A 115,343-nucleotide genomic window follows, 5' to 3' on the forward strand; every position below is an offset into this window, starting at 1 on the left:
GTAATACTTGGCATAAAAATCACTCAGGCATTTCTGTACATTCGCATCGGCCCAATGTTCAGGCATCAGTTCAGCCAAAGCTCCGTTTGCCTCCACCTTACTTAATAACTGGTTACAGCCACTCAGGAATATCTTCACCGCATTGTGTCTACCACCAATATCCGTAAAGTCCGACTTCTCCAGCCCCTTAGCCTTCAAAACCGCCTCCATCACAAACCTCACCCTCTCATCGACTGGTGTGACTGGGGACTGGTCCCTGTCGCAGGATGTGACTGGGCCCTGTCCCTTGTCACGCCCCATCGCGCGGTCATCCGTTGCTAAATCATCTTCCCAAGGCTTATAATGCTTCCTCGCCTTTTTAGCCCCAGCCGGCACCTGCTCTTCACCTTTACGCTCACGCTCTTTCAATCGGGCATATTCCGCCTCGCACTCCTCAACAGTCATCGGTTCCTCAAACAGCTCATCGTTAAGATAAAGTAAATCTTTTTCATCACCACTAGTCGAATAGACCACCCTTTGCAAATCATGCACGTTAGTATCCATCTCAATCTGCAGAATGGTCGCAATGCGCACTTGATTCTCGAGAATAGTAGTATCAGGCTGGCGCTTACAAACCAAATGATATCCTCCACTCGCGCTCTTCTCCAGCATCATCAGGCCTATCTCATCCTTCTTAGCCAGTATCTGCTGCGCCATTGCTGCGCTCTGTTCGGCATCGTAGCAATCCACATCGTGGAAAAAGTAGCTACCAATGCTCTTGCAACCAGCCAAAGCCGAGCTATTCAGTACACCGATATTATAGGCAAACTGCACCAATTGGGCCTTAGCTTTCTCGTCACCTTTGCGCGCTTTGGCTAAGTTGTCCAGATTCTCCTTGGTGTTTCTGAGCGCCAAGAAATCTTCACGATTCTTTACCAGATAAGCAAACTTCTTACCCTTATTTACTATGCGGTAAATCATTTACTAAATCCTTTCTTTTGCAGGTGTTTAATGATTGGGCAAATACCCTTACGCAAGATGGTGGGTAACTGGGCGCGCAGTTCGTTAGGTACCACAAATGTTACGCGATCATTACCATCTGCACCAAACGACAAACTGGCGTAATCACCTTTAAATTCAGGCTTATGGCGCAATCGCTTGGTACGAACAAACTCAAATGATCCGTTGGTCAACAATTGACCTAATCCACGACCACGAAAAGCCTCCACTTGTCCTATACTCGGATTATCTGGCAGGAACTGCACATAATCCATTTCTAAATCACTCTTTGTAACGGCCATCATGCCGTTAACAGTTACGGTCTTGTTTAATTTGTTATTTGTTTTCATTTTGTTTTTGAGTTTTAAAGCGAGAAGAAGTTTCGGATTCCTTGGCCATTTACTCGAGAATATCCTCCTCACCTCAACTCAAAATCTTACATTGTTACATTTTATCGCTCGGCTTTGCCGCTTAGCTCGTCTAAGAATTTTTACATTTTTCAGCGTTTAATCTTGCAAATCTCATTTGCAACAACGTCCATAAACGCTTGTCCATTGTACTCGCGAGTTTGGAATCGCAAATCAGCAACCACCAGTTCGTTCTCAGCAAACTCTATGGTGGCCAGGTTACCAAGTGTTGTAACCACATAGCTGTTAGCATATTTGCCACCAAGTTCCTGTAACACTAAGGTTCGCTTATTCAGTACGCCATTCTCACTTTTCTCACTCTGTACGGTAGTCATCACCCCGCACTTTTTCACTCTTAAAATCATTGTGTTCATAATGTTTAATTTTTTAATGTTTAATCTTTAATGTAATAAATGCTTCCGTATTTAGCTTGGAACTCCTCTCTTATCTCCTCGATGCTTTTTCGAGTAATCCGATATCCGCGATCCCACGCTTGCTGCTCCTCGGCTCTAACGTTAGCCAGATACAGCAGATATTCTTTACGTTTAATCCCAGCCATGACCGTTTTCAATCAGGTTAGTAATAAAATCGCGACCTTTCTCTGTCCAAACCAGATAGGTTTCGTATTTCAGTTTTCCTTTCAGTGAGTAACTCACATTCAATCGATCGGCCGTTAGCCCTAAACCCTCGTACTTGGGTAGTAGTCGATACTGTCCGCATCGCCATCGTTGAATCTTCATGTCAACCAGAAACGAGTTCAGGTCGTGCGCTGTCATGTTGTAAACGGCAGCAATCTCCGAAACCGTCAAGCAGCCGTCGCTCTCCTCGTTCACCTCATCCAGCTGCTCGCCTACTATCTCTTCCGACTCGTGCAGCACCTCTTGCTTGGTGGTAAGCAATCGCATCGACTGGCGTTGTATCAGTCGTTCCATTTCCAACTGTTCCCATCGCAGCACCAGCTTAGCTCGCTCCTCATCTTTAAACTTGGTAGCAATGTAGAGCGTCTCAGTTTTGGTTAGTTCGTAACAGGGCTGATCTCGAACGCCTCCATTGTTCTGAATAACCTTTCGGGACGACAGTGCAAATTTGCACCCTCGTATTTTCTGCCATGCTGGTTCCATATTTCGGATGGCTCTCATCAGGTCAGCATGACGCTTTCCGCAAATCTCTGCAACCTCCAGCGACGTCATGTGGGGTGACTGCTGTTCGAGCAGCGAAGTCTTACGGGTTGATAAACTTGTTGTTGAAATAACTGTTGTTGTAATCATAATCTTATTGTTTTTAGAAAGTTAATAATTTAATTTAAATAATGTACGCGCGCCTAAGCACGCATGCGTATACATGCACATATACGCAGAAATATCGCCCTCCGCCATTCGGAAGGTGAATGTTTGTGCCAGCATGTCAAAGATCGTGCAAGCCGAACGCAGAGCTAAGCTTGCTTGGGCTTTGCTGAGGCGCGGCCGATGTTCGAGGCGTAGCCTCAAAGAACGATTGATTTTTGAATCACGACGGCAAAAGTATAGCAAGTTTTCGAGCCGACAATGGCCGTTTTTTCAATTGTCCAGAAACCTGTCCAGCTTTCGGTTACTTGTCCATAAATCCGTCCAACTTTTGGCGTTTAGCCCTTCCGAAAGCACTCGAAAAACGCAAAAGCAGATTTTTTCTCCTTATCTTTTCTTTAGGTTTCACATCATGTACAAAGCTCCAATCAGGAAATTTGCCAACGGTGTCATTCACCTTATTGTAGATTGTTGAGCGTTTAGGTAGTTGATTAATACCAACCTGTAAAAGATAGCCAGTAAAGTCATCAGGCGTTAGATAATAATCCACACCATTAATAGCACCATCGTTTACACCTATCATGATGTATGCCAGGTCGCTGGGACGCTTATACACCTTTTTATCGGCTTGCAACTCCATGATAGCCTCAGCAAAACACCGATCAATCACATCGCGTGTTTCAGCAAAGCTGTTCGTGCCCACCACCTTTGCAGCAGGACAAAGGCGCAACATTCCCATAAAAGGCTCGTAAGCCTCATCCTCAATTTCTATCACAATTTGTTTCATTCTTGCTTCACGTTTGCGAAACAGAATGGGCCCACACATGTTTCTGGTTAGACATTATTACTAATGGTTGGAAATCCGCTTGCAAAAGTAAAGAATGTTCGAGCATAAACACAAAAATAACGTGAGAGTTTACGATACATCTCACAAACCCTCACATATTCTTTTAAACTCTAATTAATTTGGTTTATAGTTCTCTAAAATCAGCCACCATTTTTCTGAATGCTTCAGAATATTGATAAGACTTATTATTTATCTTTCTTAAGCGATAGAACGATTTTTCCGAAATGTCAACGTCAGGATAGGTATTATGGTATTCTTTCCATTTTGGTTCTCTCATCTGCCCCGCAGCTATGGCAGCAGTTGTTGGCATCATCAAATCCATTGGTGTACATTTTCCATACATCAGTTCACTTATCATATTAACCACAGCTTCGGCCTTTTTGTAATCGACAACTGCAGCCTTTAAACCTTTGTTTGATGGCAGAGAAGCAATAGTTTGGGTGCGCGATATCACTTTTGACTGTGCGTAATCCATTAAATGAAGAGCCCGATTAAGCTGTTTGCCCACATATTGAGCTGCACATATCGAAACAAAATCGTCAGTTTGGTCATTAACATACGATTGTATCTTTATAGCCAAATCGTGTTTCCTTAATTTTTCATTCAGCCCAGTAACTATAATATTAATTAAGTCTTTTACATCATGAAAGGCGAAATGATTTTGTTCAACATACAGGCAAGTAGCCATTTCATTGGTCATTAGCAGCACGACAGAGAATTCTCTATTCGGTCTGTCAATATTCCAAAAATCTACGTCGTGTTTATTAACTTCTTTGTTAGCCACTTTCATCACTATCGCCCCCATTTCAGGTTCATAACAATGAATATGTGAACAGGTTCCTCCACCGTGTGGTTTAACAAATCGTATTACATCTATATTACGGGAATCCTTGCTCAACACATCAGCCAGAACTCCCCATCTCGCTAAGCCATCCGGATCATAAAACCAAAATTCAAGATCCCGGAAATCGAATTTGCAGGTTGTGTACATTAATTTTTTGCTTTAAGTTTTACTTGATAATTTAAATGCAAAGATAGTGCAAAATCGCGAAACCCGCAAATTTTACACTACTTAAAACTCAACGTTTTCGTTATTACTTACAAATCATACTGCTGCATCATATTTTTCAGGGTCACGGAAGAATTACTTTTGGGAGTCATTCGTCTTATTTTGAGGGGCATTTCCACATTATCGGACAATATTTCGGACATTTTAGGTTCATCGGACTTTTTTCGGACAATTTGGAGTTATCGGACAATTTATCGGTCATTTTTAGTATTATCGGACAATATAATGCAGTTAATACAAATAATCTCCGACAATACAAACTTTTTTGCAATATATTATCGATTGTACAAGAAATGTATTATATTTGCACCGAAATAAGATTTTAAAAGTTTATAATTGATTAATTCAAAGTACGAGGAGCCAACAGTGATGTTCGCTCCTCGGTTTTATTTGTGGCTTAATCTTGTCTAAAGCTTTCTAGTTTACCATTCTCGAATGTGAAGGAAAGGTCTGTATGGCCTTTTTCTTTCACTTTTACTTGGTAACCAATTTCATATATCACACGGTTGCCAAGTGAAAACGATCTAAACTCATATGGTTCGCCAACTAACAATATCACAGAATCCTTAGGCATCCCAAGATGCAGCGTTACATTACCCGATTTAGTAACAACCTCAAAAGGTTGGGCTTTATTTTCTGTACCATCAGATACGGTTCCAATCGAATAGAGAACAAATAGTACGGCCAATATCACCATACCCAAACACGCAGTTTTAAAACATCCATTTCCTTTAAGCATAAGCACTATTTTAATTAATTATTCCTTGTTAGTGGTACCAGCTTATAAAATGCTCATATTTGGTACGGAGCCCATGAGCACAATCAAAACCGTTTCCTATGAGTACAAGTCTGTTCATTTCTGTTTATATGTTTTATGCCGTTACCCAGCCGTAGCCTTGGATGGCCATATCGACAAAATGGTTCATAATCAGGTTTGTTTTCTCTACAAACGATACTCTATCGTAGCTTTCTGGTAGGTCGTTATTCAGAGAAACCTGTATGAGCGAGAACACTTTCTTACGGGGTTGTTCGTCCTTATACCAATCAACCACCATGAAGTTATCCTTCTCGGCCTTTAGTTTCTGATACAGGTTCTTTGCTGCCAATATCACTTTCTGCTCTTCGGCCTTTGTAAGTTTCTTACCTTGAATCAGCAAATCGTATATTTCAAGTTCCTCTTCCTCCAGACCAAGGTCAGTAGAGCGTCCTTGTTCTTTCTTCAATTCCTCAATCAGCTGCAGCAGCTTCTCGTAATAATCCTCGTTCTCACTTCCTCCTGCATTATAGCGATTGATGATGCTCTTATAACGCTCAGAGAATGATATGCGCATACAGTTCTTATTTATCATCTGCTGCAACAGTTGTTCTATAAATATGCGCAGGTCGTCAATCTCTAATGCCTTATATGGGGTAAGACTGATCTCCTTGCGTAAATCATCCACATTTATCTTGCTCAGGTCGATTACCTTGCCTTGATGTATTACATAGTCGGCATTATCGCATACCTGATTAGTAGATGTTACGCTCTGGTCCAGTTTCTCAGCCATTCTGGCCTTGGCACGTTGCAGTTTCTCATCGTCAATCTGATTACAGAACAGACCGTTGAGATAGCTGATAGGCGCAAACTTGTTATTATGCCAACCACGTTCGAATATCTCTGGCTTGCTGGCATCGTAGAGATTCATCAGCAGATTGCTTAGCACCTTGAAACGGTCTTTCCACTCGTCTTTCTGTAATATCCTATCAAATGCCTGTCGCAGCATCTCTAACCTATCCAACGTGTTAGTCTCTGCAATTATCTCGTCTAAGTTAATGCCTAGCGTCAACAGGAAGGCATCGCACTCTACTATGCAGTTGTCGATATTGGTAATAAGCTGCTCAATGTTCTTGGCAGGATAATCGCCATCCTCATCGCCTCTTGATGCATAATCACTCAGGGCCTCCTGCATATATTTAAACACGTTTACGTAGTCGACGATGATACCACATGTTTTGCCTGGGAATACACGATTTGCACGTGCAATGGCCTGCATCAGTGTATGACTCTTCATCGGCTTGTCGAGATACAGCGTAGATAGTGATGGCACATCAAAGCCTGTAAGCCACATGGCACATACAAATACCAGACTTAAGCGGTCGTCCTTATCCTTAAACCGGTCTTCGATATCCTTGCCATCGGTGGTAATCCTATTCATCAGTTCTCTATGCTTGGTGATATCAAGCCCCTGCTTCATGAATTTCTCTTTCTCGTCAGCTTCCTCGCTGATTACCACAGCCATCTCAACGCGGTCCATATAGCCCAATATACGGTTTATTTTTTCGCGTTCCTCTTCTGTCTTGGCTTTATTTCGCTGTTTTATCAGTTCTTTCTGTTCCTCAGCCCAGTAGTACTGTACCTTATCGTACATCTTAACAGCCGTGTACTTATCTACACTTACCACCATACCCTTTCCAAGGAATCCTCTACGTGGGAAATGGTGCGCTATATCCTGGGCTATCTTATTCAATCGATCGTCACGCTTAATAACCTCAAGTATTCGTGATGAGCTATTTTCTAGCAGTTCCTGTTCGCGGTCGTTCAGATTCTCCTCTTCTACGATTTCAGCCACATCGGTATCCAGCCAGTCGTTGGTAAGTCCCACTTCGGGTACTCTACGGCTATAGAACAATGGCACAGTTGAACCATCTGCAATCGCTTCGGCAAAGTTATACTCCGATACATAATCGCCAAACCACTGGTTTGTCAGTCGCTTTGCGCCAAGCAATGGTGTGCCTGTAAAAGCTATATAGTTGGCATTTGGCAATCCTGTATGCATATTCTCGGCCAGCTGCTTATACTGTGTGCGATGAGCCTCATCTACCAGTACAAAGATATCGTTACGCTCAGATAATACGGGATATTTCTTCTGTTTGTCGTATTGGAATTTATGTATCAGCGTAAACAGCATGGGCTTGTTACTCATCAGATACTCGCGTAGCTGTGCTGAGTTCTTTGGCTGGCATTCCTCCTTTTCGCCTATCACCTCCGATCGTACAAAAGTCTTGTGTATCTGGGTGTCAAGGTCGTCGCGATCAGTTACAATCAGGAACGTAAAGTTGCCATGCAACTTACGTCTAACCTTCCTTACAAACATCACCATCGAGTAGCTTTTACCAGAGCCTTGTGTATGCCAGAACACACCTAACTTTCCGTTAAGTTCCTCGCGACGTTCCACACTCTTCATCAGGTTATTTACGCCCAGGAACTGGTGGTTCTTAGCGATAATCTTTACACGCTTATTATCGAAGAATATAAAGTTCTCGATATAGTCAATCAGTCGTTCTTTCTTAAACAGGCCGTCTATCAGGTATTGTATAGACAGGCCATGCTCTGCTATCTGGTCTCTATCCAGTTTTTCCTTCTCGTTATCAACACGCAGCCACTCAAAAAAGTATTCGTAGCCAGCACTCCAAGCACCTATCTTGGTTTGCAGTCCGTTCGAAAGCACGCAAATCTGATTCAATGCAAAGATATTGGGAATATCCTCACGATACGAAACCAGATTCTTGTTATACGATTCCTCAACTTTTACGGTAGAGTTCTTCAGTTCGATAAATACTACAGGCAGCCCGTTTACAAATAGCAGTACATCGGGGCGGCGATAACGATAATGGCCCTTTATCCACATCTGATTAACGCAGTGGAAGTCGTTGTTCTCTATGTTGTCAAAGTCTATCAGCTTAACTATCTCAAAGTCATCGCCTTTAGCCGTACGAGTGTCAACCCTCAGTCCGTTACGCAGTTGGTTATACAGTCGATAGTTCACATCTACCATATCCTGACTGCTAAAGTCTCTACGATAGTCGTTTACGATACCGTCGATGATATCCTCGCTTACGTTTGGGTTAATGCGCTTGAGTGCATTGCGGAACACTTCTGGTAATATGCATTCCTTCACACTGTTACGACCAGTAACGCTAACATCGTCCTGTTTCTCTACGCTGGGGTCGCATTCTATGCGCGTCCAACCGTATTCTGGCTGCGATAAGCGATTACATATCGCCTGCTCTATATCGTCTTCGCTGATAAAGGATTTCATAAGCACTACTTTTTCAATAATTTCCAATAACCAGTTTTATTTCCTCCTATGCGTTCTATGATGCCTGCATCACGAAGCACGGAGATATGTTTACGAACCATTCTGTCGCTGATGCCTAAATGACTGCCAACGGTCGCTGCCGAAGCATGTCCATCTTCCATTAATTCCAGATATACATCCCATACTGCATCCGACAAATCGGGATATTGAAGCCTCAGTTTATTAGGAAGTTTATTGGGAACTTTATTAGGAACTTCTTCAGGTTCTTCCTCAATACGTTTCATAGCATCAAGCAAGCAGCGCAACATAAACTCTATGAAAACTGTGCTGCTACCTGCAGCGTCACACTTAGCTATTACATCATAATACTCTTGCTGATGTTCCTTAACAATGGTTTCAACAGGAATCCATGAAAAAATTCCTTTCCACTTACTTAGCAACATCGTCTGCCAATAGCGCCCCATACGTCCATTGCCATCTATGAAGGGGTGGATAAACTCAAACTCGTAGTGGAATACGCAAGAACTTACAAGCGGATGCACATCGGTCTTTTTTATCCATTCAAAGAGGTCGGCCATTAATGCAGGAACACGATCGGCAGGAGGAGCCATGTGGATACATTTGTCACCATCAAATACACCTACGCCTGCATGACGATAACAACCAGCGTTGTCAACCAAAGCCAGCATCATCAGCTCATGTGCCCTTAACAGGTCCTTTTCCTTGAAAGCATCCAACTGTGACATCAAATGATAGGCTTGTAGTGCATTCTTCACCTCCTGTATCTCATCGGGGGCACCTAACACATGCTTGCCGTCAATAATATCTGTCACCTGCTTCAATGACAGTGTATTATGTTCTATCGCCAACGATGAGTGGATCGTCTTAATGCGATTGGCTTTGCGCAGCATTGGCGATGGCACATTGTCACCCAGTAATGTTGTAACAATGCCTACTTGTTCGGATATCTCCGACACTAATCGCATGATTTCCGACGTTACCGTGAATGGTGGTATATATGATGGTTGTTGTTTGCTCATAATCGTGCTGTTATACGTTTACTTCGAGTTTACCACTCATCAAGCGCGGGAGCAATAAATCACGCTGGCGAGAGAGTATAGAATTCTTGGTTATTAATTGGTTCTTTTCCTTCTCAAACGTTTTAACTATATTCTCAAATCTTAGTTGTATATTAATATCTGGGACAAGAACTTTTATTGATACAAAACGTCCCCAATGTCTTTTGTATTCCTCTGTCTGAATTAATTTATGTGATGCATAAAATAGCCAATATTCATTTATCAGGCTCTTATTATTTGTCGTAAAAGGAATAACATTTTCACCAAGAGAGAAATTCCTTGTCATTAATTGGAATTTACAAGAATGGTCACCAAATAGCAATAGAGGATCATCATAGTTGGCATAATGTGATGGTTCGTTGTTATGATATCCCAAATAATCATCCGTTGATTGATCTATCACTATAACAGCGCCTTCTTTCTCAAGTTCGTATTCTTTATATGTTCTATTGAAAGGTAAACGTTTTACGATACTCTTTACTTTCTCAACTTTCCAACTCTTAGGCAAGCCATTTTCAAACTCAGCCTTTTCGTGGCCAGGGAAACGGAAACGAACAAACCACTCCCTATAAAGATTCTCTGCCATTTGCTCCAACAGACGAATACGTTTGTTGTTATTCTCTATCAGATTGTCGTATGAAGATAGAATAGAAGCAATGCGATGCTGCTCTTTTGTGGAGTGAACAAGAAATTTAAACCTAAGTATTGTTTCAAGGGTTATTGATGCTTGATTTGCAGAACCTTGGCCTCTATTAACACAGTATAACGAAAAGCGATTAGCCTTTAACGAATAAAAAAGATACGTATAATCAATAGATTCTCTTGGTATCAGTTTTACTATATTTTGATTAAGATATGCTCTTGTACTTAACTTAGGAACTCTAACAACTTTACCAACAATTGAATTTGGGTTGTTTGCCCATGAACCAACTGTTTGTATCAGTATATCCCCGTATCGGAGTAAATGTTTATCATATGCCTTATCTTCTTCAATATAAACAGCATCATTTTCAGAAATACCATCAATAGTAAAATCGGATACACGGACAACCATTATGCCGGTATCCGTATAAAGGCTACTTTTAAATGCATAGCCTTTTCTATAATCAACAATATTTCCTAATTTTACATACTCCATCTTACTCCTCCCCAAACAGTTCCTTCATGTTCTTATCAATCTCTTCCTGCAACTTCAGGGCTTCGGCATTGAGTTGTGAGAACTCAGAATGCAGACCTCGCATGGTTTCAGCAAACTCAGCTTCGGTCATGCCGTCATCCTCGATGACAACACCAACATAGCGGCCTGCATTCAGCGAATAGTCCTGATCTTTGATGCCATCCTCGCCATCGAGTTTGGCCACCTTGCAGAGACCTATCACATCCTGATATTTGCCCTCAGGCCAACGCTCCAAGAGCCAGTCAACCTGGTCTTGCTGACCTGCTGCCTTGTATTCATCTACCAATGCCCAGAAACTATCAGAATCGCCCTCATAGAGACGGCTGATGATGCCTAAGTTCTTAATCTGCTCATCAGAGAACTTACGATGGGCACGATCCACCTGGGTAAAGATGTTACGAGCATCGATAAACAGAATTTCATCTTTGTTAGTACGCTGCTTGTTGAAGAACCACAGAGTAGCGGGAAGCGTAACAGTAGAGAACATATTGCTGGGCAATGTCACCATCTGACTGATAATGCCATCCTCAATCATCTTCTTGCGGATTTCTAACTCCGAACCTCCTGCATCGCTGGCAGAGTTGGCCATTACCAGAGCAGCCTTACCATTATCGTTAAGTGCTGTTGCAAAATAGCCTATCCACAGATAGTTGGCATTGGGTACCGTTTCCTTCTTGTCGCTACCCTTCTTGGCTGATTTTGTTTTGTTGCGTGGTACACCATAGGTATTAAAACGCTTATCATCAATCACTCTATCCAGCACCACCTCATCTACATTGAATGGTGGATTAGCCATCACGTAATCAAACTTCTCGAAAGCATCGTATGGGTCGCTATAGAATGAGTTAGCCTCAGTTATCTCGCCACGAACATTGTTCAGCAACAGATTCATCTTTGCCAGTTTAACGGTATCGGGCTCTTTCTCAACACCATAGCAGCGGAAACGCATCATATCGTCGCTACTGGCATTGTGCTTGTGCATATAGCGTGCAGCCTGAACAAACATACCACCTGATCCACAAGCAGGGTCCAGGAATTTCTTATCACCAGTCTTAGGCTGCAGCACTTCAACCATATACTGTACTACGCTGGCTGGCGTATAGAAGGCTCCTCCACCCTGACCTTCGGCCAAAGCAAAATTGCCAAGGAAATATTCATAAATCTGACCGAACAAATCGATACTGATATCCTCGGGAATATCCTTAAATACACGTACGATACGGCTCAACAGCTCAGGCTCCTCTTCGGGTACCAGCTGACCATAAACCTCCTTAGGCAGCACACCTTCCATTTTGGGGTTCTCCTGTTCGATGGTTTCCATCGCTTTCTTTACGAGCACAGCCTTATGGGCATCATCTGGTGCATCATTAATCGCATCGTAATAGGCACATTCAGGCAGGAAAAAGCCACACTTCTCGATGGCAATATCCTTATACTCCTTCTCCATACGAGTGCCCTTATACTGCTGGTATTCAGCGTCAATCTCTGCCTTGTGTTGTTTAAAAAGAATATCTGCATAGCGCAGGAATATTAATCCCAAAATAGGCTGACCATATTTATTAGCCGCCAAATGTGCCCCGGCACGCAGCATATCAGCCGAGTGCCAAAGATTATCTTTTAGCGTTTTGAGTTCTATATCTGTCATTTATTATTTCAATTAATCATCGATTGCAAATTCATCTGCAAAGATACAAATAAAAAATGAAACAAAGAAGAACTGAGCAAGAAAAATAATCACTTCACGAAAGAAAAATTTCAGTAATTTCAGTTTCAGTTTTGTTAGTGAGCAAGATGCATATTTGCAAAAAATCAACCTATTTAATATAACTATTATATATATTATAATATATATAATAGTTAATCTTTGTATTGAGTTTTAACAGCACATAAAAGAAACTGAAACTGAAATACTGAAACCGCTAAGTAGCCAAGTGTAAAAATTAACAATTCATTAACAGTTGATATTTTTATATATGACGAAAATTTCGTACCTTTGCATTGTCAAGATAAAGATGGAGATGATGCTCCCACACGAGGAAAAAGATTCTCCCACGTGCACTAAGAAAATCTCCCTCACGTGAGCGCAAATCTACATCGGAGTTGAGACATTAAACATTTACAATTAAAAATTTATTTACAACAACACAAAAATTAAACTAGAATTATGGCATTGAAAGTTAAAGCACAGGAAAAGTTGCAGAAGATTGGCAAGTATGAGGGCACTTATCGCTACATCATGATGCCGGAGTTGTACACCTCACTCTCGCAGGAAAAGGTGATTAAGGAGGCTGCCCTGCGTAGCGGAGTTAGCAAAGGCATTATGCAGGCCTGCTGGGATGCTGCTGGCGAGGTGATTAAGGCTTGGGCCACTGAGGGTCACACCGTTGCGCTGCCAGGTTTGGGTACCATGCGATTCGGCATCCGCGCCAAGAGTGTAGCCAAGGTAGATGAAGTGAAAGCCGGACTGGTAACCAGTCGCCGAATCATCTTCACCCCAGCGGTGGATCTGAAGGAGGAGCTGGCAGGCACAGCCATCCAGATTACCTGCTACGACCGCGATGGTAAGGAGATTAAGCGTGTGACCTCGACAGACCCAGGTACGGTTGAGGATCCCGACGAGCCAAGCAATGGCGGTGGAAATACCGGTGGAAACCAAGGTGGTAATACCGGTGGCGGTGGAAACCACAACGAGCCGATTGGAGACTAAGGGTTTGGGGCGAAAGCCCCCCCCCTTCCTATTAAACATTAAACATTAAACATTAAAGATTATGACAAAGAAAGAGACATTAAAGTTTATCGTGCAGATGATAGCATCGATTGCTACGGCGATTGTAACGGCACTGGGTGCCACGAGCTGCGTGGCAACAATGTAAAAATGCAAAAATGCAGAAATGCAGAAATGCAAAATGCAAAAATGGCAAATTGAAAACATTAAAAAGAAATCATCCCTGCTAAACGGGGATGATTTCTTGTTTTACTTTATTGGAACAGCATCTCGTCGATGGCCTTGATGCCCTTGTCGGTACAGAGCCCTCGGAGGGATACAAACACGAGATTGCGGAAGATGTCCTCGATGGAATATTGGCGGTAGAGCTCTTTCTGCATGATATACTCGCCCATGGCATCGAACTGCAACACAGCCATCTGGTAGTTGAGGTCGGCACGGAAGTAACCCTCTTCTACCCCACGCTGAATAAAACCAAAACTGCTATCACGCATAAGATTGTTCTGCTCGTCGAGGAACTTCTTGACCTGAGGATAGCGAATCATCTCGGTAAAGAACAGGGGATTGGTTTTCTTAAAGTCGCTCACCTTCATGTGATATACCTCGAGCAGTATCTCCATCACATTTGAGCAATGGCTCACAGCCAGCTCCATGCGATCCATACGCTGCTTGAAGTGCTTTACAACCACCTCGAAGAGCAAATCCTCTTTTTTGTCGTATAATTCGTAGATAGTACGTTTTGAAATACCCATGGTTTGCGCCACATCATCCATCCTCACGGAATTGATGCCTCGCTCGGTAAAAAGTTGCAAAGCAACATCGGGAATTCGCTCCTTTAAATTTAATTTGTAGTCCGAAATGTCTTTTATTTCTTGCATAATCTTCCAATTTGGTGGCAAAGTTACAAAAAAATCTAAAAACCCAAATGTTTTTCAATAGTTTTTTGTATTTTTGCGGTCGTATTTCAGAATAATCACATTATTAATAATACACTTTATGGTAAAGATATCTAAAGAAGCCGCACTCATATACCACGAGAGCGGACGACCAGGCAAAATCGAAGTAAAGCCTACAAAGGCTTATCGTACACAAACAGACTTAAGCTTAGCCTACTCTCCAGGAGTAGCATATCCTTGTCTGGAAATTCAGGAGAACCCCGACGATGCTTACAAATACACCGACAAGGGTAATCTGGTAGCAGTTATCTCGAACGGTACAGCTGTGCTGGGACTGGGCGACATTGGTGCCCTGAGCGGTAAGCCTGTAATGGAAGGTAAGGGACTGCTGTTTAAGATTTATGGTGGTATCGACGTTTTCGATATCGAGGTAGCCGAGAAGGATCCTGAGAAGTTCTGCGAGGCAGTGGAGCGTATCGCCCCCACCTTTGGCGGTATCAATCTGGAAGATATCAAAGCCCCTGAGTGTTTCTATATCGAGGACCGACTGAAGAAGACTCTGGATATCCCCGTGATGCACGACGACCAGCACGGTACTGCCATTATCAGCGCTGCCGGACTGAAGAACGCCATGGAGGTAATCGGCAAGGACATCAGCAAGGTTAAGATTGTGGTTAACGGTGCCGGCGCTGCTGCCATTAGCTGTACCAAGCTGTATATGGCTATCGGTGCCAAGAAGGAGAACATCGTGATGCTGGACTCGAAGGGCGTGATCTCGAAGGAGCGTACCGACCTGAACGAGCAGAAGAAATTCTTTGCTACCGACCGTACCGATATTCACACCCTGGCCGAGGCTGTTAAGGATGCCGACGTTTTTGTAGGTCTGTCGAAGGGTAATGTGCTCTCGAAGGATATGGTGAAGTCGATGGCTAAGGATCCCGTGATTTTTGCGCTGGCTAACCCTGTGCCCGAAATCAGCTACGAGGATGCCATGGAAGCACGCCCCGACGTACTGATGTCGACCGGACGTACCGACTATCCTAACCAGATTAACAACGTAATCGGATTCCCCTACATTTTCCGTGGTGCACTTGACGTTCATGCCAAGGCTATCAACGAGGAGATGAAGCTGGCTGCCGTACACGCTATTGCCGACCTGGCCAAGCAGCCTGTACCCGATGTAGTAAACGATGTATATAAGGTGAACAACCTGACTTTCGGACGCAACTACTTTATCCCAAAGCCTGTTGACCCACGACTGATTACCGAGGTATCATCGGCTGTAGCCAAGGCTGCCATCGAGAGTGGCGTGGCCCGCAAGGAGATTAAGGACTGGGACGAGTACAAGCGCTCGCTCTCGGTACTGCTGGGTCAGGAGACCAAGCTTACCCAGAAGCTTTACGCTACTGCAGCTGCTCACCCACAGCGCGTGGTATTTGCCGAGGCTGTACACCCCACCATGCTGAAGGCGGCTGTACAGGCTAAGGCCGAGGGTATCTGCTACCCCATCCTGCTGGGTAACGACGAGGTGATTACCAAACTGGCTGCATCGCTGGACCTGAACCTGGATGGTATTGAGATTGTGAACCTGCGCCACCCCAACGAGCAGGAGCGCCGCGAGCGCTATGCCCGCATACTGGCCGAGAAGCGCCAGCGCGAGGGTTACACCTTCCAGGAGGCTAACGACAAGATGTTTGAGCGCAACTACTTTGGTATGATGATGGTTGAGACTGGCGAGGCTGATGCCTTTATCACCGGCTTGTACACCAAGTACTCGAATACTGTTAAGGTGGTAAAAGAGGTGATTGGTATCCGACCCGAGTACAAGCACTTCGGTACCATGCACATCATCAACTCGCCAAAGGGTACTTACTATATTGCTGACACCATGGTGAACGAGAACCCCGACCGCGAGGCATTGCTGGATATCTCGAAGCTGATTTCGACTGCCGTACGCTTCTTTAACGAGAAGCCTGTGATTGCGATGGTATCGCACTCTAACTTTGGTAGCAGCACCAGCGATGGTGCCCTGAAGGTGAAGGACACCGTAGCTAAGATGCACGAGCTGTATCCCGACCTGCCTATCGACGGTGAGATGCTGCTGAGCTTTGCACTCGACAACGAACTGCGCGACCAGGAGTATCCATTCACCAAGCTGAAGGGACAGAAGGTGAACACGCTGGTATTCCCCAACCTGACATCGGCACGCTCATCATATAAGATGCTGCAGATGCTTGGCAGCGACGCTGAAATCATCGGCCCGATCCAGATGGGACTGAACAAACCTATCCACTTTATCGACTTTGGTGCCAGTGTACGAGATGTCGTAAATATCGTGGCTGTAGCGACAATTGATGCGTATGTGGACAAAATTAAGAGCAAATTGTCAGTAATAGGCAAATAATCGCTTACACATTATTATATTATATAGGCCTCTTTTTTGTGCTCGAACACAAAAAAGGGGCTATTTTTTGCCATTTTGAATTGACTTAAATCAATAATCTTTCAAAATGATAGTTTTTTTGAGAAAAAAGTGATAAAAAGTTTGTTATTTCAGAAAAAAGCTGTAATTTTGCAACCAGAATTAAAAAATTAAATCACAAACAAACAACAACTAAAAAAAGGTATTAAGATTATGAATGCAGCAAAAGTTGTAGAAGATCTGAAGCAGAGATTTCCCAATGAGCCTGAGTACATTCAGGCAGTAAGTCAGGTACTCCCCACTATCGAGGAAGAGTACAACAAGCACCCCGAGTTCGAGAAGGCTAATCTCATCGAGCGTCTGTGTATCCCCGATCGCGTATATGAGTTCCGTATCACATGGGTTGACGACCAGGGTAAGGTTCAGACAAACATGGGTTACCGTATCCAGCATAACAACGCTATTGGCCCTTACAAAGGCGGTCTGCGTTATCACAAGAGTGTTAACCTGGGTATTCTGAAGTTCCTTGCTTTCGAGCAGACTTTCAAGAACTCACTCACAACCCTGCCTATGGGTGGTGCTAAGGGAGGTTCAGACTTCTCACCACGTGGCAAGAGCGACGCTGAGGTTATGCGTTTCTGCCAGGCATTCATGAACGAGCTTTACCGCGTTATCGGTCCTGACGAGGACGTACCTGCTGGTGATATCGGCGTAGGTGGCCGTGAGGTTGGTTACCTGTTCGGACAGTACAAGAAACTCACACACCAGTTCCAGGGTGTTCTGACCGGTAAGGGTCTCTCATTCGGAGGTTCACTCATCCGTCCTGAGGCTACTGGTTACGGTTGTGTTTACTTCCTGACCTCTATGCTGGCTACACGTGGCATCGATCTGAAGGGTAAGAAGGTGCTGATTTCAGGTTCTGGTAACGTAGCACAGTATGCTACTGAGAAGTGCCTGCAGCTGGGTGCTATCCCCATGACCCTCTCTGACTCAGACGGTTACATCTACGATCCAGACGGAATCGACTTCGACAAGCTGGCTTATGTTAAGGAACTGAAGAACGTTGAGCGCGGACGTATTAAGGAATATGCCGAGGAGTATCCTAACGCTGTATATCACGCTGGTGAGCGTCCTTGGCACGAGAAGGCTGATATCGCTCTGCCTTGCGCTACACAGAACGAGATCAACGGCGAGCAGGCTCAGGCTCTCGTAGACAATGGTGTTATCGCTGTTGCTGAGGGTGCTAACATGCCTTCACTCCCCGAGGCTATCAAGATCTTCCAGGATAACAAGCTGTTGTATGCTCCTGGTAAGGCTTCGAACGCTGGTGGTGTATCAGTATCTGGTCTTGAGATGAGTCAGAACTCTGAGCGTCTGAGCTGGACTGCTAAGGAGGTTGACGACTATCTGAAGCGCATCATGAACGACATTCACGAGAACTGCGTGAAGTACGGTACACAGGCTGATGGTTACATCAACTATGTAAAGGGTGCTAACGTAGCCGGATTCATGAAGGTTGCAAGCGCCATGATGGCTCAGGGAATTGTTTAAATTTCAATATAAATCGCCATTAACTTGTAAATAGTTAGTAAAAGTAAAGTATAAAAGGTTAAAACTGGAATGGGAGGGGCCAGCTCGTGAGAGTTGGCTCTTCTTTTTGTTAATAATTCATAAATCTTTAAATTATCAACCGTCTAAAACGAGCTATCTCGCTAAAAATCAGTACCTTTGCACCCGATTTTCGCTCCATAGGGGCAATAGGTGTAGGAACAGGCGCCCGCTCCTATCAATATTAACCCTTTAAAATATGGTCTGTTAAACGTCTGTACAGATCTCGCTCCGACACACAAACGAGGAGCACAAATTTATTTAATTATGTCAGAATTAACAAAGAACGTTAAGCCACTCGACGATTTTAATTGGGACGAGTTCGAGAATGGAACAGTTGCTAATGTTAGCAAGGAAGAGCTCGACAAGGCTTACGACGAAACCCTGAACAAGGTTGCCGACCATCAGGTAGTAGAGGGCACAGTAATCTCTATTGACAAGAAGGAAGTAGTTGTCAACATCGGCTACAAGAGCGACGGTATCATCCCCGCTTCTGAATTCCGCTACAACCCTGATCTGAAGATCGGCGACAAGGTAGAGGTTTACGTTGAGAGTGCAGAGGACAAGAAAGGTCAGCTGATCCTCTCTCACAAGAAGGCACGTCTGAGCCAGTCTTGGGAGAAGGTTAACGAGGCTCTCGAGGCAGACGCTATCATCCAGGGTTACATCAAGTGCCGCACTAAGGGCGGTATGATCGTTGACGTATTCGGTATCGAGGCCTTCCTCCCCGGATCACAGATTGACGTTCACCCAATACGCGACTACGACCAGTTCGTAGGCAAGACTATGGAGTTCAAGGTTGTTAAGATCAACCAGGAGTTCCGCAACGTAGTTGTATCTCACAAGGCTCTCATCGAGGCTGAGCTCGAGGCACAGAAGAAGGAGATTATCGGTAAGCTCGAAAAGGGTCAGATCCTCGAGGGTACCGTTAAGAACATCACTTCTTACGGTGTATTCGTTGACCTCGGTGGTGTTGACGGACTGATCCACATCACAGACCTTTCTTGGGGCCGCGTAGACGATCCTCACAAGGTTGTTGAGCTCGATCAGAAGATCAACGTTGTAATTCTCGACTTCGACGATGAGAAGCGTCGTATCGCTCTCGGTCTGAAGCAGCTCACTCCACATCCTTGGGATGCTCTGGATGCTGACCTCAAGGTGGGCGACCACGTTAAGGGTAAGGTAGTTGTTATTGCCGACTACGGTGCATTCGTTGAGATCCAGCCTGGTGTTGAGGGTCTGATCCACGTTTCAGAGATGTCATGGAGCCAGCACCTCCGTTCTGCTCAGGAGTTCCTGAAGGTTGGCGACGATGTAGAGGCTGTAATCCTGACTCTGGACCGCGACGAGCGCAAGATGTCTCTGGGTATCAAGCAGCTCCGCGAGGATCCATGGGAGGCTATCGAGACTAAGTATCCTGTAGGCAGCAAGCACACCGCTAAGGTTCGCAACTTCACCAACTTCGGTGTATTTGTTGAGCTCGAGGAGGGTGTTGACGGTCTGATTCACATCAGCGACCTGAGCTGGACTAAGAAGGTTAAGCATCCTTCAGAGTTCACACAGGTAGGTGAGCAGATTGAGGTTGTAGTTCTGGATATCGATAAGGAGAACCGTCGTCTTTCTCTCGGTCACAAGCAGCTCGAGGAGAATCCTTGGGATGTATTCGAGGGTAAGTACGCTGTAGGTTCAATCCACGAGGGTAAGATCAGCGAGATGCTCGAGAAGGGCGCCGTTGTAGCTCTCGAGGAGAACGTTGAGGGCTTTGCTACTCCTAAGCACCTCGTTAAGGAGGATGGTTCACAGGCTCAGGCTGGTGAGACTCTCCAGTTCAAGGTTATCGAGTTCAACAAGGACTCTAAGCGCATCATCCTGTCACACAGCCGCACATTCGAGGATCCCGCTCGCGAGGAGAAGAAGGCAGCTGCTAAGAAGGGCGGTCGCAAGAACGATACTCCAAAGATCGAGAATATCGCCGCTAGCACAACTCTCGGTGATATCGACGCTCTGGCTGAGTTGAAGGCTAAGATGGAGAAGGCTGAGAAGTAATTCTCACCCCTACCCTATAAAAACCAATCCCTCCGATTCACATCGGGGGGATTTTTTTGTCCCTACCCCAACAAGTTGCAGGGCTTCACCCTGCCGGGGGATACCCCCATACCCCATCTCAAGGCGTAGCCTTTCGATTCCTCCATCACCCCCTAGCCCCCTCTTCATAAGATGGGGTCTCAAACCACTCCCCAAACCCCTCGCCATCTTGGCAAGGGGCTTAAATCCTGGATTTGGGAAGACCCAAATCCATGCTATGTTTTGGCAGGCCGGGACTTCGGCCTATATTGCTTAATAGGGGCTGCTCGCCCCTAATACCCTCGGTGTTTAAACATGGTATAGATTATAAGGGGTTTGGGGGCTTGCCCCCATTAAGCAAAATATGGCGAACCCCGAAGGGGCAAAGGCTGGAGAGCCATACCAGAACTTTGATGGAGAGGGTTTTCCCTCGGAATCAACTAAAGCCCCTTTTCCTGGGATAGGGAAAGGGGTTGGGGAAAAGAGTCGAGACCCCATCTTATGAAGAGGGGGCTAGGGGGTGATGGAAAATCCTTAGGATGAAGGAGGGTTGGGTGGTTGTGACCCTGCAGGGGGCCCCTGCAATTGTTGGCACGCTATTTGCATAATCGTGGATTAGACAATAAGAACAAATATCATTTTGATAATAAGAACATAAATACATAAGATTATGCAAAAAGGTAACATCGGGGTTACAACCGAGAACATTTTCCCCGTCATCAAAAAGTTTCTCTATTCTGATCACGAGATATTCCTCCGCGAAATGGTGTCGAACGCCGTTGACGCTACACAGAAGTTGAAGACACTGGCTGCTCAGGGCGAATACAAGCAGGAGCTTGGCGACCTGACCGTACGTGTAAACCTGGATACCGACAAGGGTACCATCACCATCAGCGACCACGGTATCGGCATGACCGAGGAGGAGATTGACAAGTATATCAACCAGATTGCTTTCTCGGGCGTTACCGACTTCCTTGAGAAGTATAAGGATAATGCCAACAATATCATCGGTCACTTCGGACTTGGTTTCTACTCAAGCTTCATGGTAGCCAAGAAGGTTGAGATTATTACCAAGAGCTGGAAGGAAGGCTCGAAGGCTGTTAAGTGGAGCTGCGACGGAAGTCCTGCCTACGAGATTGACGATGCTGAGCGCGAGCAGCACGGATCGGACATCATCCTGTACGTAGATGATGACTGCAAGGAGTTCCTCGATAAGTTCAAGCTCGAGGGCCTGCTCAACAAGTACTGCAAGTTCATGGCTGTACCCGTGGCCTTTGGTAAGAAGACCGAATGGAAAGACGGCAAGCAGGTTGATACCGACGAGGACAACATCATCAACAGCGTGGAGCCCCTGTGGACCAAGACTCCAAGCACCTTGAAGGACGAGGACTACAAGAGCTTCTATCGCACACTCTACCCCATGAGCGACGAGCCTCTGTTCTGGATTCACCTGAACGTGGACTACCCATTCAATCTCACAGGTATCCTCTACTTCCCAAAAATCAAGAACAACATCGAGCTGCAGAAGAACAAGATTCAGTTGTACTGCAACCAGGTATTCGTGACCGACCAGGTAGAGGGTATCGTACCAGAGTTCCTGACCCTGCTTCATGGTGTGATCGACTCACCAGACATTCCTCTGAACGTATCACGTTCGTACCTGCAGAGCGACCGCGAGGTTAAGAAGATCTCTACCTATATCACTAAGAAGGTAGCCGACCGCTTGAAGGCCATCTTTGGCGAGAACCGCAAGGAGTACGAGGAGAAGTGGGACGACCTGAAGCTGTTTATCAACTACGGTATCCTGAGCGAGGACGGTTTCTACGATCGCGCCAAGGAGTTTGCACTCTTCAAGGATACTGAGGGTAAGTACTTTACCTTCGACGAGTATAAGACGCTGATTGAGGCCAACCAGAAGGATAAGGACGACCAGCTGGTATATCTGTACGCTACCGACAAGGAGGAGCAGTACAGCTACATCAAGGGTGCCCAGGATAAGGGTTACAGCGTGCTGCTGCTTGACGGACAGCTCGACGTACCAACCATCCAGACTCTGGAGCAGAAGTTTGAGAAGAGCCGCTTCACACGTGTCGACAGCGATATCATCGACCGACTGATTGTAAAGAGCGATGCGCCTAAGAACAACCTGAGCGAGGATCAAAGTGACAATTTGTCAGCCGTATTCCGCACTCAGCTGCCAAAGATTGAGCATACAGAGTTTATGGTTCAGGTAGATGCCCTTGGTGCCGAGGCCCGTCCTGTAGTTATTACTCAGAACGAGTACATGCGCCGTATGAAGGAGATGAGCCGATTCCAGCCAGGTATGAGCTTCTATGGTCAGATGCCCGACTCGTTCAACCTTGTTCTGAACTCAGACCATCCTCTGGTAAAGAAGGTGCTTGATGAGAGCAGCGCAGCTACCGAGGAGGCCCTGAAGCCTATCGTAGCCGAACTGAAGGGTCAGGAAGCCCGTTTGGCTGCCATCCGTGCCCAGCAGGATAAGAAGAAGTACGACGAGCTTACACAGGAGGATAAGGACCAGAAGGCCGAGGCTGAGAAAGCCGTACAGGAGCAGAAGGACAAGAAGCAGGCTGTAATTGCCGAATATGCCAAGGGCAACTCGGTTGTTCATCAGCTGATTGACCTGGCTCTGCTGCAGAACGGTATGCTTAAAGGCGAAGCCCTGGATGCATTCCTGAAGCGCTCAGTTGATTTGATTAAATAAAAGAATCAAGCATAAAGAAAGCTCCCAATTTTGAAGTTGGGAGCTTTTTTTATTTAGGTAATTCGAGCGTTACACGACAACCATGATGATAATCGGCATCGAAAACCAGATTTCCACCCAAGCTCTTAGCATGGCGTTTGGCCAATGGGAGACCTAAGCCGAGACCTTCGGACAAATCGCCTTCGCGGGTAAATGGCTCGAACAGAAGCTCTTTCTTGTCGTCGGGCAATCCAGGACCTACATCCTCTACCGTATAGCTAACGGTATTATCGGTATCGGTAATACTCAGCTTGATATGCTGACCATCTGAATATTTCGCAGCATTATAAAGCAACTCACGCAGCGTACGCATCAGGTAAATATGATTAGTAACGATGCAAAGCGTATCGGATACGGTTGAAGAGAGCTCGATATTGGCATCGGGGAAGTGGGCGTGCGTATAAAGGATACACTCGTGGGCCAACGCATTAACCGACTCCTCGTCCTGTTTCTTACACTTCAAGGCCTCGTTGGCATCGCTCTCCGAAGCATCGAACAGCATCAGCACCATACTGTTAAGATTGATGGCGTTGCTCTTCATCATACTTGAGATATTGGCCAGTTCCTCCTCGCCTATCATATCCTTATTGTTGCTGCTCTCGCGTAGCATGCTGGCAAAACCAGTAATCACATTTAATGGCGAACGCATGTGTTGGGCCACCTGCTGCATGAACTGGTTCTTTTTCTTCACGTTCTCCTGAGCCTGCAGGACATCCTGCTGCAGCGCTTCGTTACGCAGTCGCGCCTCGTCAACACTCTGACGCAAACGGCCCATCTTGTCGTTCAAAGCCATCTGCATCTGAGCAAAACTATTCTGTAGTCGCGCTATCACACCTTTACCCAAGTTGACAGGAATCTGCTCGTCATATCGCCCATCAGAGATATCCTTCGTCATATCAAGCAAATCGTTCAATGGACTGACGGTTTGTTTTACGATACGATTACTTAACCACATAATGGCCAGCAATCCTATCACAATCAAGGCTATGATAACGTATCCCATTCTGTGGTAACTACGCATCAGCTGGTTATCGGGACAAACCAAAGCCAGACTCCAGTTGGTACCTTCGACAGGCTCGTAACACACATGATAGAGCTGGTTACCTATATGCACATGCATAGAGCCGCGCTTTCCAGCCGTCATCTCATAACTTAATGATATCAAATCCTGATTCGCATTGGGGTCGACATCCGTATAAAGCGTTTTACGGAACAAACGGGTGGTGTCGGGATGAATCAGATAACGTCCATCACCACCTATCAGCATATAGTAAGCCCGATTGTAATCCAGTTCGTCGGTATTAATAAGCTTAGCCAACTTGCTGAACGAGAAATCGACTGCTACGACACCAATCATACGCCCATTTTTCTGTCGCAATGGCTTGCAGTAGGTTGCGATTGCCTGCTGAACATCGACTTTTCCATCAGAATATTCGATGAAAGGATCAACCCAGCATGATTTACCTGTTTCTACCGGTTTGGTATAGCTAAGTTTTTCCAGATAGTCGTATTCCGGTTCGCAGTAAGTAGCCAAAGTGTCACCCGTTCTTTTGGTGTAAACCGAGAATTTCTCGCCATACTGCGGAAACATGTTCGGCAAAGCATATACGGAACAACTCATCACATTGCCATTCAGGCGCACAATACGGTTAGACACAGTCTGAATAGCTTGAGGCTCAAAGTTTTCCTCGAGCATCCATACATTAGCATCAGCTGCCGTTTCAATGGTTTGCATATAGTTCTGAACGCGCTGCAAGGTGGTGTTCAGTAAACTCTGCGAACTCTCCATAGCCTCATGATGTATGAGATAACGCGACTGCAGGAAAAGGATGCCTAACGCCACTACAAAGATTGGGATAGCCAGCAGCATGATGCCCAAGCTAAGCTCTCTCGACAAACTACGACGTACCCTAATCATGGTTGGCCTCCTTTCCTGTTTCGGCATCAGTAAAATGAGCCATATGATTCAACAGTTCAACCAGCATATCGCTTTTACGCTCGATATTATCTACCTGCTTATCTATTTCGTCTTTACTAATATCATGATAGTTGTTACACAACGTTGTGACGCTACGGTCGATACTCTCGGCTGGTACAGCCATCTGGTTTGTGATATAGTGCAGGAACGAAGTTTTCATCCTATCGTTCTCTTCTATCCTACCATAAGCAGCACGTAACTCATCGCTATGTTCATGCAACTGCATCGTTTCGTTCTCCAAATCAGCTGTCTGCTCCTTCAATCTGTCCTGCATCTTACGTAAACGGTTCTGCAAATGTCCTACCTCATCTTCGCGATTGGTGGCAGGTACCGATTCATCGTAGTTTCCAGCGGCTATACGCTGGGTTAATTGAGTAAGCAGACTGAGAGGCTTGAGTTCGTGACGAACAAGCCAGCCACAAAGCAGGAAGAATAACAACAAGCCTACAATGGTGATAGCAACCACCAGATAAAGCAGTTTGTTGTGCACACTATGTATATCGGCATCAGGATAAACCACACCTACACTCCAGTCTAACTGCCAATCAGAGCGCCCCTCCCACTCTACACGCTTAAAGGGCTTGAAGAACACACTCCACGATTCGTCGTTCATACAGAAACGCTTCATACCGCTCTGTCCCGACAGCATAGCCTCGGCAGCCTCGAGTACGGAATGGTCGGCACCCTCATTCATCAGAGTGAATACCGTCTTACTCTGCAACTTTTCTTTGTCGGGATGCACAATGAACGAGCCGTTCTTAGCCATCAGCACACAGTAGCCTCGCTCTGAGGGTTTTGCTGCCAATACAATCTTCGACAGCTGACTGATAGAAACATCGACAGCAATCACACCCACACGCTGGCCACTCTTATCGCTGAATGGCAGACAGAAATTTACCAGCGGCTCATTCTCGGTATCCTCACCTTTCAATGGGTCGGTCCAGCCCATCCATCCTTTGTTCATAGGATCCTTATACCAAGTCTGCTCAGTATAAGGACGATCGGTAAAAGTATCGGTAGTAACCAAATCGCTCTTGATATCAGTAGTAAAGGCTCTGCGATGCACATAGGCCATAAACAAATCCTTACCAGGGAAATAGCCAGGCTTAAAGGCGATGGCACAACCTACAATATTAGGATTACTCTCAACCAGTTCGCGACAATACACATACATGCGTTCAGGCTCATCAACATGCTCCAGCAGATCGTAATACATATTTCCTGTACTCTGCTCTACGCTCAACAGGATATTGTCGATATTCTGCACAGTACTCTCAAGTGTCAGCTCGGCATCGCGCATAGCCTCGTTCTTCAACGCCTTATGGGAGAAGTAGAACAATACACCCAGCGATACCGCTAACAACAGCAACGTTTGGCCTGCTATCAGTATATTAAGCTTATACTTTTTCTGCATAACTACATACGCTTACAAATAAAACCTACAGCCACAATGCCTATAATGGACAAAAATAAGAGTGTCCATCGCATACATCTGAAGGGTTTCGATACATCAGATATAGGAGCTACAACAGCCACCGACCAGTCAATACCATCAATCGGGCCGTAGTAAACCAACGAAGGCTCACCATCCACTTCCATCTCAATCATACCAGATTGCTGCTGCTCAAGATTCTTCAACATCTCAGGATCTTTAAACACCGTTTTCTTACCCTCGGGATGCACAATGCAAGAGCCATCATGATCAACAACCATCGAGAAGAAAGTGAAATCGCGCATCAAATGGTATTTGTTTACCTGCTGGTCGTTACGACAAGCATCGTCGATACGCTGCAAGGCCTTAGTAAGCCACTCGAAAGTGATATCAGCACCACACACGCAGGCCAGTTTACCATCGGCTGTATAAACGGGCTTTACGAAAGTACAATAATGACCACTAATATAGGTTCCATCATAGTAATAATAAGGCTCCGACCAGAAACAGGTCTTGATATCCTTGGCATGCTTGTACCAGCCAGACTGGGTGTAGTCATGACGGGCCGAACCTACCATACTAATTTCGAAATCTGAGCTATCAGAATGGTGTATATAGGGCTCGAACCATTGACCCTTACTGGGGAAGAAATTAGGTTCGAATGCAGCAAAATAACCACGCACATCGGGATTCAGGTTCGACTCCTCTTCGAGGGCTTGTACTACCGACTCGGGGCTATCCATGTGTTTCTCAACCTCATTAAACACATTGATTGCACTCATCTCCATACCCCTGATGGTTTTATTAAGCTGTGCAGCTATTACACTTTGCAAGCCTGCATAACGTACATTAGTCTCTGCGCGCATAGCCGCGCTAAATGCCCAATACGATACACCTACAACCACCAGTATAACTACTGATGCTGCAATTAATACATACCATTTCTTATTCATATCTTTCTTCACAGAATACAGTTCCACGGTCTTATATTCAATTAGTTAGAACGTAATATTTCTGCAAAGATAGATAATTTTCCGATGTATTCAAAGAAATATTAATAAATTAACATATATTAATTAACGCCTATAGCGATTTAAGCTTGTTGCGATAGGCCTTACGCAGTTTACGAACAGCTTTTTCGCGTATCTGGCGTACACGCTCGCGCTTGACATCCATATCCTCGGCTATCTCGGCCATCGTTTCGTGCTCCTGATTAATTCCGTAGAAAGCATTTATCACACGGCGTTCGCGCGCATCAAGTGTGCCTAAAGCAAATTCTATGGCATCCTCGATAGCTTCAGAGTGTACTCGCTCATCAGCCAAGGGCGCATCCTTATTAACCAATACCGACAGCAGACTCATGTTGGTACGATGCCCCAGAGGTGCATCAACAGATACAGCTTGTGCCTGCTGGCGAGCCACCTCTTGCTTTACGTCCTTTGGCACCTGATAAAGTCCACCCTGCTGGTCGATAGCCTTCTCGATAGACTGACGGATGTAAACAACAGCAAAGTTAACAAAACGCACACCTTTGCTAGCATCAAACTTGGCAGCAGCCTTCATCAAGCCGAGATTGCCCTCGCTCACCAGATCTTCCATATCTACACCTTTACCTTTGTACTGGCGAGCAACAGATACCACAAACTTAAGATTAGCCTCGATCAACTTCGACAGCGCACGTTCGTCGCCTTTTGCAATACGTTCGGCCAATTCGCGCTCCTCTTCATTGGTTAGCAACTGCTCACGTCCAATCTCATCCAAATATCTGTTTAATGCTGAATCTTCCATATCAATCTCTTTTTGTTTGCAAAGATACGAAAGTATTTCGATATACACAAAAAAAGGAGAGAAAACCTTTCGATTTTCTCTCCTCTTGGTGATTCCGGCGGGATTCAAACCCACAACCTTCTGATCCGTAGTCAGATGCTCTATTCAGTTGAGCTACGGAACCATTGTTCCTTTATTTTTGCAACCGTTTTTGTGATTCCGGCGGGATTCAAACCCACAACCTTCTGATCCGTAGTCAGATGCTCTATTCAGTTGAGCTACGGAACCATTTCCGATTTGCGGGTGCAAAGGTACTGACTTTTTTTGGAACCACCAAACTTTTGGAGGACTTTTTTCGAAAAAAGTGCAGTTTTACACGATAATTCGCGTTTTATGGTAGTTTTCGCGGAACTCAGAGGGGCTACAACCCTTACGTTTCTTGAAAATACGATTAAAGTTGCTCAGGTTATTGAACCCACAAGCATAGCTGATTTCGGATACCGAATTGGTACTATCCACCAACATACGGCTGGCATAACCCAATCGCTGGTCGATGATATACTCACTCAGATTACGACCGGTATGCAACTTGAAGAAACGACTGAAAGCCGAAGGACTCATACCTGCCAGGTCGGCAAGTGTAGTCAATCGGATTTCCTTGGTGTAGTTCTGCTCGATATAGTTCTTTACCTTCGTTACGCGTCGGCTATCGCTTGTTACCTCGATCTTAGCAAAGCTACTTGAAGCCAACGTATGAGCACCATCACACTTCGACAGCTCGTACAGGATGGTAAGGAACTGCTGGAAAGCATAAAAACCATCCTTTACGCTACAAAGCGTATTGAGTTGCTGATACACACGCATGATAGCGTCCATCGGGAAACTAAGTCCCTTGCGTGCCTCCTGCATCATCTGCTGGATAGAGATGAAGGGATTTCGCGAAAAGATACTATTATCGGAAAAATCGAACTCAAAGTGTATGGTTACCTCGTGGATATCGTCGCTGGTGCAATCGCCTTGCTCCCATACATGCTCCAGATCAGGACTAGTTATCAGCACCAAGTCGTAATCGCCAATCACCTCGCTAGAGTCGCCCACAATGCGACGAACGCCTGGGGCATGCTCTACGAAGTTAAGTTCGAATACCTTATGGTTATGAATGGGATAGGTGAACTCTTTTTTATGTCGTTCGGCAATATAGAGCACATCCTTTCCCGTCAACTGGGTAATCTCATGGATAACCTTGCTTTCTACCATATCTTAAATTTTCAGTTCTTTGAGAATCTCAGACATACGCTGCATGTTATTGATACGCATAGGCACCAATGGCAAACGGAGCACATTCTGGATAAAGCCCATCTCCGAAAGCATGGCCTTTACACCTGCAGGGTTGCCATCAACAAACAGCAGAGAGAAGAGATCGGTAAAACGATGATGGATAGTGCGTGCAGGATCGTACTCGCCGCGCATCTGCAAACGGATCATACGCGAGAACTCCTTTGGCAACGCATTACCAATAACAGAGATGACACCTACGGCGCCACAGCTAACCATAGGGAATGTAAGCGAATCGTCGCCAGAGATCACGTCGAAATCGGCAGGTTTGTTTTTGATAATCTCATCTACCTGCTCCAGATTACCACTGGCCTCCTTGATAGCCACGATATTCTGACAATCGCGAGCCAGACGAACAGTAGTAGCTGCCTGCAGGTTTACACCAGTACGACCAGGCACGTTATAAAGCACAACGGGCAACTGGGTAGCAGCTGCGATGGCTTTAAAGTGCTGGTACAAGCCCTCCTGCGAAGGCTTGTTGTAATAAGGACAAACGCTAAGTATGCCGTCGATGCCCTTGAAGTCGGCTGTTTGTAACTCTTCTACGACAGCAGCGGTGTTGTTGCCGCCGCATCCTATTAATATAGGTACGCGCGCCTGCACGTAGTCTACTACTAAATCCTTAATCTTCTGTTTCTCCTCACGTGTCAATGTAGGTGTCTCACCTGTTGTAGCGAGGATGCAAAAGAAGTCAGCACCGTTGTTAAGCTGATAGTCAACCAGACGTATCAGCGCATCGTAGTCAACCGAACCGTCTTCCTTGAATGGGGTAATGAGCGCAATGCCCAGACCTTTAAAAATGTTATGTACCATGTATAATTGTGTTGCTATTATTCTGCTTTAAATAAATCTTTGATACCGCCAATTGAACCGAGGAGGTTAGTGGCCTCATACGGCAGGTAGACGGTCTTTGTCTTGTCGCCCTCTGCAAGTTCCTGCATCATCTGAATATACTTTTGAGCCAGCAGGTAGTTGGCAGGATTGGTGCTCTTACCTACAGCCTGAGTAATCAGTTCGATAGCCTTTGCTTCGGCCTCGGCTTTACGGATACGAGCCTGTGCCTCACCCTCGGCCTGCAAGATAGCCTGCTGCTTAGCAGCTTCGGCCTTGTTAACGATAGCAGTCTTCTCACCTTCAGAAGCCAGAATCTCAGCAGCCTTCTGTCCCTCCGATGTCAGAATCTGCGCACGCTTATTACGCTCGGCCTGCATCTGCTTCTCCATCGCTGTAAGCACAGAATCTGGAGGTGTGATATCCTGCAGCTCTACGCGATTAACCTTAACGCCCCACTTATCGGTAGCGTCGTCGAGTACGGCAGAGAGCTTTTTATTGATGGTGTCGCGAGATGTCAGCGTCTCGTCGAGTTCCAGTTCACCGATAATGTTACGAAGCGTAGTCTGAGTAAGCTTCTCGATAGCATTGGGCAGGTTGTTAATCTCGTAAGTAGCCTTAAACGGATCAACAATCTGGAAATACAGCAGCGCATTAATCTCTGTCTGTACGTTATCTTTTGTAATCACATTCTGCTTTGGGAAATCGTACACCTGTTCACGCAGATCGATGGTGGTAGAGTACATATAGCGTCCGTGATGCAGAACAACTATCGACTTGGCACGATCGATGAACGGAATGATGATGTTGATACCTGGCTGGAGCGTAGCATAGTAACGACCCAGACGTTCGATGATCTTGGTTTCTGACTGAGGAATAATCACAAGTGCCATTTTGGCAAAGATAACCACGCATACCACAATGGCTATCAAGATGTAAGACATTATATCCATTTTTTAATTCTTTAATTTTTCAATTCTTTAATTTTAAATTTTTACATTTTCTCCACCGTAATGATAGTTGACGCACGATCTACCACTACCACGTTGGCACCCTCTGGGATGTCGGTATCGCTCTTGGTCACGGCTTTCCAGATGTCGCCATCTATCTGCACACGTCCAAAACCGCCAGCTTGGATAGGCTCTACCACCCTGCCCTGTCGGCCCAGCAACGCATCGGCATTACTAATGCGTTTGTCTTCGCCTTTATGCAGATAGCGCTTGGCAAAGGGGCGCACATAAAACAAGCTAACGAGTGTTACAACCGCAAACACCACAATCTGATAATAAGTGCCCGCACCAATAGCTGCCACGATAGCAGCAGGTACAGCGCCGATAGCGAAGCAGATAATGAAGAAATCGCCAGCTGTGAGTTCGAGTATCAGACAGATGAGTGCTACTGCAGCCCATAACTGCCAGAGATGTTGCATGATATAATCAATCATAATCGTTTATTTGTTTACCACTTTCTTCTTATTAATAATGTATACACCCTTAGGCAGACTCTTCAGTTCTGAAGCCTTACCCAGGCGAACACCACGCATGTCGTATACATCGGCATCAGGTGAATCAAGCTGGATATCCTTGATGGCAGTATCCTCTAACAACAGATAAATTGCACTATACTTGTATTGGAAATACTGACTACCATCCTGCTCAAAAAGTTCGAAATTAAGAGGTAATATATCATCGCCATTAAATCCATAGAACAGCGGCAGATAATAATTTCCGACGGTAAGATTCTGGAAACTGAATGGAATATCAATAGTCTTGCCAAAAGCGATATTTACCGGGTTTTTCAAAATAGTGATGTTCTCAATATCAGTCGGTGACGTACCGCCATACAACAAGATATTAATATTGTCGTTATAAGTTTCAGAACCGTAATTTGAAATGTGTGCGACACCCTTCAAAGTAGTTCCAGTAGATGCCTCATTCCAACCCGAAGATGTAGATTTAGCACCTTCAACCTCCAGATCCAAGACTAATGCCACTCCCGTAACATTTGCTTCGAAACGATAGAGTGAATCAGTAAGTTCTGTTCTATCACCACTCAGATAAAATACAAAATTGCCCGCACGCTGAGGTGTGTATTCCAGTACCACATCGCCTGTCTCACCAGCCTCAAGGTTGGTACCACCACCTGTCAGGAGCTGGAACTTATCAGTACCCTGCTCTAAGCTGGCATTACCATACAGGAACAATGGGGCATTGTTTGTCTTGTTCTTATCTGTTACGTTTACGGTAATTGTTATTGGCTTACCCACCTCACAATTCTCGCTTACGGTTACCGAATTGATAGTAAAACTTGAAACAGAAGGATCTTCAAATGATCCGTAAGCCTTGGTTGTCATCTGATTACCATTGATGGTTAGCTCAATATAACGACAAGTAGCGTTCAAAGCCTGTTGCCACAAACTCTTTCCCGTTTCACGGCTCATGGCTCGCAGCTGATAAGTACCATCATCAAGTCCCTTACCAAATGCCAACGAAGCGGTAATATATGAAGTGCCTTTAAAATAATCAAAATTGTAATTTACTGATGTCGAATCAATCATTGCCACCAGTTTATCATTCTGGTATAATGCATAGCCCAGATCATAGTGGCGTACTTCTTTAGGTTGGACAACATTATATATATACATCATCAACTGTATGCCAGGGAAGTTTTCCGAAGCAGAGTTACGAGTATAGGTACCTTTATCGCTTTTTATGGTACAGCTATTTACAAACAATCGCATAGACTTTCCTGCAACCGACGCACCTTTCTCAACACCTACAAGTGCCGACTGACTGAAAGAATAGCCACTTGAACCAGCATTACCACCCGTATATTGCATTTCAGGATTCAAAACAGAAATCAGGAAGTAATCATCGCTTGAACCTCCCCAACCCCAGTTTACATGGAAATAGCCCACACCATCTTTTGCCTGATAACCATCAAGGATAAAGGCATGCCCAACTATTCCTTGACCAGAAGAGGCTGAATTTCCACTATAGAGAACTGGACGATTAGCTGCTAACTCATTATAAATAACTTCGTCCCAACCCTTGGCGGTATAGCATGTACGCTCGATATAATTCGTTGTTTCGGCATAGCCGTATTGGATACGAAGCGCTTCACAGGCATCATAATCATAGGCACTTGAGCTTTCTGAGCCATATTGCATGTACACTTTCTCACCAACATCTGCCATCAGTTTGGCTACAGCATCAACAGCCTCACCAGTATCGTCTGACGAATAGGTGGTCTTCATGGCATCCCAATTAAATGTTTCAGGCCATTTGTGATAATACATAATCTGAGCCGTCGCAGTAGCCACACAACCAGTAGGACAGTTCACGCCCGACTCAACAGGGCAATTATTATTATAGGGAGTATTCTGATTCCATTGGGTCTTAATCAGAGGAGAAATATCTGCATGCGTAGGTACGGTAGCACGCGTTTTAACGCTACTGTTTACTGCATGATTATAAGCCTCGAGCATAGTCTGCATAGCAGGAGGAGCTGTCTGGGCATCATAGCTATTCTTCAAGCCATATGCCAGTACCGATGGTAGTTCGTCATCTGCACTAATAACCACAAAACCGCCATCACAATTAAACACATATATACCAGCGCTATCACCATCGGCAACGCCTGTTACAGCGCGAGTTAACTCTCCACTTGCGGCACGGGTTACATGCGGCATTTTACTACGCAGAAAATCACTTGCGATTCTACGGGCCGATTGCTCGTCAACAGGTGCTGCCATCGTCAGCAAGAAACTGAATAGCACCAGGTAGGTTGAGAGTAGATATTTCTTCATAATTGTAACAATTTGATGGTTTTATAGTGCAAAAATAGACATTTTTGTCGAAATAGCAAAGAAAAAACAAATTATTAGCAAATAAAAGCGCGATTTTTCCGTTATTATGTTATAATGATACGCAAATTAAACAAATTCATCATCATATTGGTACTATTGATGAGTACCCTGACTGCAGCCGCCGATGACTTCACCCTGAAGGGAAAAGTGATCGACGAAGATGGGCATGCATTGGAACTTGTAACCATATCGTGCGCCGCCCAAGGAAAGCTAACCATGACTAATCTGAAAGGCGAGTTCAGCATCGGTCTGAGCACAGCCGACTCGGTTGTGGTAAAATTCACGATGGTGGGCTATGGCGTAAGAAAGCGCGTGTTTAAACGTCCCAAAGGTAAGATGACAGTACAGATTGTGATGCATCCTGCAGCCACGCTGAGTGAGGTAACGGTAACGCAACGTCGCCGACAGACATCACAGACAGAACAACTGGACACCAAACACCTGAAACAAACACCTTCAACCACGGGAAATGCGGTCGAGGAGATGATACAGCAGCAGGCGGGTGTATCGAGCCATAACGAGCTGTCGTCACAATATAATGTACGCGGCGGATCGTTCGACGAGAACTCGGTTTACATTAACCAGATTGAGGTTTACCGACCTTTATTAATTAGTAGCGGACAGCAGGAAGGTCTGTCGGTCATCAACCCTAATATGGTTGAAAAAATCGGTTTTTCTACAGGAGGATACGAAGCAAAATATGGCGACAAAATGTCGTCGGTATTAGACATTACGTACAGACGTATTAAAGGCTTTGAAGCAAATGCCACAGCCTCGCTGTTGGGTGCGAGTGGATTTATCGGTTACGGCAACAGCCGTTTCTCGATGAGTCACGGCATCAGATACAAGACCAACCGTTACCTGCTGAACACATTAGAAACCACAGGAGAATACAAACCAAACTTTCTTGATTATCAGACATATATAAGCTATAACCCAAACAAAAGGTGGAACATAGATTTTATAGGTAATATAGCTGATAATCATTACAACTTTACGCCCAAAGACAGAGAAACGAGCTTTGGTACTTTAGCCGATGCCAAACAGTTTAAAGTATATTTCGACGGACAGGAAAAGGACCGTTTCAATACCCTTTTCGGCGCACTCGGAATTACACGTAGAATTAGTGATTCAACCAGTATAAAGTTTATTACATCAGCATTTCACACCAAGGAACGCGAAACGTACGACATAACGGGCCAGTATTGGCTAAACGACACGCAGACTCAGGAGAGTTTAGGCGTGGGCACTTATATGGAGCACGCCCGCAATTATCTTTCAGCCGATGTGATTAATTTCAAGCTGATAGTCCGCCATCAAACACGTCGTCACGACATCGAGGCAGGCATCAGCTACAAGACAGAACACATTAAGGAACAATCACGCGAATACGAGATGCGCGACTCGAGTGGCTACTCTATCCCCCACTCTGCCGATAAGCTGAACCTGATATACACGCTGAATGCCAAGAACGATATCCGCAGCAACAGGATTGAAGCTTACATACAAGATGTTTACCGCTGGGCAAAAGGCGACAATTACTTTACGCTGAATTACGGCGTAAGAATCGCCAACTGGAGTTATAACAAGGAAACAACCGTATCGCCCAGAGCTTCATTAGCCATCGTGCCGGCATTCGATAGCGATCTCACCTTCAGATTCGCAACAGGCTTGTATTATCAGGCGCCATTCTACAAAGAGATGCGCGACACCACAACGGTTAACGGCATCACAACAGCTGCGCTGAATAACCATATCAAGAGTCAGCAATCTATCCACTTCATAGCTGCAGCCGACTACCGATTCAGAATGCTGAACCGTCCGTTCAAGTTTACAGCCGAAGCCTATTACAAAGCGCTTAACAACCTGATTCCGTATAATGTACAGAACATGAAGATTACCTATTACGGTGAGAATCTTACCAAGGGTTACGCCACAGGTATCGACCTGAAACTGTACGGCGAATTTGTGCCAGGAACCGACTCATGGCTTACCCTCTCGCTGATGAGCACCCGCCAGAAGTTCAACAACCAATGGATACCATTACCCACCGACCAGCGTTGGGCTATGAACCTGCATTTTACCGATTATTTCCCAGGTACCGAGCGATGGAAGCTAACGCTACGCCTGGCATTTGCCGACGGTCTGCCCTTTGGCGCACCACACAGAGGACTGGAACAGCAGCAATTCCGCGCCCCAGCCTACAAACGTGCCGATATCGGTATGAGCTATTGCGCCCTAAAGAACACTAAAGGCATCAAGGGCATCTGGTTAGGAATCGACTGCCTGAACCTGTTTGGTATTTCAAACGTTAACAGCTACTATTGGGTGACTGATGTATCGAACATCCAGTGGGCTGTACCTAATTTCCTGACGAATCGCCAAATTAACGGGAAAATTACTATAAATTTATAATATTTGTTAATTTTCGAGGGTTTTTCGAAGCTTCGCGGGTACAATTATAAATAAAAACGTTATCTTTGCAGAAATTACAGTTTGTTTGAAGTATAATAACGTAACTAAAAGAATTTTTGCGATGAGAAAGATATCGATTTATGCACTACTAAGCATTTTATCGTTAGGCAGTTGTACCAAGGAGTTTGTTTATAACGATGCTAACGACATTAAGGAAAATGCCGAACAGATATTTGGTTTGATTGATCCTAACCAGGATTGGCGCACCACAACATCTGGTACGATTACCGTAACTGCTGACGCCGACCTAGCTAACATTACCAAGGTACAGCTCCTGACCGAGTCACCGTTCTTTAACCCCGACGCCACTATCCTGGCCGAAGCTGATGCCACAGCCGGGCAGACCGTAACATTAAGCTATGATGCACCAAGAACTAACACCCGAGTGATTGCAGCCTGTGTCGACGGCAATGGTAAGTATTATATCAAGGGGTTCAATATTGGAGAAAAGAGTGTTAGTTTCAGAAGTTCTACTGCCGCTACCCGTGCTGTTGCCACCACAAGAGCTGGTGAAGAACTACCAAACATTTCGCTTAAATACAAAGAATCATTCCTGTCGTACAATGCTGAGCGTGCCAATAGTAACGACAGCTATTACAGCATTTGGAAAGATACGAATTGGGAAAACGACCGTTTGTGGAAACTATCAGGTGAGAGTTCCAATGGCTGGACTATATCTAATTCGACCATTTACAGAAATGCAACGGCTTTATCCGAAGATGAAGCAAATGAACTTAATGATATATTCGTTCCTTGGCTCGACCGATATGGCAGCAATGGCAAAGCTAGAAATAATCTAAAACTCATTAACGAGAGTAGTGTCGTTCAGTTATACGGCAACCATCTGGAGGCAAAAGGACAGGCTCCCATCACAATATGCCCAGTCCAGGCAGCTTCTAAGGAAGCCTACTGGTGCGACATCTATTACTATTACTTCAAACCAGAAGATGTTGTAGGAGGAGACACAGCCAACTATATCAAGTCGCTGCCTAAGTTCAAGGCCGTTGACGTAAATGACGAAAGACAGGCATTCAGCGCTGTTACAGGAATTGAAGTAAAAGAAAAAGATGTAAACTTCCTTAGACTGCACGAATACCTCCTGCCTTTCTATGGAAATGCTTCAGAGTTTACATTCAAGCCTTCCACCCTTGGCTCGTATGGCTATACCACAGATGGAAAATACTATCGCATCTACAATAATTCTGGTAAAAGTGATGCAAAACCAAAACCAATACCAGCATCAAATCATTTTATCACATATGGCGACAGCACGCATAATTTGAAGGATGAATACACCGACAATATTGAGTATCAGCTGTGGCAACTTTTTACGAACACCAATGACAATACTGTAATGCTTTATAACGTCGGAAGTCAAAAATTCTTTTGGTGGAACAATGGTGATTATGTAAAAAATAAGGATATCTCAGAAAATAGTTTTAAAAACTATACTATCTATATTACAGATGGAGCAAAGAATCCATATGCTTTCGATGACATAACGAAACAAAAAGTGTTTATTTTAAGTTCAGCCAAAAACAATTTTATCAAGGCACGTATAGATACTGATTTTACGTATCTTAATAAAGGAGGAACAAATATAAGTGGAGACTATAGAACTGCTCGAGAATGGACATTTAAGGTATACGACGAACATCCAGCAAATGCCATTAACGACGTTGAACTCTCATTGGATTATTTCCCCGATGGACAAATTGCACCACCAAGTACAAAGCCTTCGACTATTATCCCTGAGGGCTACCGTGTAGGATTCATGATTAGAAAAGATGGTGGTGCAGAAGCAAATCACAACAATGGCGACCGTGACAAAAAAGGCTGCTCATATGGATATGGCGAATTGAATACAGAAATCAACAAATACGGCCAGTTCAAGAATGCTGTTAAGTCTGACAACAACAAAGATGGCATGGAACTGAACTCACCCCGTATGGCAACATTTAAGGCCAACAACAAGATCTATCTCTGTTTTGAGGAAGGATCCGACGCACAATATAGTGATGTGATCGTTGAAATTGGTAGCAACGGTGAGGCTGGTGTAGATATACCCGACGACCCTCTGGAGGTTGAGGAGCAGGCTTACACCATGTGCTTTGAGGACCGACCGAATGTGGCCGACTACGATATGAACGACGTGGTATTGCGTTGTACCCGCGTTTCGTCAACCGAGTTAGAGTTGTCGCTGATTGCTACTGGTGCTAACGACCCCGTACTTATCAGCGGTATTGTAGGCGATTACGTGAGAGGTACCGAACTTAAGAACAAAGAAGTACACGGGCTGTTTGGCGTAGAAACCTCAACATTCGTCAACACCGTGACATCAGACGAGGTTTTACCTTCGGTATCTTGCGTTTACAGAGTAGATGCATCAACAAGCATCAAGCAGTTCCTGAGCAACATCTACATCACCAACAATGGTCAGGGCGGCCGCACAATAGGCTTGCCAGCAACTGGTGGGGCTCCTTTCGCACTCATCATGCCAGGCAACTTTAATTATCCTCAGGAAAAAATCAGCATCGCAACGGCATATACCACGTTCCGCAATTGGGTAAATAACGCCAACAACTACGGTAACTGGCCTGAGTATTACGACGATTCGAAGATATACATTAACCCTTACAACAGATAAACAATTCAATAAATATACACAATATGCAAGAGATTGTAGCCGAAAACGGGCTGCAATCTCTTTTTTTTAATAAAAAAAGCAAAATATGGGTGGATTATCCAATAAGTTTTGTACCTTTGCAATTCGAAAATATTAATTCTAATTTTTAAGGTTATGAAGATTTCGCACATTGAGCATCTGGGTATTGCCGTCCAGAGCATTGAAGAAAGCCTGCCGTATTTTACCGACGTGCTGGGTCTGGAGTGTTATGCAACAGAAGTAGTTGAGGACCAGAAAGTGAAGACAGCCTTCCTGCGTTGCGGCGAGGTAAAGCTCGAGCTGCTGGAGCCAACATCACCTGAGAGTACCATCCAGAAGTGGCTCGACAAAGGTAACAAGGGCGTACATCATGTAGCCTTCTGTGTTGAGGACGGTGTAGCCAAAGGTCTGGCCGAGGTTTCGGAGAAGGGCGTTCGTCTGATCGACGAGAAACCACGCAAGGGCGCCGAGGGATTGAACATCGCTTTCCTGCACCCCAAATCAACCTGCGGTATCCTGACAGAGCTCTGTGAGCACCCGGAATAAAATTGAAAATTGAAGATTTAAAATATTGAATTACAAAAAGAAATGAGCAAACAATTAGAAAAAATCAAGCAACTCATCGAGAAGCGCGAACAGGCCCGTCTCGGTGGTGGTGAGAAAGCTATTCAGAAACAGCACGACCGTGGTAAGTATACCGCTCGTGAGCGTATTGACATGCTGCTCGACGAGGGTTCGTTCGAAGAGTACGATATGTTTAAGGAGCATCGCTGCCATAACTTCGGTATGGAGAAGAAGCAGTTCCTTGGTGATGGTGTAGTAGCCGGTTCAGGTACTATCGATGGTCGTCTGGTATTCGTCTTCGCACAGGACTTTACTGTACACGCAGGTTCTCTGTCGGAGACTATGAGTCAGAAGATTTGTAAGATTATGGATATGGCCATGAAGATGGGCGCTCCTGTTATCGGTATCAACGATTCGGGTGGTGCACGTATTCAGGAGGGTATCAACTCTCTGGCTGGTTTCGCCGAGATTTTCGAGCGTAACATCCTGGCTTCAGGTGTTATTCCTCAGATTTCAGGTATCTTCGGTCCTTGCGCCGGTGGTTCTGTTTACAGCCCCGCTCTTACCGACTTTACTCTGATGATGGAGGGTACATCATACATGTTCCTCACAGGTCCAAAGGTTGTAAAGACCGTTACCGGCGAGGATATCGACCAGGAGCACCTGGGTGGTGCATCGGTTCACGCTACCAAGTCGGGTGTTACCCACTTCACAGCTAAGACCGAGGAAGAGGGTCTGCAGATGATTAAGACTCTGCTGAGCTACATCCCATCTAACAACATGGAGACAGCTCCTTCGAAGCCTTGCACCGATCCTATCAACCGTATGGAGGACACTCTGAACGAGATTATCCCAGAGAACCCCAACGAGGCATACGATATGTACAAGGTTATCGCTGCTATCACCGATAACGGCGAGTTCTTCGAGGTACAGCCTAAGTTCGCTAAGAACATCATCGTAGGTTTCGCTCGCTTCAACGGTCAGAGCGTAGGTATCGTAGCTAACCAGCCTGCTTGCTACGCTGGTGTACTCGACGTTAACGCCAGCCGTAAGGGTGCCCGTTTCGTTCGTTTCTGCGACGCCTTCAATATTCCTATCGTATCACTTGTTGACGTTCCAGGATTCCTGCCTGGTACAGGTCAGGAGTACAACGCTGTCATCCTGCACGGTGCTCAGCTGCTCTACGCTTACGGCGAGGCTACTGTGCCCAAGATTACCGTTACCCTGCGTAAGTCGTACGGTGGTTCACACATCGTTATGGGCTCTAAGCAGCTGCATACCGACCTTAACTACGCATGGCCATCAGCCGAGATCGCCGTTATGGGAGCATCAGGTGCTGCTGCCGTACTGTATGCTAAGGAGGCTAAGGCTAAGAAAGAGGCTGGCGAGGACGTTAAGGCATTCATCGCCGAGAAGGAGGACGAGTACAACGAGCTGTTCGCTAATCCTTATCAGGCTGCCAAGTATGGCTACATCGATGATGTTATCGAGCCACGCAACACTCGTTTCCGCATCTGCCGCGGTCTGGCCCAGCTCGCTACCAAGCGCGACTCGCTGCCCGCTAAGAAGCACGGTAACATACCAATGTAATTGGTAATTAACAATTGATAATTGACAATTGATTAACATGAATAATAACGAAGTATATGCTGCAATTGCCCTGGCCCTGCACGAGCATATGGGAAACAACGTTCACGACGTTGAAACAGGCATTATAACAATTAACGCACGCCCAACCCAGTGGAACGGCTATGCGCAAACATTCACTCAACATCCCTAAAAATGAAAGAATACAAGTATACCATTAATGGAAACAAGTACGAGGTTGTGGTAGGCGATATTACTGATAACATCGCTACCCTGACCGTTAACGGCGAACAGTATACCGTTGAAATGGAGAAGCAGGCTGAACCTGAGAAGAAGAAGCCAGTAGTTAAGGCTGCCGCAACAGCTGCTGCCGACGACGCTCCTGCAGCCAACAAGGGCGCTGTAAACAAGGCCAATGCCGTAAAGGCTCCTCTGCCAGGTGTTATTACCGACATTCTGGTTGCCGAGGGCGACGAGGTAAAGGCTGGCGATACAGTAGTAGTTCTCGAGGCTATGAAGATGGCCAACAACCTGGCTGCCGAGAAGGATGGTAAGGTTACTGCTATTTGCGTAAAAGTTGGTGAGAGTGTAATGGAGGACGATGCTCTGATAGTTATCGAGTAAGATTACACCTTATTAATAATAAAGAGAAATCCCTGCCAATGTAGTTTGGCAGGGATTACTTTTTTCTTCTGTATCGATGTTATCGTTTTACCACGTGCATCTTATATTTATCGGTATATTCTATGCGCATCACGCGTGTAAAGCCATCGGCAAAGGGCCGTATGGCCAGCGCCACATGGCCCATGGTGCGACGCAGATTTATCTCAACACATGGGTGCAACAGGAACCCATCCTTATCGGCTGTAGATACCAGCATCATATCCACGCCGAACGGTCCGCGATACTTATCCTTGAGTTTCTCGCCCATATACTGGCATATCTTTTCTCTAACATCTGCCAGCAAACCCGCTGGTATATAGTTACTTATCAACTCCTGCTTATTTTCTTCGGTAGCAATCAGGTTGCCCGTATAGGCGCCGTTCTTAGTATGAAACAGCGATAATCCCAGATACGTAACCTGGCCGTTACCATCGCTCATAAACTCCATACCAAAATCTTTCACCTTATTATAATAAGGCTCAACCACCACGCATCCCTGACTCTTGACAATGTTCTTAATCCAGCGTTCCTGATACTCGTCGAAAGCCACAGTTAAGAAACGCACCCCTCGCCCACTACTGCTCCAGGGGGCCTTTACCACCACCTTACCGTAACGTTTCAACTCATCACGAATCTCAAAGATGGTATCAGCACAACATGAATCGCCAATAGTCCCAGGCAGCTGCAACTGGCGCAGCAAATCTATCGCATGCTTACGATGCGACAAGTCGCGAACCACCTCAATCTGCTGCTCGGTAGGTACGGCATCCACGCCCTTACGCTTCAAGAAAGCGCGCAAGGCCAGATCCCAGCCCCAAGGCTCCACATCTGTAATATCCTCGTTAGCCAACTGCGATGCATTAATAAACTTTTTGGGTGTTCCACCCACTTTTGCCCTTAATCGGCCATAAGCCCTCACGGCTGTTTCCACATCATCCACCAGAATCAGATCGTCGTCGCCAGCCCAAAGTGCGGGCAGGTATCCCAAGTCATGTCGCAACTGTCGCCCGGCATGTGGCGCAGTAAAATTTGAGAGGTTTGCTGCCAAAGCAAGGTCGTGTTCTGGATTAAATACGTATAATTTTGCCATTTTCATCAATTTTGGCGCAAAATTACTATTTTTTTTTGAGATTTTGCTAATTAGACTTTGCATTTTAATATAAAATGTGTATCTTTGCACCACTTTTAAAAGTACAAAGAAACAAATCAAGCAGGAATGGAAGCTTTTTTCAGGACGCACAGATATCTCGTAGAGCATGCAAATGCACCGGTTCGTCGCATTCTTATGGATGAGATAAACTGGAACGACCGCATGATTGGAATTAAAGGCACACGAGGTGTCGGCAAAACCACTTTTCTACTTCAGTACGCTAAGGAGAATTTTGATTTACTCGACAAGCAATGTCTGTATATCAACATGAACAACTTCTACTTTCAGGGTCAGGGCATTGCCAGCTTTGCCGGTAAGTTCTACAAGCAGGGCGGTCGCGTACTTCTGATCGACCAGGTGTTTAAGCAGCCCGACTGGAGTAGCGAGCTCCGTAAGTGCTACGACCTGTACCCCAACCTGAAGATTGTGTTCACCGGTTCGAGCGTGATGCGCCTGAAGGACGAGAACCCCGAACTTAACGGTATCGTAAAGAGCTACAACCTGCGCGGTTTCTCGTTCCGCGAGTTCATCAATCTGATGACGGGCAACAACTTCAAGCCCTACACACTCGAGGAGATTCTGCAGGATCACGAGCATATCATCAAGCAGATTCTGCCCAAGGCTTCGCCCAACAAGTATTTCCAGGATTACATCCACCACGGCTTCTACCCCTTCTTCCAGGAGCATCGCAACTACAGCGAGAACCTGCTGAAGACCATGAACATGATGACCGAGGTAGATATTCTGCTGGTTAAGCAGATTGAGCTGAAGTACCTTACAAAGATTAAGAAACTTTTCTACCAGATTGCCGAAGAGGGTGCCTCGAAGGCTCCCAACGTAAGTAAGCTGGCACAGGATATAGAAACCAGCCGCGCCACGGTGATGAACTACATCAAGTATCTTACCGATGCCCGACTGCTGAACCTGATTTACCCCGTTGGTCAGGAGTTCCCCAAGAAACCTACCAAGATTATGCTGCACAACTCAAACCTGATGTACGCCATCTATCCTATCCAGGTAGATAAGCAGGAGGCTATGGAGACCTTCTTCGTTAACTCGCTGTGGAAGGATCACAAGGTTAACAGCTGCAGCACACGCGATGCCAACTACGTGGTAGATGAGAAGCTTAAGTTCCGCGTGATAGATGCCAAGGCCACCGGCAAGCAGCGCACGTCGCCCGACATCATCTATGCGCGTTACAATACCGAGATTGGAAAGGACAACCAGATACCCCTGTGGCTACTGGGATTCCTATATTAATAATGTACGAGTCTATTAAGTAAAAGTTACACATATAGTTATTCATTTTTTTATAGTTATCAAAGACAATGGCTAAAGAAAAGAAGTTTATCACCTGTGATGGTAACGAGGCTGCAGCTCATGTGAGCTATATGTTCTCGGAGGTAGCTGCTATCTACCCCATCACCCCGTCTTCGCCAATGGCGGAGCATGTTGACGAGTGGGCTGCACGTGGTCGTAAGAACCTGTGGGGCCAGAACGTCTCAGTTCAGGAAATGCAGTCAGAGGCTGGTGCTGCCGGTGCCGTTCACGGTTCGCTGCAGGCTGGTGCTCTCACCACTACATTCACCGCATCTCAGGGCTTGCTCCTGATGATCCCTAACATGTACAAGATTGCTGGTGAGTTGATTCCTTGCGTATTCGACGTATCTGCCCGTACGCTGGCTTCACACTCTCTGTGTATCTTTGGCGACCACCAGGACGTAATGGCTTGCCGTCAGACCGGTTTTGCTATGTTCTGCTCAGGTTCAGTTCAGGAGGTTATGGACCTTACCGCTGTTCCTCACCTGGCTACCCTCGAGACTATGGTTCCATTCGTAAACTTCTTCGATGGTTTCCGTACCTCTCACGAGTATCACAAGATTGAGATGATGGACATGGAGGATATCCGTCCTCTGGTTAAGGAAGAGTACATCAAGCGTTTCCGCGATCGTGCTATGAGCCCTGAGCGCCCTGTAACACGCGGTACCGCCGAGAACCCCGAGACCTTCTTCACACACCGCGAGGCCAGCAATCCTTACTACGATGCAGTACCCGAGGTAGTAGAGAAGTACCTGGGCGAGATCTCTAAGATCACCGGCCGTGAGTACCACCTGTTCTCATACTACGGAGCCGAGGATGCCGATCGTATCATCATCCTGATGGGTTCGGCTACCGATGCAGCTCGCGAGGCTATCGACTACCTGAACGCAAACGGTCAGAAGGTTGGTATGATCTCAGTTCACCTGTATCGTCCATTCTCAGTTAAGCACCTGTTGGCTGCTGTTCCTAAGACAGTTAAGAAGATTGCCGTTCTGGATCGTACTAAGGAGCCAGGCGCTAACGGCGAGCCTCTGTACCTCGATGTTAAGGATGCCTTCTACGATGTTCAGGATCGTCCAGTTATCGTTGGCGGTCGCTACGGTCTTGGTAGCCGCGACACCACACCTGCTCAGATCATCAGCGTGTTCAACAACCTCGCTATGCCCGAGCCAAAGAACCACTTCACAGTTGGTATCGTAGACGATGTTACCTTCACCTCTCTGCCTGAGGTTGAGGAGATCGCCCTGGGTGGTGCTGGCATGTTCCAGGCTAAGTTCTACGGTCTGGGTGCCGATGGTACCGTAGGTGCTAACAAGAACTCAGTTAAGATTATTGGTGACAACACCGACAAGTACTGCCAGGCTTACTTCTCTTACGACTCTAAGAAGTCGGGAGGTTTCACCTGCTCTCACCTGCGTTTCGGTGATACACCTATCCGCTCTACCTACCTGGTAACTACACCTAACTTCGTAGCTTGCCACGTTCAGGCTTACCTGCACATGTACGATGTTACACGTGGTTTGCAGAAGAACGGTCAGTTCCTGCTGAACACTATCTTCGACGCCGACGAGCTCGAGAAGTTCATGCCTAACAAGGTAAAGCGTTACTTCGCACAGAACAACATTACTGTTTATACCATCAACGCTACTAAGATTGCTCAGGAGATTGGTCTGGGTAACCGTACCAACACTATCCTGCAGAGTGCCTTCTTCCGTATTACTGGCGTAATCCCCGTAGAGCTGGCTGTTGAGAAGATGAAGGCTGCTGCCTTGAAGTCTTACGGAGCTAAGGGTCAGGATGTTGTTGATAAGAACTATGCCGCTATCGATCGTGGTGGTGAGTATGTTCAGCTTACTGTTAAGCCTGAGTGGGCTAACCTGCCAGATGATGAGGTTAAGGCCGACGACGCTCCTGCATTCGTTAAGGAGCTGGTTCGTCCTATCAACGCACAGGCCGGTGACTTGCTGAAGGTTTCTGACTTCGTTAAGCACAACACCGTCGACGGTTCTTGGGAAGTTGGTACAGCCGCTTACGAGAAGCGTGGTGTTGAGGCCTTCGTTCCTGTTTGGAACAAGGACAACTGTATCCAGTGTAACCAGTGTGCTTACATCTGTCCTCACGCTGCTATCCGTCCATTCGTTCTCGACGACGAGGAGCTGAAGGGCTTCGCAGCTGCTGCTGATACTCTCGAGATGAAGGCTCCTGCCGCTATGAAGGGCATGCACTTCCGCATCGAGACTTCAGTACTCGACTGTCTGGGTTGCGGTAACTGTGCTGATATCTGCCCAGGCAATCCTAAGACTGGTAAGGCTCTTACCATGGCTCCATTCAATCCTGATGCTGCCGATATGGTTCAGGAGGCTAAGAACTGGGAGTACCTGGTTAAGAACGTTAAGAGCAAGCAGAATCTGGTTGACATCAAGAGCAATGTTAAGAACTCACAGTTCGCTCAGCCTCTGTTCGAGTTCTCTGGCGCATGCTCTGGTTGCGGTGAGACTCCATACGTTAAGCTGATTTCTCAGCTGTTCGGTGATCGTCAGATGATTGCCAACGCTACTGGATGTTCTTCAATCTACTCTGCTTCTATTCCTTCTACACCTTACACCAAGAACGAGAAGGGTCAGGGTCCTGTATTCAACAACTCTCTGTTCGAGGACTTCTGCGAGTTCGGTCTGGGTATGGCTCTTGGTAACAAGAAGATGAAGGAGCGCGTTGCTAAGCTGCTGCAGGAGATGATCGACGGCAACGCCAGCGACGAGTACAAGGCACTTGCTCAGGAGTGGATTGCTAATCAGGACGACGCCGAGAAGACTAAGGAGATTGCTCCAAAGCTTCGTGCTTGCATCGCCGAGAGCGCTGCTAAGGGCTGCCCAGTTTGCAAGGAACTCCAGACTCTGGATCACTACCTGGTTAAGCGTTCACAGTGGATCATCGGTGGTGACGGTGCCTCTTACGACATCGGTTACGGCGGTCTCGACCACGTGATTGCTTCTGGCGAGGATGTTAACATCCTGGTACTCGATACCGAGGTTTACTCTAACACCGGTGGTCAGGCTTCTAAGGCTACTCCTCTTGGTGCTATCGCACAGTTCGCTGCTCAGGGTAAGCGCATCCGCAAGAAGGATCTGGGTATGATTGCTACCACTTATGGTTATGTATATGTAGCTCAGATTGCTATGGGCGCCGACCACGCACAGACCCTCAAGGCTATCCGCGAGGCTGAGGCTTGGCACGGTCCTTCAATCATCATCGCCTACGCTCCATGTATCAACCACGGCTTGAAGGCCAAGGGCGGTATGGGTAAGAGCCAGGCTGAGGAGAAGAAGGCTGTTGAGTGCGGTTACTGGCACCTGTGGCGTTTCAACCCAGCTCTGGCTGAGGAAGGCAAGAACCCATTCTCTCTCGACTCTAAGGAGCCTAACTGGGAGAACTTCCACGACTTCCTGCTTGGCGAGGTTCGCTACCTGAGTGTTAAGAAGGCTTATCCTAACGAGGCCGAGGAGCTCTTCGCTGAGGCTCAGCGCATGGCTCAGCTCCGTTACAAGTCTTACATCCGTAAGAGCCAGGAGAATTGGGAGGACTAATTTTTCCTGAATAGTATATTAAGAGAGGTGGGGCTCAAAGAGTTCCACCTCTTTTCACAAAAACACTAAATGACAATGAAAGCAAAGCAACTAACTATCTTACTAATGTGGCTCACTACGGCATTCGGCGCGAGTGCAGCTACAACCGACGAGCAAACACTCATCAACGAGTGGAAGGACTCAGTACGTACCGTGTTTGCCGATGCCTACCGCAATAAGGTGCTGGTAAACGACAGCCTCACCATGAAACTGCATTGGAGCATCTATGGCCCCAAGCCAGCCGATGGCTACGCCCTGTACATCTCGCTTCATGGCGGTGGCGGTGCCCCTGCCGAACTGAACGATCAGCAATGGGAGAACCAGAAGCGACTGTATCGCCCACAGGGTGCCGTTTATCTCAGTCCGCGAGCCATCACCAACACATGGGACCTTCATTTCCGTCCCGAGGACGACACCTTCTACCGTCAGATTATCATGATGATGCAGGCCTACTGCGATGTAAATCCCAACAAGGTTTACATCATGGGTTACTCGGCCGGTGGCGATGGCGTGTGGCGCCTTGGTCCCCGCATGGCCGACCATTGGGCTGCCGCCTCGATGATGGCTGGTCACCCAGGCGATGTGTCGCTCCTGAATCTGCGTAACACTCCATTCATGATCTGGTGCGGACAGCTTGATGATGCCTACGATCGTGTGTACCGTTGCCAGGATCGTATCGTAGAGATGGACTCGCTGCACGCAGCCGATCCCGAGGGCTACATCCACGAAGGACATATCGTAGAGGGCAAAGGCCATTGGATGGATCGTGTTGATACCGTGGCTGTTACATGGATGGCCCAGTACCAGCGTAACCCCTACCCCAAGCGCGTGGTTTGGCACCAGGCCGATGTGGTTACCCCTTACTTCTACTGGCTCACAGCCCCCGCCAATGAGTTGGCTCGCGACAAAGAGGTACGTGCCCAGATTGATGGCAACACCATTACCATCACCCGTTGCGATTACTCGCAGCTCACACTCTCGCTATGCGACAAAATGGTAGATCTTAAAAAGCCCGTTACCGTTATGTACCAGGGCCGCAAGCTGTTCAAGGGCAAGGTAAAAGCCCAGCCCGGCATGCTGCGCCGCACCCTTTACCAGCGTAACGATCCGGCTTACATGTTCCCCGCGCAAATTACGGTAAACATCAAGTAAACAGGTTATAAGGCCATCGTTTTCCAGATGGCAATACTCTGGTTTACCATTCTGATAAACTCTCGAGCGGCTGCCTTTTGGTAGCCGTTTCTTAGTGTATGGATACACCCCTCCATACCGTTACCCTCGGCTATGATGGGGATAGCGGTCAGTCCGTCCTCGTCGATAACGGTCGATTCCGACAGCACGGTCACATACTTGGTTTGGTGTACAAACTTGAAAATCAGACTCACATTGTTTATCTCGGCTCTCAGGTTATATTCCAGTCCGCTTTGTGCCGTCATACGGTCGAAAGCCTTGCGGGCTTGCAACTCCTTAGTGGGCAGCACCAACGGATAGCGCTGCAGGTCCTCCAGCGTCATACTCTTTTCGCCAGCCAGCGGGTGCTCGTCGTTCACCACGGCAGCCACACGGTTGTTAAACAGCACGCGGCTCTCTATGCGCGGGTCGGCCTCGTTAGGCTTAAAGGCAAACACCAGGTCAAGCTCGTGGCGCAGCAGGCGCTCAATCAAATCCTCCATCGACGAGTAGCATACCGAAAGCTTTACCTTGGGGTGCTCTCGCATAAAGTCGGTCATCGTTTCGGCCATGATACTGCTGAACGAGAAGGTTACGCCGATATTCAGTTCGCCCGTAAGCAACTGCTTCAGCTCCTGCAGGCGCAACACACAGTTATCTACCATGTGTACGCTCTCACGGGCCATCGGCATCAGTATCTCGCCAGCCTCGGTCAGCATCACCTCATGACTGTTACGCACAAACAGCTGCTGGTTAAGCTCCTGCTCCAAGTGCAGAATCTGCTGCGACAGCGTACTCTGGGTGATAAACAGCTCGCGGGCTGCCTGCGAGAAATTAAGCGTTTCGGCCACACGTAGAAAGTATCTAAGTTGTCTGATTTCCATGATATATACCTTATTAAATTAAAATTGCGCGTGCAAAATTACAAAAAATATGCATTTGCCAATACGTTTGGCTATCGTTTTTATCGATAGCAGCATTCGTCTTGACATAAATCGCCACGTTCGGCACAAGTCATAGCCAATTGCGTGCCAGGTACCCAAAAAGCCGTACCTTTGCACCCGGAAAAAGAAATATAACTGTTTTAATATAATTAATTAGGTATTATGTCTTCAAGTTGGTTTATTGTTTTAGGAGAAATGTCTGTGTTATTCATCTGCCTCTACTGGTACCTGCAGCACAACCACGAGCGCAAGTTTGCCGTAGTTATCGAGCACGACAGCATCGAGGGACTGACGCTGGGCAAGGTAGAAGAGCTGATAAGTCGCCGGTTTGTGGTACGAGAGATTCGATTGGCTGACTCATCGAATTGCATCGTACACCCCGACGACGACACGGTGCTACACCACGGCGACCATCTGCTGATACAGGCCCGTCCACACGAGATCGAGCCCATTATCGCTTTTCTTGGACAACGCGAAAACACCACGAAATGAAGAATATAGATGATTTGCAAAAGAGGCTGGATCTGTTACTCCGAACTGGATGTTTATTAATGGAGAGTGCCGCAGATACCAGCCGTACCATGAGAACCATGAAGCGAGTGGCAGCTTATTTAGGGCTGCCACTCAGCAGGTTACACATCTACATTGTATATAACATGCTGATGGTAAACCTGAGTGATGGCGAGCGCTCGTTCACCAAGTTCCAACGTGTTGAGCGGCATGGAGTTAATCTCGACACCCTGCGCCAGGTAAGTCACCTGTCGTGCGAGGCCCTGCGCCTGCATTATCAGCTGGATCGCTACCAGCAGGAGCTCGATTACATCGCCCGTCAGAAACGCAACTACTCGCCCTGGCAGGTAGCCGTTGGTGGCGGACTGGCCTGCGGTGGTTTCTGCATCCAGTTCGGTTGCGACTGGACCGCCTTTTTCTATGCTGCCCTGGCTGCTATCTTTGGTTTGCGCCTGCGCATGTTTCTGAACGAGAAAGGTAGTAATGCCTATGTCAACATCGGTATCGCCGCCTTTGTGTCCACACTCTTGGCCTGGATGTGCAGCTTGCTGTCGGTTTACGCCCAAGCCAGTAGCTGGTTGCCGTCGGTACTCGTATCCTCTACCCCCTGGCACCCGTTGTTAGCCTGTGCCCTGTTTATCGTGCCGGGCGTACCACTCATTAATTTCGTAAGCGACATGCTCTCGGGCTTCACCCAGGTGGGCATGACGCGAGCTGTCAATACGCTGATGATGCTGCTGGCCATGGCCTTCGGTATCGCCTTTGCCATCCAGGTTTGCGGCATCGATAACTTTGCCAAGGATCTGCCCATGACGCCCCATCACAATTACCACGAATATATGTTGGCCGCCGCCATTTCGGCCATCGGATTCTCGATGATTTTCAACACGCCGCGTCAACTCATGTGGGTAGTGGCCTTAGGTGGTATCATCAGCGTTTGCACCCGCAATTTCGTTAACCTCGGCCCCTCCAGCGGCAACATCGGGTTAGACCAAGGCCTGGTAGTAGGTTCGTTTGCAGGTTCGGCCGTAGTCAGCATCATCTGTTGTGCGCTCGTTCGCCAGCTGCACACCCCACATCAGCTGCTCAGCATCCCCAGCGTCATCCCCATGATTCCTGGTGTGCTCATGTATCGTGCCCTGTTTGCATTCATCAACATGCACGGCATCGAGGGCGAAGTAACAGTAGCTATGAACAATGCCATCCAGGCATCGCTCACCATCCTGTTCATCGCCCTCGGTGTAGCCATCCCCAACATCTTCTTCCGAAGGATGATTGCGGCGCGATAAAAAAAAGTAGGGTTACTTATAGTACCCTACTCTTACATCATGCCTTGGTGTGGCGATGGGATTCCATGAGATGTGCAGCCAGCCGTTACCTGTTAATAGCTGATCTGTTTGGTCGTGTGCCTTTAGGAATTCGATTAGCCGCTGGAACTGCCGTGCGTCCTTAGGACGGATATCCGCAGCCTGACCTACGAGGTGCTGCGAGTTACTCACGCCACCAACCAAAGCGTTCACCCGACTACAGCGGAACCCGGAGTTGATGATGATAGGCCCAACCACCTGCCTGGCAGGCTCCAGTAGCATGTGGCAGCCATAAGTTAAGTTAACCACCGCCTGCATCGTAGGGATGTTATCCGCATACTTCTGCAGATTAATAAACTCGCCCAGCATAAAATGGGCCGATAATCGAACGTCATTTAGATTTTCTTTCATTGTAATACTTCGTTAATGATTAATACATCACGAAGATACACAATCCACTCAGAGCAAGTTGCCGTTCCCTGCCCTTTTATCTCGATAGCATTACATAATGGAGTATTATTTCGTCCTTATCTGCCGCAAATTCAATAATATCAACCATTTTCTTGCAAAAATACAACCTAAAAGTTGTATTATTCTAAATATATTCTTATCTTTGCGCCAAAAAGGAGGTAAAGAATGAAAGATGTAATTGCACGACTGAAGGAACATCAGTCAACAACACCTTCAAAATGGAGGGAACGTGCAGAGTGGAGGCAACAGAACAAGTCATGGTTGCGTCACTCTCAGCGTATCGCCGTGAAGATGCTTGAGAAGATGGATGAACTAGGCTTAACCCAGAAACAGCTTGCCGAACAGATGGGATGTAGCCAGCAGTACGTTTCAAAGGTTCTGAAAGGCCAAGAGAATCTTTCTCTCGAAACTATGTCTAAGATAGAGGATTGCTTGAAGATCTCTATTCTCCAAGAAGAACTGGAGATGGCATAACACTCAAATAACAAGTGGCACACCCAATCGGATGCGCCGCTTTTTCGAATATTATTTGTATTTTTGCTGCGTAATCAATAATAGTGAATCATGAGCAATATCGACTCCATCTACAAAACACCTTTCTTCGAGATAACCTATATCTTGAACGACTTTGCCCGTTTAGACGACCTCAAACGCCCGTGGCCTTATATTACGAGTAAAATAAAGGGGAATCGTCCACCACTTTTACCACACGAGGCTTGTCTGCTAAAAGCAAAGACAATTTTGATGGGGATTATTTCGTCAATGTCATATATGCGACTCGCCATATTACAAATTAAGAGGCGTTATAATAATAAATACTACTTTGCAAATGGGTATACTGCATATGATTTCTACAGATACCACTACTCTTCATTCTGTCACGCTATAACAACTATTCATGATTTATTCTTCAAGTTAGTAGTTGAGTTGTGCAACATCAATACCGGCAGCAAAAGAATGATTCAATGGGGAAATCTTCAAAAAGCTTTAAAAACAAATAATGAGATAGATATTATCAAGCTTCTGGAACGCTACTATTCAGCAATACAAGAACATGAGCAAAAACGGAACAAGGTTTCCCATGAGGGACTTTTAACTTCCAAAATGTTAGACAACTATCACCTTACTATCATTTGGTCGAGACATCACATTAAACCATTAACAGCGGATGATAGGCCTGAATACATAGAGGGGACAAAGGAGAATAAATATCTATTAGCAAAAACAAAGAAAGAATTTGTAGGCGAATTAAACAAATTACTGGAAACCACAGTAGATTCCACGCAAAAACTATTTGAATTGCTATTACCTAAGTTAATACAGAAGATAAGTCAAGAGTTCATAGAATCGCACAGAAAGGAGTTTGTTGAACTAGATAAAGAATGCCTGAATAGGTATATACTTTCCAAGTATAGAGAGTAATAATATCACAAAAGAAAAAGAACCGCCACTATTATAAAATAGTTTTGGCTCTCTTTAATGTTCACAACGGAATAATCCTTATTGTGAATACCTCAAAATTAGTGCTGCAAAGATACGTTTTTTCTTCGAATGAACAAAGAAAACGATGGAATATTTTTCAAAATCCTATCCCCAATCCATAATTTTATCAAAAATCGAGGTTGTTTTCATCTCATTATCTAGCTTTTTTATTATCTTTGCAAGACATAATTAAATTGCTGCTACCCCATGAAATTTATATTAGGATTAGACCCAGGAATAGCCAGTATCGGTTGGGCGCTGATATTAGAAGCCGAGAACGACAACGAGAAATCAAGGATTATTGATTCGAATGTCGTTAAGGTTGACTTTGACAATTTTGCGTATATGAACGCTAAAGGAAAAATATCAGAGGGGAAGCCCATAGATATGTTCAGGAAGGGACTCACCGTTTCGCCTAATCTGGTGAGACGACAGAAGCGTGGTGCTCATCGCAACCTTCAGCATTTCAAGTTAAGACGTGAAGCCCTAATAGCCTTGTTGCACGACAATGGTTTCATCAACAACGATACCCTGTTGTGTGAGGACGGCAAGGGAACCACGTACGAAACCCTTATGTTAAGAGCAAAGGCTGCAAGTGAGGAAATTTCGTTAACCGAACTGGCAAGGGTGCTGCTTATGATCAATAAAAAACGCGGTTACAAAAGCAGTCGTAAGGGCGAGACAGATACCGACATAGAGGATCTGGGCGCTTATATAGCAGCCATAACAGGTCGTAGCCAATCGCTGGTTGAGAACCACCTGACCGTTGGACAATACCTGATGAACCAACTAAATCTTCATCCTTTGAAAGGCATCAAGCGCCAGACATTCTATCGTAAGGACTACGAGGATGAGTTTGAGCAGATATGGAAGACGCAGATGGCATTCCACCCTGAACTGACTCGTAAACTGAAAAAGGAAATCAAGAACCGGATTATCTTCTACCAGCGCCCCATAGAAAGCAAAAAGCAGGAACTGAACTTTTGCGAACTGGAGAGCCATCAGATTGAGATTGAGAAAAACGGCAAGAAACAACTGGTAACAACAGGCAGCAGAGTGAGCCCTGTATCGTCGCCCTTATTCCAACAATTCAGAATGTGGCAGCGACTGAATGATGTTGTTCTCACCAACACCACCACACTTGAGCAATACTATCTGACACAGGAACAGAAGGAGATGCTGGCCACAGAATTATCTATCAGGAAGGAGCTAACCAAGACCGCTGCCATCAGACTACTTGTCGGCAAACAGACCAAGACCTATGACCTGAATTTCGACACCCTGATTGGCAACGAGACACAGGCGAGACTGGTAAATGCTTACCTGAAGATATTGGAATTGACGGGACACGACAAGTTGGACATCAAGAAGATGAGAGCACAAGATGTGCTTGATGCTATATGCAAAGTGTTCGAGGGCTTGGGTTATAAGACCGAAGCGCTGAATGCTGAAGTCATAATAGGTTCTGAAATCTACATGCAGCCTCATTATAAGTTGTGGCATCTGCTCTATTCTTTTCCTGGCGACAATTCCCGCTCTGGCAGCTCCAAGCTTGTGCAGCGCGTAAAAGAGTTCTTCGGCTTCGACAACGATGAATATGCCAAAGTCATTGCCGACATCAAATTCCCTGATGGCTATGGTCGTCTCAGCGCCAAAGCCATACAAAAGATTCTACCTTTTCTGAAAGAAGGCTATCAGTATAATGAGGCCTGCGAAAAGGCGGGCTACAATCATTCCAAGCGTTCCATCACCAAGGAAGAGAACGAAAGCCGCGTTTTGCAACAATACCTGCAACCCATTCCTCACAACAGCCTGCGTAATCCGCTGGTTGAAAGAGTGCTTAATCAGATGGTTTCGGTAGTAAACGGATTGATAGATGAATATGGCGAGGAATATGGTCAATTCAGCGAGATACGCATTGAGTTGGCACGCGACCTTAGCAAGAACGCAGAAAGTCGAAAGCGGATGACTCAGGACATTGAGAACAATAAGAACGAGCGAGCTAAGTGCCGACAGGAACTTATCGACCAGCTAAACGAACGAGGTTATCACGTAACCTATGTCAGCGAAAACGACATTCTGAAATACAGATTGTATAAGGAGTTGGCACCGTTCGGCTATAAGACACTATATTCTAAGACAAAGGTTGATTTGATTGACCTTATCATTCATCGCAAGTTCGACAAAGAACACATCATCCCGAAAGCAAAGAGTCCAAGCAACGCATTCTCTGCGCTGACCATAGAACTTTCGAGCATCAACGAAGAGAAGGGCGATATGACTGCTCTGGATTATGTGAAATGGAAATATGGTGAGGCTGAAGCCCAGCAATATATAGCCAGAGTCAACGACCTGTTCAAACTGAAATCTATCAGCAAGGCCAAGAAAGACAATTTGCTACGCACAGCTGCCGACATTCAGGACGAACCCCTAACAAGGGATTTGGGTCTGACACAATACATAAACCGCAAGGCCTATGAACTTTTGGGTACTATCACTCGTAAAGTAGTGCCCACTACGGGTAGCATCACCTGTCGCCTGCGCGACGACTGGCAATTGGTGGATGTCCTGCAGGAACTCGTCTGGGACAAATATGAAAAACTCGATTTGATTGATACCTATGAGGACAAAGACGGTAAGACTGTTCGCAAGATAAATGAGGATGCCTGGACGAAGCGTACCGACCATCGCAACCACGCGATGGATGCCATCACCGTGGCTTTCACCAAGCCCGCTTTCATATTCTATTTGAACTCGTTGAACTCACAGGGCGAAACTCGAAATCAACTCCTTAAGATGCGACATGATTATCTGCATCGCGACAAAAAGGGAAACTGGAGATTCAATGAGCCAATGCCATTAGGAGAGCTGCGTGCTGAGGTAAAAAATCAGTTGGAGAGAATCAACGTTTACCAAAAGCCTGCTACGAGTGCTGTAACACCCAACCTGAACATCTCGAAATCCAAGAAGAAAAAAGAAGGCAACCGCCAGGTGCAACTCACACCAAGAGGCAAACTACACGATGACAATCCCTTTGGCAGCATCAAGGAGAAAGGAGTTCAAGTGTTCACCAAACGAGTAGAGGTAAACGAGAGTTTGAATATAGATGACGTGGTTGACAAGGGTGTGCAGCGCATCCTTCAGGAAAGGCTCCGCGAGTATGGCAATAAGCCCAAAGAGGCTTTCGCCAATCTGGAGGAGAATCCGATCTGGTTTAATCGTGAGAAAGGCATCTGCATCAAACGTGTTATCGTAAGAACCAAATTAAAGGATGCCCGCGCTATCCACAAGAAACGTAATAACAAGGGCGAACTTCTGCTTGACAAGGATGGCAAGCCACAATCTACCGACTACGTTAGAACAAACAACAACCATCATGTTGCGATATACGAAGATGCGCAGCACGAACTGCATGAAGTTGTAGTGTCGTTCTTTGATGCTGTAGACAACGCTATACAGGGCAACCCAGTCATCAACAAGACATATAATGCAGACAAAGGCTGGCGATTCTTGTTTTCTTTGCAGATGAATGATTGCTTCGTATTTCCAGACGAGGTTTCCGGATTTAATCCTGCAGACATAGATCTGACCGCAAAAGAAAACTATGCTTTAATAAGTCCACATCTATTCAAGGTGCAAACTATTTCGGAAGGCGACTATCGCTTCAGGCATCAGTACGATGCGACAAAGGGGGAATATACAAAATTGAAAAATATGACGTGGAAAAGAATTAGGAATCCAAACGGACTAAAGGGTGCTGTAAAGGTTCGGATAACCAAGATAGGACACATAGAGTACGCAGAATAAAAGAAATCCCTCGATACCGAGGGATTTCTCTGTTATCATAAACATTTTTGTGTTTCTATTTGCAATCATAAACCCCTATGATTCTGTCGATTACGGCAGATTTGCTGTTTATGATATTGCTTTGTACTAATTTTGAAAGGTATTCACAACGCGGTACTGCTGGGTGAGGTGCATGCCAAAGCTGTTTATGATATTGCTTTGTACTAATTTTGAAAGGTATTCACAACGCAGCTCCTGCAGGGCCTTGAGCATGAAGGCTGTTTATGATATTGCTTTGTACTAATTTTGAAAGGTATTCACAACATCATGTTCTGCAGGCTGGTGTAGGCCCAGCTGTTTATGATATTGCTTTGTACTAACATGTCAAAGATCACCCTTTGCGCTGCAAATATACATTATTTTTGTGATATTATCCAAATTTCATCCAAAAAGTTTGTGATATTTGCAATTTTCGCCACATTATTATATTTATACTCGCCGGTGCATCCTGTCAAGCCTTTACTCATAAAACGTATCAATTTAAGCCGGAAAATATGGAAACTGTGCACCAAATGGAAAGTTATGCTAGAAAACAAGAAAATATGTAATCAAATCTCAAATTTGCAGACGATTCTTGCTTTTGTTTAACGTATTTTTGCTACCTTTGCCACTCAAATTCTAAAAAACTATAAGTAATGGACAAAAGAAATTCGCTTTACGCAATTTACAAATTCGATTTTCATAAATCGCCACAGCAATCAATACAAACCGCCGCTGATGGTATAGATGGTGCTAAATACGTTAAATTTGCTCAAACCTGCTTTGCAAGTCTGTTTGACAAAAACAGTATCGACAAACTTGCCAAAAAGAATAAAAAGGGCGAAATTATAACCATGCTACCAAATGATGTGTTAGCTAAGGCAGACGACATTTTTCTATGGCGCGTAAACAATAGCCAATTCAAAGATTGGTGGAAACGTACAGGAAAAGACCAAAATGGTTTTGATACGTATGAGAAAGATGAAATTGAGTCGAACCCATATTGCTACATTCTGATAGACAATCGTCCTGGCATAGGATTGATGGCTATTGAGAAATCACCAGCCTGGGGAAGCAAACCCGATTTGCTGCGTGATGTGATATTAGAAAACTTCAATCGTATGCTTGGCGACCTATTTGACCTTGAGATGCGCATCGAGGCCAGAATGAACCCAAAAGATATTTGGGACTTTGTAAATGAAAGATTGTTCGTACACGGCGACTATATTCGTAAGGTTTCGTTCTCGTTTCAGAATCCCAAGAAAATCAACAAGTCAAAGGGCATGGAGATAAATTCTGCACACCTGAAAGCGATGCTAAAAACGGTTGAGATTTCAGACGCCTTGAAAGGATTCTTCACAATGGAATTTGATAAGAACTCAAATGGCAAAATTTCACAGGCAAACAAAGACATGGCTGAAATGGTAAAACTCTGTAGCGAAAACGGTTATGATATCAGCATCACCTTTAAGGAATTCAAAACCTACCGCATAAACGACTACGTAAGGGCATATTACCCATTGACTTTCGAAGTTTTACATAACTTTAGTATTGGTACTCGCGACTTTGACAACATGACAGGACTTGAAACATGGTTTAACTTAATTAATGAACAAACTAAAAACTACCTAAATGAATCAGAGGTTCCAACCCGCAGAAATAAAGCTCGTAAGTGAGAAGTATGCCGAGAACGAGCTTTACAAGGCTATTTGTCAGATTGGTCGAAAACTGGAGGCCGAACTGACAGAATTTGGTTTGTGTCCAGAAGAGTGTATTGTTGAAACACTCGAGCTACTTAATATCATCGCCAACAAGGGTGACGCTATATCAACAGAAATTGAGGACATATGGCTACAAAAGCACAATGAGTACAAGCGTTTCGACCGTCATGTAAGCGAGAACGAAATACGAAAGGCTGTGGGCATAGTCTTTGGTTTTGCCATCTTGGCGCTTGGTACAAGCAGTCATAGTTTCTACAAATTCACACTTACCCAACAGCTTATGCAAAATATAGCCAACCATTCTTTTGAGGAGTGGCCCCTAATGCTCGACAAGATATTCTCCATCTCCCTACCCGACGGTTGGTATGACACCTTTATCAATGAGGAACCGGAAAAAGATAATGGCTGTAATCGGGAAGAATCTGGTACAAAAGTTACGAAGTTTACGGATTTTATAATAAACAATGCTGAGACTGACAAAGTGATAAGTATCATAAGAAAGAATATCACTCCCAGCAGACCGAAGCAAACAGCATTAGTAATTATTGGGGGCATCGAAGCAGGAAAAATCCAACAAGATGTATCGGCACCAAGTATTGAAAAAGAATTTGGTGTGAAAGGAAACTCCATAAAACCATACCTTACTAAATACAGAGGGTATAAAATTGGGCTGAACAATTACTTTTCCGAAGATGAACTAAAACCTTTCAAAGCGCTTTTTTGCGAGAAATAATCATTTAAAGGTTCCAAACTTTATAGCGATAAATAGCGATGAATATACGGCTATTTATCGCTATTCAATTATTTCGTTCCATTTCCACACACATCGTATCTTTGCAGCAGAAATTTCTAATCGGAGTTTCTGCTGCATTCTTTTTGATGTTAGTCGGCAGAAAAAAACTGGGCACGGCTCCGAGCGCGAGATGAAGTACAGCCTATCTATATCATCGCGTAAGTGCAAGAGGGCAATTTTAATTCATAATTAGAAAAATGAAAAAGAATTGCAACACGCATTTTAGCGTGAATTTGAAAACCTTGCTGCGCAAGGATCGCCTGGCAAAGGTGGGTAAGAATTATCTGGGTGTACTGCGTCGCGATGTGGAGAGCGATGAGTTTCGTTACGACGAACACTTTACGTTTGTTGAGACGATTCCATCAACTACCATTAAGCGTAATCCCAAAGTGTACGAGGGTAAGCGCATTACAATTACACGTAAGGATGATGGCACGTACCGCCCCAACTTTAAGCCCATGCATATCGGCGGCAGTCTTACCTTGTCGAGATATGTATACGAGGTGTACATCGAACTTTGCGAGGGATTGAGTGGCCTTATAGAGGAAGGCTAACCCAACAGCAAATGGCCCTGAGACGTGTGACAGTTCCAAATGTTCCAGTTTTATTTTGCGGAGCAAATAGCCCTTTTAATCAATTATAACTAATTGATATATAGATAGTTATATAAGTAAACAAGGGTAATTGGGACTACCAGAATAATAATTGGAACAACTGGAACTGGAACGCGAGGGTTATATCATTAGTAGTATTAATTCACCTAAAAAGCAGATTATCAATGAAATACGAGATTTCAAATAACACAGCGCCTGCGATGCCAAACCTTGGTAAAGGCACAGAAAGTATAAAACTCCTACTCTCGCAGGCATCAAAAGATATGCACGCGCCCCTGGTTCCGATGTTCTTCCCCGTACTTGGCGCACACATCAGCGGCACGGAATTTATGTACCCCGACAACAGTTGGAAGGAACCATGCGGCATGATGGCCAACCTGGTGGCCAATAGTGGCGATAACAAGGGGCAGTTTCCAAACCTTATTAATGCCATCTGTCGCGACTTTACCGAGCACGACCTGGTAGAGATGAACAAATTGGTAGAATGGGCAAAGCTACCCAAGGGCAAAGGCAACAACAAGGATAAAGTACGTCCCGAGGTGGCCATCTATTTCCCGCCAACCGACACCACCAACCCGGCATTCATACAGAACGCGATGGCACTCGAGGCACAGGGCGGTCGCACACAGTACTTTAATATGCCTGAGGTTGAGATGGCCGACCAGCTGTGTGGTAGTCATAAAAAACTGTCGCAGTTGCTGCGAAATGTTTACGATCGTGCCCGTGCAGGTGCCTTGCGTGCCACAGCCGATGGTGTAAGCGGCAACCCTATCCTGCGCGCCAACCTCACCTTTTCAAGCACCCCTGGCGCCACCCGTCGTTTTTATAAGTACGAGCTGTTTAACGGAACCTTCGGGCGCATGGTGTTCTCGTTCAAGCCCCGTGGTGAGCGTAGTGGTCGCATTCCCCGTCAGGGTAACTATCCCGATGAGTTTTACCAGAAGTTGGATGAGTACCTGGAGCGTCTTGGTAACAGCAAGGGCCGATACATTATCCGTCCACTCAACAAGCTTATCGATCGATTGGCTGAGGATATGGCCACGCTGGCCGATCTGACCGACGACGACGTGCTGTTCGAGATATCACACCGTAGCTTGGTATCGGCCTGGAAGGCTGGATGCGTGCTGTGGATACTGAACAACCAGACGTGGACAAAGGCGATGGCCGAACTGGTAGAATGGCTAGTGTATCACGACCTTTGGAGCAAGATGCAGCTATTTGCCACCATGCTAAGCAACGGCGAAGAGGGTGCGAACGACAGCCAACGCCGAGGCCCCAGAAATATGCTCGACGACCTGCCCACCCAGTTTAACAAGGCCCAGTTAGAGGCTCTACGCGAAAGTCAGAACAAGCCCATTGAGGGTGCCAGCAATCAGCTGCGCAAATGGGTGCATCGTAAGTTCATCGAGTACAGCGCCCAAACGGGGATTTATACCAAGACGGAGTTGTACCTGAAGGGGAAGAAAGATTAAACATTAAACATTAAAGATTAAACATTCTTGGCGATGCCAAGCGGCAAAGCCGAGCGAAAGATTAAACATTAAAATGGATAAGATACAACTGCAAAAGCTCCGCGACCTACCTATTGAGGGGGTCGCCGAGCGACTTGGACTTCGCGTAAAGCATCACAAAAGTCTTTGTCCGTTTCATGCCGATAGCCACCCCAGTCTGTCGTTCCGTGTAAAGACCAACACCTACCGCTGCTTTGTGTGTGGGGCTACGGGCGGCACCATCGATCTGGTGATGCGCTACCTGCACATGGAGTTTAAAGATGCATGCCGATGGTTGGCCGATCAGCACAATGTAATCATAGACGAGTGGCAACCAACCCAAAAGGACAATGCGCCACAGCCATTCGATGCCAGTCGCTACGAGCCATACTTTGAGCACCCGTGGCTGAACGAGGCTGCACGTAAGTTTCTGTTCTACGAGCGACTGATTGATCCCCGCGTGGTGTGGTGGTGCCGGTTAACCTCGTGGACCGACCGCAAGGGTGTACCCTGGTTGCAGACACCTTATTATAATAAAGAGGGGCAGCTGGTGGGTGTGCAGAACCGCAACTTGGTGAAAGGTGCCCTACCCCGTTTCCGCTTTCCACCAGGCGCCGAGTGCGGCATTTACAACCTGCCCGTACTCAACCTGCTGAAGCCAGGCGAACCGCTGTTTATTACCGAGGGTGCATCCGACTGCTGGGCCATGCTATCGGCTGGTCATAAAGCCATCGCCATCCCCTCGGCCACCCTGCTCACCAAAAAGGATGTAGAACAATTGTCAATTATCAATGATCAATTGTCAACTAGTTTCCACATGTATCCCGACCAAGATGAGCCAGGCGAACGATTGTTCCTACAGTTGCAGCAGGTGTTACCCAATCTGCAGCACCATCAGCTGCCCAAAGGGTGTAAGGACTTTAGTGAGTTTTTTACATTAAGGATTAAAGATTCTTGCGTCCCTTCGGTAGCAAGCGCCACCCTTCGGGATGTCGAGCGAAACATGAAACATTAAACATTAAACATTAAACATTAAACATTAAACATTATATGGAGACGTTTATCATTAGGGCTTATACCAAGAAGGAGCTGGCCTTGATGTACTTTCCCGATAGCATGCCACGCACAGCCGTTAACCACCTGATGGCGTGGATTAACCGCTGCACCCAGCTATTGGAACAACTGCAAGCCACCGGCTATCAGCCCACCTGCAAGGCATTTACCCCACGGCAGGTAAAAGCCATAGTAGAACACCTTGGCGAACCCTAAAAAAATAGGAAAAAAAGTTCGCCTATCGCACGGCATCGCCTGCCATCGCCTAAACGGTGGCGGCGAATGTTGTACCTTTGTAATGTCGAAACAAAGGAGAAAAATATCTCGCTAGTTAGAGAAAAAAATCTCCCTAGTTAGGCAACAAAAATTTAATGTTAAACCCTTTAAAACGTAATTTAATTATGGCACTTAAAGTTAAAGCAACCGAACAGTTGATTAAGATTGGCACTTACGCTGGCACGTACCGCTACGTGATGTTGCCTGAGTTGTACACCGCCCTGAATCAGGACAAAGTGATTAAGGAGGCTGCCCTGCGTAGCGGAGTTAGCAAAGGTGTGATGCAAGCTTGCTGGGATGCAGCTGGCGAAGTAATTAAGGCATGGGCCACCGAGGGTCACAGCGTGGCGCTGCCCGGACTGGGTACGATGCGATTCGGCCTGCGCGCCAAGAGCGTGGACGATGTGAACAAGGTAAAGGCCGGACTGATTTCGAGTCGCCGCATCATCTTCACCCCAGATGTTGACCTGAAGGAGGAGCTCTCGAAGACGGCTGTGCAGATTACCTGCTTCGACCGCACCGGCAAGGAGGTTAAGCGTGTTACCTCGAGTGACAGCGGCGATGTGGAAGATCCCGACAACCCACAGCCCAGCAACGGCGGCAATACCGGAGGCAACGGCGGCAATACCGGAGGCGGTGGTAACCAGGGCGGCGGTAACCAGGGCGGCGGTAACCACAACGAACCAATCGGCGACTAGTTTTAGGCACGGATTAACACGGCCTTTTAAAAAAGGACACGGCTGTTATCAACGAAAAAGAGCTGCGTTTCTCTAAAAGAGAGCCGTGTAATCTGTGCCTAATCATTAAAGATTAAACATGAAACATTCTTGGCGATGCCAAGCGGCAAAGCCGAGCGAAACATGAAACATTAAACATTATGAGTAAGAGAGAAACCATCAAGTTCATCGTACAGATGATTGCTAGTATCGCTACGGCGATAGTAACGGCGCTGGGGGCTACCAGTTGCATGGGATATTAAGGAATCACACGGCATCTACATTGTAGATGGCAAGAAGTTGGTACGCTAAATCAATTGCGCCAAATCAAAATAATCAATTATTGCTACGTAAATATTTGCGTAGTCCAAAAAAAAATAGTACCTTTGCACCCGATTTTGCAATAGGTATTATTTTTTTTATATAAAACACTAATTGATTTATGCGTAAAGAATGGCGTGGTTTTAAAGGAACCAAGTGGACCGAGGAGGTCAATCTCAGAGACTTTATTCAGAACAACTACACAGCTTACGAGGGCGACGAGACCTTCCTGGCTGAGCCTACAGATGCCACAAACGTATTGTGGGGCCGTCTGCAGGAGCTGCAGAAGGAAGAGCGTGCCAAGGGCGGTGTGCTCGACATGGAGACAGAGATCGTATCGAGCATGACAGCTTATGGCCCTGGCTACATCGACGAGAGTAAGAAGGACCTGGAGAAGGTAGTTGGTCTGCAGACTGATAAACCCTTGAAGCGCGCCTTCATGCCTTTTGGCGGTATTAAGATGGCTGAGCAGGCTTGCACCAACTACGGTTACAAGCCATCAGAGAAGCTGCACGAGATTTTCACAAAGTATTGCAAAACCCACAACGACGGCGTATTTGATGCTTACACCGAGGAGATGAAGCACGTACGTCACAACCACATCCTGACTGGTCTGCCCGATACTTATGGCCGTGGCCGTATCGTAGGCGACTACCGTCGTGTGGCCCTGTATGGTATCGACTTTATCATTGCCGAGAAGGAGGCCGACAAGCGCAACTGCGGTGCCGGTGTAATGAGCGACGATATCATCCGTCAGCGTGAGGAGATCTCAATGCAGATTAAGGCCCTGAAGGAGATGAAGGCTATGGCTCAAATCTACGGCTTCGACATCTCGCAGCCTGCTAACAACGCTCGCGAGGCTGTACAGTGGCTGTACTTCGGCTACCTGGCTGCCATCAAGACTCAGAACGGTGCTGCCATGTCGGTAGGTCGTGTATCTACATTCCTGGATATCTACATCCAGCGTGATATGGAAGAGGGTACCCTGACCGAGAGCGAGGCACAGGAGCTGATCGACCACCTGGTAATGAAGTTCCGCATGGTTAAGTTCGCACGTATCCCATCATACAACGAGCTGTTCTCGGGCGACCCCGTTTGGGCTACTCTCGAGGTAGGTGGTATGGGTATGGACGGACGCCACATGGTGACCAAGAACGACTACCGTTTCCTGCACACTCTGGAGAACATGGGTCCTTCACCCGAGCCAAACCTCACCGTACTTTACTCGCCACGTCTGACCGAGAACTTCAAGAAGTACGCTGCCATGATCTCGGTTAAGACCAGCTCGATCCAGTACGAGAACGACGAGGTAATGCGTCCTGTATGGGGCGACGATTATAGCATCTGCTGCTGTGTAAGTGCTACACAGACTGGTAAGGAGATGCAGTTCTTTGGAGCACGTGCCAACCTGGCTAAGTGTTTCCTGTATGCATGTAACGGTGGTGTCGACGCCAAGACCCGCGAGCAGGTTGCTCCTGGTTTCCGCCCCATCAAGGACGAGTACCTGACATGGGAGGAGCTGGCTCCACGCTTCGACCAGGCTATGGACTGGCTGGCTGGTGTATATGTAAACACCCTGAATCTGATTCACTACATGCACGATAAGTACTTCTACGAGGCTGCCGAGATGGCCCTGATTGATACCAACGTACGTCGTACATTCGCTACCGGTATCGCAGGTTTCTCACACGTAGTAGATTCTATCTCTGCTGTTAAATATGCAAAGGTAAAGATGATTCGCGACGAGGAGGGATTCAACGTAGACTATGTAGCCGAGGGCGACTTCCCACGCTACGGTAACGACGACGACCGCGCCGACGAGATTGCTGTATGGCTGCTGAAGACCTTCGTTAAGAAGATTCGCAAGCACGCTACCTATCGTAACGCTACCCCAACCTGCTCTATCCTTACCATCACATCTAACGTGGTATATGGTAAGTACACAGGTAACCTGCCCGATGGCCGTCGTGCTGGTACTCCTCTGTCGCCAGGTGCTAACCCAAGCTATGGTGCCGAGAAGAACGGTCTGTTGGCATCGCTCAACTCAGTAGCTAAGCTGCCTTATGAGTATGCCCTCGACGGTATCTCGAACACTCAGACCATCAGCCCCAACACTCTGGGCCAGAACGACGAGGAGCGTGCTAACACGCTGGTTCGCGTAATGGACGGTTACTTCAGCCGTGGTGCTCACCACCTGAATGTGAACGTGTTTGGTGTTGAGAAGCTGCGCGATGCTATGGAGCATCCTGAGAAGCCCGAGTACGCTAACTTCACCATCCGTGTATCGGGTTACGCTGTGAAGTTCATCGATCTGACTCGCGAGCAGCAGGAGGATGTAATTGCACGTCAATCTCACGAGAGTCTGTAATGAGTAGTACAGGCTATATACACTCTACCGAATCCTTTGGCTCTGTTGACGGGCCAGGGATTCGGTTTCTGATTTTCATGCAGGGTTGCCGCATGCGTTGTCGCTACTGCCACAATCCTGACACATGGAAATTGGGCTCGGATGCCTGTGGCACCACAGCTACAATTGACGAGCTGCTGAACAAAGCCGAGCGCTACCGCAGCTACTGGGGCCCCGATGGCGGTATTACCGTGAGTGGTGGCGAGGCGCTGCTGCAGATTGATTTCCTGATCGACCTGTTTGAGGAGGCACATCGACGCGGCATCAACACCTGTCTGGACACCGCTGCCCAGCCTTTTACCCGCGAGGAGCCTTTCTTTGGTAAGTTCCAGCGCCTGATGCAGACTACCGACCTGGTGCTGCTCGATATCAAGCATATCGACAGCGAGAAGCATCGCTGGTTGACAGGTCACGGCAACGAGCATATTCTGGATTGCGCCCGCTATCTGTCGGACATCAACAAGCCCGTGTGGATTCGCCACGTACTGGTGCCTGGCATCACAACCGACGAGGATCAGCTCACACAGCTGCGACACACCATCGACACGCTGCAGAATGTGCAGAAGGTAGAGGTTCTGCCCTATCACACCCTGGGCACCTTCAAGTGGGAGCAGTTGGGCATCCCCTACTCACTTAAAGATGTTGCCACTCCCACCGCCGAGCAGCTATCCCGCGCCAAGGAAATCCTCGGCGCCAAGTAAAATTCCCGCCGCAGATCAAAAAAACATGTGCAGCAACTTCGTGTTACTGCACTTTTTTATGCATTTCAACCGCTGTATTGGATAAAATAGTACGTTTTTTATCCAATACACTTGCAAAATTGAAGAAAATACCATATATTTGCACCCGAAATATAATATTGAGATGATGAAGACAATTATTCTGAACCAACGAAAAGAACGTGACGAGTTGCTGTCGCGCCCTTATCTTACACGTAGAACTAATCAGGATGAAAACGTGCTACTGAACAGTCAGCTAATAAAGTTGATTACAGGTCCACGTCGTGTAGGCAAGTCAACTCAGGCCTTGCTGATGCTGCGTAATAAGAACTTTGCCTATCTGAATTTCGATAATCAGCCGCTCCTGGATGCCTGGGATGCTAATCTTGTGATGCGAATGCTTGATGATGTCTATCCTGGCTATGAGTATCTGCTACTCGATGAAGTACAGAATCTCGACGCTTGGGACTTATGGGTGAGCGAACTCTACAGGATGGGTAAGAATCTGGTCATAACAGGTAGCAACGCCAAGATGCTATCGAGCGAAATGGCAACGGTGCTTACGGGAAAATATCTCCAAATAGAGATGCTACCCTTCAGTATGGAAGAGTTTTTCGATTGGCACAAACTCAATCTCAATGTAATGCAGCCGGAACAGCAAGCAGAGGCGAACGCTCTGACAGACGACTATATGCAAAATGGTGGTTATCCGGAAGTGGTAGCTTCGCGCTCATTAGTGCGCAGTTATCTCGACACCTTATTCGATTCTATCATTTGGAAGGATGTGGCAAAGCGACACAATGTACGGAACATCACCGACCTTAATAACCTTGCCATGTATTTGGTTTCCAACTTCTGCAATCCGCTGAGTGCCAACAACCTCTCAGAAGAATTGGGATTATCGAGTGTTAGCACTACCAAGAAATACATGGACTATCTGCACGAACCATATTTATTCTACTATCTGTCGCGCTACAACAACAAACTGAAACTGATGAAGAAGGCCCCACGGAAGGTCTATGTGGTGGATAATGGATTTGTGGCCGCCAAGGCTTTTGCCGTGAGTGAGAATCTTGGTCGTTTGCTTGAAAATCAGGTTTTTGTAGAACTTATACGTCGCGGATATGATACCGATAAGACCATGTTCTATTATCGTTCGCGCAACGACAAGGAGGTAGACTTTGTGCTACGCAAAGGCGCAAAGATAGAGCGCCTGGTGCAAGTGTGCTATGATATGAGCAGTTCTAAAACGGAGAAGCGCGAGATTGACAGCATCGTGGAATGCGCTGGTGAACTGAAGTGCAGCCATCTCACCATTGTCACCCGCGACGAAGAGCGCACCATAGAGAAAGCCGGCTACACCATAGACGTGATTCCCATATCAAAGTTTTGACAGGATAAGAATTTAAATTTTACCAAAAGCAGCGTATCACACTAAAGACGCTGCTTTTGGTTATGCATTTTTCTCTGTCCATTTTGTACATAGTACATCAGAAATGCGATGCTTTGTAAAAATGCGAGAGTTAATCATATTTCTATTTTAGTTGACTGTTACCAAAGTATTTGCTGCAACATTTGCCTGAATCTCATAGCCAACAGGTAGCTCAGCTTTAGACCCACAAATGAAACAGCCTGGCCAAACAAATAGGAACACAATAACTGCTGTTGGAGTACGGTTCTTACCTGTAACATAAACATCGCCATTTGCCAAAGGAACCATTTCACCATTGGGGGCAAACATCTCCGAAATTTTGATGCCAAGACGGCCTTTTGTTCCCCACCAAGATGATTTCTTTGCTTCGTAAACTGTTCCGTTCACAGTCGTTCCATAAGGAATGGCTGTTACGCCATTAACGGAGATGTCACGAGAAACTCTAAAGGCCACTTTCTGACCGACTTTAACGTCAGCAGCTTTAGTGTAATTAACCACTTGCAACGGTACAAGTGTACCAGCTTTTACCGTTACTTCTTTCTGTGCAAATGTGGATAAGGACATTAGACACAGAGCCAAACACATAAATAACTTCTTCATCTTTTTTTGAAAAAGTTGTGTCTGTAAGACTCCCTGATACAGACTGATTAATTAACTAGTTACTACAAAAAGGAAAGGCGGGGTGTCTCGCTTCTGCCTGTCCGCCGTTAAGGTCCTAGGAAAACCTGTACAAATAGACAAACAGAATTGATACCCACGCCGTTGGTTATATACGAAACGTCCTATGAAGCGTGCGTGAGGACATGGTTAGCCCTCTGCACGCTGACGGGGACGGTATATACCTACCCGTAGCACCAACCTCTGCTAAGTCTTTGACTTGTACGTTTGAATTTCCTAGGTTCTAACGGCCAAAAACAAAGCGTCAGCGACGCATTTCCAAAATGTAGTGCTCCCTCCCTATAGCCTCGCCAACATTATGAAACGTCAGCTCGGCGTAAGTTTGCGGTTGCAAAGATAAATAAAAAAATTAAATTTTAATGCATTTTAGGAATTTATTATTAAAAAAAAGTACAGCAACCTTGATGGTGCTGCACTTTGCTTATTATTTGCGGGGGATAACGGATTATCCGCCGAAGTTATCGTACATAATGCTTTCGGGATCTACGCCGAGCGAGTCGAGCATAGAAACCACGGCCTTCGACATGGGGCCAGGACCGCACATGTAGTACTCGATATCCTCGGGAGCCTCGTGGTCCTTCAGATAGGTGTTCAGCATTACCTGGTGTACAAAACCTGGAGTGTACTTTACGCCAGCTGCATCGGCTGCAGGGTCTGGACGGTCGAGGGCCAGGTGGAAGTGGAAGTTGGGGAACTCCTTCTCCAGTCCCAGGAAGTCGTCGAGATAGAACACCTCGTTCAGCGCACGTGCACCATAGAAGTAGTGCATCTCGCGATCGGTAGTGTGCAGCGTCTTGGTCATGTGCATGATCTGAGCACGCAGAGGAGCCATACCGGCACCACCACCAACCCAAATCATCTCCTTCTTCGAGTCGAAGTGTGGGTGGAAGTCGCCATAAGGGCCACTCATGATTACCTTGTCGCCAGGTTTCAGCGAGAAGATGTAACTTGAAGCGATACCAGGATTTACATCCATGAAGCCCGAACGGTCGGCCTTGAATGGAGGTGTAGCGATACGTACGGTAAGCATGAATACATCACCCTCGGCAGGATAGTTAGCCATTGAGTAAGCACGGATGGTGTCCTCGGGGTTCTTACACTTAAGTGGGAACAAACCGAACTTCTCCCATGCGGGCAGATACTCGTCGCCAATCAGACTCTTGTCGAAGTCCTTATCATAGTCGATGCAATCAAACTTAGGAATACGGATCTGAGCGTAAGAACCAGGCAGGAAGTCCATGTGAGCGCCAGCAGGCAGCTGTACCTTGAACTCCTTGATGAAAGTAGCCACGTTCTTGTTAGAGATAACGGTACACTCGTACTCCTTAACACCCAGGATCGACTCATCTACGTGAATCTTCAGGTCGCCCTTAACCTTACACTGGCAACCCAGGCGCCAATGGTCCTTAATCTGCTTACGAGTAAAGTGAGGCTTCTCAGAATCGAGAATCTCGCCACCACCCTCGAGCACCTGAACCTTACACTGGCCGCAGCTGGCCTTACCACCACAAGCCGAAGGCAGGAAAATGCCATTCTCGTTGAGGGTAGCCATCAGGTTGTTGCCCTGTGGTACGTTCAGCACCTTATCTCCGTTAACTGTAATATTCACATTACCGCTGGGGCTGAGATACTTCTTAGCCACCAACAGGATAATCACCAAGAGGATGATTACCGCGAGGAAAACCCCTATACTATATGCTATAAACTGAGCCATAAATTCATTGAACATTTAACATTGAACATTGACCATTATATGTTAAGGCCTGAGAAACACATCATAGCCATAGCCATGAGGCCCACGGTGATAAACACGATGCCGAGGCCCTGCAGAGGCTTGGGCACATCGCTATACTGCATCTTCTCGCGGATGGCACCCATAGCCACGATGGCCAGCGCCCAACCGAGACCAGAGCCGAAGCCATAAACGATGGCATCCCATACGCTGGTAATGGCCTGCGAGTTAGAGGGGTCCATCAGGATGCGCTGCTGCATGAACAGCGAAGCACCCATGATAGCGCAGTTTACGGCAATCAGAGGCAGGAAGATACCCAGCGCTGCATAGAGCGATGGAGAGTACTTCTCAACAGTCATCTCAACCAACTGCACCATACCGGCGATAACGGCGATGAAGAGGATGAACGACAGGTAGCTGAGGTCAACACCCTCGACAAGACAGTCGGGACCCAGCACCTTGGTCTGCAACAGATAGTTAACAGGAACGGTAACGGTAAGCACGAAGGTTACAGCGAGACCGAGTCCTAACGAAGTCTTCACAGTCTTCGACACAGCCAGATAAGAGCACATGCCGAGGAAGAAAGCGAAGATCATATTGTCGACAAAAATCGACCTGAATAGTAATGATATTGCGTGTTCCATATCTTATTTCTCCTTATAAAAGTAAGCACGATGAACCCAAATCACACATCCCACGAGAATCAGCGCCATAGCAGGCATCGTCATCATACCGTTGTTAACGTAACCGAAGTCGTAGCAGGCATCGGGTACAATCTGGAAGCCCAGCAGACTGCCGCGGCCCAGCAACTCACGAACGGCACCAACAATCACCAGAATCATAGCGTAGCCCAGACCGTTACCTACACCATCGAGGAACGAAGGCCAAGGCTTGTTCTGCATGGCGAACGCCTCGAGGCGACCCATCAGGATACAGTTGGTAATGATCAATCCTACATATACCGACAGCTGAACGCTCACATCGTAAGCGAAAGCCTTCAGAATCTGGCTAACGATAGTTACCAGCGCAGCCACAACCACCAGCTGAACCACAATACGAATGCGGTTAGGGATAGTGTTGCGGATGATTGAGATAATTACGTTTGAGAATGCGGTAATCACAGTAACGGCGAGTCCCATTACGATGGCAGGCTTAAGCTGCGATGTAACAGCCAATGCCGAGCAGATACCCAGCACCTGTCCAAGGATAGGATGGTCGACGTTTAATGGGTTTGTAAAAACCTCCTTATTTTGTTTACTGAATAATGCCATAGTTTATTCCTCCACTACTTTAGTTGAATCAGTATTTGCAACAGTCTCGAGCATTCGGCCGATAGAATAGGTCTGGAAACCTTTCAGGCCGTCCTTCAGCATGGCGTCAACACCATTCGAAGTAAGGGTTGCACCAGTTACACAGTCGACCTGAGTAGCGGGATCCTCAACCTTCTTAACAACTGAGAGTACTACGTTGCCGTTCTCGTCCCAGATCTTCTTGCCGATGAACTTCTCCTGCCAAGCCTGAGAGTCCTTGATTTCGGCACCAAGACCAGCAGTCTCACCTTCGTGGTTGAAGTAGGCACCGTAAACCTTACCCTCTTCGTCGATAGCAAGATAACCGCTGATGCCACCCCAAAGGCCCATACCCTTCAGGCTAACTACAGTAATGTTCTTACCATCAATCTGGCACTCATAGGCCTTCTGACCATTATTCTCGTCCTCCTTCTCGGTCTTTACCACCTCGGCATACTTGGCCTCGGCCTCGGCACCATCCAGATTGCGGATATTGAGCGAGTAGAGAATCTGCTTCTTCACATCAAGTGCTACGTTAGCATCCTGCATAGGCTTCAAGGCCTGATAGACAAATGCCAGCAGGAAGGCTACGATAACCACCATTACCGCGCTATATATAATAATGTACGCGTTAGAGTTTGTATTCAGTTTCATTTGCGACCTCCTCTCTTTAAACGGTTAGAGATATTGCGCTCCACAACGAAGTGGTCGATAGTAGGAGCAAACATGTTACCAAAGAAGATGGCGAGCATCATACCCTCAGGATAACCGGCATTCAGCACACGGATGATGATGGCCATAGCACCAATCAGGAATCCGTAAATGTACTGACCTGTGGTTGTGCGGCATGATGTAACAGGGTCGGTAGCCATAAACACGGCACCGAATGCGAAACCACCCATTACCAGGTGATGCCACCATGTCATGCCCTGACCAGTCTGCTCGAACAGTACGGCGAGTGCGATACCACCCACGAACACGCTGAGCATGGTGCGCCAAGAGGCGATGCCTGTCCACAGCAGGATAGCAGCACCGATAGCGATAGCCACGAGCGATGTCTCACCGATTGAACCTGGGATGAAACCGAGGGCCATATCGAGAATCGACGAATCGGGAGTGATGTTCTGTGCCAGCTGACCGAGTGGTGTAGCTGCTGTAAAGCCATCGGGCAGGTCGTTACCCAAACCGAAGATAGAATTCTGAGCCACCCAAACGGTATCACCAGTCATCTTCGAAGGATAAGCGAAGAACAGGAACATACGTGCTGCAACAGCAGGGTTGAAGATGTTCATACCTGTACCACCGAATATCTCCTTACAGAAGATTACTGAGAATGCACAGGCCAGAGCCAGCATCCACAATGGGCAACCGATAGGAATAATCAATGGAATGATGATACCTGATACGAGGTAACCCTCCTGGATTTCCTCACCCTTCCACTGTGCCCAGGCAAACTCGATGCCCAGACCTACGATGTAGCTAACCAGGATTTTTGGCAGAACGGCCAGGAAACCGAAAGCAAAAATCTCGAAGAACGATGCTGTGGCGAGTGTGCCGGCAGCAGCATAGTTCTGGTAGCCGATGTTATACATACCAAACAGCATGGCAGGCATCAGGGCGATAACCACCATACTCATAATGCGCTTCGAGTCGATAGAGTCGTGAATATTCACGCCACCAGCCTTCGCTGTGTCGTTAGGCACATAAAGGAAGGTCTCAAAGCCGTCGAACACCGAGCGGAAGGCATGAAGTTTGCCACCCTCCTCAAAGTTCGGCTTGATCTTATTGAGATAATTTCTTAAAAAGCTCATGTAAAATTATACATTAAAGATTAAACATTAAGCATTTTCCTTACGAAGGATATTGAGGCCTTCACGCACGATGCGCTGCAACTCCAATTTAGAAGAATCTACGAACTCGGCAAGAGCAAAGTCCTCGGGAGCAACCTCGTAGATACCAAGGGCCTCCTGACGGTCGATATCGCCAGCGATGATAGCCTTAATCAGGTATTCGCCGTAGATGTCCATAGGCAGCACCTTGTCGTACTCGCCACTCATAATCATGTGGCGCTCGCCACCCTTTACGCGGGCATCGAGAGCGTACTTCTTCTTACCACAAAGCCAAGAGAAATAGCTGCGGTTAACCGAGAACTGCTTAAAGCGTGGCAGAATCCAACCCAGCATCTCGTCAGCATCGTTACCCTCGGGGATAACGGTAATCTCGCTGGTGTGAGCACCCAGGAAACCTTCCTTGGTTGTTGGACGGCCAGTAAGCACGTTACCATTAATAATACGAACGCTCTTCTGGGCATCGTAGCTGTTGCTCAACAGGGTTGAGAGCTCCTCGCCTACCAGCATATCCACGTGGGCAGGGTTCTTAACCTCGCTACCACACAGGGCTACGGTACGATGCAAATCAACCTTACCTGTATTAAACAAGCGACCGATGAACAGTACTACCGAAGGGTCGCCGATGGTCCATACCACCTCGCCCTTGTTCACAGGAGCGATGTTGTTAACCTGTACACCTACGTTACCTGCAGGGCACTTACCATCAAATACGGTAACCTCGGCATTCTTGGTGTTCTCGAGTTTAGAACCAACTCCTACTCCAAGGTATACGGTAGCGATACGTGACAGGGCGTCGATACCAGTCTGGAAATCGTCAATCTGTCCTTCTACCTCGTACTCAAAATCGCAAGCCAGGGGCTTATCGCGCAGAGCAGAAACAAAAATTGCCCTCGGCTTCACACTAGGATTGGTGGAAACAGCGTAGGGCAACTGATTAATGTATCCGAAGATACCTGCCTCTAACAGCGCATTAATAACCTGCTCGTCTACAAGCTTGCTGACGTCCTTTTTGCCGAAGTCGGTAAACTCCTGCTGCTCGTCGGCATCAACTCTCACGCAGAGCACTTTTCTTCGTTCACCACGCACCACCTCGCGGACGGTTCCGCTAACAGGCGAGGCAAACTTTACCTCAGGATACTGCTTGTTAACAAACAAGGCATCCCCGGCCTTGACATGATCGCCCTCCTTGACAACAACCTTTGGAGTTACACCCTCAAAATCGTCGGGTACAAGCGCAAACTTGCCGTTCGATTTCAGCTGGATTTTCTTCTCCTCGGCCTTGCCCTCAAGGGTAATGTCTAAGCCTTTGCGTAACTTAATCACATTTGCCATTTATATCAGAAATTTTATTGAATAGTGTCGTTGCGAGTGCAAAATTACATAAAAAAAGCCACATAATAACAAATAATGAGAAAAAAAAGCCCAAATCACAACAAAAAGTCGTAATTTTGCCTCGTGAAGTTACTCAAAAGATTCGTTAGCTGGACAATTTGGGGTGTCATTCTACTTAATGTGGCACTCATGACCGTCTCATATATACCCCAGGCTCAGAACTACCTTGGCAGCAAAGTAGCCGATGCTATTGCCGATAAATTAGGCACCCAGGTAAGCATCGGTCGCGTTGATCTGGGACTGTTTAACCGTGTGATTATAGATGATGTGCGAATTAAGGACCAACAGCAGCAGGACATGTTGCGTGTAGGCCGCCTGTCGGTACGCCTGGAACTGCTGCCGCTGCTGGATGGCAAGATTTCCATCTCGTCGGCCCAGCTGTTTGGAGCACATCTTATATTATATAAGGAGAACGAGCGCAGCAAGACCAATTTTCAGTTCGTACTCGACTCGCTGGCATCAAAAGATACCACCAGTCATACCCCACTCGACCTGCGTATCAACTCGCTCATCGTACGTCGCACCAGCGTAACCTACGACGAGAAATACAAGCCCGTTACCATCGGCGTGTTCAATCCCTCGCACCTGAAGATAAGCGACCTGAGCGCGCACATCAACCTGAAGGCGCTAACCGACGACTCGCTGAACGTGAACGTAAAACGACTGGAGTTGAAGGAGCGTTGCGGACTGGTGGTGAAGCGCTTAAAGTTCCACTTGGCAGCCGGTCGCAAGCAGTCGCAATTAGAGAATCTGCTGGTAGAACTTCCCCAGTCGCGTTTGCAGATCGACACGCTGAACGCCACCTATCTGATGACCGACAGCGGCTTGCAGAAGGGCTCGTTAGACTATTACGGAAAGATTTCTAACACCAGCATAACTCCCTCAGAGCTAGTCTGTTTCGTTCCACAACTAAAGGGATTATCAAACCGCTTATCCATCGCAACCAGCTTTAATGGTACCGATACAAAAGTAACCATACCCAGCCTGCTGATAGCATCGGCAGGACACGAATTGGACATCAACGCCCATGGTTGGGTGGCCGACTGGCAGAAGCGCCCATCGTGGAGCGTACAGCTGAACCGCCTGGCGGTTTCGGAGGGCTATCTGGCCATGCTTGCCAACGCCTTCCCTCAGATACCTGAGGAGCTGACACGTATGGGTGGCGTACAGCTATCGGCCGAAAGCGAGCGCAACCAGCAAGGGGCGGGCAACCTGCAGGCCGATGTGCATACAGGCGCCGGCGATGCCAAGGTGGATATGAACCTGGCAGCCGACCAATCGTTTGCCGGTACGGTTGAAGTTGCAGCCTTGAACCTGCAGCAGCTGCTGGCCAGCAACGACCTGGGTAAGCTAACCACTACCCTCGCCCTGAAGGGTCAGCTGCACGAGGGGCAGAAACCCGACGTGAATGTGGATGGCATTATCAGCGATTTCGAGTACAAGGGCTATACCTATCATAACCTGGCGCTTAACGGCGGCTACAATCAGGGTGTGATAACCGGTAACTTTGATATAAACGACCTTAACCTGGAGGCGCAGATTACAGCAGAGCTGGCCGACCAGCACCTGAACGACAAGCCGCTTAACAGCATTAAGCTGCAAGCAAACATAGAGCGATACAACCCGCACGCCCTGCATCTGACCGACCAATGGGGCGGCGCCACGCTGAGTGGACAGCTGGAGGCTAATCTGGCTGCACGCAACCTGAACGATGCGCAAGGTAACATCCGACTGAGTAACTTCAACATCTCGGCTACCGAGCAGCATCCTGCCTACCGTCTGGATAACCTGAACATCACAACAGGTCATACGGATGGCATCCACTTCCTTACCGTAAAGAGCGACTTTGCCGATGCTGAGTTGAAGGGACAGTTCGACTTTAACACGCTGGCAGGATCGTTTGTAAACCTGTTGAAGAGCAAGCTGCCCACCCTGCCCATTCTGCCTGCTACCACCACCAAGACCCACAACAACTTTGTGGTACGCCTGATGGTAAGCAAGAGCGACTGGCTGCGACGTGTGTTTAACGTCGACCTGCAACTGCGCCAGCCCGTAACCCTACAAGCCCGCGTTAACGACTTTACCAACGAGCTATACTTGAACGGCGACATCCCATCGTTTGCCTACAACGGCTCGTGGTATAGCGATGGCTACATCAACATCTCGTCGCCAGCCGACACCATGCGTTGTAACCTGAACATACGTAAGCAGATGGACGACGGCCAGCATCTGGATCTGGGACTCTCGGCCCATGCCGCTAATAATAACCTCACCACATCGCTCTACTGGGACAACCACAACGAGGGCGAGCGTATGAGTGGCGAGCTGAACACCATCATGCAGCTGTACCACAACGTGGCAGGCAAGCAAGAGGCACACCTGCGATTCATGCCGTCGCACATCATTTTGCGTGGCGAGGGTTGGGATGTAGAGCCTTCGGATGTGCTGTATAGCGATAAGTTCCTGCTGGTAGACCACTTCTCGGTTCAGCACGGACGCCAGCATATCATCGTGGATGGTATCGCCTCGAAGAACGCAACCGACTCGCTCACCGTGGATCTGCGTGAGGTTGAGGTGGGTTATATCCTCGACCTGGTGAACTTCCACAGCGTAGAGTTCAGCGGTAAGGCTACAGGAAAAGCACGCGCCTGGTCGCTCTTCGACGAGTTTAAGGCTAATGCCGACCTGACCGTAGATGAGTTTAAGTTTGAACGCGGACGCATGGGTGTGCTGCATGCCCTTGCCAACTGGAACCACGAGGCCCAGCAGATTGACATACATGCGGTGGCCGACGACGGTCCCGATGCCCAGACACGTATCAACGGCTACGTATCACCCGTACATAACACCATCGATCTTGGTATCGAGGCCGATGGCACCAGCATCGAGTTCATGCACAACTTTACCAAGAGCTTCCTCTCGAGCATTACCGGTCATGGTAAGGGCTTGGCCCGTGTGGCTGGCACTCTCGACGATATCAACCTGACAGGTAAGCTGATTGTGGATGGCGAGGCTACCGTTACACCGCTGAACACCACGTATAAGCTGGTACGCGACACCGTAGTGATGGTGCCCAACGAGATTGAACTGCGCCACATGCCTATCTACGATGCCTTAGGCAACAAGGCCATACTCTCGGGTGGCATACACCACCAGAGCCTGACCAACCTGAGTTTCGATCTGTTTGTAGAAACCGACAACCTGTTGGCTTACGACTTTAAGGATTTTACCAATCCAGATGGTAGCGAATCAACCTTCTACGGCACCGTTTATGCAGGTGGTAACGTATCTATCAGCGGTCATGGCAACGATGTGATTATCGATTGTAACGTAACGCCCCAGCCCGGTAGCGTGTTTGTGTATAACGCCGCCAGTCCAGATGCTATCAGCAATCAGGAGTTTATTACCTGGGAGCACCCCGATACCACCACAGTTGGCACAACGGCTAAGCTGGGCGCCACCACGCCTGCCAACACGCGTGCCGACGATACGGATATCTACATCAACTTCCAGATTAACGCCACGCCCAACGCCGCCCTGAAGCTGCTGATGGACGAAGGCACCAAGGATTACATCACCCTTTATGGTAACGGTTCGATACGCGCATCGTTCCACAACAAGGGCTCGTTTAATATGTTTGGAACCTACACCGTTGATCACGGCACGTACGGCATCACCATCCAGAATATCATCAAGAAGAACTTTACGTTTAACCGCGGTGGTACCATCGTGTTTGGTGGCGATCCCTATCAGGCAGCACTCAACCTGCAGGCCGTTTATACGGTTAGCGGCGTGAGTCTTTCCGACCTGAACATCGGCAACTCGTTCAGCAGCAACACCATTCGTGTAAACTGCTTGATGAACATCGGCGGACAGCCCGCAGCACCACAGGTTGACTTCGACCTGGAGATGCCAACGGTAAATGCCGACGAGCAGCAGATGGTACGCTCGGTTATCAACGGACAGCAGGAGATGAACCAGCAGGTGGTATATCTGTTGGCTATCGGCCGATTCTACAATCAGGGTGCCAACAACAGCACCAGCGCCACAGGCGAGCGAACCGACCAGACATCGCTGGCCATGCAGAGTTTCCTGTCGGGTACGCTGTCGTCGCAAATCAATACGCTTATCAACCAGTTTATCAAGAACGATAACTGGAACTTTGGTGCCAACATATCTACTGGTAACGAGGGCTGGCACAATGCCGAGTACGAGGGTATCATCAACGGTCGCATGCTAAACAACCGACTGCTGATTAACGGACAGTTTGGCTATCGCGACAACGCCACGCAAGCCAACCCATCATTCATTGGCGACTTCGACGTGCAGTATCTCCTCTACCCCAACGGCAACTTAGCCCTGAAGGTTTACAACCAGACTAACGATCGCTACTTCACCAAGTCAAGCCTTAACACCCAAGGCATCGGTCTGATTATGAAAAAAGACTTCAACGGTATCAGAGATTTATTCTCGTCGAAGAAACGTAAACGCAAAGAAAAGAAATAGAGATTTTAGGCACGGATTAACACGGCTTAATAAAATTAAAACACGGCTTTAGCATTGCAACTAAGGCCGTGTCTTTTTATAAAAAAGCCGTGTTAATCCGTGCCTAAAAAAAACTACTTGCTACCGATGTAGAGGAATACCATTCCAAGGAGCACAAGCGCCAAGTCGAAGGCTTTGGCCTTGAGATTCTTCTCGTGGAAGAACATAGCACCAAACGTAAAGCTTACAATCACGCTACCACGACGAATCATCGATACGATAGAAATCATGGCCTCGGGCAACGAGAGTGAATAAAAGTACATGAAGTCGGCGATGCTCAGAAACAGACTCACACCCACAATCGACCACGACCAATGGAACGGCGTTGTCTGCTCGTGCTTAGGCCACCACAGCAACCACAGCATAGCACCCATCATTAAACACTGGTAGATGTTATACCACGACTGCACCATCATGCGGTCCAAGCCCACGCCGCCATTCTCTACAGGCGCCATCAGGAACTTGTCGTACAAACCGCTCACGGCACCCAGTATGGCAGCACCTACAATCATAAATATCCAGTTGTTGTGCTTAAAGTCGATGCCCTCCTTCTTGCCGCTACGACTCAGCAGCAGGAACGAGGCAATGGCCAGCAGCACACCTATCCATTGCCAATGGTTCAGGCGCTCGCCAAACACCAGCAGCGCACCCACCAGCACCATCACCGGACGTGTGGCGTTGATAGGACCCACAATCGTAAGTGGCAGATGCTTCATGCCGAAATAGCCCAGAATCCAGCTCGACAGCACGATGAGCGACTTGAGCAGGATATACTTGTGCATATCCCAACCGCCTGCCGACACATGGAATATACTGCCATCAAGCACCTGAGTAGAACCACTCAACACTATAAATGGCAGGAAAAACAAACTTGAAAACAACGTATTGAGAAACAGCACGGGAATAACCGCATTACCCTTCAGGGCCTGTTTCTTTAATGAATCATAGCAGCCCAACAAAGCTGCCGACATAAACGCCAATAATAACCACATAATCTGTTATCCTAAAAACTTCAATTTTTCAATTCTTCAATCTTCAATTTTCAATATTTCACATCCTCAAGGAACAAGGCGTTACCAGGCATCGACTCGCCTGCATCGCTTCGGCGCTTGCCCTCAATCACACTTCGGAACTCATCAAGCGAGAGTCGACCACGACCCACATCTACCAGCGTACCCACCACGGCTCGGACCATATTACGCAAAAAACGGTTGGCCGTAATCACAAAGTACCAGGTAGTATCGCCTGTTTGTATCCACTCGGCACGGGTTACATTACAAAGGGTGGTCTTCACATCGCTATGCGCCTTGCAGAAAGCACCAAAATCCTCGTAGGTACAGAGGATACGACCAGCCTCGTTCATCTTCTCGAAATCGAGCGGATAGTGAATCTCGCACGAGTAATGGCGCTCGAACGGACTCTTACGCGTGTGTATATAATAATGGTACGTACGCTCGGTAGCCGAGAAACGGGCATGCATATCGAGCGACACCTCCTCTATCCTATCAACCACGATATCCTGTGGCAGCATGCGGTTCATCTTATAAGCCAGTTGCTTACAGTCGACGTCTTGCTCGACTTCAAAATGCGCCGCCATCACACGGGCATGCACACCTGCATCGGTTCGACCAGCGCCTGTAATACTAATATCCTGTCGGAGTAAGGTTGAGAGCACCCTTTGCAGCTCGCCCTGAACGGATATACCGTTAGGCTGCACCTGCCAACCATGATAGTTGGTACCATCATAACTCAACCAAATAAAATATCTTTTTACCATCTGTTATCAAAACCATTTCGCTGATTCCACACACTCAGCTGAAAACTGAAGTTAGGATTCACGTTATATTTCACCATAGCGCCAATCTTGTCGCCAAGATCATCACCAAGCCACCACATGTTCTGTAGCGGCATGCGAGGTTGCATCATCGACTTCTGTGCAAAAATGCCTGCCTCCCAATGCTCATCAAAGCGATAATTCAGCATAGCCGTCAGTCCGGCATCCTTCATCTGATGGCGCCCATAGTCCAGAAACGAGCTATAGCCGCCTATCGAGAACGAGAGTTTAGGCATCAACTGCCCAGCATACATGACAGCCGCACTATTGGCAAAGCCGCTGCTGGCATGTTTGCCCACCCCAAAGATGGCCGAAGCCGAAAACGACGCATTCAGTCCGGGATGCAGCTCCCAGTTACCCAAACTGGTGTACATCGGTCCTATATACGGATAGGTGGCTATGGTGCCACGATACGTTAGCGGGGGTAACGAGAAGGTGGTATCGGGCTGTAGCAACACACCACGCTCTGCCTCCTGCGCCTTGAGGCAGGTGGCGAAACAAACTAATGCGATGACCAACCACTTTCTCATATCTAATCCGTTATGTGTAAATGCCGGCGCGTCTCACGCAGCTGATGACCATATACCAGGCACGCCATACCAAAATAGAAAGCCACCTGAACCCAAAGACAGCGCAACTCGGAAGTAACATCACCAATACTGGCGCCCATACTGTTTAATCGCAGATAGGCTCTGACACCAAAAGTACTGGGGAAAATCCACGACACGCCCTGCCATGCACCAGGAATATTGCTTTGCGGCCACGAAACACCCGTCAGGAACAGCAACGGCAACGAGATGAACACCATCAGCAGAATCACATTCTCGCGATAGCGCACCATGCACGAAACCGTCATGCCAAAGAAGACACAGGCCAACAGATAAGGCACCATGAGAGCCATCAGATTCTGCCAAGGAGCCAACTGCATAAAACCAAACAGCTTTGGCACCACCGCTACCAGATAAGTGCCCATAACAGCATACACCATCAGATAGCAAAGCGCTTTACCACCTACGATACGATAGATGCCCGAATAAGCGGGATGAGCAGGTACCAGATCGCCATCAGGATTTGACTCGCGAGCCGTACCGGCAGCCAGTCCGATGCCAAGCGCCAACGTCTGCTGGATAATCAGCATCAGCACGGCAGGCAAAACCGATGTACCATAACCACCTTGGGGATTAAACATCGGCACCTCCTCTACTTCGAGCGGACTAACGGTTATCACATCCTCGCGCGCAGTATAGTTGCCAGCCAGCGCCACCTGCATCTGCGCCCCCATCTTGGTGCTCACAGCCATCGCCGTCTGATAAATAGCTTTATAGGTAAGCATCAGCGCCATATCACAATACACGCTAATGGTGGATTGCTCCATGCGATTCAGCTTCGTGGCAAAATCCTCGGGAATATAATAGATACCCTTTGCTACCTGCCGACTCACTAAGCTTTTTGCTTCGTCTAAATCTAATGCATGACTAATCACCTTCACATCGGGCGAAGCATCGCACATGCGGATAAACTGGCGCGACTGATGCGAATGCGACATATCGACCACTACTACAGGCACCTCGCGAACGGTCTCATTATTATAAACCCACGAGTAAAGCAGCGGATAAACCAAAGGCACAATGACACAGAAAATCAGCACGCCCTCGTCGCGAAGCACCTGCTTGAACTCCTGTCGCCAGATATAAGCGGCATCATTTAAAGCCTGTATGATTTTATGGAATATAGACATAAGTGAGCATAGCATTTTTAACCTTACTGATAACAAACCAAGGCATCAGCGTGAAACCTATCAGCGCTACCAGATGGAACCAGGCATCAATAAGCGGATAGCCATTAAATACCGTTATCTGGAATAGCATATAATAATGGCGCAACGGGAATAGCCACGTGAGCGCCTGCAGAGGAGCATCCATACCCATAGCCGGGAAAGCAGAACCCGCCAGCGAGAAACTAAGAACGCCCCACAACGAACAGATACTCATGGACATGCGCAACGAAGGCATCAGGCCAAAGGCAAAGATACCGAATCCGATAGACCCAAACACGCCAAGTAAAGACAGGAGGACTACCATCATCCAACCGCCTACGTGTGGGAAATGGAGCACATGATAGATGTAGAACTGATAGAAAAACATCAGCAGCAAGAATACCAATATATGTGGCAGATACTTACCAATGATGGCTACAACTATCTTACCATCGGCCTTTTCGATCCACTCCTTACCACGATTGAACTTCAGTTCCATGCCCAACGAATAGGCAGATGTCAGAAACATAAAGAGCATCATCACACCAGGCACAAACACGGTAGAGAGATACACATTATAGTTTGACCAAGGATTGGCCACCTGATGCAGGTCGATACGGATGGGTTGCAAAAAAGCCTGAATCTGCTTGTCGGTAGCGCCTTTAGCACGCAACGTGGCCATACCTACAGCTGCTGAACCAAGGGTTGAAACGGTTTTCAAATCCTTCATCACCATCGAGCCGCCCGATAATGACACATTACTATAATAGAACGACACCTTGGGCCGACGAGCCGATATCAGATTACTGGTAGTGCCCTTGGGGAAATATAGGAATCCGTAGATCTCGTTTTCCTGCATAGCATGACGCGCCTCGGCAACCGACTGGAAATGAGCCACTACCCGCGAATTCTGAAAGCCATCGAGCTTACGAGTAAGCGCACGGGTAGTCGAGGTATTGTCGAGATCAACCACACCCACAGGCAAGTCCTGCGGCAGGCCATCGTCGAGCAGCGATGTAAAAAACACCATCGTCAACAGCGGGAAAACCACCATACAGAAGCCATACATGGGATTCTTTTTCAGAATCTTCATCTCACGCAAAGCTATCTCCCAGATTTGATTAAAACATTTCATCAATTAATGCTTAATCTTTAATGTTTAATGTTTAATCCTTAATAATCAAGCTCATGCCAGGGCGCAAGCCTTCCATCTTCTCAACCGGACGAGCTTTAACCTCAAAGGTTTTCAGGTCGTACTGACCATTAGCCTTGGTGGCCTTCCACACGGCATATGAACCCTGATCTTTCAGGTAGTAAACCTTCATCTTGATGATTTTATCGAACGCAGGCACATAGGCATTAACCTCACTACCCATCTGCATACCTTTCAGCTGATCCTCGCGAACATTGAATGTTCCCCAAAGATCCTGCATCACAGCTATCGACATGATGGGCGAACCAGTACCAACCAACTCACCTACCTTTGGATAAACATCAGAAACCTCGCCTTCCATCTGGGCCACCTGAACCGTCTCGTGAATATAAGAGTTAACCTCCTGCACGGCACCACGGGCACGCCCCACCTGAGCAGCAGCAGCCATCTTATCCTCGCGACGTGCACCATTCACAGCCATATCATATTGACTCTGAGCAGCTTTTACCTGAGCCTCCATGGCCTTATAATTGGCAAAAGCCTCGTCGCGTTTCTGGGCACTCATCACGCCCTCGTCGAACAGGCGCTGCACACGATTGTAAGATTTCTCTGCAATCTCAAGTCCTGCCTTAGCCTGCTGAAGAACAGAGAAAGCACCCTGAATCTGCTCTTTGCGAGCACCATTCTGAGCCTTCAACTCCAAAGCCGCAGCGGCGCTCTCGGCGCTTTGGGCTTGTTCCATCTTGGCACGCACCTCAGGGGCATCAAGTATAGCAAGTGTATCACCCACCTTTACATAGTCGCCCTCTTTTACGCGAAGTTCAAGAATACGACCTGGCACCTTGCTAGATACACGGTACTCTGTAACCTCTACCTGTCCCTGGATAATGTCTGGATCACGATCCAGCGCAAAGAATCCAATCAATGCCACGATAACCACAACTGTAGCAAAACCTAAAATAGCAAGCAGTATGTTGTTATGCTGGCGTTTAGCTTGTTCTGTCATAATATCTTTTATTCTAATGTGCCAAGGGCCTTCTGCAGGTCAACCTGACTAAGTTTAACATCAATTTCTGCATCAATTTTCTGCGACTGAGCCTGCAGCCAAGCTGTCTGAGCCTCCATCACAACGGTAGGACTGATAACACCCTCCTGGAATCCCAGGTTAGCGGTACGCAGGTTCTCGTCGGCGCGCTGGATATTCTTCTGCGCCATGGTCAGCTTCTTGTTAGCCTCGTCAACCTTAAAGGTGGTCTGGTTAACCTGAAGCTCAATCTTTTCGCGAGCCTCGTCGAGTTCGAGGGTTGCGATGGCAGTAGCGCCTTTCGAAGCACGAACCTTATACATCACATCGCCCCAGTTCCAGATGGGCACACGAACGATAACGCCCAGATGCCAGAAGCCTGCGAACTTCTTTTCGAAACCATTCAGCACGTTAGGATTGCTAACAGCGTAACCACCCATGAGCGCTACTTGAGGCAGGTTTGCAGCCTTGAGCACGTTGGTGGCCTGCTTACTCAGGTCGACGGTATTCTGCAGCATCTTCAACTCTGGGCGATGGGCCACAGCATTCTCCACATCCAACTGTGGGGTGAGCTCTACTACAGCAATATTATCGGCCTGCTCGTCCTGAAGAATCACAGACTCGTTCAAGGGCAGTCCGCACAACTGATTGAGCAGCATACGCGAAAGTACCAAGCCGTCGTTCACCTTAGTCAGGGTCATCTCGGCCTCGTTCACCTTCACGTCAACACTCAGTCCGTCGCTACGTGTAGCCACGCCCTCGTCAATCATCTTATGTACATCGCTATCAAACTTCTTAACGAGTTCGAGATAGCTCTCGGCCAATGCCTTTTTATGATGGAGCGATACCACCTGCCAGTAGGCCTGATCAATCTGATACAGCGTGGCATGACGACGGGCATCCATCGAGTTCTTGGCCATCTCGGTGGTGATGTCGGCCATCTTATTGAGAGCTACGATAGCACCACCCATAAACACGGGTTGGGTAACCACAACCGAACCAGCAAAGATGTTACGGGTATCGGTACGGAAAGCATCTACGATGTTCTGGCCCTTCTGGTTCAAACCAGCTGTTACATTAGCCATATCCTGCGCCATCTGCATCTGGGCTGCTGGTGGCAACGTGGCTACCAACGAACCTAAAGTGTTTTGCAGGGTACCACCGACAAGAGTACCAAGACCACCCAAGGCAGCCTTCTGACCATCATTAAGAATAGATATCTCCTCGCTCGTAAACTCATAGGTACCTATAGCACTCACGTGGGGCAGGTATTTGGTGCGCGCCGACTTACGAGCATTCTCGGCCACATCCTGTTTAAGTTTGGAAATACCTAACTGCTTATTGTTTCTCAGCGCCATCTGTCGGCAACTGTCCAAGCTCAATATTCTTTGAGCCCCAACAGGCGTGATGACTGCCGAAAGCAGTAAAATTCCAAAAGTTTTTTTCATCATATCTCTTATTTAAAACTAAATGTCTTCGTTCCTATCATATTGCCATCCACAAAGATGCTTACACGGTAGTCGCCTGCCTCCAGCATCTGTGTCATGTTCCAATAAACGGTTACAGGGGTCTCCTCGCCTGTGTACTCAATCACCTTCTTAGCCGAACACTCGATGTTACGGTTCTCGTAAGCAAAGCTGCCGCCACCACTCAGGGTGTTACCGCCAGGGTTCTGGATACGTACATAAACGGTACGGTTACCATTCGATGCGGTTACGTTCTTGGTGATGGTGAAGTTTACGCGCATCTGCTTGCAATCCTTCAGTTTCTTGGCGGCTTTACCATTCTTACCCAGAATCTGCATCTGGATATTGGTAGCATCAAGCTGGGCAGCAATAGCCACCTTCTCCGAGAGCGATGCCTTCTCACTGTTCAAGCCTGCCACCTGGGCATTACGCTCGTTCAACTCAGCGTTTACACGACTGTTCTCGGCCTTCAGATTCTCGTTCAAACGGTTCAGCGAGTCAATCTGATACACATAATCGCGCAGCACCTCACGAACGGTTGCCAGTTCCTTCTTCAGTCGGGCAATCTCACGTGCGTCGCTGGCCTTTACCTGCTTCAGCTCTTCCAGCAACTTCTGAGTCTTCATCTGCTCCTCGGTCAGCTGGGCGATAATCGAGTCGTTGTTAATCTGCGTTTTCATCTCGCTATACTGCATGGTGAAACGCTCATATTCATTCTCCATTTCCTGCTTGTCGAGTTCGGCCAGTTCCTCCATATCCTGCACAACCTGTTTCTGTTCCTGCAGACTCAAAAACAACCATGTAGCAGCACCACAGAGTGCCAAAATTACAACAATCAGGGGTATTAAAACTTTCTTATTCATAACTTTCTTTATATTTTCGGGTGCAAATTTAGGTTATTTCATTGAAATAACAAAAAATTTTATGTTTCAAACATTTAAGCAACATTAAAAATTAGAAAAATAGCGTGATTTAGACCAATTTTTGAAGTTTACACCTTAATTATTTGGAACGTAACAATAAAAAATGTATATTTGCCACATCATTTTACAACAATCTGTATGAGTAAGAACAACTTTTTCAGCAAGGTGTTCCGTCTGTATTACGATGGGTTCCGCTCGATGACGCTCGGCAAAACGCTTTGGGCCATCATCCTCATCAAATTGTTTATAATCTTTGCGGTACTCAAAGTGTTTTTCTTCCCCGATTTCCTGAAGACGCATGCCGATGGGCATGAGGCGGAGTACGTAGCGGGGCAGCTGTTGGACATGAAAGATTAAACATTAAACATGAAACATTAAAGATTAAACATTAAATATTAAACATTATAGTTATGCTACAAAACCTATTACTAAACATTGATGCCGGAACGATCGACTGGTCGAGAGCACAATTTGCGCTGACGGCAATCTACCACTGGCTCTTCGTGCCTCTGACGCTGGGTTTGGCGGTTATCATGGGTATTGTTGAGACCAAGTATTACCAAACAAAAGATGAGTTCTGGAAAGAGGCTGCAAAGTTCTGGCAGAAGCTTTTCGGTATCAACTTCGCCATGGGTGTGGCCACAGGTATCATCCTCGAGTTTGAGTTTGGTACCAACTGGAGTAACTACTCGTGGTTTGTAGGCGACATTTTTGGTGCCCCGCTGGCCGTTGAGGGTATTGTGGCTTTCTTTATGGAGAGTACCTTTGTGGCCGTGATGTACTTTGGATGGAAAAAGGTTTCGCCAGGCTTCCACTTGGCATCAACGTGGCTTACTGGCTTAGGTGCTACGATATCGGCTTGGTGGATTTTGGTGGCCAACGCGTGGATGCAGTACCCCGTAGGTTGCGAGTTCAACCCCGACACCATGCGTAACGAGATGGTATCGTTTGCCGAAGTGGCCCTCTCGCCCTTCGCCATCTCTAAGTTCTGCCACACCGTTACCTCATCGTGGATTATCGGCGGCATCTTCTGTGTAGGCGTTTGCTGCTGGTATCTGATGAAGAAACGTCACACACGTCTGGCTGTAGAGAGTATGAAGATTGGTGCAGGCGTAGGTTTGGTGGCCGCTCTGTTGGCAGGTGCTACTGGTCATAAGTCGGGTATGGATGTGGCCGAGGTGCAGCCCATGAAGCTGGCTGCGATGGAGGCACTTTACGATGGTGGAACCGAACAAGGCCTGAAGCTGATTGAGGGCATCGAGGTGCCTTACGGACTGAGCATCATGGCTACCAACGATCCTAAGGGATATGTGCCAGGCATTAACGACTTGCTGAACGGCTATACCACTCCCGATGGCAAGACCGAGCCAAGTGCCGACGAGAAGATAGCACGAGGCAAGAAGGCCATCGAGGCACTCGCCGCCTATCGCAAAGCCAAAGCCGAAGGAGCTCCCGACTCAACTATCAACTATCAATTGTCAATTATCAATTCAAACATGAAGTACTTCGGCTACGGCTATGTAAAGGATAAGGCCGACCTGGTACCACCTGTTCTGGTAAACTTCTGGGCATTTAGAGTGATGGTTGGTGTGGGTTGCTTGTTCATCCTGTTCTTTGCCGTTATCTTGGCTGTAACCTACAAGTTCCCCAAGGCTCTGTTCAAGAAGTACGACATTACCGCCCTACCCGCCTGGCATTATTGGGTAGCCATCCTGCTTATCCCGCTAGCCTATATCGGTTCAGAGTGCGGCTGGTTGGTAGCCGAGTTCGGACGCCAGCCTTGGACCATCCAGGATATGCTGCCCACATGGGCATCGGTGAGCGATCTGCAGTCGTCGAGCGTCATCATTACGTTCTTCCTGTTCCTCGTACTCTTCACCACCATGCTGGCGGTTGAGATAAATATTTTACTAAAACAAATTAAGAAAGGACCAGAGTTATGACATACGATTTCTTACAACATTATTGGTGTTTTATCGTTTCGCTGTTAGGAGCGATACTGGTATTTTTGCTTTTTGTTCAGGGAGCCAATTCTGTAGCCCGCTCGTTGGGTCGTACGGAGGAGGGACGCCGACTGGTGTATAACTCTACTGGTCGCAAGTGGGAGTTCACATTCACCACACTTGTTACCTTTGGTGGTGCGTTCTTTGCCTCGTTCCCATTATTCTACTCTACCAGCTTCGGCGGTGCCTATTGGTTGTGGATGATTATCCTGTTTACTTTTGTGCTGCAAGCCGTGAGCTACGAGTTCCAGAATAAGATTGGTAACTTCTTGGGGCCCAAGACTTTCCAATTCTTCCTTACACTAAATGGTATCATTGGTCCCCTGCTGTTGGGTGGTGCTGTTGCCACCTTCTTCGAGGGGTCTAACTTTATCATCGCTAAGGACAATCTGGTTGATGCTGGAGCCATCACTCCTATCATCAGTCGTTGGGCCAACGCCTCGCACGGACTGGATGCCTTGCTGAATCCTTGGGTATTAGTATTAGGCTTTGCGGTGGTGTTCTTGGCACGTGTTTTAGGCATTTTATATGTAATGAACAACGTAGCCGACGAGGATATACGCTCGCGTGGCAGCGTACGATTGGTGGGTGCAGCTGTACCTTTCCTGCTGCTGTTTGTAGCCTATCTGGTACACGTACTGCTGAAGGACGGTTTTGCTTATAACAACGAGGGAATCATCTACATGGAACCATACAAATATCTGAACAATTTCCTGGAGATGTGGTATCTGTTGGTATTATTATTAATAGGTGTAGTATTGGTGCTGTTTGGTATTGGTAAGACCATCTTCAGTAAGGGGTATAATGGTGGCATCTGGCCTGCAGGCATAGGTACTGTGCTAACCGTTCTGGCACTCTTGCTCAGCTGTGCCTGGAACCATACTGCTTATTATCCTTCGACAGCCGACTTGCAGAGTTCGCTCACCTTGGTTAACTCCTGCTCAAGCGAGTTCACCTTGCGCACCATGTTCTATGTATCGCTGTTAGTACCATTTGTACTGGCCTACATCATCTACGCCTGGCGCGCTATCGACAAGAAAAAAATCACCAAGGAAGAACTCCAAGGTGATGACCACGCTTACTAATTATTAGGCACGGATTACACGGCTCTTTTATAAAGAAACACGGCTTTAGCATTGTAACTAAGGCCGTGTTTTAAATTTATTTAAGCCGTGTAAATCCGTGCCTAAAAGAACTACTTGAACAACTCATCGAGAAACGTGTAGAAAGCGGGATCCTCGCCTACTACCGTTCTTACAAGTTTACCATCAGGATCGATGATAACCTTTGTGGGGAAACCTTCGATGCTATACTGCGAAGCAATAGTCTGCAGCTGCTCATCAGGACAACGCACCTGCAACCAAGGCAACTGGTACTCATCAACGGCAGCTCGCCACTTTTCCTCAGTATCGCGGCAGTCAACACCTAATATCTCCATCTTGTCCTTATACTTTGTATAAGCCTCTTTCATTTTGGGAATACCACGAATGCACCAAACGCACCATGACCCCCAGAAGTCGAGTACTACATATTTGCCACGCAGCGACGACAGTTTGGTAGTAGATCCCTGCAGATTAGGCAATTCAAAGTCGGGTGCCAGTTCGCCATCCACAGCCACCTCGGTAGCCTCTGCGGCAGGGGCAGCTGCCTTTGGTTTGTTGGCACACGAGGCAGCCATCAATGTGATGGCCACCCCCAGAAAAGTAACGGTTAAAACGGATTTCTTCATAAAGTCTAATTGTTAATGTTTAATATTTAATTTTTAATGTTTAATCTTTAATGTTTAATGTTTCTTGTAGCACTCGAAAATAGCATCCACGCGGGCCTTCGACATCTGATGGGTAAACATACTTACCAACCAAACCACAGGGAAACCGCCTACCATGGCAATGGCACCACAGTTAATGGGGTTGATGGGGTTACCAGCCAGCATATTTACTACAGTAAGTCCAACACCCCACACGAAGCAAGCCCACACGCTCATGGTGGTGATGCGACGTGAATACAAACCCAGCATAAATGGTGCCAGGAATGCACCTGCCAAAGCACCCCACGAAATACCCATCAGCTGGGCAATAAACGTTGGTGGGTTAAGGGCGATGAGCAGCGAGATGGCGATAAAGAACATAATGAGCACGCGCATCACGATTACCTTACGACGCTCAACCTTCTCGGATACGATATCGTTAATCTCGCCATCCTCTACCTCGCCTGGCAACGCTTTCTTATCGCGATAAATCAGGTCGAGTGTCATGGTGCTTGATGAGGTGAGCACCAACGAAGCCAAGGTTGACATCGAAGCACTCAGTACCAGCAATACAACGAGGGCAATCAGAATATCGGGCAATGTTACCAGCATCGAAGGCACAATCGAGTCGAAAGCCAGCTTGCCATTAGGCAGCATGGGTGGTGTACCAAACAGGCGACCAAAACCACCTAAGAAGTAGCAGCCACCAGCCACAATAAAGGCAAATACGGTTGAGATAACGGTACCACGCTTGATGGCGCTCTCATCGGTAATCGAATAGAACTTACCCACCATCTGTGGCAGTCCCATCGTACCAAGTGATGTTAGGACAACTACCCCCAACAAGCCCCAGGGATCGGGACCGAACAGCGTAGCAAAACCACCATTCACCGTTGGGTCGGCATCTGATGGCATAGCAGCCAGCTTGTCGACAGCAGCCACCAAACCGCCCTGCACGTTAAGCACAGCCACAATCACAGCCACAATACCAAACAGCATGATAATACCCTGAATAAAGTCGTTCATGGCTGTGGCTTTGTATCCACCCAGAATCACATATACAGCTGTGAGTATCGACATAATCACCACGCAATACTCGTAAGGAATACTGAATCCCATCTCGAACAAGCGCGAAATGCCGCTATATACACCAGCGGTATAGGGAATAAGGAATACAAAGGCGATGATTGATGCTGCCACACGCAAGCCCTGATCGTTAAAGCGGGTGCCAAAGAAATCAGGCATCGTGCGACTCTCGATATGTTGCGTCATCAGTTTGGTACGGCGACCTAAGATAAGCCACGCCAACAGCGAACCGATGATAGCGTTACCAATACCAATCCATGCCGACGACAATCCGTATTTCCAGCCAAACTGACCGGCATAACCTACGAACACAACAGCCGAGAAATAACTGGTTCCGAAGGCAAAGGCTGTGAGCCAAGGACCCACGGCACGACCGCCCAACACAAAACCTTCGACACTACTGGCCTGCTTACGGGTGTAAAGTCCTACCCCAATCATCACGGCCAGAAATATAACTGTAAAAAGTATCTTGATAATCATAATTAATTCTCAATGTTTAATCTTTAATCTTTAATGTTTCATGTTTAATGTCAGAAGGCCACCTGCATCTGAGCCTGCACCCAGTTGTAGTCCTTACTGCTGATATTCTCGCCACACAGGCAACGGGTGTACTGCAGCTGCATACGGCACTTTTTGTAGAACCAGTACTGCAGACCGATGGTGAGATTAGTCTGATCCCATCCCTCTACCTTGGTGTTACGATCATAGGTCTCGCCACTTGCCACGATATCGAGGGCATCAACCACAGGTATGCAGGTTGTCACGTAACCACCTCGGCTACCCACCTTTCCATCCTGTCCGCCTAACCACTCGGCACGTATCGATGCTGGGCGCGCCTCTTTATATTTACCACCCGTATAGGCCTGTGTTTTGTACTCAGCACCTATGCTGTAGCGATTACGCTTATAGTTATCGCCCACCTGTATATCAGGGTTCCACTTGGCTGTACCCACGGCACAACCTGTACCCAGATAACCTGATGCCACCACGCGGAAGCCATCTACAGGGCGAAGTTCCAACTTGGCAATAAAGTCTTTCTGATTGTTCAGGTCCTTACGATTGATACCCTGACCACTCATCAGCGCCAGTTCGTAGTGCAGCACGCCTTTAGCCAGATCGCCATAAACCTCCAATCCCATATCACGACCGTAGTTTACGCCATTCAGCGGGTCGGGTCCCTCGCCTGCCAGATACAATACTGCCTGCGAGTACACATCCACCAGCTCCAGCTGCGTAGGACTCATGGGGTTCTCCATCGTGTACGAGTGTTTAAACTGTCCTAAACGCACCGTCAACTCGTTACCTTTTGATAAACGATAATCGGTGTAGAACTCTTGAACCACGCTCGAGAAGTCGTGCATAAACATAAACGACCATCTGTCGGTGATTCGGGCCTTAGCCCAAAGCAACGTACGTTTTAGGTTGTAAGCATTGGTTTTCTGCCCATTAGGATCTTGGTAACTCCATCCACCTTGAGCATAACCATTCAGAGTAATACGACTGGTAAAATCCTTCATCCAGTCGATGTCGCTGTCTTTCTGCTGTGCGTTAGCCATGGTGCACAATCCCATTGCTGCCAGAATAGCAAGCGTTCTCAATTTGCAAGTTTTACGTTTCATTTAGTCATCTTTTTCTGATTATTTAGTTCCTTGCGGCAGCAAAAATACTACTTTTCTTTCAATTTGCCAAAAATATTCGCAAATTTCTTATAGAATTTTATATTTATGCATCATTTTTCTACCAGTTGTAGTACCTATACAAATCAAAAGTGGCTCGTTTCACAACGAACCACTTTCTCAAAAAATTACTTAAAAAACTAAATTAATCAACCATAAACCTTAACCATTAAAATCTTTTTCTGCTGCAAATATACGACAAGTTTTTGAAACAAACAAGAAAATTACCGTTAAATTTTGTTTATAAAGCGACTTTTAACGCTTTTTAGACATAAAATACGCCAAAAACAACAGTATTTTCACCCATTTCGTCGTCTACAGTTGAAAGAATCCACCTACGAATGTAGTTGAAACCCTCGCACCACGCTCTGCTCGAGCTGTAGTAACGTCGGTTCGATAGATATAAACCCCATCAGAAGTGGATACTGGCAGGTATACATTATTTCCCTCGGTTAAATATGCAAAACGTCGGCCGCCGTTGCCATTATGTACGGGTATGCCCTCTACATCGGTTACCGTCTGGTTCACCAGATCGATGATGCAGCACTTCAGGCTCTTATCGCCCCAGCGGTCGTTAGCTGTCTGTGGGTTCAGGGTGCTCACTTCGGCAAACACCAACCCATTGCCTACATAAGCCACGTGGGCTGGCTTCAAGCCACCTGTAAGTTCCTCGAAGTCGAAGAAGTAATCGGCGTCAAACTCAGTCTCGCCTTTGTTGATACGCAGAAAACCTGCGTGCTTGGTGCTCTGCGAGTAACCGTTAGAGATAGCCGAGTTCGACATCACGTACAGGTTATCGTTCTCGTCCTTCATCAAACCGTTAAACGCACCCCACGAGCCACCAGGGCCCACGCGGGTATCCTTCATCAGCTTAACAAACTGCATGTCGGGATAGCTGTAAACAGCCACAAAGCAAGTATCGGTATAAGCCGTCTCAAAGGTCATGCTGTTCATTGGGGTATAAGTTACATACAGATTGCCACCACTATACATCATACCTGTAATCGAGGGCCAGTCCAAGCGGTCGATAGGATCAACGGCAGTATCAGTATTCTTCGCAAGGATGGCAGCGGTGTTGGCATCAACGGTATAGAAAGTAAGCTGCGAACCGCTCTCCTTGTTGGTAGGCACCTCCAGTCCCACCATCGTGTTGGCATCTACCTGGCAGAATCCGCTCAGCGAATTATCGAACACAAACTCGCCCTGCTCCTTCAGCAAGCCGTCGACACCACGTACTACGGCTGTGGCGCTGGTAACGCCCATACCACCAATACAGAAGATGCTGTTACCACCCTTCTGGTAGTCGTGATAGCCATTCTGCTCAATGCCCTTGCCCACGGCATTAATGGTACCCTCCATCAGGTTATCGGTACTAACCACATAGTATGTGGTGTTACCATTCGCTGTTACGCCCAGACTCAGAACATAGGGGGCGTTAGGTGTTTCCTGCTCGGCTGCCAGGTCGTCTTCGCACGATGTCAGGACACCTACGGCCATAGCGGCCAATATGATAGAATTTCTAAAGTAAATTTTCATAACTTACTGATTTTTATTTACTTAAATAATAACGGAACTTTACATTAAATGAGCGACCGGGCTTCTGCAGGCGGTAGTTATCGTACAGCTTGGCATCGGTCAGATTGTTACACTCGGCCACCACGCTGTAGCGTCCATCGCACAGACTGTAGCCTACCGAGATGTTATGACTCAGCTGCTCTGGAATCACCTTCTTGGTTGCCTTAGCACCCAGACCTGTGAACGAGAGATAGTAGTCGTGAATGTACTGAATGTCGTAGTTCAAGGTGAGACTATTACCCTTGGCACCCAGATTAAAGAACTGGTAATCGGCATGGCCGTTCATAAAGAAATAAGGGATGTTAGGCAGACGCTGACCGTAGGTGATGTTCTCGCTGATGCCATCGCCCACGAAGGTGTTCTGCGACTCCTGATACTTCATCTTGTCCTTGATATTCTGATAGGTGAGATTGCCATTGATGTGGAAGTTGCGCTTGTAGGCATAACCCAGCGAAGCCTCGATGCCACGTGTCTGCACCTTGCCGATGTTATCGTAGCTGGTAGTAGGATTGCTCGACAGGCTTACCCCTTTCAGGATAAAGTCCTTGGTGTCGCGATAGATGTAGTTCACCTCGGCCTGCACGCGATGGGCACCAAAGGCCTGATCGTACAGCAAACCGGCATTCAGGTTGTTACTGCTCTCAGGCTTCAGGTCGGGGTTAGCCTTCTGTACCAGTCCGTCGCCAAACATCTCAACGGCCTCGGGCATACGGTAGGCGCGCTCAAAGCTCACCTTAGCCTGCAGCGATGGCAGTATATAATAGGTAGCGGCGGCACCATAGCCGTAACGCTGCTTGCGGTCGCTCAGCTTCTCCCAGCGCTGGTTCTCAGTAAACTGGTCCATCAGCTTATTGGTCGAGCTGTACAAGCGATACATCTTTCCAAACACGTTGGCATTCCAACGGTTATAGCGTATCTGGTAGCCCAGACCTGTGATATTCTTCGTCAGCTGCTGGGGCACGTTGTTCATCTCGTCGTCGGGATACATCTCGTCGTTGCTCTTGCGGCGGTTGGCCGAGAACACATTGTTGAGTACCAGCGAGTGGTGATCGCTGATAATGTAGCTCAGGTTGGCATTAGCCTGCCACTGGCGCTCACGGATGGTAGCATCAGTCAGGTAAGCCTCGCCTGCGCTGGTGCTGGCCACATAGTCGCCATACCAGTTATAGCGGCGTGCCAGGGTATCCACGTTATAGGTGTTCACCATGCTGTAGGTGCCATAAAGCGAGAGCGAGAGGCCTGGCAGCAGCAGGTCGTTCTTCTTATAACGCACGCTGGGAATCAGGCTCCAGCTGCGATTCTTCACACCACCATACACAGCATCCATTGTGGCACCAGTCTGTACGTTGCGCTTATCGGCCGAAGCTATAACACCAAACAATAGATAGTCGGCCCACGATTTGCGAACCACACCTGCTTCGAGCTTCAAGCCGTACGACTGGTAGCCATCATTGAATCGTCGCACCCACTCTTCGCCCTCCTGCTTGTTGGTAGAAAGGTTCACGATAGGTGCAAACACTTTATAATCGTTATCTGAATAGTTAGCAAACGCATTGGCGCGCAGCGTAAAGCCACCCTTGGATGTGTAAACGCCATTCAGTGCAGCACGATGGGTGTTGAACGAGCCAACTGAATAGGTTGCATCCAGATAGTTGGCATTGGTGCGCGATACGATGTTAACGGCACCACCCAGCGCGTCGCTACCCAGGTAAACGGGCAGCACACCCTTGTACACCTCGATGCGGTCGGCCATGTTGGCTGAGATATTAGCCAGATTGAACGACGAGCCGAAGTTGTCCATAGGGATACCATCGATAAAGAACTTTACCTGATTACCCGAGAAACCGTTCATGGCAAAGCTGTAGTTCGAACCCAGTCCGCCATCCTCGCGTATTTTAATAGATGTAACGGTGTTCAGCACCTGGTTAAGTGCCGATGCACTCTGATACTTAGTAGCCAGATCAACTACCGATATGGCATAAGCCTGCTCGTGCATCTTGCGCGCCTTGGTCTTGCCCACAATCTGCACCTCGTGTAAATCGATAGAATCATGAAGATCGGTCTGTGCCATAGTCTGAGAGCAAAAAGCAAGTCCAGCTACTGCGCACAGCATTTTTGTTGTGTTGATTTTGCGCATTTTTTATTCCTAAATTAATCTTTTTTACCTTAGTATTTTTTCCTTCTTGAAAGCGGGTGCAAAGGTACAACAATTCAGGAATACCCACAATACCTAAAAATAATGAAAAGCCCCGCCATCGCGGCGGGGCTCGTCATCACTTATGTGGAACAATCTCTCTGTAATTACCACTTAAGTGCATAAATGCAAACAACCTTAATAAGCCATCATAATAGGCATCAAAATAACCATCTTCAAAGGGTTCGTGCTTAGCATTCCAAAGGGCATCAACAAACTCCTTACTCTTGGCATGCTTACACATGATAGAGGCAGCGGCTACTGTACTAACCAGTCCGATGCTATGGCGCAGCTTGCGGAAACCGCCAGCTTGCAGTATCTCGTTCTCCTCGGGCAGCGAGCCATCCGGGCGATACTGATCCACGAACTTGTCAACGCCCTGCGAATAGAAGAAGTTCTGGATTCGCTCACCATAACCACGCTGCCACTCAGCATCGGCCCCACTCCACTCGTAGTCGAGTGTAATGTTCATGGGCACACGCCACGAGTCGTAGCGGAAGTTGTTGCTACCATTACGGCGTGGCTTCTCGCCTGGCTTGGGCTGAGGCATACCAGGCCAGCGGGGCATCTGCATCTCGCTACCATCATACTGGCACATATCGGCATTCAGTCCTGTTACAGGGTGTGTGGCCTTATGCAGGAACTCGCGACTCTTCTGGGCGCACTCCTTCCACAGGTCGGCTCTGCCATCGTCGGCCCACTTGGCCCATACCTCGTAGAAGGCGGGGATGTGGTACGAAGGGTCGGTATAGCGGTTACCAAAGCCATCAGGGGTAAAGGTGATGAGCTTGGTCTCAGGGTCGATAAGATACATCTTCTGAGGGCCCTGCTGCTGGGCACCAAAACCGCCAAAACCTGGGAAACCGCCCTTGCGTGGCTCTGGGGTGTACTCCTTAGGCTGAATGCAGTTCAGAATATGCTGCGCTTCGGCCTTGTAGTTAATACCTGTGTTATCGCCCCAACGGTTCGAGGCAAATATCAGGGCTGTAATAAAGTACAGCTCGCCATCGCTGGCAGCACCATCGGCATTACGGGTACCATCGGTCTTACAGCTCCAGGCAAAATAGCCCTCGCGGTAGCCACTCTGGTGCTGCATGTACTTCTTGCTCCAGCGCCACAAGCGGTCGAATATATCTTTCTCGCCAAACTGCACGGCTATCATCATTCCGTACGACATACCCTCGGTACGGGCATCGTGGTTCTTAATGTCGGATACATAACCCATCGAGTCGCCCACCTCAAAATACACCTTGTTGGGGCCACGAAACACATCGTTAAACACCTCTTTCAGCTTTGCATCCACCTGAGCAGGCTGGTAGCCCATCTCAACAAACACGTTACGGCACTTGGCATGCACTACGGTAGTGGCAGCCATTAGGATAGTGATAATAAATAGTTTTCTCATATAAATATCATTATGTGATTAATTTCTATACTAAATGACGAAAATACGCGCCAAAAGTTTAATATCAAGTGATAAATTTGGTATTTCGGTCGATTTACACTATCTTTGCATCCAAAATTACAAATAAAGGAATATGATTGTTTGTATAGCAGAGAAACCGAGTGTAGCTCGTGATATAGCAAGAATCTTGGGAGCCAACAGCTCGCACGACGGATATATGGAGGGCAACGGATACCAAGTAACGTGGACCTTCGGACACCTGTGCACGCTGAAGGAGCCCGGCGATTATACACAAGCCTGGAAACCCTGGGCGCTTACCCAACTACCCATGATACCCCAGCGTTTTGGCATTAAGCTGATAAACGATAAGGGTATCGAGAAGCAGTTTAAGATTATCGAGGGCCTGATGCAGAAGGCCGATGGTATCGTGAACTGTGGCGACGCCGGTCAGGAGGGAGAGCTTATCCAGCGATGGGTAATGCAGAAGGCCAAGGCCACCTGCCCCGTTAAGCGATTGTGGATTTCGTCGATGACCGACGAAGCCATCAAGGAGGGTTTTGCCAGTCTGAAGGATCAGGGCGATTACCAGCCCTTGTACCTGGCAGGCTTGAGCCGCGCCATTGGCGACTGGCTGCTGGGTATGAACGCCACCCGTTTATACACACTTAAGTACGGCCAGAACCGTCAGGTGCTGTCCATCGGTCGTGTGCAAACGCCTACCCTGGCGCTCATCGTGAACCGTCAGAAGGAAATCGAGAACTTTAAGCCCGAGCCCTACTGGGTACTGGCCACCGTTTATCGCGATACCACTTTTACGGCTACCAAGGGAAAGTTCACCTCGCAGGAAGAGGGCGAAAAAGCCTTTGCCACCATCGAGGGCAAACCCTTCGAGGTAACTAAGGTTGAGAAGAAAGAGGGCAAGGAGCAGCCCCCACAGCTGTACGACCTTACCTCGCTGCAGGTGGATTGTAACCGCAAGTTCGGCTATTCGGCCGAGATGACGCTCAACCTCATTCAGAGTCTGTACGAGAAGAAATATACCACCTACCCCCGTGTTGATACGCAGTACCTCTCAGACGATATCTACCCCAAGTGCCCGCAAACGCTCAACGGGTTGTATCAAACTAAGTTCGACGGCGTTCAGCCTTACGCTGAGTTCATCAAGCCCATTGGTGGCAAAACGCTGAAGAAGACCAAGCGTGTGTTCGACACCTCGAAGGTAACCGACCACCATGCCATCATCCCAACAGGCGTGGTGCCACAGAACCTTACCGATCTCGAGCGCAAGGTATTCGACCTGGTAGCACGCCGCTTTATCGCTGTGTTCCTGCCCGATTGTAAGTTCTCAACCACCACCGTTCTTGGTGAGGTTAAGGGCGACGAAACGGTTGAGTTCAAGGTTACAGGTAAGGAGATTCTGGATCCAGGCTGGCGCGTGGTTCAGGGTATGGTGCAGAAAGAGGAAGAGGAGGCGGGGAATACCGATGAAGAAAGAACCCTGCCTACATTCGTTAAGGGCGAAAGTGGCGACCACAAGCCTACGCTGACAGAAAAGTGGACAACCCCACCCGCTTACTATAACGAGGCCTCGCTGCTGCGCGCGATGGAAACAGCAGGTAAGTTTGTGGAGGACGAGACCCTGCGCGCTGCCATGAAGGAGAATGGTATCGGCCGCCCATCAAGTCGTGCCGGCATTATCGAAACGCTCTTTAAGCGCCACTATATCAAGCGCGAACGCAAACGCCTGATTGCCACACCCACAGGTATCGAGCTGATCGACCTGATTCGCGAGGAACTGCTCAAGAGCTGCGAGCTCACAGGTATCTGGGAGAAGAAGCTGCGCGACATCGAGCACCAGAAGTACGATGCCCAGCAGTTTATCGAGGAACTGAAACAGCAGGTTACCGAGATTGTTAACGAGGTGATGACCGACTCAACCAACCGTCGCGTAACCGTACTGTCGGATGCCGACCTGAAGAAGGTGAAATCGCCTAAGACCGAAGCGGCACCCAAGCCCAAGGCCACCCGCAAAACCAAAGCTGCCAAGCAACAGGAGGCAGCACCCCAAGCCCAGGCTGGCGGCATAAAAGAGGGCGATGTTTGTCCTGTGTGCGGTCAGGGTCACATCATCAAAGGCAAAACAGCCTATGGCTGTTCGCGTTGGAAAGAGGGTTGCACGTTCAGGGCTCCACTTGGCGATAAATGATAAAAGGCAGGCAATAAAACGCCTGCTTTTTCGTTTATATGATAGTATGAGAAATTTCGTTGCTTATATATATATAATAATGTGTACCCTGCTGCTTGGTGGCTGTGGGGCCGATCAGGCTGTGAAAAAGGGCGATAAGTTCTGGGCTGTGGGCGAATACTACGATGCCGCTACCCAGTATCGCAAGGCCTATGCCCAAACACCCAGCAAGGAGCGCGCCACCCGTGGCGAACGGGCCCAGAAACTGGCCGAGTGCTATCGTCGCCTGAACCAGACCAACAAGGCCATCACCGCCTATAAGAATGTGGTACGCTATAAGAAAGCCGACTCGCTCACCCATCTGTATCTGGGTCAGCTGTATATGCGCAACGGAAACTACAAAGAAGCTGCGAAGTGCTTCGCAACTTCAATTGATAGTTTACAATTGAAAATTGACAATTATAATCTGCAACTTGCTAAGGTGGGATTGGAATCGGCGCTCAAGGCACCTGCGTGGAAAAAAGAGGGCTCGGCCTATACCGTTAAGCGCATGGACCTGTTTAACTCGCGACGCGACGACTACTCACCTATGCTGGCAGGCGATGCCGACGACCAACTTTACTTCACCTCTACCCGCAATCAGGCGCAGGGCGATGAGCTCAATGGCATTACAGGCACCAAGAGTGCCGACATCTTCTATGCCCAGAAGGATGAGAAGGGCAAATGGGGCAAGCCACAGGTGATAGCCTCCGAACTAAACTCGGCCTTCGACGAGGGTGCCTGCTGCTTCTCGCCTGATGGCAAAACCATGTACCTGACCCAGTGCCAAACCGACCCTAACTACCCGCGTTACGCCCGTATCATGGTGTCACGTCGTAGCGATGCCGCCTGGAGCAAACCTCAAGAGCTTATCATCTCCAACGATACCACCTGCAGTTTCGCCCACCCCGCTGTGAGTCCCGATGGACAGTGGCTGTATTTCGTCAGCGATATGAGTGGTGGCATGGGCGGACTTGACATTTGGCGCTGCCGACTGCTGAGTGCTACCGAGGCAGGTGTGATGGAGAATCTGGGTGCGCCCATCAACACCCCAGGCGACGAGATGTTCCCCACCTTCCGCCCTAATGGCGATTTTTATTTCTCCAGCAACGGTCACCCCGGCCTCGGCGGGCTCGATATCTATTACATCCCCAATTTTCAATTGTCAATTGTCAATTGTCAATTAAACCATCCTGGTTGGCCGTTGAACTCCCAGGCCGACGATTTCGGCATGACCTTCGAGGGCAAGCTTAATCAGGGTTTCTTCTGTTCCAATCGTGGCGATCTGCGTGGGTTCGACCACATCTACAGCTTCTATAATCCCGAGATTGTGCAAACCATCAAGGGTTGGGTGTACGAGCATGACGGCTACGAACTGCCCGCTGCCCAGGTGTATATGGTGGGCAACGATGGCACCAACCTGAAGCTCAGCGTGCGTAGCGATGGCTCGTTCGTGCAGGAGATTAAGCCCGACGTAGATTACGTGCTGCTGGGCACTTGCAAGGGCTACCTGAACCATCAGGAGCAGATACGCGTGCATCCCGTTAAAGCCTCGCACGAGTACGTGCTGCAGTTCCCCCTGGCAAATATCTCAGCCCCTGTGCTCATCGAGAATATTTTCTATGATTTCAACAAGGCCACGCTGCGCCCAGAGTCAAAAACGGCTCTCGACCAGCTGGTGGTGCTGCTCAATCAGAATCCCAACGTAACCATCGAGTTGTCGGCCCATACCGATTGTCGTGGTTCCGAGGCTTACAACCAGCGCCTGTCGCAGCAGCGCGCCGAGAGTGTGGTGGCCTATCTCATTGCCCATGGTATCGCTGCCGATCGCCTTACGCCAAAGGGTTATGGCGAGAGCATGCCCAAGCGTATAAAAGCCCGTGTGGCCGAAAAATATCAGTTCCTCAAGGAGGGCGACGTACTCACCGAAGAGATGATTAACGCGCTCCCTGAGGAACTGCACGAACAGTGCCATCAGATGAACCGACGCACCGAGTTCAAAGTGTTGCGGACAACTTACGGAATGTTTGATAAGGCAGGAAAACTAATACAAAGCCCAGCAGCAGTACCACCGTCCAAGGATTAATTTCAATCTCGGTAGTAGGTGCCGTCAGCATAAACACCTCGATGGTGTTTATCAGCATGTGCTTGCCGCCAGTCATCATGCTTTCTATCATATCCCATCCGCTTATCAGCCAGAATATCAGTATGGCCATCACCACACAGAACATCGTCCAGAGTCGTGTATAGCAACGCACGCGGCTCTCTTTTACCTCAGGCAGGTTCATCATCACCCGCTCGGTAAATCCGTTGTCTTCTATCTGCTGCTGTGCAGCCTGCTCAAACAACTGTTTCAGTAATATATCATTCTTATCCTCCATATCCATTCTCTCTTAAATAGTTAGCCATTTTATCTTTCCCTCGTTTCAAATGCGATTTAACAGTATTTTCGGCAATGCCGGTTATTTTGCTGATTTCGTCGATGGGATAGCCATCTATCAGCTGCAAGGTAATGCACGTGCGTTCGTCAGGTTTCAGTAGCGCCATCGCGGCGTGTACGTCCATCTTGATGTTCGAGTCGCCAGTCTGTGCAGTCTGTCGCATAACGGTTGGCGATTCCTCGATATCATCGGTCTGGTGTTTCGAGCGCACCTGATCGTAGAACACGTTGTAGGCAATACGCATCAGCCAGGTCGAGAAACTGCTCATGCCGCGAAACTTGGTAATGTTCACATAGGCCTTGATAAAGGTCTCCTGTGCCAAGTCGTCGCTCAGCTGCTCATCGCCCAGCGTCTGGTTCAAGAAGAACCTGCGCACAGGCGACTGGTACTTCCTCACAAGCTGGTCGAAGGCCTGCTTGTTGTGGAACACCGCCACCTGTGTCACTAATGCTATGTCGCTGATGCTTGCCATCTAATTTTCAATTCTCAATTGTCAATTATCAATTTTGAAGGTAGTTTCTCTCCGGCATTACCAGCCAAAGTACAAAGTAGAATATCAGTCCGCTAAAAGCGGTAAAGAGTGTCAGGAATGCGTAAGCCAAACGTACCATTGTTGGGTCGAAATCGAAGTACTCAGCCAATCCGCCGCATACGCCAGCAAACACTCTATCGTTCGATCTCATCAGTCGCTTATTCATAATTCTGTATATTATTGTTGTTATTAAATGTCTGATTATTATCGCGGTTGTTACGGTCCTGTCGGGCTATATACCACTTACCCAGTCCGATAAAGAATACCAGTGCGCCGATACCAAAACCCACCTCGCCAGCTACGATACCCAGGAAGATGGCCAGTCCCACGCCTGTAAACATCTGTCGGATGCCGGCATTATAGCTTGTGCTGTCCCAGTCGTCGTTCTTACTCTCTTTCAGCAGCGCATCGGGTATAGGCTGTCCGTTCTTGATAGCCATTTCGGCCAGACGGTACTTCTCTTTGCGGTTGCGATTAATAAAGTAGAACACCAGCAGTACCAGGATAACGGGCAACAGGAATCCTACACATACGATAGCCAGGATAGGTATCAGCATGCCCATAAAGGCAGCGCCGCCCATATCTCCAAAAATTCCACTAACCACACGCTCAGTGTCTTCGCCCTCGTAAACCACGTGGTGGCGGTAGCCGCTGTGGTTGTCGTTGTCGTCAGCGTTGGCGTTGTTAGTAGCAGTAGTGTCCGAGTATGCCTCGATGGCATCTTGGTTGTGCTTTACTGTATCGCTCACCTGCTCAGTGCGAGGCGTGTGGCGATGCTTCTGTGCTGTTGCATTAGCGTTTGTGCTAAGTGCGAGCACCATGGCGATTGCGATTAAATACTGTTTCATATCTCCTTTGTTTTTAAATTCTACATCTGTTTGACGTTTCAAAACTAAATTTAGTTGCAAAGATAGTGTTTTTTCTCAGATTTTTTTTAATTTTGCCACAAATTTCGGATATAATGGTGAATTTACCCGCAGATTTCGTAGCAGAAACACGCCGTATCATGGGCGATGAGAGATATAATCGCTTTGTAGGAGCCTTCGACGAAGAGGCGCCAACTTCTATTCGTGTGAATCCACGAATAGCCATTGACCATGGACCATGGACCATGGACCATTCTGATAGTCAGGTACCTTGGTGCAGCGAGGGTTATTATCTCAACGATCGCCCTCAGTTCACCTTCGATCCCCTACTCCATGCCGGCTGCTACTACGTACAAGAGGCCTCCTCTATGTTCGTCACCCACATCCTTCGTAATGTTCAATGTTCTTCGACAAGCGAAGCGGCAAAGCCGATTACAATGGTCCGCTCCAGCTCTGCTGGCTTGCAAGGCAAGAATGGTCAATGTTCAATGGTCCGCTCCAGCTCTGCTGGCTTGCAAGGCAAGAATGGTCAATGTTCAATGGTCCGCTCCAGCTCTGCTGGCTTGCAAGGCAAGAATGGTCAATGTTCAATGGTCAATGTTCAATGTGCATTAGATCTCTGCGCAGCCCCTGGCGGCAAATCTACTGCCCTGCGTAGTGTGCTGCCCGATGATTGCGTGCTCATCAGCAACGAGCCCATGGGCAATCGCGCCCAGATTCTATTGGAGAACGTTACCAAATGGGGCGGTCCTAACCACATCGTCACCAACAACTACCCTCGCGATTTCCGTAAGGCCAAGCTTAAATTCGATCTCATTCTGTGCGATGTGCCCTGTTCAGGCGAAGGCATGTTCCGTAAGGATCCCAATGCCATCAGCGAGTGGAGTGCGCAGAATGTGGAGAAATGCTGGCAACTGCAGCGCGAGATTGTGGCCGATGCCTGGGAATGCTTAAACCCTGGCGGCCTGCTTATATATAGTACGTGTACATATAATACTAAGGAGAACGAGGAGAATATCCGTTGGATACTGGATACCTACGATGCCCAGGTGCTCGATATCCCTGTAGATCCCTCGTGGAATATCACAGGTTCGCTGCTCCAGGGATTTAATGAGCCCGTTTATCGTTTCATCCCCGGCATCACCCGTGGCGAGGGTCTGTTTGTCTGCGCTTTGCGCAAACAAGGTGATAGTGGCAGCACCAAGAATTGTAAATTGTCAATTGTCAATTCTCAATTAAAGGTGCTCTCGGCCGAATTGGAGCACAGCGACGTGTACGTCGATGTGCCCTACGCCGAGGCCCTCAAGTATCTGCGTGGCGAGGCACTCGTGCTGCCGCCTGATACCCCTCGCGGCATCGTCACCATCACCTATCAGGGGCAACCGCTTGGTCCTGCCAAAAACATCGGCAACCGTGCCAACAACCTCTACCCCAAGGCCTGGCGCATCAAGAGCACCCACCTGCCCTCCGAACCACCCGAAGTGCTGAAAAATGTAAAAATTTAAAAATTTAAGAATGTAAGAATTTAATGTTTAATCTTTAATGTTTAATCTACATAAATGAAGCAGTATTTAGACATCCTGAACCGCATCCTTACCGAAGGCACCCAGAAGGGCGACCGCACCGGTACAGGCACCATCAGCATCTTTGGTACCCAGAGTCGCTATAATCTCGACGATGGTTTCCCCTTGCTCACCACCAAGAAGCTCCACCTTAAAAGTATCATCTACGAGCTGTTGTGGTTTCTTAAGGGCGACACCAACGTAAAATACCTGCAGGACCATGGCGTTCGCATCTGGAACGAGTGGGCCGACGAGAATGGCGAGCTTGGTCCAGTTTATGGTCACCAGTGGCGTTCGTGGCCCGATTATAATGGCGGCACCATCGACCAGATACAGTATGTGCTCGATCAGTTGAAAAACAATCCCAACTCGCGTCGAATGATTGTGTCGGCATGGAATGTGGCCGAGGTCAACAAGATGGCCCTGCCCCCTTGTCACACCATCTTCCAGTTCTATGTAGCCGATGATCGTCTGTCGCTGCAACTCTATCAGCGTTCGGCCGACACCTTCCTTGGCGTACCCTTTAATATTGCCAGTTATGCCCTGCTGCTGCAGATGATGGCACAGGTAACAGGCTTTAAGGCAGGCGACTTTATCCATACCACGGGCGATACCCACCTGTATCTCAACCACATCGAGCAGGCCAAGCTGCAGCTCACCCGCGAGCCTCGTCCGCTGCCCAAGATGATCCTCAACCCCGATGTTAAGAATCTGTTCGACTTTACGTTCGAAGATTTTCAGTTAGAGGGTTACGATCCCCACCCCCACATCAAAGCCGAAGTTTCGGTCTAATGTTATAATGTTTAATGTTTAATGTTTAATCTTTAATGTTTAATGTTTAATCTTTAATGATTAGTATAATTGCAGCGGTGGCTCAGGATAGAGCCATTGGTTTTCAGAACAAGTTAATATATTGGTTGCCAAACGATCTTAAGCGCTTCAAGGCGCTCACTACCGGGCATACCATTATTATGGGTCGCAACACCTTCCTGTCGCTGCCCAAGGGCGCCCTGCCCAATCGTCGTAACATCGTGCTCAGCCGTAGTGTGAGTGCTTTTCCAGGTTGCGATGTGTATCCATCGTTAGACGAGGCCCTGGCTCATTGCGCCCCCGACGAGGATGTGTATATCATCGGTGGTGCCAGCGTTTACCAGCAGGCCCTGCCCCTGGCCGATCGCCTCTGCTTGACAGAGATCGACGATACCCCAGCCGAGGCCGACACCTTCTTCCCTCCCTACAAAGATGAGTGGAAAGAGGCCGCCCGCGAATCACACGACATCGACGATCGCCACGCCCACCGCTACGCCTTCGTCGACTATATTAGAAAAAGTTGATGGTTACTCGCCATCAACTTTTTTAATATGGTATCGCTCGTTCGAGTTATACTCCCTATCCTTATCCTTTCCAAAGTACTCCAGCAGATACGTCTTTTCCTCCTCCAGTTTGGTTACACGTATCAGCACTTCGCGATAAGTTACTGCACCGTTTTTCAGGTACGTTTCGTACGCATTAAAGCTCGTGGTAGCCTTATTCTCGCTGTTCTTCACCAGTTTAAAGGCCGACAGGTTACGCATGCTCTGCGCAATATCCACGTACAGACTGTCGCCCTTAAACACAAACATCAGTTCGCCACTCTGCGACAGGTATTTTCCATCCAGTCCGGCCGCCTTAACCCCACAGCAGCCACACATCATCAGTAAAAAGATTATTAATTTCTTCATCATCATATCATGTTATCAATAGTGCACAATCACGTTTTAGTTCACATTGCAAAGATACTAAGAATAAATGAAAGCACCAAAAATATAATTGCAAAAATTGATTAAATTAATCTATCTAATGGAATCACTGTGACAATTGTTACAGTTACAGTTTTTTAGGCGAGCAAATATGCAAAAAGAAAGAATTTTTTACAAAATTAATTACTATATATAATATATATATTATATATAGTAAAAATTTAGTTGTTAGTTTTTAGGGCTCATTAAAGAAACTGTAACTGTCACTACTGTAACACTTACAGCACCTTGGTGAATTTAACAATTCATTAACAGTTGACATTTCATAGTATAACGAAAATTCCTTACCTTTGCATCATCAAAATACAGATAGAGATGATACTCCCACGCGAGGGAAAACAATCTTCTACGTGCACGAGAAAAATCTGCCACGTGTGGGCGCAAAAAAGCCTTCAGAATAGCTGCAGACAAAAACTAAACAAAAATATTAACAAGCACAAATACCCCACAACAAAAAGAGGCCAGCAAACCAGTTCACAGACCTCTCTTCGTGCTTAATTTAATGTTTAAAGTTTAATCGATCTCTTCGTCGGGTTCGTAGCCGCCCATTTCGCGGATGGCGTTTTTGAGCATGGTGTACTGCTGATAGAGATGATTAACGGCCTCCTCGCCTTGGGTGTAGTCGTGCATAGGCGACTTGAGGAAGAACGAGAGGAAACGTTGGATGCCATAACGACCAGCACGGGCGGCCAGGTCGCTAAGCAGACAGAGGTCGAGACAGAGGGGTGCTGCCAGGATACTGTCGCGGCACAGGAAGTTGATCTTAATCTGCATGGGATAGCCCATCCAGCCAAAGATATCGATGTTGTCCCAACCTTCCTTATTATCATTGCGTGGGGGATAATAGTTGATGCGAACCTTATGGTAATACTGGGTGTCCTCGTCGTTACCATGACCGTAGAGGTCGGGCTGCACATCGGGTTTAAGAATGGTTTCGAGGGTTGAGAGCTTTGATACCTCCTTGGTACGGAAGTTGGCAGGCTCGTCGAGTACCAGACCATCGCGGTTGCCCAGGATATTGGTTGAGAACCAGCCATTCAGTCCCAGGCAGCGGGTGCCGATGATGGGGGCAAAACCTGACTTAACAAGCGTTTGACCGGTCTTGAAATCCTTACCAGCGATAGGCATCTTGGTTTGCTCGGCCAGCTGCCACATGGCAGGGATATCGACGGTGGTGTTAGGAGCACCCATGATGAATGGGGCGCCCTCGCTCAGAGCTGCATAGGCATAGCACATGGATGGGGCGATATGCTCGCGGTCGTCGGCACGCATGGCGGCTTCGAGATCAGAGAGCTGATAGTGAACCGACTCGCACACGGGCACGTAGATTTCGGTAGAGGCAGCCCAGAGCACTACCACGCGGGCGCAATCGTTAGCGGCCTTGAACTGCTGGATGTCCTTACGCAGCATCTCCACCATTTCCCAACGAGTCGGCATGACTCCCCTACCTTTGGAGGGGTCGGGGGAGGCTTTCAGGGAGGCTTTCACATTATCACCATCCAGGCGCTTGGCGTAGTTCTTATCGAAGGCGGCAGGCATGGGCACAATCTTCTCGAGCTCATCGCGAACGGGCTCGATATCCTTCTCTTTCAGCACCTCGGCATACATGGCTGCCTGATAGGCGTTCTGCGGATACACATCCCAACAGCCAAACACGATATCATCGAGCTTAGCCAGGGGCACGATGTCGGCATAGTGCAGATAACGGGCATCGGCACCACGACCAACGCGTATCTTATCGTACTGAGTCATTGAACCTACGGGTTTGGTTAAGCCCTTGCGAGCCATGAGCACACCCGTAATAAAAGTGGTAGATACGGCGCCACAGCCAACTACCAGGATGCCCAGCTTTCCCTGGGCGGGGGTTACTTTGTTTTGTGTCATTTCTTACTTTATTTGGTTGATAAACATATCTATGTTTAGTGCGCTGCAAAGGTGCACAAATAAATTGAAACAAGCAAAGAAAACTTAAAATTTTTGCAAAGTTTTACAGCTTTTAAGTGTTTTGTTACAGAAAAATACATTAATTTTGCACCCGATTTTTTTAGGTAACAAATATTATTTATGTACAAACAAGCATTCAACATGAAGCGCCAGCGCCTGGTTTTCCGTCGTTTCGGAAACAAGGGCTACTCGCTATTCAGTTGTCTGGGCCGCGAGGTGGTTTGCAGCGTGCTATCGGTTAGCACCCTTACCTACGCATCGGCCGAGAGCGTGAGCACACACCCTGTGGTGAGCGACTCAACCGCTACGACAACTGCACGCGAGATGATGCTCGACGAGGTTAGCGTAACCGGATCGAGGGCGCCACTGACCAAGAGTCAGGCTGCGAGAATGGTAACTGTACTGGACCGCAAGGCTATTGCGCAGGCGCCAGTACAAAGTGTAAACGACCTTTTAAAGTACGCTGTAGGCGTGGATGTTAGGCAACGAGGACCCATCGGTGCCCAGACCGACGTGTCGATTCGAGGCGGCAACTACGAGCAGATTACCATCCTGCTGAATGGAATCAACATCTGCGACCCGCAAACAGGGCACAACGCCTTCGACTTTCCTGTAGACATCAGCGACATAGTGCGCATAGAGGTGCTTGAGGGACCTGCAGGGCGTGTGTATGGAACGTCGAGTCTGGTAGGAGCAATCAACATTGTGACGAAGCCTACCCTACCCTCTGCCGTGCATGCCGAAGCAGGATCGTATGGCTATGCCAATGTGGGCGGACGTGTGGCTTTTGGCGGAAAAGCCAGCCACAGCCTGACGGGCAGCTATACCCGAAGCGACGGCTACAGCCGCAATAAGGCTGGCAAACTGAATGCCGACTACAAAAGCGGAAAGGCTTTTTACCAGGGACAGTACGACGACAACGACATACGCGTGAACTGGCATGCAGGTATAAGCGTAAGGGATTTTGGCTCGAACACCTTTTATGGCGCCAAATGGGACGACCAGTTTGAGCACACACTGAAAACCTACACTGCCGTAACAGCCGAGAACAAACAAGGGCGCCTGCACTTGAAACCAACCATATACTGGAACAGATCGCAAGACCGCTTTGAGCTGTTTAGAGATGCACCCGATATCTACCCATTTAACTACCATCGCACGGATGTGTACGGCGTGAATCTGAACAGCCACTTTGACTGGGTTGCAGGGCGCACAGCCATAGGCGCCGAACTGCGCAACGAAGACCTTGTGAGCGGCAATCTGGGCGAGCCACTATCGCGCACACACCATATTCATGGTACCGACCGTAACTACGAGTACGGTCTGAACCGCACCAACATGAGCTTTGTGCTGGAACATAACATACTGCTTGAGCGCTTTACCCTTTCGGCAGGCGTGGTGGCCGTAAAAAACTCGTGGAACGAGATGAACATGCGTCTGTATCCAGGCATTGATGCCAGCTACCGTATTGGCAGCAACTGGAAGGTGTATGCATCGTACAACACATCGCTACGCATGCCATCGGTTACCGAGCTGTACTACTCGGTGGGCGGGCATAAGGCCGACAAGCACCTGAAACCTGAGGAACTGGCGGCCGTAGAGGGCGGACTGCAATACAACTCGTACCTGGTTGACGCCAAGCTGAGCGTGTATCGTAACCACTGCAAGAACCTGATTGACTGGATCAGGCGCAGCGATGATGTGGATGCACCATGGGAATCGGTAAACTTTACCAAGGTGAACGCCACTGGTATAGAGGCCACACTGGCCCTGAACCTACAGGAGATGATGCCTGCACAACACATACTGAAACGCTTGCAGGTAGATTACAGCTACATTGACCAGGATAAGGTGGAGACCGACGGCATACAGAGCCAGTACACGCTGGAGTATCTGCGACACAAACTGGTGGCACAGTTACAGGCCAACCTCTGGAAGCGCTTGCATGCTAATATAAGCTACCGCATGCAGGACCGCACGGGCACCTACACCAACGCCGACGGCGAGATAACCGAATACAAGCCTTACGGCATAGTTGACGCACGACTGAGTTGGAATGCCGATAACTACACGATGTATGTAGAGGCTAACAATCTGCTGAACAAAACGTACGTTGACTTTGGTCACATACCACAACCAGGCAGATGGTGGATGGCTGGATTTAACATCCAACTGTAGTTAACGGAAACTGAACAGGAACCTGAGCTTGGGGCTGCGCGACAAATCGCCAGGATTGCTACCCGGACAGCCCTCAGGAACCTGAAAACCCTTACGGGCATAGTAATCCTTCCAAAACTGGGTTACTTTGCCCGTTTTATCATGGAACGACATGGGGATGGGCTCGAATATCAGCTGGCCATCGGCATCAAGATAATTCTTCTGCACCAACTCGCTACAATAGAATTCGTCGTCGCTAGGCATGAACATAAAGTCGTAAGGGCGACCTAAATACTGCAGGGCACGCTGAACGGAACTTGCCACGCCAATGGTATCTTTTAACCGAGTGGCGATGACCAGCGAATCGCGACGCACCAGAAAGCTATCGATAGGCGTTAGCACTACGCCCTGGTGGATAGCCTCGAGCACAAAAACACTATCCTTACAAAAATGCACCATGCCAACATGGTCGATAGCCAAATCATCAACGCCCTGGGTAACTTGCGTGATATGATTACCCTGAGCAGAAATGCAAAACAGGAGGTCGCCCTCCTGTAATTGCTGTGCCATGTTCTGAGCAACG

Annotated in this window: 94 protein-coding genes and 2 tRNA genes (1 of these 96 only partly in view); 41 read left to right on the plus strand and 55 right to left on the minus strand. The window is 47.5% G+C overall.

The window, feature by feature from the left end; genetic code table 11:
* The 12 genes from BLR73_RS02760 to BLR73_RS02815 all read right to left on the minus strand — a co-directional run.
* Positions 1-960, minus strand: the 5' end (the start) of a protein-coding gene (locus BLR73_RS02760) for a hypothetical protein (RefSeq protein WP_091858716.1). 1,377 nt of this gene lie to the left of the window's left edge; only the first 960 of its 2,337 coding nucleotides appear in the window; the start codon lies at positions 958-960; the stop codon falls past the left edge of the window.
* On the minus strand, positions 957-1,328 hold the full coding sequence (locus BLR73_RS02765) for a hypothetical protein (protein WP_233456428.1): 372 nt from the start codon (positions 1,326-1,328) through the stop codon (positions 957-959). The genes BLR73_RS02760 and BLR73_RS02765 overlap by 4 nt, the downstream gene beginning before the upstream one ends.
* A 149-nt stretch (positions 1,329-1,477) precedes the next feature.
* A complete protein-coding gene (locus BLR73_RS02770) occupies positions 1,478-1,759 on the minus strand; it encodes a DUF3127 domain-containing protein (RefSeq protein WP_041385742.1) in 282 nt (93 codons plus the stop codon).
* 171 nt (positions 1,760-1,930) lie between these two features.
* Entirely contained in the window at positions 1,931-2,653 is a 723-nt protein-coding gene (locus BLR73_RS02775) for a Rha family transcriptional regulator (protein WP_091858723.1), read from the minus strand.
* A 319-nt stretch (positions 2,654-2,972) separates the two neighbouring features.
* The gene (locus BLR73_RS02780; RefSeq protein WP_091858725.1) at positions 2,973-3,455 is read right to left on the minus strand and encodes a hypothetical protein; all 483 of its coding nucleotides are present in this window, start codon (positions 3,453-3,455) and stop codon (positions 2,973-2,975) included.
* A gap of 184 nt (positions 3,456-3,639) precedes the next feature.
* Positions 3,640-4,506: a hypothetical protein gene (locus tag BLR73_RS02785; RefSeq protein WP_091858728.1), complete on the minus strand. Its 867-nt coding sequence runs from the start codon at positions 4,504-4,506 to the stop codon at positions 3,640-3,642.
* Positions 4,507-4,981: 475 nt separating this feature from the next.
* A complete protein-coding gene (locus tag BLR73_RS02790; protein ID WP_143010868.1) occupies positions 4,982-5,323 on the minus strand; it encodes a hypothetical protein in 342 nt (113 codons plus the stop codon).
* Positions 5,324-5,351: 28 nt separating this feature from the next.
* On the minus strand, positions 5,352-5,441 hold the full coding sequence (locus BLR73_RS02795; protein ID WP_091858735.1) for an AbiH family protein: 90 nt from the start codon (positions 5,439-5,441) through the stop codon (positions 5,352-5,354).
* A gap of 15 nt (positions 5,442-5,456) precedes the next feature.
* Positions 5,457-8,663, minus strand: coding sequence for a type I restriction endonuclease subunit R (locus tag BLR73_RS02800; RefSeq protein WP_091858738.1), 3,207 nt, complete (start codon positions 8,661-8,663; stop codon positions 5,457-5,459).
* Positions 8,664-8,668: 5 nt separating this feature from the next.
* Positions 8,669-9,649, minus strand: a complete 981-nt coding sequence (locus tag BLR73_RS02805; protein ID WP_213605549.1) for a Fic family protein — start codon at positions 9,647-9,649, stop codon at positions 8,669-8,671.
* Positions 9,650-9,713: 64 nt separating this feature from the next.
* Entirely contained in the window at positions 9,714-10,880 is a 1,167-nt protein-coding gene (locus BLR73_RS02810; RefSeq protein ID WP_091858744.1) for a restriction endonuclease subunit S, read from the minus strand.
* A gap of 1 nt (position 10,881) precedes the next feature.
* Positions 10,882-12,564, minus strand: a complete 1,683-nt coding sequence (locus BLR73_RS02815) for a type I restriction-modification system subunit M (RefSeq protein ID WP_091858747.1) — start codon at positions 12,562-12,564, stop codon at positions 10,882-10,884.
* 519 nt (positions 12,565-13,083) lie between these two features.
* On the opposite strand from BLR73_RS02815, the gene BLR73_RS02820 reads away from it, so the two are divergent.
* Together BLR73_RS02820 and BLR73_RS14290 are read left to right on the plus strand one after the other, a co-directional pair.
* On the plus strand, positions 13,084-13,626 hold the full coding sequence (locus BLR73_RS02820) for an HU family DNA-binding protein (RefSeq protein WP_074831945.1): 543 nt from the start codon (positions 13,084-13,086) through the stop codon (positions 13,624-13,626).
* 61 nt (positions 13,627-13,687) lie between these two features.
* A complete protein-coding gene (locus BLR73_RS14290) occupies positions 13,688-13,792 on the plus strand; it encodes a smalltalk protein (RefSeq protein ID WP_176763595.1) in 105 nt (34 codons plus the stop codon).
* A gap of 106 nt (positions 13,793-13,898) precedes the next feature.
* Here BLR73_RS14290 and BLR73_RS02825 read toward each other — a convergent pair whose 3' ends face one another.
* Positions 13,899-14,522 (minus strand): TetR/AcrR family transcriptional regulator, encoded by a 624-nt coding sequence (locus tag BLR73_RS02825; RefSeq protein ID WP_091858750.1) that lies wholly within the window; start codon positions 14,520-14,522, stop codon positions 13,899-13,901.
* Positions 14,523-14,640: 118 nt separating this feature from the next.
* Here BLR73_RS02825 and BLR73_RS02830 point away from each other — a divergent pair, with 118 nt between their 5' ends.
* The 4 genes from BLR73_RS02830 (at position 14,641) to htpG (ending at position 23,359) form a co-directional block, all read left to right on the plus strand.
* Positions 14,641-16,944: an NADP-dependent malic enzyme gene (locus tag BLR73_RS02830; protein WP_073043040.1), complete on the plus strand. Its 2,304-nt coding sequence runs from the start codon at positions 14,641-14,643 to the stop codon at positions 16,942-16,944.
* Between the two features lie 231 nt (positions 16,945-17,175).
* Positions 17,176-18,513, plus strand: coding sequence for an NADP-specific glutamate dehydrogenase (locus BLR73_RS02835; RefSeq protein ID WP_091858753.1), 1,338 nt, complete (start codon positions 17,176-17,178; stop codon positions 18,511-18,513).
* Between the two features lie 324 nt (positions 18,514-18,837).
* On the plus strand, positions 18,838-20,616 hold the full coding sequence (gene rpsA / locus BLR73_RS02840) for a 30S ribosomal protein S1 (RefSeq protein WP_013063631.1): 1,779 nt from the start codon (positions 18,838-18,840) through the stop codon (positions 20,614-20,616).
* A 688-nt stretch (positions 20,617-21,304) separates the two neighbouring features.
* Positions 21,305-23,359, plus strand: coding sequence for a molecular chaperone HtpG (gene htpG, locus BLR73_RS02850; RefSeq protein ID WP_013064202.1), 2,055 nt, complete (start codon positions 21,305-21,307; stop codon positions 23,357-23,359).
* 49 nt (positions 23,360-23,408) lie between these two features.
* Here the strand turns inward: htpG and BLR73_RS02855 are convergent, their stop codons facing one another.
* The 11 genes from BLR73_RS02855 to BLR73_RS02905 form a co-directional block, all read right to left on the minus strand.
* Positions 23,409-25,343, minus strand: coding sequence for an ATP-binding protein (locus BLR73_RS02855; protein WP_091858759.1), 1,935 nt, complete (start codon positions 25,341-25,343; stop codon positions 23,409-23,411).
* On the minus strand, positions 25,309-26,790 hold the full coding sequence (locus BLR73_RS02860) for a HAMP domain-containing protein (protein ID WP_091858762.1): 1,482 nt from the start codon (positions 26,788-26,790) through the stop codon (positions 25,309-25,311). Before BLR73_RS02860 ends, BLR73_RS02855 begins: the two co-directional genes overlap by 35 nt.
* A gap of 2 nt (positions 26,791-26,792) precedes the next feature.
* The gene (locus BLR73_RS02865; protein ID WP_143010869.1) at positions 26,793-27,761 is read right to left on the minus strand and encodes a PDC sensor domain-containing protein; all 969 of its coding nucleotides are present in this window, start codon (positions 27,759-27,761) and stop codon (positions 26,793-26,795) included.
* A gap of 130 nt (positions 27,762-27,891) precedes the next feature.
* Positions 27,892-28,596, minus strand: coding sequence for a sigma-70 family RNA polymerase sigma factor (locus BLR73_RS02870; RefSeq protein ID WP_233426302.1), 705 nt, complete (start codon positions 28,594-28,596; stop codon positions 27,892-27,894).
* Positions 28,597-28,682: 86 nt separating this feature from the next.
* A tRNA-Arg gene (locus BLR73_RS02875) sits at positions 28,683-28,759 on the minus strand.
* Positions 28,760-28,789: 30 nt separating this feature from the next.
* Positions 28,790-28,863, minus strand: a tRNA-Arg gene (locus BLR73_RS02880).
* Between the two features lie 84 nt (positions 28,864-28,947).
* A complete protein-coding gene (locus BLR73_RS02885) occupies positions 28,948-29,832 on the minus strand; it encodes an AraC family transcriptional regulator (protein ID WP_013064863.1) in 885 nt (294 codons plus the stop codon).
* Positions 29,833-29,835: 3 nt separating this feature from the next.
* Positions 29,836-30,723, minus strand: coding sequence for a 4-hydroxy-tetrahydrodipicolinate synthase (gene dapA, locus BLR73_RS02890; RefSeq protein WP_013064109.1), 888 nt, complete (start codon positions 30,721-30,723; stop codon positions 29,836-29,838).
* 17 nt (positions 30,724-30,740) lie between these two features.
* Positions 30,741-31,694 (minus strand): SPFH domain-containing protein, encoded by a 954-nt coding sequence (locus tag BLR73_RS02895; protein ID WP_013064961.1) that lies wholly within the window; start codon positions 31,692-31,694, stop codon positions 30,741-30,743.
* A 41-nt stretch (positions 31,695-31,735) separates the two neighbouring features.
* On the minus strand, positions 31,736-32,185 hold the full coding sequence (locus BLR73_RS02900; protein ID WP_041385839.1) for an NfeD family protein: 450 nt from the start codon (positions 32,183-32,185) through the stop codon (positions 31,736-31,738).
* Between the two features lie 6 nt (positions 32,186-32,191).
* Positions 32,192-34,549, minus strand: a complete 2,358-nt coding sequence (locus tag BLR73_RS02905; RefSeq protein ID WP_091858768.1) for a C10 family peptidase — start codon at positions 34,547-34,549, stop codon at positions 32,192-32,194.
* Between the two features lie 114 nt (positions 34,550-34,663).
* On the opposite strand from BLR73_RS02905, the gene BLR73_RS02910 reads away from it, so the two are divergent.
* The 6 genes from BLR73_RS02910 (at position 34,664) to BLR73_RS02930 (ending at position 42,524) form a co-directional block, all read left to right on the plus strand.
* On the plus strand, positions 34,664-37,024 hold the full coding sequence (locus BLR73_RS02910; RefSeq protein ID WP_091858771.1) for a TonB-dependent receptor: 2,361 nt from the start codon (positions 34,664-34,666) through the stop codon (positions 37,022-37,024).
* A gap of 121 nt (positions 37,025-37,145) precedes the next feature.
* Entirely contained in the window at positions 37,146-39,731 is a 2,586-nt protein-coding gene (locus BLR73_RS02915; RefSeq protein ID WP_091858774.1) for a DUF4842 domain-containing protein, read from the plus strand.
* Between the two features lie 153 nt (positions 39,732-39,884).
* A complete protein-coding gene (gene mce / locus BLR73_RS02920) occupies positions 39,885-40,295 on the plus strand; it encodes a methylmalonyl-CoA epimerase (RefSeq protein ID WP_013064811.1) in 411 nt (136 codons plus the stop codon).
* Between the two features lie 42 nt (positions 40,296-40,337).
* Positions 40,338-41,903: an acyl-CoA carboxylase subunit beta gene (locus BLR73_RS02925; RefSeq protein WP_028908505.1), complete on the plus strand. Its 1,566-nt coding sequence runs from the start codon at positions 40,338-40,340 to the stop codon at positions 41,901-41,903.
* 37 nt (positions 41,904-41,940) lie between these two features.
* Positions 41,941-42,093, plus strand: a complete 153-nt coding sequence (locus BLR73_RS14295) for a hypothetical protein (protein ID WP_170857798.1) — start codon at positions 41,941-41,943, stop codon at positions 42,091-42,093.
* Positions 42,094-42,095: 2 nt separating this feature from the next.
* Positions 42,096-42,524, plus strand: coding sequence for a biotin/lipoyl-containing protein (locus BLR73_RS02930; RefSeq protein WP_028908504.1), 429 nt, complete (start codon positions 42,096-42,098; stop codon positions 42,522-42,524).
* A gap of 79 nt (positions 42,525-42,603) precedes the next feature.
* On the opposite strand, the gene BLR73_RS02935 is transcribed toward BLR73_RS02930, so the two are convergent.
* Positions 42,604-43,653 carry an ATP-grasp domain-containing protein gene (locus tag BLR73_RS02935; RefSeq protein WP_143010870.1) on the minus strand — a complete coding sequence of 350 codons (1,050 nt, stop codon included), beginning with the start codon at positions 43,651-43,653 and terminating at the stop codon, positions 42,604-42,606.
* Positions 43,654-43,779: 126 nt separating this feature from the next.
* Between BLR73_RS02935 and BLR73_RS02940 the strand changes: the two genes are divergently transcribed.
* The 3 genes from BLR73_RS02940 (at position 43,780) to BLR73_RS02950 (ending at position 49,808) form a co-directional block, all read left to right on the plus strand.
* Positions 43,780-44,973 carry an ATP-binding protein gene (locus tag BLR73_RS02940; protein WP_013063784.1) on the plus strand — a complete coding sequence of 398 codons (1,194 nt, stop codon included), beginning with the start codon at positions 43,780-43,782 and terminating at the stop codon, positions 44,971-44,973.
* Between the two features lie 68 nt (positions 44,974-45,041).
* Positions 45,042-48,617, plus strand: a complete 3,576-nt coding sequence (gene nifJ, locus BLR73_RS02945; protein WP_028908501.1) for a pyruvate:ferredoxin (flavodoxin) oxidoreductase — start codon at positions 45,042-45,044, stop codon at positions 48,615-48,617.
* 75 nt (positions 48,618-48,692) lie between these two features.
* The gene (locus tag BLR73_RS02950; RefSeq protein WP_233456427.1) at positions 48,693-49,808 is read left to right on the plus strand and encodes an alpha/beta hydrolase family protein; all 1,116 of its coding nucleotides are present in this window, start codon (positions 48,693-48,695) and stop codon (positions 49,806-49,808) included.
* 5 nt (positions 49,809-49,813) lie between these two features.
* Here the strand turns inward: BLR73_RS02950 and BLR73_RS02955 are convergent, their stop codons facing one another.
* Complete coding sequence (locus tag BLR73_RS02955) at positions 49,814-50,710, minus strand: LysR substrate-binding domain-containing protein (RefSeq protein WP_091858782.1); 897 nt, start codon at positions 50,708-50,710, stop codon at positions 49,814-49,816.
* Between the two features lie 255 nt (positions 50,711-50,965).
* Between BLR73_RS02955 and BLR73_RS02960 the strand changes: the two genes are divergently transcribed.
* Complete coding sequence (locus tag BLR73_RS02960) at positions 50,966-51,262, plus strand: hypothetical protein (protein WP_091858784.1); 297 nt, start codon at positions 50,966-50,968, stop codon at positions 51,260-51,262.
* Positions 51,259-52,569, plus strand: coding sequence for a threonine/serine exporter family protein (locus tag BLR73_RS02965; RefSeq protein ID WP_091858788.1), 1,311 nt, complete (start codon positions 51,259-51,261; stop codon positions 52,567-52,569). Before BLR73_RS02960 ends, BLR73_RS02965 begins: the two co-directional genes overlap by 4 nt.
* A 12-nt stretch (positions 52,570-52,581) precedes the next feature.
* On the opposite strand, the gene BLR73_RS02970 is transcribed toward BLR73_RS02965, so the two are convergent.
* Complete coding sequence (locus BLR73_RS02970; protein WP_176763596.1) at positions 52,582-52,956, minus strand: D-Ala-D-Ala carboxypeptidase family metallohydrolase; 375 nt, start codon at positions 52,954-52,956, stop codon at positions 52,582-52,584.
* 267 nt (positions 52,957-53,223) lie between these two features.
* Here BLR73_RS02970 and BLR73_RS02975 point away from each other — a divergent pair, with 267 nt between their 5' ends.
* From BLR73_RS02975 to BLR73_RS03040, 14 genes are all read left to right on the plus strand, one after another.
* On the plus strand, positions 53,224-53,532 hold the full coding sequence (locus tag BLR73_RS02975; protein WP_091858794.1) for a helix-turn-helix domain-containing protein: 309 nt from the start codon (positions 53,224-53,226) through the stop codon (positions 53,530-53,532).
* Between the two features lie 90 nt (positions 53,533-53,622).
* Positions 53,623-54,480 carry a hypothetical protein gene (locus BLR73_RS02980; protein ID WP_091858796.1) on the plus strand — a complete coding sequence of 286 codons (858 nt, stop codon included), beginning with the start codon at positions 53,623-53,625 and terminating at the stop codon, positions 54,478-54,480.
* 267 nt (positions 54,481-54,747) lie between these two features.
* Positions 54,748-58,347 carry a type II CRISPR RNA-guided endonuclease Cas9 gene (gene cas9, locus BLR73_RS02985; protein ID WP_091858799.1) on the plus strand — a complete coding sequence of 1,200 codons (3,600 nt, stop codon included), beginning with the start codon at positions 54,748-54,750 and terminating at the stop codon, positions 58,345-58,347.
* A gap of 674 nt (positions 58,348-59,021) precedes the next feature.
* Entirely contained in the window at positions 59,022-60,041 is a 1,020-nt protein-coding gene (locus BLR73_RS02995) for a hypothetical protein (protein ID WP_091858805.1), read from the plus strand.
* A complete protein-coding gene (locus BLR73_RS03000) occupies positions 59,998-60,819 on the plus strand; it encodes a hypothetical protein (protein WP_091858808.1) in 822 nt (273 codons plus the stop codon). Before BLR73_RS02995 ends, BLR73_RS03000 begins: the two co-directional genes overlap by 44 nt.
* Before the next feature lie 257 nt (positions 60,820-61,076).
* Complete coding sequence (locus BLR73_RS03005) at positions 61,077-61,433, plus strand: hypothetical protein (protein WP_091858811.1); 357 nt, start codon at positions 61,077-61,079, stop codon at positions 61,431-61,433.
* Between the two features lie 224 nt (positions 61,434-61,657).
* Positions 61,658-62,965: a hypothetical protein gene (locus BLR73_RS03010; protein ID WP_143010871.1), complete on the plus strand. Its 1,308-nt coding sequence runs from the start codon at positions 61,658-61,660 to the stop codon at positions 62,963-62,965.
* Positions 62,966-63,038: 73 nt separating this feature from the next.
* A complete protein-coding gene (locus tag BLR73_RS03015; RefSeq protein WP_091858816.1) occupies positions 63,039-63,998 on the plus strand; it encodes a CHC2 zinc finger domain-containing protein in 960 nt (319 codons plus the stop codon).
* Positions 63,999-64,033: 35 nt separating this feature from the next.
* Positions 64,034-64,252, plus strand: coding sequence for a DUF4248 domain-containing protein (locus BLR73_RS03020; RefSeq protein WP_091858818.1), 219 nt, complete (start codon positions 64,034-64,036; stop codon positions 64,250-64,252).
* A gap of 185 nt (positions 64,253-64,437) precedes the next feature.
* Positions 64,438-65,010 (plus strand): HU family DNA-binding protein, encoded by a 573-nt coding sequence (locus BLR73_RS03025; RefSeq protein WP_091858821.1) that lies wholly within the window; start codon positions 64,438-64,440, stop codon positions 65,008-65,010.
* Between the two features lie 179 nt (positions 65,011-65,189).
* Positions 65,190-65,291: a smalltalk protein gene (locus BLR73_RS14300; RefSeq protein ID WP_176763597.1), complete on the plus strand. Its 102-nt coding sequence runs from the start codon at positions 65,190-65,192 to the stop codon at positions 65,289-65,291.
* 179 nt (positions 65,292-65,470) lie between these two features.
* Entirely contained in the window at positions 65,471-67,717 is a 2,247-nt protein-coding gene (gene pflB, locus BLR73_RS03030) for a formate C-acetyltransferase (RefSeq protein WP_013063977.1), read from the plus strand.
* Positions 67,717-68,457: a pyruvate formate-lyase-activating protein gene (pflA, locus tag BLR73_RS03035; protein WP_176763598.1), complete on the plus strand. Its 741-nt coding sequence runs from the start codon at positions 67,717-67,719 to the stop codon at positions 68,455-68,457. The genes pflB and pflA overlap by 1 nt, the downstream gene beginning before the upstream one ends.
* Before the next feature lie 166 nt (positions 68,458-68,623).
* The gene (locus BLR73_RS03040) at positions 68,624-69,868 is read left to right on the plus strand and encodes an ATP-binding protein (RefSeq protein WP_091860083.1); all 1,245 of its coding nucleotides are present in this window, start codon (positions 68,624-68,626) and stop codon (positions 69,866-69,868) included.
* A 147-nt stretch (positions 69,869-70,015) separates the two neighbouring features.
* Here BLR73_RS03040 and BLR73_RS03045 read toward each other — a convergent pair whose 3' ends face one another.
* The 7 genes from BLR73_RS03045 to BLR73_RS03075 all read right to left on the minus strand — a co-directional run bounded on the left by BLR73_RS03045 (position 70,016) and on the right by BLR73_RS03075 (position 76,788).
* The gene (locus BLR73_RS03045) at positions 70,016-70,507 is read right to left on the minus strand and encodes a hypothetical protein (RefSeq protein ID WP_091858828.1); all 492 of its coding nucleotides are present in this window, start codon (positions 70,505-70,507) and stop codon (positions 70,016-70,018) included.
* A gap of 523 nt (positions 70,508-71,030) precedes the next feature.
* Positions 71,031-72,299 carry an NADH:ubiquinone reductase (Na(+)-transporting) subunit F gene (gene nqrF, locus BLR73_RS03050; RefSeq protein WP_033150054.1) on the minus strand — a complete coding sequence of 423 codons (1,269 nt, stop codon included), beginning with the start codon at positions 72,297-72,299 and terminating at the stop codon, positions 71,031-71,033.
* Positions 72,300-72,334: 35 nt separating this feature from the next.
* Positions 72,335-72,961, minus strand: coding sequence for an NADH:ubiquinone reductase (Na(+)-transporting) subunit E (nqrE, locus tag BLR73_RS03055; protein ID WP_013064075.1), 627 nt, complete (start codon positions 72,959-72,961; stop codon positions 72,335-72,337).
* Positions 72,962-72,964: 3 nt separating this feature from the next.
* Positions 72,965-73,588: an NADH:ubiquinone reductase (Na(+)-transporting) subunit D gene (locus BLR73_RS03060; RefSeq protein ID WP_013065051.1), complete on the minus strand. Its 624-nt coding sequence runs from the start codon at positions 73,586-73,588 to the stop codon at positions 72,965-72,967.
* A gap of 3 nt (positions 73,589-73,591) precedes the next feature.
* Positions 73,592-74,254: an FMN-binding protein gene (locus tag BLR73_RS03065; protein WP_091860086.1), complete on the minus strand. Its 663-nt coding sequence runs from the start codon at positions 74,252-74,254 to the stop codon at positions 73,592-73,594.
* A 2-nt stretch (positions 74,255-74,256) separates the two neighbouring features.
* A complete protein-coding gene (locus BLR73_RS03070) occupies positions 74,257-75,417 on the minus strand; it encodes an NADH:ubiquinone reductase (Na(+)-transporting) subunit B (protein ID WP_091858831.1) in 1,161 nt (386 codons plus the stop codon).
* Positions 75,418-75,444: 27 nt separating this feature from the next.
* Entirely contained in the window at positions 75,445-76,788 is a 1,344-nt protein-coding gene (locus BLR73_RS03075) for a Na(+)-translocating NADH-quinone reductase subunit A (protein WP_033150052.1), read from the minus strand.
* Positions 76,789-76,911: 123 nt separating this feature from the next.
* Between BLR73_RS03075 and BLR73_RS03080 the strand changes: the two genes are divergently transcribed.
* Positions 76,912-81,354, plus strand: a complete 4,443-nt coding sequence (locus BLR73_RS03080) for a translocation/assembly module TamB (protein WP_143010872.1) — start codon at positions 76,912-76,914, stop codon at positions 81,352-81,354.
* Positions 81,355-81,467: 113 nt separating this feature from the next.
* Here the strand turns inward: BLR73_RS03080 and BLR73_RS03085 are convergent, their stop codons facing one another.
* Genes BLR73_RS03085 through BLR73_RS03120 form a run of 8 tightly spaced genes read right to left on the minus strand, consistent with a single transcriptional unit; the run spans position 81,468 to position 89,489 of the window.
* Positions 81,468-82,385 carry a DMT family transporter gene (locus tag BLR73_RS03085; protein WP_091858837.1) on the minus strand — a complete coding sequence of 306 codons (918 nt, stop codon included), beginning with the start codon at positions 82,383-82,385 and terminating at the stop codon, positions 81,468-81,470.
* A gap of 50 nt (positions 82,386-82,435) precedes the next feature.
* On the minus strand, positions 82,436-83,170 hold the full coding sequence (truA, locus tag BLR73_RS03090; RefSeq protein WP_091858840.1) for a tRNA pseudouridine(38-40) synthase TruA: 735 nt from the start codon (positions 83,168-83,170) through the stop codon (positions 82,436-82,438).
* On the minus strand, positions 83,164-83,757 hold the full coding sequence (locus BLR73_RS03095; protein WP_091858843.1) for a hypothetical protein: 594 nt from the start codon (positions 83,755-83,757) through the stop codon (positions 83,164-83,166). The genes truA and BLR73_RS03095 overlap by 7 nt, the downstream gene beginning before the upstream one ends.
* 2 nt (positions 83,758-83,759) lie before the next feature.
* The gene (locus BLR73_RS03100) at positions 83,760-84,965 is read right to left on the minus strand and encodes an ABC transporter permease (protein ID WP_091858846.1); all 1,206 of its coding nucleotides are present in this window, start codon (positions 84,963-84,965) and stop codon (positions 83,760-83,762) included.
* Positions 84,949-86,118, minus strand: coding sequence for an ABC transporter permease (locus BLR73_RS03105; protein WP_091858848.1), 1,170 nt, complete (start codon positions 86,116-86,118; stop codon positions 84,949-84,951). The genes BLR73_RS03100 and BLR73_RS03105 overlap by 17 nt, the downstream gene beginning before the upstream one ends.
* Positions 86,119-86,149: 31 nt before the next feature.
* Positions 86,150-87,142, minus strand: coding sequence for an HlyD family secretion protein (locus BLR73_RS03110; protein WP_028913310.1), 993 nt, complete (start codon positions 87,140-87,142; stop codon positions 86,150-86,152).
* Between the two features lie 8 nt (positions 87,143-87,150).
* The gene (locus tag BLR73_RS03115) at positions 87,151-88,608 is read right to left on the minus strand and encodes a TolC family protein (protein WP_013065337.1); all 1,458 of its coding nucleotides are present in this window, start codon (positions 88,606-88,608) and stop codon (positions 87,151-87,153) included.
* An 8-nt stretch (positions 88,609-88,616) separates the two neighbouring features.
* Positions 88,617-89,489, minus strand: a complete 873-nt coding sequence (locus BLR73_RS03120; RefSeq protein ID WP_013064421.1) for a hypothetical protein — start codon at positions 89,487-89,489, stop codon at positions 88,617-88,619.
* A gap of 198 nt (positions 89,490-89,687) precedes the next feature.
* Between BLR73_RS03120 and BLR73_RS03125 the strand changes: the two genes are divergently transcribed.
* From BLR73_RS03125 to BLR73_RS03135, 3 genes are read left to right on the plus strand one after another with little or no spacing between them, the layout of a single operon-like run.
* Positions 89,688-89,906, plus strand: coding sequence for a DUF4492 domain-containing protein (locus tag BLR73_RS03125; RefSeq protein ID WP_033150046.1), 219 nt, complete (start codon positions 89,688-89,690; stop codon positions 89,904-89,906).
* Between the two features lie 53 nt (positions 89,907-89,959).
* A complete protein-coding gene (locus tag BLR73_RS03130) occupies positions 89,960-91,492 on the plus strand; it encodes a cytochrome ubiquinol oxidase subunit I (protein ID WP_013065568.1) in 1,533 nt (510 codons plus the stop codon).
* A complete protein-coding gene (locus tag BLR73_RS03135) occupies positions 91,489-92,637 on the plus strand; it encodes a cytochrome d ubiquinol oxidase subunit II (protein ID WP_091858851.1) in 1,149 nt (382 codons plus the stop codon). Before BLR73_RS03130 ends, BLR73_RS03135 begins: the two co-directional genes overlap by 4 nt.
* 110 nt (positions 92,638-92,747) lie before the next feature.
* On the opposite strand, the gene BLR73_RS03140 is transcribed toward BLR73_RS03135, so the two are convergent.
* From BLR73_RS03140 to BLR73_RS03165, 6 genes are all read right to left on the minus strand, one after another.
* On the minus strand, positions 92,748-93,281 hold the full coding sequence (locus BLR73_RS03140) for a TlpA family protein disulfide reductase (protein WP_338063373.1): 534 nt from the start codon (positions 93,279-93,281) through the stop codon (positions 92,748-92,750).
* 54 nt (positions 93,282-93,335) lie between these two features.
* Positions 93,336-94,865, minus strand: a complete 1,530-nt coding sequence (locus tag BLR73_RS03145; protein ID WP_091858857.1) for a sodium:solute symporter family transporter — start codon at positions 94,863-94,865, stop codon at positions 93,336-93,338.
* Between the two features lie 50 nt (positions 94,866-94,915).
* Positions 94,916-96,004, minus strand: a complete 1,089-nt coding sequence (locus BLR73_RS03150; RefSeq protein WP_013063054.1) for a hypothetical protein — start codon at positions 96,002-96,004, stop codon at positions 94,916-94,918.
* A 372-nt stretch (positions 96,005-96,376) separates the two neighbouring features.
* Positions 96,377-97,597, minus strand: coding sequence for a DUF4374 domain-containing protein (locus BLR73_RS03155; protein WP_091858860.1), 1,221 nt, complete (start codon positions 97,595-97,597; stop codon positions 96,377-96,379).
* A 13-nt stretch (positions 97,598-97,610) separates the two neighbouring features.
* Positions 97,611-99,707, minus strand: a complete 2,097-nt coding sequence (locus BLR73_RS03160; protein WP_233456424.1) for a TonB-dependent receptor — start codon at positions 99,705-99,707, stop codon at positions 97,611-97,613.
* A gap of 202 nt (positions 99,708-99,909) precedes the next feature.
* Positions 99,910-101,235, minus strand: a complete 1,326-nt coding sequence (locus BLR73_RS03165) for a glycosyl hydrolase family 8 (RefSeq protein ID WP_091858866.1) — start codon at positions 101,233-101,235, stop codon at positions 99,910-99,912.
* 133 nt (positions 101,236-101,368) lie between these two features.
* On the opposite strand from BLR73_RS03165, the gene BLR73_RS03170 reads away from it, so the two are divergent.
* Positions 101,369-103,441, plus strand: coding sequence for a DNA topoisomerase 3 (locus tag BLR73_RS03170; protein ID WP_091858868.1), 2,073 nt, complete (start codon positions 101,369-101,371; stop codon positions 103,439-103,441).
* Between the two features lie 46 nt (positions 103,442-103,487).
* Positions 103,488-105,545 (plus strand): PorE family type IX secretion system protein, encoded by a 2,058-nt coding sequence (locus BLR73_RS03175; RefSeq protein WP_091858873.1) that lies wholly within the window; start codon positions 103,488-103,490, stop codon positions 105,543-105,545.
* Here the strand turns inward: BLR73_RS03175 and BLR73_RS03180 are convergent.
* The 4 genes from BLR73_RS03180 to BLR73_RS03195 are packed head-to-tail and all read right to left on the minus strand — an operon-like array spanning position 105,457 to position 107,280.
* Positions 105,457-105,840 carry a DUF5056 domain-containing protein gene (locus BLR73_RS03180; protein WP_176763599.1) on the minus strand — a complete coding sequence of 128 codons (384 nt, stop codon included), beginning with the start codon at positions 105,838-105,840 and terminating at the stop codon, positions 105,457-105,459. The two genes, BLR73_RS03175 and BLR73_RS03180, sit on opposite strands and share 89 nt — an antisense overlap.
* Positions 105,830-106,372: an RNA polymerase sigma factor gene (locus tag BLR73_RS03185; protein ID WP_091858878.1), complete on the minus strand. Its 543-nt coding sequence runs from the start codon at positions 106,370-106,372 to the stop codon at positions 105,830-105,832. The genes BLR73_RS03180 and BLR73_RS03185 overlap by 11 nt, the downstream gene beginning before the upstream one ends.
* A gap of 28 nt (positions 106,373-106,400) precedes the next feature.
* Positions 106,401-106,598: a PspC domain-containing protein gene (locus tag BLR73_RS03190; RefSeq protein ID WP_091858881.1), complete on the minus strand. Its 198-nt coding sequence runs from the start codon at positions 106,596-106,598 to the stop codon at positions 106,401-106,403.
* Positions 106,591-107,280: a DUF6249 domain-containing protein gene (locus BLR73_RS03195; protein WP_143010873.1), complete on the minus strand. Its 690-nt coding sequence runs from the start codon at positions 107,278-107,280 to the stop codon at positions 106,591-106,593. The genes BLR73_RS03190 and BLR73_RS03195 overlap by 8 nt, the downstream gene beginning before the upstream one ends.
* 116 nt (positions 107,281-107,396) lie before the next feature.
* Here BLR73_RS03195 and BLR73_RS03205 point away from each other — a divergent pair, with 116 nt between their 5' ends.
* Genes BLR73_RS03205 through BLR73_RS03215 form a run of 3 tightly spaced genes read left to right on the plus strand, consistent with a single transcriptional unit; the run spans position 107,397 to position 110,194 of the window.
* Positions 107,397-108,803 carry a methyltransferase RsmF C-terminal domain-like protein gene (locus tag BLR73_RS03205; protein WP_233456501.1) on the plus strand — a complete coding sequence of 469 codons (1,407 nt, stop codon included), beginning with the start codon at positions 107,397-107,399 and terminating at the stop codon, positions 108,801-108,803.
* Between the two features lie 54 nt (positions 108,804-108,857).
* Positions 108,858-109,652 carry a thymidylate synthase gene (locus BLR73_RS03210; RefSeq protein WP_073043145.1) on the plus strand — a complete coding sequence of 265 codons (795 nt, stop codon included), beginning with the start codon at positions 108,858-108,860 and terminating at the stop codon, positions 109,650-109,652.
* Positions 109,653-109,708: 56 nt separating this feature from the next.
* On the plus strand, positions 109,709-110,194 hold the full coding sequence (locus BLR73_RS03215; RefSeq protein ID WP_033150036.1) for a dihydrofolate reductase: 486 nt from the start codon (positions 109,709-109,711) through the stop codon (positions 110,192-110,194).
* A 3-nt stretch (positions 110,195-110,197) separates the two neighbouring features.
* Here BLR73_RS03215 and BLR73_RS03220 read toward each other — a convergent pair whose 3' ends face one another.
* Positions 110,198-110,581: a hypothetical protein gene (locus BLR73_RS03220; protein ID WP_139294663.1), complete on the minus strand. Its 384-nt coding sequence runs from the start codon at positions 110,579-110,581 to the stop codon at positions 110,198-110,200.
* A 591-nt stretch (positions 110,582-111,172) separates the two neighbouring features.
* Positions 111,173-112,543, minus strand: coding sequence for an inositol-3-phosphate synthase (locus tag BLR73_RS03225; RefSeq protein ID WP_091858894.1), 1,371 nt, complete (start codon positions 112,541-112,543; stop codon positions 111,173-111,175).
* Positions 112,544-112,723: 180 nt separating this feature from the next.
* Between BLR73_RS03225 and BLR73_RS03230 the strand changes: the two genes are divergently transcribed.
* Positions 112,724-114,781 carry a TonB-dependent receptor plug domain-containing protein gene (locus BLR73_RS03230; protein ID WP_091858897.1) on the plus strand — a complete coding sequence of 686 codons (2,058 nt, stop codon included), beginning with the start codon at positions 112,724-112,726 and terminating at the stop codon, positions 114,779-114,781.
* Here BLR73_RS03230 and BLR73_RS03235 read toward each other — a convergent pair whose 3' ends face one another.
* On the minus strand, positions 114,782-115,330 hold the full coding sequence (locus tag BLR73_RS03235; RefSeq protein ID WP_232221054.1) for a YiiX/YebB-like N1pC/P60 family cysteine hydrolase: 549 nt from the start codon (positions 115,328-115,330) through the stop codon (positions 114,782-114,784).
* Positions 115,331-115,343 lie beyond the last annotated feature (13 nt).

It is taken from the genome of Prevotella sp. khp1 (genome assembly GCF_900102205.1).
Lineage (GTDB): Bacteria > Bacteroidota > Bacteroidia > Bacteroidales > Bacteroidaceae > Prevotella > Prevotella ruminicola.

Coding starts and splice junctions, on each gene's coding strand:
- BLR73_RS03235 (WP_232221054.1), bottom strand. CDS start 115,330: ATGGCACAGCAATTACAGGAGGGCGACCTCCTGTTTTGCATTTCTGCT.
- nifJ (WP_028908501.1), top strand. CDS start 45,042: ATGGCTAAAGAAAAGAAGTTTATCACCTGTGATGGTAACGAGGCTGCA.
- BLR73_RS03135 (WP_091858851.1), top strand. CDS start 91,489: ATGACATACGATTTCTTACAACATTATTGGTGTTTTATCGTTTCGCTG.
- nqrF (WP_033150054.1), bottom strand. CDS start 72,299: ATGGCTCAGTTTATAGCATATAGTATAGGGGTTTTCCTCGCGGTAATC.
- htpG (WP_013064202.1), top strand. CDS start 21,305: ATGCAAAAAGGTAACATCGGGGTTACAACCGAGAACATTTTCCCCGTC.
- BLR73_RS03155 (WP_091858860.1), bottom strand. CDS start 97,597: ATGAAAATTTACTTTAGAAATTCTATCATATTGGCCGCTATGGCCGTA.
- BLR73_RS03150 (WP_013063054.1), bottom strand. CDS start 96,004: ATGAAACGTAAAACTTGCAAATTGAGAACGCTTGCTATTCTGGCAGCA.
- BLR73_RS03185 (WP_091858878.1), bottom strand. CDS start 106,372: ATGGCAAGCATCAGCGACATAGCATTAGTGACACAGGTGGCGGTGTTC.
- BLR73_RS03085 (WP_091858837.1), bottom strand. CDS start 82,385: ATGTGGTTATTATTGGCGTTTATGTCGGCAGCTTTGTTGGGCTGCTAT.
- BLR73_RS02795 (WP_091858735.1), bottom strand. CDS start 5,441: ATGAACAGACTTGTACTCATAGGAAACGGTTTTGATTGTGCTCATGGG.
- BLR73_RS02960 (WP_091858784.1), top strand. CDS start 50,966: ATGTCTGTGTTATTCATCTGCCTCTACTGGTACCTGCAGCACAACCAC.
- BLR73_RS02885 (WP_013064863.1), bottom strand. CDS start 29,832: ATGGTAGAAAGCAAGGTTATCCATGAGATTACCCAGTTGACGGGAAAG.
- BLR73_RS02915 (WP_091858774.1), top strand. CDS start 37,146: ATGAGAAAGATATCGATTTATGCACTACTAAGCATTTTATCGTTAGGC.
- BLR73_RS02860 (WP_091858762.1), bottom strand. CDS start 26,790: ATGCAGAAAAAGTATAAGCTTAATATACTGATAGCAGGCCAAACGTTG.
- BLR73_RS03095 (WP_091858843.1), bottom strand. CDS start 83,757: ATGAGAAAGTGGTTGGTCATCGCATTAGTTTGTTTCGCCACCTGCCTC.
- BLR73_RS03225 (WP_091858894.1), bottom strand. CDS start 112,543: ATGACACAAAACAAAGTAACCCCCGCCCAGGGAAAGCTGGGCATCCTG.
- BLR73_RS02790 (WP_143010868.1), bottom strand. CDS start 5,323: ATGCTTAAAGGAAATGGATGTTTTAAAACTGCGTGTTTGGGTATGGTG.
- truA (WP_091858840.1), bottom strand. CDS start 83,170: ATGGTAAAAAGATATTTTATTTGGTTGAGTTATGATGGTACCAACTAT.
- dapA (WP_013064109.1), bottom strand. CDS start 30,723: ATGGTACATAACATTTTTAAAGGTCTGGGCATTGCGCTCATTACCCCA.
- mce (WP_013064811.1), top strand. CDS start 39,885: ATGAAGATTTCGCACATTGAGCATCTGGGTATTGCCGTCCAGAGCATT.
- BLR73_RS02930 (WP_028908504.1), top strand. CDS start 42,096: ATGAAAGAATACAAGTATACCATTAATGGAAACAAGTACGAGGTTGTG.
- BLR73_RS02905 (WP_091858768.1), bottom strand. CDS start 34,549: ATGAAGAAATATCTACTCTCAACCTACCTGGTGCTATTCAGTTTCTTG.
- BLR73_RS14290 (WP_176763595.1), top strand. CDS start 13,688: ATGACAAAGAAAGAGACATTAAAGTTTATCGTGCAGATGATAGCATCG.
- BLR73_RS03060 (WP_013065051.1), bottom strand. CDS start 73,588: ATGGCATTATTCAGTAAACAAAATAAGGAGGTTTTTACAAACCCATTA.
- BLR73_RS02805 (WP_213605549.1), bottom strand. CDS start 9,649: ATGCGATTAGTGTCGGAGATATCCGAACAAGTAGGCATTGTTACAACA.
- BLR73_RS14295 (WP_170857798.1), top strand. CDS start 41,941: ATGAATAATAACGAAGTATATGCTGCAATTGCCCTGGCCCTGCACGAG.
- BLR73_RS02900 (WP_041385839.1), bottom strand. CDS start 32,185: ATGATTGATTATATCATGCAACATCTCTGGCAGTTATGGGCTGCAGTA.
- BLR73_RS03170 (WP_091858868.1), top strand. CDS start 101,369: ATGATTGTTTGTATAGCAGAGAAACCGAGTGTAGCTCGTGATATAGCA.
- BLR73_RS03100 (WP_091858846.1), bottom strand. CDS start 84,965: ATGTCTATATTCCATAAAATCATACAGGCTTTAAATGATGCCGCTTAT.
- BLR73_RS03165 (WP_091858866.1), bottom strand. CDS start 101,235: ATGAGAAAACTATTTATTATCACTATCCTAATGGCTGCCACTACCGTA.
- BLR73_RS02910 (WP_091858771.1), top strand. CDS start 34,664: ATGATACGCAAATTAAACAAATTCATCATCATATTGGTACTATTGATG.
- cas9 (WP_091858799.1), top strand. CDS start 54,748: ATGAAATTTATATTAGGATTAGACCCAGGAATAGCCAGTATCGGTTGG.
- BLR73_RS03210 (WP_073043145.1), top strand. CDS start 108,858: ATGAAGCAGTATTTAGACATCCTGAACCGCATCCTTACCGAAGGCACC.
- BLR73_RS02810 (WP_091858744.1), bottom strand. CDS start 10,880: ATGGAGTATGTAAAATTAGGAAATATTGTTGATTATAGAAAAGGCTAT.
- BLR73_RS03120 (WP_013064421.1), bottom strand. CDS start 89,489: ATGAATAAGAAAGTTTTAATACCCCTGATTGTTGTAATTTTGGCACTC.
- BLR73_RS02935 (WP_143010870.1), bottom strand. CDS start 43,653: ATGGCAAAATTATACGTATTTAATCCAGAACACGACCTTGCTTTGGCA.
- BLR73_RS03140 (WP_338063373.1), bottom strand. CDS start 93,281: ATGAAGAAATCCGTTTTAACCGTTACTTTTCTGGGGGTGGCCATCACA.
- BLR73_RS03110 (WP_028913310.1), bottom strand. CDS start 87,142: ATGACAGAACAAGCTAAACGCCAGCATAACAACATACTGCTTGCTATT.
- BLR73_RS02925 (WP_028908505.1), top strand. CDS start 40,338: ATGAGCAAACAATTAGAAAAAATCAAGCAACTCATCGAGAAGCGCGAA.
- BLR73_RS03230 (WP_091858897.1), top strand. CDS start 112,724: ATGTACAAACAAGCATTCAACATGAAGCGCCAGCGCCTGGTTTTCCGT.
- BLR73_RS03195 (WP_143010873.1), bottom strand. CDS start 107,280: ATGAAACAGTATTTAATCGCAATCGCCATGGTGCTCGCACTTAGCACA.
- BLR73_RS03070 (WP_091858831.1), bottom strand. CDS start 75,417: ATGAGCTTTTTAAGAAATTATCTCAATAAGATCAAGCCGAACTTTGAG.
- BLR73_RS02950 (WP_233456427.1), top strand. CDS start 48,693: ATGAAAGCAAAGCAACTAACTATCTTACTAATGTGGCTCACTACGGCA.
- BLR73_RS02765 (WP_233456428.1), bottom strand. CDS start 1,328: ATGAAAACAAATAACAAATTAAACAAGACCGTAACTGTTAACGGCATG.
- pflB (WP_013063977.1), top strand. CDS start 65,471: ATGCGTAAAGAATGGCGTGGTTTTAAAGGAACCAAGTGGACCGAGGAG.
- BLR73_RS03045 (WP_091858828.1), bottom strand. CDS start 70,507: ATGAAGAAGTTATTTATGTGTTTGGCTCTGTGTCTAATGTCCTTATCC.
- BLR73_RS02825 (WP_091858750.1), bottom strand. CDS start 14,522: ATGCAAGAAATAAAAGACATTTCGGACTACAAATTAAATTTAAAGGAG.
- nqrE (WP_013064075.1), bottom strand. CDS start 72,961: ATGGAACACGCAATATCATTACTATTCAGGTCGATTTTTGTCGACAAT.
- BLR73_RS02855 (WP_091858759.1), bottom strand. CDS start 25,343: ATGCCGAAACAGGAAAGGAGGCCAACCATGATTAGGGTACGTCGTAGT.
- BLR73_RS03105 (WP_091858848.1), bottom strand. CDS start 86,118: ATGAAATGTTTTAATCAAATCTGGGAGATAGCTTTGCGTGAGATGAAG.
- BLR73_RS02820 (WP_074831945.1), top strand. CDS start 13,084: ATGGCATTGAAAGTTAAAGCACAGGAAAAGTTGCAGAAGATTGGCAAG.
- BLR73_RS14300 (WP_176763597.1), top strand. CDS start 65,190: ATGAGTAAGAGAGAAACCATCAAGTTCATCGTACAGATGATTGCTAGT.
- BLR73_RS02895 (WP_013064961.1), bottom strand. CDS start 31,694: ATGGATATAATGTCTTACATCTTGATAGCCATTGTGGTATGCGTGGTT.
- BLR73_RS03125 (WP_033150046.1), top strand. CDS start 89,688: ATGAGTAAGAACAACTTTTTCAGCAAGGTGTTCCGTCTGTATTACGAT.
- BLR73_RS03175 (WP_091858873.1), top strand. CDS start 103,488: ATGAGAAATTTCGTTGCTTATATATATATAATAATGTGTACCCTGCTG.
- BLR73_RS02955 (WP_091858782.1), bottom strand. CDS start 50,710: ATGGAAATCAGACAACTTAGATACTTTCTACGTGTGGCCGAAACGCTT.
- BLR73_RS03130 (WP_013065568.1), top strand. CDS start 89,960: ATGCTACAAAACCTATTACTAAACATTGATGCCGGAACGATCGACTGG.
- BLR73_RS03160 (WP_233456424.1), bottom strand. CDS start 99,707: ATGGCACAGACCGATCTTCATGATTCTATCGATTTACACGAGGTGCAG.
- BLR73_RS03010 (WP_143010871.1), top strand. CDS start 61,658: ATGAAATACGAGATTTCAAATAACACAGCGCCTGCGATGCCAAACCTT.
- BLR73_RS02995 (WP_091858805.1), top strand. CDS start 59,022: ATGGACAAAAGAAATTCGCTTTACGCAATTTACAAATTCGATTTTCAT.
- BLR73_RS02975 (WP_091858794.1), top strand. CDS start 53,224: ATGAAAGATGTAATTGCACGACTGAAGGAACATCAGTCAACAACACCT.
- pflA (WP_176763598.1), top strand. CDS start 67,717: ATGAGTAGTACAGGCTATATACACTCTACCGAATCCTTTGGCTCTGTT.
- BLR73_RS02865 (WP_143010869.1), bottom strand. CDS start 27,761: ATGAATAAGAAATGGTATGTATTAATTGCAGCATCAGTAGTTATACTG.
- BLR73_RS03005 (WP_091858811.1), top strand. CDS start 61,077: ATGAAAAAGAATTGCAACACGCATTTTAGCGTGAATTTGAAAACCTTG.
- rpsA (WP_013063631.1), top strand. CDS start 18,838: ATGTCAGAATTAACAAAGAACGTTAAGCCACTCGACGATTTTAATTGG.
- BLR73_RS02965 (WP_091858788.1), top strand. CDS start 51,259: ATGAAGAATATAGATGATTTGCAAAAGAGGCTGGATCTGTTACTCCGA.
- BLR73_RS03115 (WP_013065337.1), bottom strand. CDS start 88,608: ATGAAAAAAACTTTTGGAATTTTACTGCTTTCGGCAGTCATCACGCCT.
- BLR73_RS02870 (WP_233426302.1), bottom strand. CDS start 28,596: ATGGAAGATTCAGCATTAAACAGATATTTGGATGAGATTGGACGTGAG.
- BLR73_RS02815 (WP_091858747.1), bottom strand. CDS start 12,564: ATGACAGATATAGAACTCAAAACGCTAAAAGATAATCTTTGGCACTCG.
- BLR73_RS03020 (WP_091858818.1), top strand. CDS start 64,034: ATGGAGACGTTTATCATTAGGGCTTATACCAAGAAGGAGCTGGCCTTG.
- BLR73_RS03190 (WP_091858881.1), bottom strand. CDS start 106,598: ATGAATAAGCGACTGATGAGATCGAACGATAGAGTGTTTGCTGGCGTA.
- BLR73_RS03000 (WP_091858808.1), top strand. CDS start 59,998: ATGAATCAGAGGTTCCAACCCGCAGAAATAAAGCTCGTAAGTGAGAAG.
- BLR73_RS02775 (WP_091858723.1), bottom strand. CDS start 2,653: ATGATTACAACAACAGTTATTTCAACAACAAGTTTATCAACCCGTAAG.
- BLR73_RS03215 (WP_033150036.1), top strand. CDS start 109,709: ATGATTAGTATAATTGCAGCGGTGGCTCAGGATAGAGCCATTGGTTTT.
- BLR73_RS02980 (WP_091858796.1), top strand. CDS start 53,623: ATGAGCAATATCGACTCCATCTACAAAACACCTTTCTTCGAGATAACC.
- BLR73_RS03025 (WP_091858821.1), top strand. CDS start 64,438: ATGGCACTTAAAGTTAAAGCAACCGAACAGTTGATTAAGATTGGCACT.
- BLR73_RS02800 (WP_091858738.1), bottom strand. CDS start 8,663: ATGAAATCCTTTATCAGCGAAGACGATATAGAGCAGGCGATATGTAAT.
- BLR73_RS03075 (WP_033150052.1), bottom strand. CDS start 76,788: ATGGCAAATGTGATTAAGTTACGCAAAGGCTTAGACATTACCCTTGAG.
- BLR73_RS03145 (WP_091858857.1), bottom strand. CDS start 94,865: ATGATTATCAAGATACTTTTTACAGTTATATTTCTGGCCGTGATGATT.
- BLR73_RS03015 (WP_091858816.1), top strand. CDS start 63,039: ATGGATAAGATACAACTGCAAAAGCTCCGCGACCTACCTATTGAGGGG.
- BLR73_RS02940 (WP_013063784.1), top strand. CDS start 43,780: ATGGAAGCTTTTTTCAGGACGCACAGATATCTCGTAGAGCATGCAAAT.
- BLR73_RS02780 (WP_091858725.1), bottom strand. CDS start 3,455: ATGAAACAAATTGTGATAGAAATTGAGGATGAGGCTTACGAGCCTTTT.
- BLR73_RS02970 (WP_176763596.1), bottom strand. CDS start 52,956: ATGCTGGGCGAGTTTATTAATCTGCAGAAGTATGCGGATAACATCCCT.
- BLR73_RS03220 (WP_139294663.1), bottom strand. CDS start 110,581: ATGAAGAAATTAATAATCTTTTTACTGATGATGTGTGGCTGCTGTGGG.
- BLR73_RS02835 (WP_091858753.1), top strand. CDS start 17,176: ATGAATGCAGCAAAAGTTGTAGAAGATCTGAAGCAGAGATTTCCCAAT.
- BLR73_RS02785 (WP_091858728.1), bottom strand. CDS start 4,506: ATGTACACAACCTGCAAATTCGATTTCCGGGATCTTGAATTTTGGTTT.
- BLR73_RS02770 (WP_041385742.1), bottom strand. CDS start 1,759: ATGAACACAATGATTTTAAGAGTGAAAAAGTGCGGGGTGATGACTACC.
- BLR73_RS03180 (WP_176763599.1), bottom strand. CDS start 105,840: ATGGAGGATAAGAATGATATATTACTGAAACAGTTGTTTGAGCAGGCT.
- BLR73_RS03040 (WP_091860083.1), top strand. CDS start 68,624: ATGAAGACAATTATTCTGAACCAACGAAAAGAACGTGACGAGTTGCTG.
- BLR73_RS02830 (WP_073043040.1), top strand. CDS start 14,641: ATGGTAAAGATATCTAAAGAAGCCGCACTCATATACCACGAGAGCGGA.